We start from the raw sequence: 81,848 nt of genomic DNA, 5'->3' as shown, positions 1-81,848 counted from the left end.
GGCTATCAGGCCCCGATACAGGCCCTCGCCAATCTCACGGGACCAAACACGAAGGCAGGGACCCATAACCACAGGCGTGTGTTGTTCGAACGAGCTGGGGCTCCAGCGCGCTCACCTTGAACATCGGTGGTTATGGGTTCCGGCTCGCGCTTCGCTTGGCCGGGACGACGGCGGTGGTTACTCCCGCACCTTCGCCAACAACGTCAGCCCCACCACAAAAAACCCCACCAGCACGGCCATACCGTATTTCTGGCTCGCGGTCGCCGCCGTGATCGCGCCGATCAGCAGCGGGCCGATGAATGACGTCACCTTCCCGGTGAGCGCGAACAAGCCAAAATATTGCGCGATGCGATCCTTCGGCGCCAGCCGAATCAGGAGCGAGCGCGAGGCTGCCTGCAGCGGCGCGCCGGTGGCGCCGATCAGGCAACCCAGCACGATGTAGGCGCGCTCGGCGGCGCCCGCGAACAGAGGGCCGCCAGGCAGTGGCGGCGCGACCGGGATGAACAGGATGGAATCCTTGTTCACGGTGAGGATCACGACGATCGCAAACGGCAGGATCACGAGACTGCCGGTGATCACGCGCTTCGGACCGAATGCATCGTCGAGCTTGCCGCCGAGCCAGCCGCCGAACGTCCCGGCGATCGCCAGGATGATGCCGAAGGTGCCGATCCGGATCGTGTCCCAGCCGAACGTGCCGGCGGCATAGATTCCGCCGAACGCGAACAGCGACACCAGCCCGTCGGTGTAGATCATGTTCGCCAGCAGAAACCGCGCCAGTGATTTCTGCTTCGGCAGGCTCGCCAATGATTCCCTGAGCTCGCGCAGGCCCTCGCCGAGCGCCTCCCGCATCCGATGTTTCGCCGGATAGTCCGGTGTGAACAGGAACATCGGCATCACGAAGATGATGAACCACAGCCCGGTCAGCGGCCCGGTGATGCGGTCGCCCTCATGCATGACTGGGTCGACACCGAACAGCGGCGTGAAGCCGAACAGCGTCTTGCCGGTCTCGGCATTGGCGGCGAGGAAGCCGAGCACCAGCACGAGGCTCAGGATGCCACCGATATAGCCGGTCGCCCAGCCGGTGCCCGACAGCCGCCCGATCCGGTCGGGCGGCACCAGCGTCGGCATCATCGCATTGTTGAAGACGGTCGCGAACTCGACGCCGACGCTTGCGATCGCGTAGGCCAGCAGCAGCATAGGGATGATGTCGGAATTGCCGGGCTTGCCGATCCACATCGCGCTCGACCCGATCACCAGCAGCGCGCCGAAAACCGCGATCCACGGCTTGCGCCGGCCGCTGGCATCGGCGATCGCACCCAGCACCGGCGACAGCAGCGCGATGGCAAGTCCGGCGGCCGCGGTGGCAAAGCCCCACAGCGCCTGCCCGCTCGCGGCATCTGATGCGACGAAGCTCGCGAAATAGGGCGCGAACACGAAGGTCGTGATCAACGTGAAATAGGGCTGCGCGGCCCAGTCGAAGAAGATCCAGCTGACGACGGCAGCGCGACCCGGATAGGCCTTGGTGGTGGCCTTCGCATGTTCGATGCCCGTCTGCATTGTTGCCGTCATCGTGAAAGATATTCCCCAAACCGAACCACGGACAGGCTTTTGCCGCTTCAATGCGTTCCCATATAGCATGAGCCGTTTTGCTGATACGGCGATGAACAGGGCAGGACATTTCAATGGCGCTGACGGCAACGATGTCGCGACGGCTGTTTGCCGCTCTCCTGATGATCGGCATCGCGGCGCCGGCGCTCGGCCAGGTGCAACGGCGCGCTTACGAGCCTTCAGCCACCAACACGCTTCAAAGCATCCGCGCCGAAAACGGCATGGTGGTGGCGCAGGAGAAGCTGGCAGCGCGGGTCGGCACCGACATCCTGCGACAAGGCGGCAACGCAGTCGACGCCGCGGTCGCCACCGGCTTTGCGATGGCCGTGACCTATCCGCGCGCCGGCAATATCGGCGGCGGCGGTTTCATGGTGATCCATCTCGCCGGTCGCAATGAAGACGTCGCAATCGACTATCGCGAAACCGCGCCGCAGGCCGCGACCCGCGACATGTTCCTGAACGCCGACGGCAAGCCCGATCCGGACAAGTCGCGCAATTCAGCGCTCGCGATCGGCGTGCCCGGCACGGTCGCGGGCCTTGCGCTGGCGTTGGAGAAATACGGCTCCGGCAAGTTCACGCTGGCGCAGATCATCAAACCCGCGATCGATCTCGCCCGCGACGGCTTCGTCGTCACCGACGACACGTCGGACACGCTGGCGGACATGTATCGCCGCATGTCGCGCTGGCCCAATTCCGCCAGGACGTTCTCGCATGCCGACGGCGCGCCGCTGCATGAAGGCGACCGCCTGATCCAGGGCGATCTCGCCGGCGTGCTGACGGCGATTGCGGAACAGGGCCCGCGCGGCTTCTACGAGGGCGCGGTCGCCGAGAAGCTCGTCAGCGGGATCAGGAATGCCGGCGGCATCTTTACGCTCGAGGACCTGAAGGCCTACCGGCCCGTGATCCGCACGCCGATCCGCGGCACCTATCGCGGCTACGACATCGTCTCGATGCCGCAGCCCTCTTCCGGCGGTGTCGTGCTGCTGGAGATCCTCAACATCCTCGAAGGCTTTCCGATGTCGGACATGAAGCAGGGCTCGGCCGCCTCGCTGCATGTCATGATCGAGGCGATGAAACGGGCCTATGCCGATCGTGCCCGCTATCTCGGCGATCCCGCCTTCGTCGACGCACCGACGCAGCTCTTGATCGACAAGGATTATGCCGCGAGGCAGCGCGCCACCATCGACCTCGCCCGCGCCACGCCCTGGACCGATGTGCGCAACGCCAAGCAGCCGCATGAGGGCGACAACACCACGCATTATTCGGTCGTCGACGCCAGCGGCAACGCCGTCAGCAACACCTACACGCTGAACTTCCCTTACGGCGTCGGCCTGGTCGCCGACGGCACCGGCGTGCTGCTCAACAACGAGCTCGACGATTTCACCGCGGCGCCGGGCGCGTCCAACGCGTTCGGCCTGGTCGGCTTCGAGGCCAATCTGCCGGGGCCCGGCAAGCGGCCGCTGTCGTCGATGTCGCCGACCATCGTGCTGAAGGACGGCAAGCCGGTGCTGGTGACGGGATCGCCCGGCGGCAGCCGCATCATCTCCGCGGTGACGCAGATCATCGTCGACGTGATCGACTACAAGATGGACATCGCGGCCGCGGTCGCGGCGCCCCGGATCCATCATCAATGGCTGCCCGACGAGGTCCGGATCGAGAAGGGCTTTCCCGACGAAGTGCTCACCGAGTTGAAGGCGAAGGGCCACAAGCCGGTCGAGCCGCTCGGCTACTCCTCCGCGAACTCGATCCTCGTCACGACCAGCGGTCTGCTCGGCGCACCCGATCCGCGCACCCGCGGCTCGGAGGCCGCGGGATACTAAAAACCCGGCTTTGCCCGGCCTGCAACATCGCGATAGATTGGCGGTCCGCGCAACTCCGGCCGCGGATCGCAAACAGCCGGTGAATGATTTCTCCGGGGAACGCGCATGAGCACGGCCGAATCCAAATCAATCGAAGTCGCAGAGATCGAGGACACCAGCCTCCTCGCCTTCTATCGCGACATGAACCTGTCGGAGCGGCGCACGTTCTGGGCCTGCGCCTCGGGCTGGACGCTCGACGGCATGGATTTCATGATCTATCCGCTGGTGATCGGCACCATCATCACGCTGTGGAAGGTCGATGCCGGCACCGCCGGGCTCGCCGGCACCGTGACGCTGCTGGCCTCCGCCGTCGGCGGCTGGCTCGGCGGCTATCTGTCCGACCGCATCGGGCGGGTGAAGACGCTGCAGCTCACCATCATCTGGTTCTCGTTTTTTTCGCTGGTCTGCGCCGTGGTGCAGAATTTCGACCAGCTCTTGATCGCCCGCGCGCTGCTCGGCCTCGGCTTCGGCGGCGAATGGGCGGCCGGCGCGGTGCTGATCGGCGAGGCGATCCGGCCGCAATACCGCGGACGCGCGGTCGGCTCGGTGCAGTCGGGCTGGGCGATCGGCTGGGGCCTTGCGGTGCTGGCGCAGGCGGTCCTGTTCTCTATCCTGCCTCCGGAAAACGCCTGGCGCTGGATGTTCGTGATCGGCGCGCTGCCGGCGCTGCTGGTGTTCTATCTGCGCCGCTATGTCACCGAGCCCAAGATCTCCGCCGCGACGATGGCCCAGCAGCAGGCATCCGGCAGCGGGCCCGCGGCATTGTGGGAGATCTTCCAGGGACCGATCCTGAAGACCACGCTGCTGGCCTCGCTGGTCGGCACCGGCATGCAGGGCGGCTATTACGCCATCACCTTCTGGGTGCCGCGCTTCCTCACCACCGAGCGCAAGCTCTCGGTGGTCGGCTCGACCGGCTATCTCGCAACGCTGATTATCGGCTCCTTCATCGGCTATCTGGTCGGTGCCTGGCTCGCCGACCGGATCGGCCGGCGCAATCTGTTCCTGATCTTCTCGCTCGGTGCCATCGCAGTCGTGCTGCTCTATACCCAACTGCCGCTGTCCAACGAGGTGCTGTGGGTGCTGGGCTTCCCGCTCGGCTTCTTCGCCTCAGGCTATTTCTCCGGCATGGGCGCGTTCCTGACCGAGCTCTATCCGACCCGGCTGCGCGGCTCCGGCCAGGGTTTCTGCTACAATTTCGGCCGCGGCGTTGGCGCGCTGTTTCCGTTCCTGGTCGGCGCCCTCTCGACCACGACGACGCTCGCCAACGCGATCGCGATCTTCGCGGTGGCAGCCTATGCCGTGTTCTTCATCGCCGCCTACGCGCTGCCGGAAACGCGCGGCCGCGTGCTGCATGCGGGTGGGTAGCAATGAGCGCGAACCCTCAGCTTGCTCAGTATTGCCTCTCCCCCTGTGGGAGAGGCCGGATTGCATCGCTAGATGCGATCCGGGTGAGGGGTCGCGGTCTATCCTGGCAGTACGCCGTGTGGAGGGATACCCCTCACCCCCAACCTCGAGAGCGAGCTTCGCTCGCCTCGGGCTCCCACAAGGGAGAGGGAGCCTGACATAGTGCGTCCCTAACTGTGGAGGAGCCAGCAGATGACATCGCTCAAAGGCAAGACGCTGTTCATCTCGGGCGCGAGCCGCGGCATCGGGCTGGCGATTGCGCTTCGCGCCGCGCGTGACGGCGCCAATGTCGCGATCGCGGCAAAGACCGCCGAGCCGCATCCGAAGCTGAAGGGCACGATCTACACCGCCGCCGACGAGGTGCGCGCCGCCGGCGGCAAAGCGCTGCCGGTACTCTGCGACATCAGGGACGAGGCGCAAGTGATGGCGGCGATCGAGCAGACCGTCGCCGAATTCGGCGGCATCGACGTCTGCGTCAACAATGCCAGCGCCATCAGCCTGACCCCCTCGCAGGCAACCGACATGAAGCGGTACGACCTGATGATGGGGATCAACACCCGCGGCACATTCATGGTGTCGAAATACTGCATCCCGCATCTGAAGAAAGCGGAGAATCCGCACATCCTGATGCTGTCGCCGCCGCTCGACATGAAGACCAAATGGTTCGAGCACTCGACCGCTTACACGATGGCGAAGTTCGGCATGAGCATGTGCGTGCTCGGGCTGGCCGGCGAGCAAAAATCTTCAGGCATTGCGGTCAACGCGTTGTGGCCGCGCACCACGATCGCGACCGCCGCGGTCGGCAATCTGCTCGGCGGCGATGCCATGATGCGCGCGAGCCGCACGCCCGAGATCATGGGCGACGCGGCCTACGCGATCATCACGCGGCCGTCGCGCGAGTTCACCGGCAATTTCTGCATCGACGACAAGGTGCTCTACGCCAACGGCGTGCGCGACTTCGAGCGCTATCGCGTCGATCCATCGGTACCGCTGATGTCGGATTTCTTCGTACCCGACGACGATGTGCCGCCGCCTGGCGTCTCCGTGCAGGCGCTGCCGTCGCGTTGAACGCGGCTAGATTGCCGACGCATTCAGCTGCGCGCGCCAGTGCTGCACGCGCTCCCTGAGCAGCGTATCGCGCACATAGGCGAGCTCCTCGTCCTCGATGCGCTCCAGCGTTTCGAGCGCGAGATTGTCCGCGCCATGTGCCGACCAGGCGCGCTGCAACTCGGCATTTCGGTGGCTGCCCATCCGCAGCGTGAACCAGACGCGGTTTTCTATTTTCTCCAGATCGAGCGCCTGCCCGACCCAGACCTCCCCGGTCGCGCGGCAGCGGATCACGAACACGCCGGCCACAGCAGCGCGCTTCTTGTAGTCGGCTATGGCCTGCTTGCGGTCCTCGGTCTTCATGGCGGTCTCCTGTCGGCTGGTCCGTTATTTTTACCCGGATATTATTGACAAGGCAATTACACCCGGATAAAACTTCGCCATCGAAAGCGAATTGGACGAGCTGACATGGACACCACCTGCCATCTGGAGCCGACCTGGAATGCCGGGCGCGACTTTGCCCAGCGCGCGATCGCCGGCGAACTGGTGATGCTCAACTTGCTGCGCTTCCGCGAGATCGCCGACTATTCGCAAAGCCCGGAGCTGGCCCCGCCGCAGCCGATCACGGGTGCTGAGGCCTACGACCGCTATGTCGCGCACACGCTGCCGCATCTGCGGAAGAGCGGCGGCGACATCCTGTTCATGGGTGAAGGCGGCTCGTTCCTGATCGGGCCCGAGGGTGAGCACTGGGACCGCGCGATGCTGATCCGGCAGAAGAGCCGCGGCGCGTTCCTCGCCTTCGCGGTGGCGGAGGCCTATCTCGCCGGCATCGGGCATCGCACCGCGGCACTGGCGGATTCACGCCTGCTGCCGCTGGTCGAGCTGCCGCGATGACCGGGATACTAGCGGCCAAGCTCGTACGGCCCGCCCTTCTCGAGCGCCCGCGCATAGGCCGGGCGGGCGTGGATGCGCTCCAGGAAAGCGACGCACCGGGGATGGCCGTCCTCGAGCCCGCCGCGCGCGGCGGCCGCTTCGAGCGGAAAGCTCATCTGGATGTCGGCGCCGGAGAATTCGCTGCCGGCGAACCACTCGCTCTTGCCGAGCTCGCCTTCCCAATAGGCCATGTGCTGCTTGATCTGCGGATTGACCAGCGTGGACAGTGCCTGGTTCGAGACCTTGCGCACCAGCGGCCGCAGCAGCGCCGGCGCGCGCTTCGGCATCAGCGTGAACAGCAACTTCAACAGCAGCGGCGTCATCGCCGAGCCTTCGGCATAGTGCAGCCAATAGGTGTAGCGCAGCCGCTCCGGCGTATCGGCCGGCGGGATCAGGCGGCCCTTGCCGTAGGTCGCGATGATGTATTCGAGGATCGCGCCGGATTCCGCGATGGTGTTGCCGTTATCGGTGACGACGGGCGACTTGCCGAGCGGATGAATCGCGCGCAGCTCCTTCGGCGCCCGCATGTCGGGCTGCCGCTGGTAGCGCACGATCTCGTAGGGCACGCCCAATTCCTCGAGCAGCCACAGCACGCGCTGCGAGCGGGAATTGTTGAGATGATGAACCGTCAGCATGGGCGTCCTCTGAAATATCGGCGCAATCGGACGGCGTTTGGCGCCAGCCGGGAACAGGAAAGTCGAGATCCACGCGCCGGGCTTGCTGGAAATCACCCGGGCAATACGTCGCGCAATCGGAGAGGTCTACCATGAATCCTGCCTATGTCGCCTTCGAAGGCGAGCATCGCATCGGGGCCGGTGACCTCGCGGAGGTCGCGCACGCCGCCAAGCAGCTGCTCGACCGGCGCAAGGATGCCACGGTCCTGGTGTTCAACGGCCGCACCTCGGCGCTGGTCGACATCGATTTCCGCGGCTCGGTCGACGACGTGCTGGCGCGGCTGCCGAAGTTCGCGCCTCCACCCGACGCGGAGCCGGCGGCGGCGGCCGCGCCGCGCGGTCCCGGACGGCCGAAGCTTGGCGTCGTCGCGCGCGAGATCACGCTGTTGCCGCGCCATTGGGACTGGCTCGCGCAGCAGAAGGGCGGCGCGTCGGTTGCGCTCCGCAAGCTGATCGACGAGGCGCGACGCACGAGCGGCGACAAGGACCGCACGCGCAGCGCGCAGGACGCCGCCTATCGCTTCATGACAACGATGGGGGGCAACCGGCCAAACTATGAGGACGCGATCCGCGCCCTGTTCGCACACGACCGGCGGCGTTTTGCGACGCTGATCGCGGACTGGCCGGCCGACATCCGCGACCACGCGATCGGCCTCGCCTATAGCGATCAAGCGGACTAGCCCGTGATGAACCTATATCGACGTGCAACCACGAGTGGGCTGCGCTCCCTCTCCCGCTTGCGAGGGAGGGCCGAGGTGAGGATCTTACCGCCAGGGATAATCTTTACGTGGAGATAACCCCCACCCGGATCGCAAAGATGCGATCCGACCTCCCCCGCAAGCGGGAGAGGTGCAGCGAGCACGCCGCTTGATCCAAGACGCACCAGCCAGGTGCCTGACCAACTTTTTGAAAGTTGAACGTGTCCAAGCCTCCCGCTTTACGCAAATCCTTTCTGTTCTTCCTGGCGCCGATGCTGCTGAGCAATGTGCTGCAGTCGCTCTTCGGCACCATCAACGGCATCTATCTCGGCCAGATGATCGGCGTCGATGCGCTCGCCGCAGCGTCGGTGTTCTTTCCGGTGATGTTCTTCTTCATCTCCTTCGTGATCGGCCTGAGCGCGGGCGCCTCGGTCATGATCGGTCAGGCCTGGGGCGCCGGCGAGCCCGACCGGGTGAAGGCGGTCGCCGGCACGACCATGACCGTGACGCTGCTGCTGGCGCTGGCGATCGCGATATCAGGCGGCCTGTTCGCGCGCCCGCTCCTGATCGCGCTCGCCACGCCGCCTGACGTTCTCGACGCCGCGGTGTCCTATGCGCGGATCATGATGATCACGATGCCGGTGACCTTCGCATTCCTGCTGCTCGCGGCGATGATGCGCGGCGTCGGCGACACCGTCACGCCGCTGGTGGCGCTGACGGTCTCGACAGTCGTCGGCCTCGTGGTGACGCCCGCATTGATCCGCGGCTGGCTCGGGCTGCCGATGCTGGGCGTCGCCAGCGCCGCTGTCGCCTCCGCGGTTTCGGGCGTCGTCACGCTGCTCTGGCTGCATATCCACATGTTGCGGCACAAGCATCCGCTCGCCTTCGACGCCGCGTTCCTGCGTGCGATGCGGCCGAACGGCGCGCTGCTGCGCATCGTGCTGCGGCTCGGCATTCCGACCGCGATCGGCATGGTGGTGGTCTCGCTCGCCGAACTGGTGCTGCTCGGCCTCGTCAACGGCTTCGGCTCGGAGGCCACCGCCGCCTATGGCGCGGTCAACCAGGTGATCGGCTATGTGCAGTTTCCGGCGATCTCGATCGCCATATCCGTGTCGATCTTCGGCGCGCAGGCGATCGGCCGGGGTGACTCACGCCAGGTCGGCGCCATCGTCCGCACCGGGATCGAGATGAATCTCGCGCTGACCGGCGGACTGGTCGTGCTCGGCTATCTCTTTGCACGGCCGCTGATGGGCTTCTTCATCGTCGATGGCGCGGTGCTCGCGCTGGCGCAGCAGCTGCTCTACATCGTGCTGTGGAGCATGGTGCTGTTCGGCATGGCGACGGTGTTCTCGGGTGCGATGCGCGCCGGCGGCACGGTGTGGATGCCGCTGTTCATCTCGATCCTCGCCATGGCGCTGGTCGAGGTGCCGGTCGCGATCCTGCTCAGCCGGGCCATCGGCATCAGCGGCATCTGGATCGCCTATCCCGCCACCTTCGCAACCATGTTCGTGCTGCAGATGGCCTATTACGCCCTGGTATGGCGCAAGCAGACCATCAAGCGGCTGATTTGACATCGCGCGCCGCGGCTCACATGATGAGTATCATATTCTCCTGATGGCGCCTGCGGCAGCAGGCCCATCCTAGAGAGATGCCAAGCAAGCCCAAATAGGCCGAGGGAGAGACCGCCGTGAGCCCAAATCCGCAATTCCTGTTCGATTTCGGCAGCCCCAATGCCTTCCTCAGCCACGAGGCGATCCCGGCGATCGAGCAGCGCACCGGCGTCAAGTTCGAATATGTCCCGATCCTGCTCGGCGGCATCTTCAAGGCCACCAACAACAAGTCGCCGGCCGAGACGCTGGCCGGCGTCAAGAACAAACCGGAATTCATGAAGATCGAGACCGAGCGCTTCCTCAAGCGCTTCGGCGTCAAGCCGTACGTCTGGAACCCGTTCTTCCCGGTCAATACGCTGAACCTGATGCGCGCGGCGGTCGCAGCCCAGCTCGAGGGCGTGTTCGAGAAGTATGTCGAGGCGGCTTTCCACCACATGTGGGTCGAGCCGAAGAAGATGGACGATCCGGAGGTGGCCGGCAAAGCCATCGCCGCCTCCGGCCTCGACGCCGCCAGACTGTTCGCGCGTGCGCAGGACGCCGACGTGAAAGCCAAGCTGATCGCGAACACCCAGGCCGCCGTCGAGCGCGGTGCGTTCGGCTCGCCGACCTTCTTCGTCGGCAACGAGATTTTCTTCGGCAAGGAGCAGCTGCGCGAAGTCGAGGAACTGGTGTCGGGAAAGTGAGATGAGCGAATGGCCAATAGCGGGTAGCGAATAGCAGGCTTACGGCCCTATCTACTCGCCATTCGCTATTCGCCCCTCACCGGGCAACAACAAAGAAGGACAAATTCCCATGCGCGTTCTCGTGGTCGGCGCCGGTGCGATCGGCGGTTATTTCGGCGGCCGGATGCTTCAGGCCGGCCGCGACGTGACTTTCCTCGTCCGGCCTCGCCGCGCCTCCGAGCTCGCCTCCGCCGGGCTCGTGATCAAGAGCCCGAACGGCGATGTCACGCTGAGCAATCCGCCGACCGTGCAGGCCGACAAGCTTTCGGACAAGTTCGACGTCGTGCTGCTGAGCTGCAAGGCGTTCGATCTCGAGGATGCGATCAAGTCGTTTGCACCTGCCGTCGGCGACAAGACCGCGATCATCCCGCTGCTCAACGGCATGCTGCATCTCGATGCGCTCGACAAGACATTCGGCGCTCAGCACGTGCTCGGCGGCCTCTGCGCGATCGCAGCGACACTGAACGAGAAGCGCGAAGTGGTGCAGCTGCAGCCGATGCAGTCGCTCGGCTTCGGCGAGCGCGCCGGCGGCCCGTCGGACCGGGTGCGCGCGATCGCCGAGATCTTCTCCGCGATCAACGGTGCAGCCGCCAGCGACCACATCATGCAGGACATGTGGGAGAAGTGGGTGTTCCTGGCGTCGCTCGCCGCCTCCACCAGCCTGATGCGGACCTCGGTCGGCAACATCCTGGCCGCGCCCGGCGGCCAGGATTTCCTGCTCGGCATCCTCGACGAATGCAGCGCGATCGCCGCCGACGCCGGCCACGCACCGGGCGGCCCGTTCTTCCAGCGCACCCGCGGGCTCCTGACCACCGAAGGCTCACCGATGACCGCATCGATGTTCCGCGACATCAAGGCGGGGCTGCCGGTCGAAGCCGACCATGTGATCGGCGACCTGATCGTGCGCGCCGATGCCGCCAAGATCCCGGTGCCGAAGCTGCGCACGGCCTACACGCATCTCAAAGCGTATGAGAAGCAGCGGGGGTGAATCTATCCCCGTCGTCCCGGCGAAGGCCGGGACCCATACGCCGCGGCCCCTCGATTTGGGCGGTGCGGGTTGATAGTCGTTCAAGGCAATTGAAGCCGGTGGTTATGGGTCCCGGCCTTCGCCGGGACGACCACATGTTTTGCCGCTACAGATGCGCCAGATAATGCGCGAGCGCGGTGATCTCTTCGTCGCTCAAGGGATACGCCACATCGGCCATCGCTGCCTGCGCGCCGCCAGAGCGGGCGCCCGATTTGTAGTCGTGCAGTGCCTTGACGAGGTATTCCTCGCGCTGGCCGGCGATGCGCGCGACCGCCTTGGTGCCGGCGAACGTGTCGCCATGGCATGAGGCGCAGCGGCGGCCGGCGGCGGCCTGCTTGCCCTTCTCCGACAATTCCGGATTGTCGTCCTTGCCGCCCTTGAACGGCGTCAGCGAGGCGAAATAGGCGCCGAGGTTGCGGATGTCGTCGTTGCTGAGCTGCTCGACGATCGGCTGCATCTGCTCGTTCTTGCGCGCGCCGGCGCGGAAGAACACCAGCTGCCATTGAATGAACTGGTCGAGCTGGCCGGCCAGCGAGGGAATGTTCTCGGTTTGCGAGATGCCGTTGTCGCCGTGGCACCCGGCGCAGATTTCGGCCTTCGCTTTGCCGGCGGCGACGTCGGCGGCCTCCGCAAAGGATGTCATCGCGATTGCCGACGCGAACAGGATTCCGAGGGACGCGGTACGCATTGCCAGTTTCTCCTGACGTCATTGCCGGGCTTGACCCGGCAATCCATCTGGCTTGCAGAAGGGTTCTTGTTTGGATGGATGCCCGGATCAAGTCCGGGCATGACGAGTCTGTTCCGTGTTTGGCCTGAGAACCAAGTAAACGGGGCTGCGGGTGTCTCATCAGCCACCGCAGCCCCTCATTGGCTCAACCGTTACTTCTTGCTGTAGCTGATGCGATAGATCGCACCGGCCCAATCGTCGGCGACGAGGATGGACCCATCCTTGTCGAGCAGGATGTCGGCCGGACGGCCGAGATAGCCCTGGTCACCCTGGATCCAGCCGTCGGCGAAGATCTCCTGCTTGGCGTTCTTGCCGTCGGGGCTCGCGGTGATCTTCACGATGCGGCCGCCCTGGTACTTGTGCCGGTTCCAGGAGCCGTGCTCGGCGATCAGGATGCTGTTCTTGTACTCGGCCGGGAATTGGCCGCCGGTATAGAACTTCATGCCGAGCGGAGCGACGTGGGCGCCGAGATTGTACACCGGCGGGGTGAACTCCGAGCACTTGTGACCCATCGCGAACTTGGTGTCCGGCAGATTGCCCTGGTGGCAATAGGGATAGCCGAAGTGCTCGCCGATCTTCGAGATCATGTTGAGCTTGTCGCTCGGCAGATCGTCGCTGATCCAGTCGCGGGCGTTTTCGGTGAACCAGTACTTGCCGGTGCGCGGATCGACGTCGCCGCCGACCGAGTTGCGCACGCCGAGCGCCCAGATCTCCGCATTGCCGGTCTTGGGATCGACGCGGCGGATCTGCGACACCGAGGTCGGCGGGATGCCGATGTTGAAGGGAGGTCCGAACGGAATGTAGAACCAGCCGTCCTTGTCGACGGCGATGTATTTCCAGCCATGCGCCGCATACGACGGCATGTCGTCATACACCACCTTGCCGCTGCCGAGATTGTCGAGATTGGCTTCGGCATTGTCGTACCTGATCAGCTTGTCGACCGCGATGACGTAGAGCGCGCCGTCCTTGAAGGCCAAGCCGGTCGGCATATTGAGGCCCTTGAGGATGGTCTTGACCTCCTTCTTGCCGTTGTTGTCCTTGATCGCATAGACGTTGCCGAGGCCGAACGAGCCGACGAACAGCGTGCCCTTGTCGCCCCAGGCCATCTGCCGCGCCGCGAGCACGTTCGAGGCATAGACCTCGATCTTGAAACCCGGCGGCAGCTTGATCTTCTTCATCATCGCCGCGAGTTCGGAATCCGACGCGCCGGTCGGCGGACCGGACGGCGGGGCAAGGCCCTTCTGCGCTTCGGTCTCGTCGCCGAGGAACCAGTCATCCGGCGGATGGGTCCAGAATTCCTTGGTGCCGGACTCGTACTTCTTCAGCGCCCGGTTCTTGTCGGTTTGTTGCTGCGCATTGGCGAAGGTTGTCCCCGCCAGCAGCGCAATCGCCGCGAACGCAAGTATGGATCGATTGAAAGCCGATTTCATCGCGTCACTCCCCTACGCAAGCCGTTGCAGCTTGCCTGTTATTGATTTTGAACGCCCTGAGAGATGATGGTGGCGGTCTGTGAGGTAGGTCAGACGGCAAAATGGTAGCACATCCATCGACGCTGAAAAGCGCGTGCGATGGTGTGCGCTGCGTCAAAACAAGTTGAGACGAAATTTGAGACGAAATTTTCTCGCGCTGGCTGCCTGATAACAAGGCATTCTGCACCGCAGCGTAATATTCGAACGAAGCTAACGCTCGCGATCGCGTCTATCGCGACAAGAGGCGCGAACGCCCGAGCGCCTGTGCCTTCGGCAGCGGCCTGAACAACACACTGCGCTTCGGCCCGCCAAAGATCGCCGCGATCTTGAAGCCGTCATCGGCGGCGATGATGTCGCCGATCCGCAGCATCAAGTTGTCCGCGATCGCAATCGGCGACAGTCCGGTGGATGCGGCGGCGCTGCACGCGCAGTGCGGCGCGATCGCGCGCTGGAATCGGAATGCATCGGCGAGCGCCTTGCAGCTCTCGCCCGCTTCGGTTGTGGCGCTATCGACGTCGGAGGCGGAATGCAGCTTCACCACGGCGGCGGGATGGACCGCCTCGCGGGTCCTGACATTCTCTGCGTCACTCACGCGCGGCAGCGGGCAGAAGCGGCCGTCGCAGGCCGCGGCATCCTGGGCGCGAGATCACAACACCGTTCGAACAGCAAAAAGCCCGCACCAATGGGCGGGCCTTCATCAGACTGTCAGCTCGGTCAGCGAGATATTCTGGAGCGGGCGAAGGGGCTCGAACCCTCGACCCCGACCTTGGCAAGGTCGTGCTCTACCACTGAGCTACACCCGCATCCGAAATGGCGGCGATCGCTCGCCGGCAACGGCAGACCTATGCCAAATGCTGTCTGTGAATGCAACACAAGAGCGCGGTCCGAACTTCACGAAATCGCACGGTTTCCTTAAAAATTGACCCCGAATCGGCCAAAACCAGTCACCGCGACGATTTCTTTTTATGTTTCGGCCGGAACCAGCCTCAGAGCCATCTCATCCCGGAGCGATTCGAGCCAGGTCTCGAACCAGCCGGTCAGCGTCTGCGCCAGTTCGACGCGGCGGTCCGCGTCGCAATCGAACACCGCCCACCATTCGATGAAGGCCCGGTCGCCGTCGACCACCGGGGTCACCCGCAGGGTCGCGCTGAAATCCGTCATCGGCAGGGTCGGTGGACCGGCAAATTCGTAGGTCTGGAAGCGCTCGACGTCGGACTGGGCGAGCAGCCGCTGCCGGATCCGCCGTTCCCGGTACAAGACGTTGCGTACGGCGCCGATGCTGTCGCCGGACTTGCCGTCCTCGATCTCGCTGGTGCCCGCACCACGGACCCAGACCGGGTAATTGTTGAAATCGCGGATGATTTTCCAGACCTCCCCGGCCGGCTGCTCGAATACGGTGCTGTAATAGGCCTTTGCCATGGGCGATCCCCTGTTGCCATGAAGGAGCGCCATCGTCGGCCGTTCCGGACCTCAAACCCACCCGATCTCCGATGGAACAGGCCGGGCGGCAGGCGATTGAATTTTGCCGGCCGACCGCCATCTACGGAGCATGTTCCCGGATCATGCTCCAGGCTGACAGAACGGCTGAACACGCCGTCCGGAGCGTGCTAGAACGCCCGCGTATTTTTCCGACCTCAGAAGACCAAGGCGAGGACAACGTGACGATAATGGAGCAGGGCGGCCCCACGCCCCAGGCAGCGCCCGATCTGATCAAAGAGACGACGACCCAGACCTTCGTCAAGGACGTCATCGAGGAATCGCGCCGCCAGCCGGTCATGATCGACTTCTGGGCGCCGTGGTGCGGTCCCTGCCGCCAGCTCACGCCGATGCTGGAAAAGGCGGTCCGCAACGCCAAGGGCCGGGTCAAGCTGGTCAAGATGAACATCGACGAGCATCCGCAGATCCCCGGCCAGATGGGCATTCAGTCGATCCCGGCCGTGATCGCCTTCGTCAACGGCCAGCCCGCCGACGGCTTCATGGGCGCGGTGCCGGAGAGCCAGATCAACGCCTTCATCGAGAAGATCACCAAGGGTGTGCCCGCCGCCGGCGAGCCCAATCTCGCGGAGATCCTGGCCGAGGCCGACGCGGTGCTCGCCGAGGGCGATGTCGAGGGTGCGGCGCAGATCTATGCCGAGGTGCTGGCGCACGACGCCACCAACATCGCGGCGCTGGCCGGCCTCGCCAAGTGCTACGTCACCTCGGGTGCGGTCGAGCAGGCCAAGCAGACGCTCGCGATGGTGCCGGAGTCCAAGCGCAATGACGCCGCGGTGAAGGCTGTGCAGGCGGCGATCGATCTCGCCGAACAGGCGCAATCGGTCGGCCCGATCGCGGAGCTGGAACAGAAAGTCGCCGCAAACCCGCTCGATCATCAGGCGAGGTTCGATCTCGCGACCGCGCTCAATGCAATGAACAAGCGCGCGGAGGCGACCGAGCAGCTGCTCGCGATCGTCAAGCGTGACCGCAAGTGGAACGACGACGGCGCGCGCAAGCAGCTGGTGCAGTTCTTCGAGGCGTGGGGCGGCACCGATGAGGCAACCGTCGAGGGGCGCAGGCGGTTGTCGACGATATTGTTCTCGTAACGCACGCCCGTCACAGCAGCGGGACCGCAGATGCCGATCAATGCCGAATATCGCGGGCCCGGCGAGCTCCCGGAGGTGATCCCGGTGTTCCCGCTGCCTGGCGCGCTGCTGTTGCCGCGCGGCCAGATGCCGCTCAACATCTTCGAGCCACGCTATCTCGCGATGATCGACGACGCGCTGCGCGACGGTCACCGCCTGATCGGCATGATCCAGCCCGACGTGGCGCATTCGCAGAAGGAGGCGAAGCCGGCGCTGTTCCGCATCGGCTGCGTCGGCCGCATCACCCAGCTCGCCGAATCCGGCGACGGCCGCTACATCCTCGAACTGACCGGCGTGGCGCGCTTCAAGGTGATCGAGGAGCTGGCCGTGCAGACGGCGTACCGGCAGTGCAAGGTCGACTTCTTCTCCTTCGCCGGCGACTTCACCGCGCGCAAGGGCGAGGACGCCGTCGATCGCAAGGCGCTGCTCGAAGTGCTCGCCGATTTCCTCGAGGCCAACAATCTGAAGGTCGACTGGGAAGGCATCGAGTCCGCACCGAACGAGGCGCTGGTCAATGCACTGGCGATGATGTCGCCCTATGGCCCGGCCGAGAAGCAGGCAATGCTGGAAGCGCCCGACCTGAAGACCCGCGCCGAGATCCTGATCGCGGTCACCGAGATGGACCTCGCCAAGAAGCGCACCTCGGGCGACCCGCCGGTGCAATGAGGGATGATCCCTCGCGACAAACGCAAGGCGTTTGCGCGGAGATCAACGATTGCGGAGCTGCTTGCGTCCGGTGAACATCGCGCGCACCAGGTTCTGACGCTGCAGCAATCCCACCACGATGACGCCGAGCACGTGCAAAGCGACCAGGATGATGACCGCATCCGAGGCGTAGGCGTGGCTGTCCTCGACCCACCACACGCCGAAGAAGGTGACGGTGACCTCCATCGCACCCGTGATCGCGGACACCGCGAGCATGAGCAGCAGCGCCACCAGCATTACGGTGCCCGCGGGATTGAGCCCGATATAGCGGCCGGTGATGCCGCGGCGGAGATTCCAGATGTAGCGCGGTGCGGCGCGCAAGCGGATACCAAGCTTGCCGAAACGCGCATAGCGCGTGCCGGCGAAGCCCCAGATCAGCCGGAACGCCAATAGCCCGATCACGGCATAGCCCGCCAGCCGGTGCAGCCGGTCATAGACGTTGGGCGTCACCCAAGCGACCAGGACGAGGATGGCGAGCGCCCAGTGCCAGAGCCGCAGCGGCAGGTCCCAGACCTGCACGGTAGTGGCGCCGCGGGCGCCGGGCGCCGCCTTCGTCATCGTGCCTGCTTCACTCGACGATTCACTTGAAGATTCACTTGGTGATCGTGTGCTTCAGGCTGAGATCTTCCGGGCTGTAGAACAGCTCGTAGAGCTTGCCTTCCTTGACGCCGTACACTTCGTAGCAGGAGCCCTCGATCTTCGAGCGGCGCACCTCGTAGCCAGCGGCCTTGGCCTTGGCTTCGGCATCGCTTGCCGGCTTCCACGATGCCTTGTCGAGCTTGGTGCAAGTCTTGTAGCCGTCGGCGAATGCTGCCGATCCCGCAAACCCCAGAACGCACACTGCAAGCGCAGCGCTCATAATCACTCTCACGCGTATCTCCCCTCCGTTGACGATCATGCCCACAACGCCATCGCGCAGAGCACATGCGTGAAGAATGCTGAGGTGATTGCCAAGTCAAGGAAGCGCGGATGCGGCTCGCTTTAGAGAAATTCTAACGGCCGCGAAAACCGCTTTGCGCTCCACGCGCAATTTGGTTTTGACCGCCTGCTGCGGCCTTACGCCTCATGGGCATCCGAATCTGCTGACACGGCCCTTCGATCAGGACGCGGCGCCCGCCATTGCGAGACGAACTGCCGGGCGTTCGGCCGCGACCGGCATCCGCCCGCCGATCATCTGGGCGACCTTCTCGCTCTGCACCGCGGGGCTGAAGTGGAAGCCCTGCACTTCCACGCAGGCATCGGCGCGCAGGATGTCGAGCTGCTCCCTAGTTTCGACGCCTTCGGCCGTCGTCGTCTTGCCGAGGCTGACCGCGAAGCGAACGATCGCGCGCGCGATCCGGCGCGACTCGTCGGTTGCGCCGGAGAGTTCGGACACGAAGCTGCGATCGATCTTGACCTTGTCGAACGGAAACTTCTGCAGGAAGCTCAGCGACGAATAGCCGGTGCCGAAATCGTCGAGCGCGATCCGCACCCCGAGATCATGGAGCTGGCTGAGCGCCGCGAACACCGCCTCGCTGTCCTGGATGATCGCCGTTTCGGTGACTTCAAGCTCGAGCCGTTCTGGCGAAACCCCCGAGCTTGCCAGCGCGTGCACAATCACCGGGACCAATTCCGGGCTCCTGAACTGCACCGGCGACAGGTTGATCGCGATCTTGAGGTCGTCGGGCCATTTGGCGGCTTCCGCGCACGCGGTGCGCAGCACCCATTCGCCGAGCGGCACGATCAGGCCGGTCTCCTCAGCAAGCGGAATGAACTGCGCCGGCGAGACCATGCCGCGCTGCGGATGATGCCATCGCAACAGCGCCTCGAAGCCGCAGGTCTCCCCGCTCGCGACGTTGATGAACGGCTGATAGTGCAGCTCGAACTCGCCGTTGGCGAGCGCGCTGCGCATGTCGCGCTCGAGGCTGCGCCGGGTCTGCAGCAGCCGGTCGAGCTCCGGCTCGAAGAAGCGGAACGAGCCGCGGCCACCGCTCTTGGCCGAGTAGAGCGCAAGATCGGCGCTGCGCAGGACCTCGTCGGAATCGGTGCCGTCGCGCGGCGCGATCGCAATCCCGATGCTGGCCGTGGTGGTCACTCGATGATCGCCGAGATCGATCGGCTCGCTGAGCGCCTTCCTGATCCTCTCGGCGAGCACACCGGCTTCCGTGACCGGATCGGTGACGTAGTCGATCACGGCGAACTCGTCGCCGCCGAGCCGCGCCACCAGCGTGGTATCGCTGACGCACCTGCGGAGCCGCGCGGCCACCGACTTCAGCAGCGCATCGCCCGCCGGATGCCCGAGGGTGTCGTTGACGTCCTTGAAGCGGTCGAGATCGAGCATCAGCACCGCAAGGCTCGGTCCGCCGCACCGCGCGCCGGAAAGCGCCTGCTCCATCCACTCCTTGAGCAGCACACGGTTCGGCAGATCGGTCAGCGCGTCGTGCTGCGCCATATGGGTGATCTTGGCCTCGGAGCGCCGCTGTTCGGTGACGTCGCGATGGGTCGCCACCCAGCCGCCGCCGGGCATCGGCTGCCGCGTCACGCAGATCAGCCGGCCGTCGGCAAGCTCGTCGACCCGGCTGCTGCTCTCGTCGGCCGGCAGTGCGTTCAATGTCGCGAGCACCTGGGTCGCGGCGCTGTCGCTGGTCTCACCCTTGAGAAGGCCGTTGGCGATCCGATGCGTGATGATCTCGCGATGGGCGGTGCCGGGCAGCAGCAGTTCCGGCGGCAGCCGGTACATCTTGGCGTAGCGCTCATTGCACACGACGAGGCGCTTCTCCGCATCGAACATGCAGAGGCCCTCGCCCATGTGATTGATCGCGGTGTCCAGCCGGAACCTTTGCTCTTCCAGTTCCTTCTGCGACGCCTCGACTTGCTGTCGCGCCAGCGAAAGCTGGCTGATGATCTCCTCGAAGCGGCGGGTGCGCAGCGCAAGGCGCCGGTCGGCAAGCACCCCGACCAGGCTCATCCCGAGCACCGAGAGTGCCACGCCCGCGATCACGATGGCGAGGAAGGCAGGAGAGAGCGACAAGGCTTCCGGAGCCAGCAGCGGGTCCGGAACGATCTCGACCGCGCCCATCGCGGTGAAATGATGCGACACGATCGCAAGCGTCAGCAACATCGCCGCGACGAGCGACATCCAGCGATCCTGATAACGGACCGCGACCGACAGCGCGGCGTAGCCGAACAGCATGCCGAGCACGATGGAGGCCACCACGAGGTCGAGCGACCACACCACATGGCCCGGCACTTCCAGCGCCCACATTCCGAGATAATGCATGCTGGCGATGCCGGCTCCGATCACCGCGCCGCCGACCGGCGCGCGCCAGGGGCTGGAGTCGCTGGCGGCAAGGCCGAGGCCGACCGACGTCAGCATCATCGCGACGGCGAGCGACAGCGCCGTGAGGACGATACCGTAGCCGGTCGGCACGCCCGGCTCGTAGGCGAGCATGGCAATGAAGTGCGTGGCCCAGATGCCGTAACCGATCGCAGCTCCCGCGATCGCGATCCAGATCCGCCGCGTCCTCGCCTGTGAAGCGATCGCGCGATGGAAGATGTTGACGGCGACAATGCTGGCAACGAAGCAGACCAGGCCGGCGAGCAGAACGAGCCGCCAGTCATGCTCACCTGAAAGACACGTAAGAACACGAAACATGCGTCGGCCCATGGTTGTCCGCGCGGACAAGCTAGGCCGGTTGAATTGTCTTCTCGATAATTTTCTACAACTTTCAGTGGCATGGTTATCCGCGCGTAAGCCGATTCCACACGGAAATTGATGGCCCCATAAATATTGCACGCGCCCTGCGGTTGGGTGTCCTCAACTCTCGAGCGGAACGAGGACGGTTTCGCCGGTTGCGACCAGCGACGCCTCGCCCTGCTCGTTCTCCGCAAACAGCTCGGCGCGAGCGAACACCTGCCGGCGCCCGGCGCGCAACGTGATGCCTTTGGCGATGAAGCAGCGGCCCACCGCAGGCTTCAGGCAATTCATCGAGAAGTGCGAAGCGGTGACGGAACCGACCATCGACGCCGCAGCAAAGCCGCAGGCGGTATCCAGCAAGGCCGCGATCATGCCCGCGTGAAGATGACCGGCATATTGGGTGAGATCATCACGCCAGGGCACGCGCAGCTCCACTGCACCGGCACCGGCGGAAACCACCTCGAGGCCGACCAGCCGGTTGAAGGCCGCCGACGCATTGGTCGCAACAAGACGCTCCAGATCGAATCCCGTTGCAGTGGTCATGCAAAACTCCATTGCGGCGGCCGTCGTTCGAGATTCGCCCTGACCGCTTCGACGTGATTGGGGGTCCCAAGCAGAAGCGCCTGCTCGGCCGTTTCAGCTGCGAGCCCGGTCGCCGCATCGCGATCGGCTGCGAGATTGAGCAGCCGCTTGGCGGCGCGGATCGCGTCCGGGCTGCGGTCCGCGATCGCGCGCGCCGTCTCCAGTGCGGCATGGCGCGGCTGTTCGACGACCCGGGTGGCGAAGCCGTAACCAAGCGCTTCCTCCGCGGAGAAGACGCGCGCGGTGTAGGTCAGTTCGCGGACCACGTCTTCGCGCGCGAGATGGCGCATCAGCTGCGTTCCGGCCATGTCGGGCACCAGCCCCCATTTGGCTTCGATGACGGCCAGACGCGTGGCCGGCGCAAGATATCTGATATCGGCACCGAGCATCAGCTGAAAGCCGCCGCCGAACGCGATGCCGTGGACGGCCGCAATCACCGGTACCGGCAACTCGCGCCAGAGCCACACCAGATGCTGCGCGAAGTTGGCGATGCCGTGGGTGCGCTGCCCAAGATCGGCAAAAGGCAGGATGGATTGGCCTTCCGTCGTTGCGACCAGACGTTCGAGATCGAGGCCCGCGCAGAACGCCTGGCCCTCGCCCGACAACACCACCGCGCGGACCTTCGGGTTGTCCCTAAGCTGCGCGCCGATGTCGGCGATTGCGGTAAACATCGCCGGATCGAGCGCGTTGAGCTTGTCCGGGCGGTCGAGCCTGATGTCGGCGACACCGTTGGCAATGCTCAGGCTGATGCGATCAGTCGTCATGATCGCATCAGCTAATAGCCGGCGGCGGCAAGCGCCACGACGGCGCTCATCGCCATCCAGCCGAAATGCCGGCCGCGGGTCGCGACTGCATTGGCGAGCGCCGCGCTGCCGAACACGATGGCGAGCGTCGCCACGATCCAGTGCCGCGCGGCATCGGAGGCCATCGCCGGCGCGGCGACCAGCAGCACGCCGCCGCCGATCCAGGCGACTGTGCCGGCCTGATAGACCAGGCGAAGCAAGAGGCGCAGCCGCGGCGGCTCGACGGTGGCGCGCGCGAATATTTTGGTCTCGCCGAGAACGCCATGGATCAGGCTGACCAGGATGGCGATGAGGCCGGCGCCTTGCAGCAGAAGATCACGCATCGCGACGTCTCCATACAGTGCTGTTCCATACAGTACTGTATGGATAGGACACCGCCGGCTGGCGCCTGTCAATACACTTATGTATGGTCGGGACGCGGACGGGGAATCATGACGGAACAACTCTCGGTCAAGGACTGGCTCGATCAGGGCCTGAAGACGCTGGCGAAGCACGGCTTCACGGCGCTCAAGGCCGAGCCGCTGGCCAAGGCCATGGGGGTCTCGCGCGGCAGCTTCTACTGGCATTTCGCCGACATCGGCGCCTATCGCACCGCGATCCTCAACCATTGGCGCGAGGTTGCCGCCGAGCAGGTGATCGCCGAACTCGAGACCATTCCGGAAGGCGGCGACGCGCTGGCGCTGCTGTTGCGCCGGACCTTCTCGGCGCGGCTGGCACTGGAACGCGCGGTGCGCAGCTGGGCCACCGGATATGCCGCGGCGCGCGCCGCCGTGCTCGAGGTCGACCAGCGCCGGATCGGCTATATCGAAACCCTGCTCCGGCACGCCGGATTCCCGGAAGACGTGGCGCGCGGTCGGGCGCAGATCTTCTATTGGGCGTTCATCGGCTACGCGCTATCAGAGCAAACGCTGCCGAAGCCGCGTCAGCAGGCCGCAATCGATGAGCTGTTGCGCCTGACCAAGCGCTGACAGCGCTTGTTTAAATGTGCTACATGACGATCAGTTTGTTCTGACGCGTTTTCTTCACGCGAACCGGTGCCCACTTCGCTCGAAAACGCTCCAGTTGGAGCCATCCATGAATTCCACGACAGATCATCTCGAAAGCACCGCCGACCCAAAGCTGCTCGAAATCCTAGTGTGCCCGATCACCAAGGGACCGCTGGAATTCGACGCCGCGCGGCAGGAGCTGATCTCGCGCTCCGCGAAACTTGCCTATCCGATCCGCGACGGCATCCCGATCATGCTGCCGGAAGAGGCGCGCAAGATCGATTGATGCGCGCCCTCGTCACATGGCTGCTGCTGCTCGCCTCGATGGCGAGCGCGGCGGCCGACGAGAGCAGGCTGCGCATCGGCACAATCGACGCGGTGCTCACCGTGCCGCCCGACGTCGCAAAGCCGCCGGTGGCGTTGCTGATCGCCGGTTCCGGCTCGACCGACCGTGACGGCAACGGGCCGCAGCTCAAGCCGGCGACATTGAAGAAGCTCTCCGAGCAGCTGGTCGCACGCGGCATCGCGACGCTGCGCTACGACAAGCGCGGCGCCGGCGAATGGAAGAAGGAGTTCGGCCGTCCGGAGGACTTTCGCTTCAAGGACTATGTCAGCGACGCGGCGGCACTCATCGACTATCTGCGCGGCAGCGGCAGGTTCACCCATGTTGCAGTGGTCGGGCACAGCGAGGGCGGCCTGGTCGCGATCCTCGCCGCCCAGCGCGTGCCGATCGACCGGCTGGTGCTGCTGGCAACGGCGGCGCGCAAGCAGGGCACGGTGTTGAAGGCGCAGCTCGAGAAGCAGCTGCCGCCGGACAAATTCGCGCCGATCGGAAAGGCCATCGACGACATCATGGCCGGGCAGATCGTCGATCCGCCGCCTGCGGGGCTGGCGATCGCGCCTGCGATGCAGCCCGCCATCGCATCGGCCTTTACCGAGGATCCGATCGATCCGATGAAGAAGATCACCGGGCCTGTCTTGATCGTCGCGGGCGGCCGCGACCATCAGCTGGCGCGGCTCGATTTCCTCGCGCTCACCACCGCCGATATCGCGGCCAAATCCTTGTGGCTGCCGGACATGAATCATCTGCTGGTCGACGTCACCGACGCGGCGGACGACATGGCAAGCTACAATGAGCCGGAGCGGCCGCTCGACCCGGACCTGATCGACGCGGTGGCCGGCTTCATTTCACAGAAGTGAGTGGATGCGCGGCAAAGCCGCAGCCCTACAGCGCCTCGCCCTTCAGCAGCCGCGGCACTTCGCCTGACAATCCCGCCGCCTGGCGGATGAACATGCTCTTCAACGGCGGCGCGCGATCGACGAGGCCCAATCCGATGTCGCGGACGGTGCGCAGCAGCGTCGATTCGTTGGAGAACAGGAAGTTCAGCGAGTTGGTCGCAACCCCCATCGCCATCGTGTCGAAGCGCCGCCAGCGCTGATAGCGCTCGAGCACGTCGGCCTGTCCGAGGTCCATGCCGAGCCGCGCTGCATCGACCACGACCTCGGCAAGTGCGGCAACATCCTTCAGGCCCATGTTGAGCCCCTGCCCCGCGATCGGATGGATCACATGCGCGGCGTCGCCGATCAGCGCCAGCCGTTCGGCGATGAACGAGCGCGCGACGAAATAGCCGAGCGGGAACGCGCGCGGTCTATCGAGAGCCCTGATCTCACCGAGGTGCAGGCCGAACCGCTGCTCGAGCTCGGCGTGGAATTCTTCCTCGCTCAGCGCCGTGATGCGCGCGGCGTCCTTGCGCGTTTCGGTCCACACCAGCGACGAGCGATTGCCGGTCAGCGGCAGGATCGCGAACGGACCCGCGGGCAGGAAATGCTCTTCGGCGCGGCCGTGATGCGCGCGCTCATGCCCGACCGTGACCACGATGCCGGATTGGTCGTAATCCCAGCCATGGGTCGCGATCCCGGCGCGCTCGCGCAGCTTCGAGCGTGCGCCGTCGGCGGCGACCAGCAGGCTCGCATCGATCTCTGTGCCATCGGCCAGTGTCACGCTGACGCCGTCGGGCCGCGAATCGAAGCTCGACACCGCGGTGGCGCGCAGCTCGACGCCCTCGGCCTCGGCGCGGGTCGCGAGCGCATCGATCAGATGGCGGTTCTCGACCATATGGGCGAACGGCTCGCCGGGCTCGACATTGCCGGCGAAGGTCAGGAACACCGGACGCGTCGCATCCTCCAGCTTGGAATCGGTCACGACCATGTCCGTGATCGGCTGCGCCGTCGGCGCCACCTGGCCCCAGACGCCGAGGGTCTCGAACAGCCGCCGGCAGGCCGCCACGATCGCGGTCGCACGCGGATCGCGGCTCGGGCGCTGGCTCAGCGCCGGATCGGCCACGATGACCGGAATGTCCGGCCCCAGCCCCTGGCGCAACGCCACGGCCAGCGCCAGCCCCGCAAAAGCGCCCCCGCAGATGACAATACTTCGTTGTGCCGGCATGCCTTTTCCTTACGCGCCCTGCGCTCTCAGACTGTGCTTGCTACCTGATAATAGCTGGGCGAAACAGGGGACAGAAACAAGGCCAAATCCAACGGTCGTCATTCCGGGGCGCGCGAAGCGTGAGCCCTCAGGTGCGCAATTGCGCACCGGGGATGACGAAAGAGAGCGCATCCTTATGTCCAAGAGCCTGATCGACCTGTTGTCCATCCTCGATCTCGAGCAGCTCGAGGTGAATTTGTTCCGCGGCAACAGCCCGAAGACGAGCTGGCAGCGCGTGTTCGGCGGCCAGGTGATCGGCCAGGCCATGGTCGCGGCCTGCCGCACCGTCGAGGGCCGCCTGCCGCACTCGATCCATTGCTATTTCATCCTGCCGGGCGATCCGCAGATCCCGATCATCTACCAGGTCGAGCGGCTGCGCGACGGTAAGAGCTACACCACCCGCCGCGTCACCGCGATCCAGCACGGCAATGCGATCTTCTCCATCATGGTCTCGTTCCACGCTGAGGAAGAGAGCAACTTCAATCATCAGGAGAAGATGCCCGACGTGCCGCCGCCGGAGAAGCTGACCGCGGAGGAAGTGTCGAAGCAGCCGATGTTCAAGGAGATGCCGGAGTTCATCCGCCGCTACTATGAGAGCGACCGGCCGATCGAGCTGCGCCCGGTCGAGCTCGGCCGCTATTTCGGCCAGCAGATCGACGACGGCCGCATCCATGTCTGGATCCGCACCGCGGCGAAACTGCCCGACGATCCGGCGCTGCATCTGTGCGCGCTCGCCTATGCGTCGGATTTCTCGCTGCTCGACGCCGTCATGGCGCGCTACGGCCGCACGCTGTTCGACCGGCGCATGATGCCGGCGAGCCTCGATCACGCGATGTGGTTTCACCGCCCGTTCCGCGCCGACGAATGGCTGCTCTACGCGCAGGATTCGCCGAGCGCGCAGTCCGGCCGCGGCCTGACCCGCGGCCTGATCTTCAAGCCCGACGGCACGCTGGTCGCGTCCGTCGCGCAAGAAGGCTCTGTGCGCGAACGCAAGGCGTAATCGCTTTAGCCGTTGGCGTAAGCGCCGCGCTCGGTCAGCGCGAATTGCGAGATGAACCAGTTGGCGTACCAGCGCAGCACCCACGGAATCGGGATCAGGAATCCGCAGCCGATCGAGAACACGATGGTCCGCCACAGCACCTCGAGCCCGGACGCGTTGAAGGTGACCTCGCGGCGCGTGCCCTCGACGTTGCGGCAGATCCAGCGCAGCCATGCGGTCATCACCCAGGCCCAGCCGACGATGGTGATGGCCGAGATCACCATCAGCAAATACCAGCCGATATAGACGAGCGGGCTCCCCGTGAACGAGATCGGCAGCTCCTGGCCGCTCGAGCTGAGGCGGCCGAAGATCCAGCGCACGATCATCCAGCTCAGAAAAGCCTGCAACAGCAACGAGAGCAACGTGACGATGTTGCTGTTGGCCGCTCCGGCGTAGGTCAGAAGACCGAGCACGATGAAGACGTACCAGATGTCGAGCGGCTGCCCGGTGAAGCCGAGATGCGGCCGGCCCGGCACGCGGATATAGGGAATCGCAAAACGATAAAGGCCGGTCGCGGTCCACGGTGCCGGGATGACGAAAATCTGCCCGATGAACATCAGCAAGCTGCGTCCGAACAGGCCCCAGATCGGGAAGTCGGCCGACAGCGCGCCGCCGCTATAGCCTGCCGATGCGGCCACCGGCGGCGGTCCGCCGGCCTGCTGAAATGCCGGCGGCGCGCCCGCGCTCGGAACAAGGCCCGGAATCTCGCCGGCCTTCTGCCAGCCGGCCATGCCCTCGGTCCACACCAAGGTATCGGCGCCCACCATGCCACGGGTGATCAAGTCGCGGAGCTGAGCTTCAGGCAAGGGGCCCTTTTGCTGGCCTTCGGATGCATAAAACCAGTTTCGATTCGACATTTTCTTGTTCCTCGGGGCGCGGGTGCACGCGCTGTGGCGAGAATGAGCCAGCGGGAGCGCTGGCCGGGGCGGGAAAGCCATATTCTGGCCGACGGTTGTCGTCCCGTACAGTGACGGAGTTCACGCGCTGCGCACGTTTTCCCCTTCAACCTGCAACATTTTTGTGCCATTTGCCCAGAAAGCTGCCAGATTTGGTGGCGGCAAGTTGCCGCTCCAGAGACGGCGAGTCGCCGCTCCCGAGACGGCGAGTTGCGGCTCCGGGGATGGGCGCACACGGAAAACCTCAAGGAAATGAAGGCCTGAACCATGAAACTCGTCGTCGCGATCATCAAACCGTTCAAGCTCGATGAGGTACGCCAGGCCCTGACCGCGATCGGCGTTCACGGCATGACGGTGACCGAGGTGAAGGGCTATGGCCGCCAGAAGGGCCACACCGAGATTTATCGCGGCGCCGAATACGTCGTGAATTTCCTGCCCAAGCTCAGGATCGAGATCGCCGTCGACACCCAGCTCGCCGAAAAGGCGGTCAGCGTCATCACCGAGCACGCCCGTACCGGCCAGATCGGCGACGGCAAGATCTTCGTGACGCCGATCGACCACGCCCTGCGCATCCGCACCGGCGAGACCGACAACGACGCGCTCTGAGTCTCAATCGACGCCACCGCCGCCAGCGACGCCGGCACATGCCAAAAACCACGTAAAGAAACCACGACACGCCGGGGAATGATGATGGGGGCACGAGCTCTTCGTGCAGCGATATCAGCTGCGCCGATCACCGCTGCAATGCTGCTCGCGTGGGGCGCGCCGGCGTCAGCGCAAGACTCCGGCGCCCCCGGCATCAACCCCGCCGACACCGCCTGGATGATCGTCGCCACCGCGCTGGTGCTGATGATGACGATCCCGGGGCTCGCGCTGTTCTACTCCGGCATGGTGCGCAAGAAGAACGTGCTGGCGACGATGGCGCAGAGCCTCACGGCCGTTGCGATCATCTCGATCCTGTGGGTCGTCTTCGGCTATTCGCTGACCTTCGTCGGCAACGGTCCTTGGCTCGGCTCGCTCGACAGCTGGTTCCTGGCCGGCATCACGATGGACAGCGTCAATCCGGCGGCAAAGACCATCCCGGAAGCGCTGTTCATGCTGTACCAGATGACGTTTGCGATCATCACGGTGGCGCTGGTCGCGGGCTCGGTCGCCGACCGCATGCGGTTCTCCGCCTATGTGCTGTTCTCGATCGGCTGGTTCATCTTCGCCTATGTGCCGCTGGCGCATTGGGTGTGGGGCGGCGGCTTCCTCGCCTCAATGGGCGTGATGGATTTCGCCGGCGGCCTCGTCGTGCATCTGTCCGCCGGCATCAGCGGCCTGGTCGCGGCCAAGGTGATGGGCAACCGGCACGGCTACGGCCATGACAATCTGTCGCCGTTCGATCTGTCGCTCGCGGTGGTCGGCACCGGCCTGCTCTGGGTCGGCTGGTTCGGCTTCAACGGCGGCTCGGCGCTGGCCGCCAATTCGCGCGCGGTGATGGCGATCACCGCCACCCATCTTGCGGCCTGCGCCGGCGCGCTGACCTGGGGCGCGATCGAATGGGCGACGCGCCGCAAGCCGTCGGTGCTCGGCATGATCTCGGGCGCGGTCGCTGGCCTCGGCACCATCACCCCGGCATCCGGTTTCGTCGCGCCGTGGCACGGCATCATCATCGGCATCATCGCCGGCATGGTCTGCTTCTGGGCCTGTACCTGGCTGAAGCACCGCTTCCAGTATGACGACTCGCTCGACGTGTTCGGCGTGCACGGCATCGGCGGCCTGACCGGCACGCTGCTCGCAGGCGTGTTCGCCACCGCGGCGATCGGCGGCACTTCGGGCCTGCTGGAGGGCAATCCGGGACAGCTCCTGATCCAGCTCTACGGCGTCGTGATCACGCTGGTCTGGTGCGGCGGCGTCACCTTCGTGCTGCTCAAGCTGGTCAGCGCCTTCGTCCCGCTGCGCGTCTCGATGCAGCAGGAGCTGGAGGGTCTCGACATCTCGCAGCACGGCGAGGCGTTGCAGTAGCAGCCGAGCTCGGATCGCCGGGACGAGAATTCGTAAAACAACCCCATGCAAAGTACCCGAGCGCCGCGACCTCACGCTGCGCGGGGCAGTTCAGGCTTGCACGACACATAAGCATATGCTTATGTATCGGCATGGTCGACACCGATATCTTCAAGGCACTGGCCGATCCGACCCGCCGCAGGGTCTTTGAGAAGCTGGCCGGCGGCAGCCTGAACGCCAGCGCCTTGCGCGACGGGCTTGAGATCAGCCAGCCGGCGATGTCGCAGCATCTGGCGGTGCTGCGCGCGGCCGGATTGGTGCGCGAGCAGCGGCAGGGCCGCTTCGTCAACTATGAAGTCGACCCGGACGGGATCGCCAGCATCGGGACCTGGCTCGCCCGCTACCGCGCCTATTGGCCGAAGCGCATCGAAGCGCTCTCCGACCTCTTGAAGGACATGGATCAATGAGCGACACGGTTGAGCCTGACGCGGATGCTGCTCTGGTGATCGAATACGAGCTCGACGCACCGCCTGAAAAAGTATGGCGCGCCGTGACTATTCCGGCCCTGCGCGAGCGCTGGCTACCGGATTGCGATCTCGCGGGCGCTGAACCCCTATCGTCGGTCGCAGGCGAAGAGGTGCGTTACCGGCTGCGCGATTCCGAGCCGCCGTTTCGCGAGAGCGACGTCACCTTCCGGATCGAGCCGAGCGAGGCCGGCGGCACCCGGTTTCGCATCATCCAGGAGGCCTGCGGCAGGCGCGCGAACCAGCCGCAAGCGGCCAACTGCAACAGCCGCATGCTGATGCGCGCGGCCTGATCGCAGGCTTCATCATCCGCTGAAACTTCATCACCTGCTGAAATGGGAGGTCGCCGATGCGCGACATGATGCAACTCGTCCCGATGGTCGTCGAGCAGTCGTCCCGCGGCGAACGCTCCTTCGATATCTATTCCAGGCTGCTGCGCGAACGCATCATCTTCCTCAACGGCGAGGTCAATGATGCGATGTCCGGACTGGTCTGCGCCCAGCTGCTGTTCCTCGAGGCCGACAACCCGAACAAGCCGATCAACCTCTACATCAACTCCTATGGCGGCGTGGTCACCAGCGGGCTTGCGATGTACGACACCATGCAGTTCATCAAGGCGCCGGTGCACACGCTGTGCATGGGCACTGCGCGATCGATGGGGTCGTTCCTGCTGATGGCCGGCGAGCCCGGCCACCGCGCCGCGCTTCCCAATGCCAGCCTCCACGTGCATCAGCCGCTCGGCGGCTTCCAGGGCCAGGCCTCCGACATCCAGATCCACGCCGCCGAGATGCAGGCGACCAAGCGGCGCATCATCCGGCTCTACGCCCAGCACTGCCGGCGCACCGAGGCGGACGTGGAACGGACCTTGGACCGCGATCACTTCATGTCGGCGGAGCAGGCGCTCGAATGGGGGCTGATCGACAGGGTTTTTGCAGCCCGCGACGCCGCCTAATGGCCCGGCATTACTTTATCTGAATACCGGCACCTGCACCGCGGCTGAGCAGAATTGTGTCCAGACCCTGGCTTGCTCAGGAATTAGGCCAATCTGATTAGATTTTAGGCGCGACGGAATAGCGCAGCAGCAGCTTGCTCCCGCAATGCGGGAAAAGGTCCGGATTCATAATCCATTAGCGAACCGGAGCCGTTTGGCACGGCATTTGATTCTAAGGGTCCCGGCTGTGCCCGCGTAGTGGAAGTCCTCCGCGTGGTGAACCTCAGTCGAAACTCCCGGTGTTCGTTCGCACCGGGCCCAAGCGGGGATAGGACTCATGAAAATTGTTATGGCGATCATTAAGCCATTCAAACTGGAAGAGGTCCGTGACGCCCTGACCGCCATTGGCGTTCACGGTCTCACGGTGACGGAAGTCAAGGGGTACGGCCGTCAGAAGGGCCACACGGAAATCTATCGCGGCGCCGAATATGCGGTGAGCTTCCTGCCCAAGATCAAGATCGAGGTCGCAGTCGCCTCCGACCAGGTCGACAAGACCATCGACGCCATCACCTCCGCCGCCAAGACCGGACAGATCGGCGACGGCAAGATCTTCGTCATCAGCCTCGAGCACGCCGTGCGCATCCGCACCGGCGAGGCCGATGCCGCGGCCCTCTGATTTCGCGCTCAACCTTTAAGACCTCAGGAGTGAAATAACATGACGTTCAAGCGTCCCTATGGCGCGGGACTGGCGGCCCTCGCAGTCGGCCTCTTTGCCGCAACCGCCGCCTACGCCGAGCCAACCGTCAACAAGGGCGACAATGCCTGGATGCTGACATCGACGGTGCTGGTGCTGTTGATGACCATCCCGGGCCTTGCGCTGTTCTATGGCGGTCTCGTCCGCTCCAAGAACATGCTCTCGGTGCTGGCGCAGGTGTTCTACACCGTCTGCATCGTCACCGTGCTCTGGGCCCTCTACGGCTACAGCCTCGCCTTCACCGGCGGCTCCGACTTCATCGGCGGCTTCTCCAAGGCCTTCCTGATGGGCGTCACGCCGGACTCCAAGGCTGCGACCTTCTCGGTCGACGCCAACATCTCGGAGCTCGTCTATATGTGCTTCCAGATGACGTTCGCCGCGATCACGCCGGCTCTCATCGTCGGCGCCTTTGCCGAGCGGATGAAGTTCTCGGCGATCGCGCTGTTCATCCCGATCTGGGTCACCGTGATCTACTTCCCGATCGCGCACATGGTCTGGTATTGGCCGGGCCCGGACGCGATCCAGGATGCCGCCAAGGCGCTCGCTGCTGCGGCTGACGGCGATGCCAAGACGAAGGCGCAGGCCGCCCTCGACGCGATCAATGCCGATGCGGGCTGGATCTTCAAGAAGGGTGCAATCGACTTCGCCGGCGGCACCGTCGTGCACATCAACGCCGGCATCGCCGGCCTCGTCGGCGCGCTCCTGATCGGCAAGCGCACCGGCTACGGCAAGGAGCTGATGGCTCCGCACTCGCTGACCATGACCATGATCGGCGCCTCGCTGCTCTGGGTCGGCTGGTTCGGCTTCAACGCTGGTTCGAACCTCGAAGCCAATGGCGGCGCTGCGCTCGCCATGACCAACTCCTTCGTGGCCACGGCCGCGGCGGCGCTGGCCTGGATGTTCGCGGAATGGATCATCAAGGGCCATCCCTCGCTGCTCGGCGCACTCTCGGGCGCGGTCGCGGGCCTCGTCGCGGTGACGCCTGCGGCCGGTTACGCCGGCCCGATGGGTGCCATCGTGCTCGGCCTCGTGGTCGGCGTGGTCTGCCTGTTCTTCTGCACGGTCGTGAAGAACGCGCTCGGCTATGACGACTCGCTCGATGTGTTCGGCGTCCACTGCGTCGGCGGCATCATCGGCGCGCTCGGCACCGGCATCCTGGTCAACCCGGCGCTCGGCGGTGCCGGCATCATCGACTACACCGCGATCCCGCCGAAGGTTGCCGATTACGACTTCGTGGCGCAGATGACCTCGCAGATCTGGGGCGTCGGCACCACGCTGGTGTGGTCGGGCATCGGCTCGGCGATTCTCTACAAGATCGTGGACGTGATCGTCGGCCTGCGTGCCAACGTCGAGACCGAGCGTGAAGGCCTCGACATCACCGAGCACACGGAGCGCGCCTACAACATGTAAGAGGTTCTCCCGGGGCGCGACCTCCCCAAGCGGTCGTTCCCAGAACTACGGTCCGGGCACATACCCGGCAATGTCCGGACCGTTGAGGGGCTCCAGCGCAAGTTGGAGCCCCTTTCTTTTTTGCGGTAACTCGTTCTGGCCTTACTAAACCCCAACCCGGTTACTTCATCGTGCATGTGCTGCTTCGATGCGCCTGCTCTCCGCGGGCGATCTCCATCGACCGACCTAGACCGGCAGCCTCAACCGCAGCAACTGATCGACAATGCGCCAAATAACTACGCAACCAAAAGTAACGGTTGCCGCGCCAGGGGCGAGCCGAAATATACGAAGTACAAAAGAGGCAAAAGAGGTGCTGTTCGAGAGATCCTCTACCACTTTGTGCAACAGCCAGCTGCCGACACCAACTATTGTGGTTGCGCTGAGGAGACTAAGGAAAATCGATATCAACCACAGAATATGGTATTCGTTCATTTTGGATGCACCCCAATATCGCCATCCACAATAGCAAGGGAAGGTAAACGAGGCCAAGCACCGTGCCCTACAGTCCGCCGTACGATTACGACTATGCAACTACAGACGACGAAGCCAGAAGTCGCGCCGAATTTTTCAAAGATCGAGACCCGTTTCCTGACTGGCCCGCTGCATTGCTTTCGTCGGAGCATATCGCGGACTATGTACGGGTCGCAGGCCTCCTTCATCCATTCGATGCGACACAAGACCGCCTAAAACCGGCCTCCTACGAAGCTAGAGCGAAACGATTCATTCGTTGGGATGACGATGGACGCAAGATCGTCACCGAGGTGACGGATGGCGACAAGTATGAACTACCTGAGAATTCGATCGTATTTGTGCAAATCGAAGCGAAGATCCGACTTCCCGATTACATCGCACTTAGGTTCAACCTAAGGATAAAGCACGTTCACCGAGGCTTATTGTTGGGAACTGGGCCGCTCGTTGATCCAGGTTTTGGCGGAGACCTTCTCATCCCATTGCATAATCTTACGTCGAAAAAATACGAAATAGACATTTCTGAAGGTATCATTTGGATCGAGTTTACGAAGACAACCCACAATTCGGAAAAGTGGCCCGCGGCTAGGGGGGCTTTCTTTCCTATCCAGCAACACAAGACTGACGTTCCGTTCTCCACTTATTTTGAGCGCGCGAGCAAAAATAATCCCATTCAGAGCTCCATTCCCTTGGCGGTAAAAGACGCTCGGGAGCTTGCTCGAAGTGCCGACTCCTCGGCAAAGAAGGCCGTTCGAACTAATCGCCTCTTTGCAAGTATCGGTGTTCTCGCGATTGCCGGGCTAATCATGGGGTTGGTCAACTTAGCTGTTTCCGTCGTCAGAGATAGTTCGCAATCAGGCGCTGACTCGCGAAGAGCGCTCAGCGAAAATGATGCCTTGCGCCGCGAACAATCCCAGCTATTGAGCAGAATAACAGAGCTGGAGCGCCGTCTGAAGGAATTGGGTGACCGCACGCTAACGTTGCAATCTCCCACTGCACCAGCCATACCGAAAAAAGCTCCATAATGCAAAATCGGTATGTTGGAGACGTTGGCGATTTCGCAAAGTACGGCCTATTGCGACTTCTTACACGCGAATCGAACCTATCGATTGGCGTGCTCTGGTGGCTTTACGGCAACGAGACTCACAATTCTGATGGACGTCATATCGGCTATCTTAGCGATCCTGCCTTTGACGCCCTTGATCCAGTGCTCCACCAAGCGCTCGGAAAGTTGGTTTCCAAAGGTAGCAGGTCCGTCAAGGCGATCGCGAAGTCCGGCATCCTTCCTAGCGAAACCGTTTTTTTCGATAGGCCGATCTCCAACCCCACGACCATCGGACCCCGCAGTGACCGAGAGCACCACCGAACCGAGTGGTTACGAAAGGCATGGATCGCGACCGCTAGCTGTGATTTGGTTTTTTTCGACCCCGACAACGGACTCGAAACGCCGTCGGTAGCTCGACACTCTCCCAAGGGAGGAAAGTACGTCTTTTGGGATGAGCTATTTCCATTTTGGGAACGCGGACAGTCGCTCTTGGTCTACCACCACCTGAATCGAACAGCCTCCGTCGCAAAGCAAACAGAGATCCTAGAAGCGAAATTTGCGTCCAAGTTTGCGAATGCCGCAGTAGTTCGCCACTTCCTCTTTCGTCGAGGTTCATGCCGTCATTTTTGGCTTGTATCGCAGGAAAAGCACAAGCTTCACTGCTTGTCCGCCATGAACCAAATTACTCAATCCGAATGGCGGAAATACTTGTTCGTCGGATGAAAGCCTGAATTTCCAATCTCTTCGCGTCGAACCAATGAAGCCGGCCCAGTACCAACGAAGTCAACTTGTCGGCCGATCGCGCCCTCAATTGTCTTCAGGACCGATAGCGCCTTCACGCTAAATTCTTGCTTGCGCACGCCAGGATCGACGTAGTCGAAATGATTCAGGATGATGCGCGTGGGATTGTTGACCTCAATTGCCCGCCTCACCAGTTCGCCATCGAATTCAGCAACGCGACGCACCTTTTTTGTGGCTGTTGTGAGCTCGTTGTAACCTTCTGGTAACCCGGCATTCTTGACGATTTGCGCCCAGGTCGTCTCGTGAGGCAGTGGACCTGAATTGCCGGCGACTCGAATGGGGTGCGCGCGCAGGACCAGCGTGATGTCTTTCACGTCAATTGGGCTTAGTCCTGCCTCTCCGACGAACGTTCCGGCACTGGTGTCCCGGCTGGTAGCGTGCGGGTAATAGCCCCCTTGAAGCAGGGACAGCCCGAATCCTTGAGAACCTTCGATTACAATCCAACGATTTTGATTGAGCATGCTCCGCATTAACTCAGCGGAATTACGTACGAAGGGCTTAAGAACGTCCAGCTCTCCAGCCAGCGTAGTCCCTGCCCGTCGCGCTATTCGCCGAACGAGCGCTGCGCCTGTTCCAGAGCCTGTCGACCCAATCTCTCCGACGATTCCAGACGATCGCTCCGAAGCACGATCACCTTCAGTGATGACACTTGCCCATGGATCGACAACTACCCGAGCCGGACCGAGCCCCAGCGCGTCGACCTCATGCAGAAAAATCTCGGGATCAATGATCGCCCCCGCCGGCAAAATGGCGACGGTATTTGGAGCCAAGATGGAGGCTGGCAGTTGTCTGAGCGCCCAAGTCCGGCCGTTTTCGCCAATCGCGGTATGGCCCGAATTCGTTCCGCCAACGCGGACAACGGCCGCCGCCTTCCGATCGTTGGCAATCCAGCGCGCAACTTTGCCTTTTCCCTCAGACCCGAACTGGCCGCCTACGACGACGGAGATGGGCATGGCAGCTCCTGCTGACTGTACTCACTCACCAAGCGGACTGCAGCGTCTTCGAGTTCTCTGATCGATCCGACGTTATCGATCGTTGCCATTGCCAGGTTAGATAGCTGGCCGATTTCAGCCTCTACAGGTTGGCGGTCAGCGTCACCGAATGACGGCCCTCCTTCCGCAATCTCCTCATAGCGATGCTCACGGACTGCGGTCGGAGCGTCCACATGGAGATGAAGAAATCTGGAGCCAAATCGTTCAACGAAAAAGGCATGATCCTCAGGAAACCGAAGTCCGTCGACGACGATAAACGGCTTCTCGGCTACGCGATCGAGGACCCGTTCGCACAGCCATCGCTGCCCCTTAGTCTCATGGACCGCTTCCCCAACCCGCTGACGAGTTGCGCGGTCGGGGGTCTCCCCCAGGGATCGAATCTCATCATCAATGACGAGGCTGAAACGGGTGTACGCAAAGCCGCGTCGTTCCAGCAGCCGAGCCGTCGTTGTCTTCCCGGCGCAGATGCGACCGCTTATGCCGACCACCAAGCCGGATGATCCGTTGGATTTCAGATCCGGAATGATCAAGGCTCCCTCTGTAGGCCCGCTCAGGGCCTCAAACTGCCCCGAAAGGAAGAACGATCCTACTACGGCCGACGTGATCGCGTCGAGTTCATCATGGGTCACGGCTTGGGTCTCGAAGCCGCCGGATATGCCGAACTCCGCCAGCCCTTGCTTCAGATACCGCTCGCCTGCCCCTTTTCGGGGGATACCCATGATGTCCTGTGCCGCTCCAGGGTAGCTCTCAATCACAGGAATCCCATGCCGCCGGATCGTCTCCGCAAGCCGTATGCCCCGCTCCGTCAGTTTTTGCATGCTCGGCAGGAGCGAAGGATAGACGTTTATGCCCCTGCGCTTAAGTTCGCGCTCGCACCGTCTCATGATGCCGAACTGATCACGTCCCGGATCGTCGTCGCTCACCCATAAGCGCCCCTCGGGCAACGAGAGCGGCGAGTCGATAGAGACCAAGTCTGGCTTTTCTTCCAGGATGCGTGCGAGCATTTCTGCATCTGGACCGATCGTGCTCGTGACGGCGACGTCACCGTCAAGAACACAATATCCCGAGGGACGCTTCTCCGATCCGGTCAGGTCGATACCCACGATTTTGGCCTTCTCAGCGTGGGTCCCCGCAAAGAGGGCCTTAAACGTCCGCGCCTTCACCTGCACCGTCCGGACGGCCGGCAGCTGCAAGGGAAGATCCTGATCGAGGGCAGGCCGAGCCCAATCCTCGAAACGCGAGTCCTTGAGCCAGAGATCCTGTTGAACGTTCAGGCGATCGACAACTCGATCAAGGATCATACACATCGCGAGAACGTCACGACGATTGTAGTCTACCAACCGGCGCAGCGCTTCTATGTCACCGCGAACAAACTCGTGCCACAGCAACACGGCCGCAGCACCGTCGAGCCCCTCCACTCCAGAGCGAGCAGAGATGCCCAACTCGTCTTCAATTGCCTTCTGGCCGCCTGAGAGACCGACCCGCTTCGATAAGTACCGGAGATCGATATGGACAGACGGGAGTGAAATCTGCCCGAACTTCTTCCTCAGAAAGCGAAGGTCGAAGAGAGTGCCGTTGAACGTCACCAAAGTGCGCGCACCGGCCAAAGCATCGAGCAGATCGCTCGGATCCTCGCCCGCGACATTTACGTGATACTCGCCATTGCGCGCCCAGCCGATCAGCGTGATCTCGTCATAGAACCAGCTTAGACCGGTCGTCTCCACGTCCAAAAACAGGACCTGGCCTGGGTCTTCAAGTCCTACGGGAACGCGTGTAGCGGGAACCGCAGCAGCCCTCTGCGTAGACTTTATCGAGCGGTCTCGATTGGCTCGACCAACGGCTTGCTCTGCCTGTACTGCATCGGGGAAAAGCACGACTTGCTCCGGCGACGGACGCGGAATGGATCGCTCCTCGTGCACGCGATTACACCCGTCCGGAATACGCATTTGAGTGTTTGCACAGCCGCTTGGAGCGGTCAATATTTGAAGAGTCAAGATGACTCTGGAGACACAGAAAAATGCGCATCCAAGTGGCTGTTTATTTGCATCGGGATTCCAAGAAATGGCTGGCTTCCTACGCGCGAAATCTTGGCCTGACTCAGACCGAAGTAGCTCGCGCCTTAATCGAGAGGGAGCAGGAGGTGGGTTGGCTGAAATGGGCCTTGAAGACCGCCGACCCGGCGCAGAGGGCACCACAGCCGATGAAGAAGCCTGCGGGCCGGCTGCCCAAGCGCTTTCACCAGGTTCCGCGCTGATAAATCCGTCGGTTTGAGCCTTTCCTTTCCTCGCCGCTTGAGAAAGAATTGCCAAAACAGCCGGCGGCCATGGAACAATCCGGCCGAGCAAAAGACGGGAGGACGTCATGAAGGTGCAAGGCAGGTGCTATTGCGGCAACGTGCGCTATGAGGCCGAAGGCGAACCGATGATGGCGGCGCAGTGCCTGTGCCGCGAATGCCAGTACATCACGGGTGGCGGACCGAACATGTTCATGGCGATGCCGACCACCGGCTTCAAATACACCGCCAGCCAACCCAAGCAGTTCACCCGGAAAGACCTCGAGCGCGCCGTGACGCGCGAATTCTGCCCGGAATGCGGCACCCATCTCGTGACCAAGGTGCCCGGCCTGCCCGCCACGATCCTGAAGGTCGGCACCTTGGACGACCCCAGTGTGTTCACCCCGCAGATGACGATCTACACCTGCGACAAGCAGACCTTCCACCATGTCCCCGAGGGCAAGCCGTCGTTCGACAAGCTGCCGGCACGGTAGCGCGCGGCGTATAGGCTCGCCAAGATCAGGCCGCATCGCACGCGTGCTCGACGCGGTCGCGGCCGTGCCGCTTGGCGGCGTAGAGCCCCTGGTCGGCGGTTCGCATCAGGCTGCCGAGATCGAAGCTCGTTTCCTTCACGGTGAAGCCGATGCTGATCGTCACCGGCAGAAGGGTCACGCCGTCGAGGATGGTGCGGCCTGCGCAGTCGCGGCGGATTTCCTCGGCGCCGTGCGCGACCTGCTCGTGGTTCAGGCCGGTCACGACGGCTGCAAATTCCTCGCCGCCGTAGCGGGCAACCAGCGCGCCGTGCCGGCTCGCGAACTGGCGCAGCACGTCGGCGATTTCGACCAGCACCTTGTCGCCGATCTCGTGTCCGTAGCGGTCGTTGATCGACTTGAAATGGTCGATGTCGCACATCAGGACCGCAACCGACGCGCCATCCGCCTGCGCCTGGTCGAGCGCGGCGGCGGCCTCGGTGTCGAAGCCGCGGCGGTTCAACAGCCCTGTCAGCTGATCGGTCTGCGAGATCTGGGCCAGCTCGCGCCGGGTATGCGCGAGCTCCAGCATCAACAGGCCGGCGCGATAGGACATCGCGCCGCTGAGCGCGATCGAGATGAACACGCCGGCGGTGAGCCCGAACAGCTGCATCTGGCCGACCGTGATCGGCGCGGCCAGATCGCGGCCGAACACCAGCATGCCGATGGTGAAGGACATCACCGCGGTCATGCCGGCGGCAATCACCATCACCTTGCCGGTGCGGCGCAGAACATCGCCGCGTGTCTCGATCCTGATGGCCATGTCCGTCTGCAGATCCTCGCAATACGCAGGATCATTCGATCGTGCTGTGTTGCGAATTGCTGAAGGAATTCGTGACGCGCACGCTGGCCTTAATGGCGGGTAAAGCGGATCGCTCGAATGCGTGACAGCGTCGGCAAACACTGTCAGTCGATCAGGACTTCCTCGTCCGGCAGTTCGCGCGGCGCGCCGTCGCGCAAACAGCTTTCGAGGATACTGGCCAGCGACAGCGGCGTAAGGCGCTCGACCGCACCGGATAGATCGACGATCGGCCACCACCGAAAGCAATCGAGCACCTTCGCCTCGGCCTCGTCGGCCATCACAGGGTCGAACCGATCCGCACGAACGATCCGGTATTCTTCCTTCTGGGAGATTCGCCGGCCGCCCCAGTCGAAGATGTGATGACGCCGCCAGACGGCGGGACCGGGCGCGAAATCGACCAGCCCCAATTCCTCGGCCAACTCCCGCTGCAACGCCGCTTCCGGCGTCTCATCGTCCTCGATGCCGCCGCCCGGCGCGATCCAGAAACAGTCGCCACCGTGCGGCGGGCGAATCCGCATCAACAGGACGTCGCGCTCGCCCGTGATGATGAGCGCCCTGACGGCGCGGCGGTGAATCATGGCTCGGAGCAATTTTGATCGGAGCAATTTTGAAGCGGCTTTCTGAGGGGAGCGCTGATATCACGCGCCGGCCGAACGTGTCGCGCCGCCGATGGTTAATCGCGTCTTAACCTCGCCCTATCTATGGTGATTTGATCGGTTTACGGTCGGCTCCCCCACCCCTCCGACCGCAGTGAAAGTGCTGGCTTTTCAACCATGGCAATGACCGCCTCATCCGGCGTGGCGCAGGGCGCCGCCGATGCCACATCCGCCGGCCAGGCCGAGCGCTCCCCATTCGTGCGAACCACTGAACTGCTGGCGCCGTACCAGCCAGCTAAGCCCTTGATTACACTGTCGGTCGGCGAGCCGCAGCATCCGGTGCCCGACTTCGTCGGGCCGGTGCTGGCGAAGCACACCGCAGAGTTCGGCCGCTACCCGATGGCCAAGGGCATCGAGCCGTTCCGCCGTGCGGTCGCGACCTGGCTATCGAGCCGGTTCCAATTGCCGCGCCCGGTCGATCCGGAGAGTGAGGTGTTGGTGCTGAACGGCAGCCGCGAGGGGCTGTTCTTTGCGGCGATCACGGCCGCGCGCCACGTTGCCCCGCGCAAGGGGCGGCCGGCGATCCTGATGCCGAATCCGTTTTATCCGGCCTATGGCGCCGGCGCCCGCGCGGCCGGCTGCGAGCAGATCCATCTGCCGACCACGCTCGCCAACGGTTTCCTGCCCGACCTCGATGCGATCGACGAGGCGACATGGGCCCGCACCGTCGCGTTCTTCATCGCCTCGCCGGCCAATCCGCAAGGCTCGGTCGCCTCGCGCGCCTATTTCGCGCGGCTGAAAGAGCTCGCCGACCGCTTCGGCTTCATGATCCTGTCCGACGAGTGCTACTCGGAGATCTACACCCGCGAGGCGCCGGGCAGCATGCTGGAATGCGCCGGGCCCGACTTCAGAAATGTCGTTGCGTTCCAGTCGTTGTCGAAGCGCTCGAACCTGCCGGGCATGCGGGTCGGCTTCGCCGCCGGCGACCGCAAGTTTCTCGCCGCATTCCTCGAGCTGCGCAATGTCGCCGCACCGCAGGTGCCGGTGCCGCTGCAGCATGTCGCGGTCGCCGCCTATGGCGACGAGGCGCATGTCGAGGAGAACCGCAGGCTCTATCGCATCAAATTCGATCTTGCCGACCAGATCCTCGGCAGCCGCTACGGCTACAAGCGTCCCGCCGGCGGCTTCTGCGTCTGGCTCGACGTCTCCGATCGCGGCAGCGACGAGGCGGTAACCGTCAGGCTCTATCGCGACGCCGGCGTTCGCGTGATTCCCGGCAGCTATCTGGCGCGCGAGCAGAGCGACGGTTCCAATCCGGGCGCGGGCTATATCCGCCTTGCGCTGGTCTCCGACAGTGAATCAACGGCCGAGGCGATGCATCGCCTGGTCGAAACCCTGGGTTAATCGCGAAGCGCGAAGATTGAGTATGCCAGCGATCGAACGTGTCATCCCCCTGGTCGGCCATCTGCCGCTCTCGCTGCGCGAGGCGCTGGCGCGACGGTTGCGCGAACTCACCGGGCTCGGCCTGATCGCGCTGTCGGGCGCCGTCACCGCGGCGCTGATGACCTGGTCGGTGCAGGATCCGTCGCTCAGTCACGCCACCTCGCGCGCGATCCGCAACGTGCTCGGCTATCCCGGCGCGATCGGCGCCGACCTCTTGATGCAGATTCTCGGCCTCGGCGCCATCATGCTGCTGCTGCCGGTGGCGGTGTGGGGCTGGCGGATGCTGACGCATCGTCCGTTCGACCGCGAGGCGCTGCGGCTCGGCTGCTGGATCCTGTGCACGGTGATCGCGGCGGGCTTCGCCAGCTGCTGGCCGCACAATACGTCCTGGCCGCTGCCGACCGGGCTCGGCGGCGTGGTCGGCGACGCGCTGCTGCGCGCGCCAGCCGTCGTGTTCGGGCCGCCCGGCTTCCTCTATCGCGTCGTGCTCGGCCTGATCCTGTTTGTCGCGATGGCCGCGACCTTCCTGTTCGCCTGCGGCTGGGGCGCCAAGGAGCAGGACGAAGAGCTGACGCCGATCTCTGACGACGACGAGCCGTTCGTCGAAGACGAAGACAATGACCGCAGTTCGGTCTCGCTGGGCTGGCTGTTCCATGCACTGATGAGCGCGAAAGCCCGGCTCGGCTGGCTGTTCGGTACCGCCTATAAATCGCTGGTGTCGAGCGGTGCGCAGGGCCGCAGCGCTGCGTTCGAGCGCCAGGAGCCCAATATCGGCGGCGGCCGCTCGGCGCCCTCGATCGCGCCCGCCGCTGACGACCATGACGAGGACGAAGACGAGACCGAGTCTTTCGACGACGAGGAAGAAGAGGACGACGAGGAGGAAGCTCCTGCCGCCCGCGCCCCGCGCAAGAAGGCCGAGCCGAAGCCGAAGAAGAAGAACTCCGACAAGTTCGAGCTGCCGTCGGTCTCCGTGCTCAGTGCGCCGAAGGCGAGCGATCGCCAGCCGCTGAGCAAGGCCGAACTCGAAGCCAACTCGCGCTCTCTCGAAGGCGTGCTGCAGGATTTCGGCGTGCGTGGCGAGATCGTCAAGGCCAACCCCGGCCCGGTGGTCACGCTGTACGAACTGGAGCCCGCGCCCGGCATCAAGTCGTCGCGCGTGATCGGATTGTCCGACGACATCGCCCGCTCGATGAGCGCGCTGTCGGCGCGCGTTGCCGTGGTCGCCGGCCGCAACGCGATCGGCATCGAACTGCCGAACGCGCATCGCGAGAAGGTCTATCTGCGCGAGCTGCTGGTCGCCAAGGAAAGCGTCGATTCGGTTGCGAAGCTGCCGCTGTGTCTCGGCAAGACGATCGGCGGCGACCCTGTGATCATCGACCTCGCGCGCACGCCGCACATGCTGATCGCCGGCACCACCGGCTCCGGCAAATCGGTCGCGATCAACACCATGATCCTGAGCCTGGTCTACCGGCTGCGGCCGGATCAGTGCCGCCTGATCATGGTCGATCCGAAGATGCTCGAACTCTCGGTCTATGACGGCATCCCGCATCTTTTGACGCCCGTCGTCACGGATCCGAAGAAAGCCGTGGTCGCGCTGAAATGGGCCGTGCGCGAGATGGAAGAGCGCTACAAGCGGATGGCCAAGCTCGGCGTGCGCAACATCGATGGCTACAATGCGCGCCTGGTCGAAGCCAAGGCCAAGGGCGAAGAGCTGACGCGCACCGTGCACACCGGCTTCGACAAGGAGAGCGGCAAGGCGATCTACGAGGAAGAGAAGCTCGACCTCGAACCGCTGCCCTATATCGTCATCATCGTCGACGAAATGGCCGACCTGATGATGGTCGCCGGCAAGGACATCGAAGGCGCCGTGCAGCGCCTCGCGCAGATGGCGCGTGCCGCCGGCCTGCATGTGATCCTCGCCACGCAGCGTCCGTCGGTCGACGTCATCACCGGCACGATCAAGGCCAACTTCCCGACCCGCATCGCCTTCCAGGTGACGTCGAAGATCGACAGCCGCACCATCCTCGGCGAAATGGGCGCCGAGCAGCTGCTCGGCCAGGGTGACATGCTCTATATGGCGGGCGGCGGCCGCATCAGCCGCGTGCATGGCCCGTTCGCGTCCGACGAGGAAGTCGAGAAGGTGGTGCGTCATTTGAAGACGCAAGGCGCCCCGGAATACCTCGAAGCCGTCACCGCGGAAGAGCCGACCGACGAGGACGGCGCCGTGTTCGATGCCACCGGCATGGGTGGCGACGGCGGTGGCGATCTGTTCACGCAGGCCGTTGCGATCGTCAAGCGCGACCGCAAGGCGTCGACCTCCTACATCCAGCGCCGGCTGCAGATCGGCTACAACCGCGCCGCCTCGCTGATGGAGCGGATGGAACTTGAGGGCATTGTCGGCCCTGCGAATCACGCCGGAAAGCGCGAAATCCTGGTCGGGGAGGAAGAAGGCCAGTTCTGATCGGGGGCGATCATCACGGAAAAACCATATCTCCCTCGGAAGAGGCGGGATAAAATCCGACGAAGCGGGACGAGCGTCGAACAGAGACCTGACATATCTAATGGCAAAACATCTCATTGACCGCGGCACGCGCACTGCGCTGGCTCTTCTCGTCACCGCCGCGATCGCTGGCGGCGCGACTGCGCAAAACGCGCCGGCAACGCCGAAACCCGTGGCCAACGCCGGACCGAAGGCTGCGCCGAAGGCCAAGGACGCCGGCGCGCAGAGCAATGCGGACAAGGGCCCGGCCACCACCGGCGCCACCCAGGCACCGCCGGACCCGGTGATTCCCGATCCGCGCCGCAACGTGCCCGCCAACATCTTCCAGACCTTCGACGCCAACCAGAAGGCGCAGGCCGCCAAGATCTCAGCCTACCTGTCGTCGCTGCAGACGCTGGTCGGGAATTTCGTCCAGGTCGGTCCTGACGGCACCAAGACCAAGGGCGATTTCTACATCCAGAAGCCCGGCAAGCTGCGCTTCGAATATGACAATCCGAGCACCATCGAAGTGATCGCAGACGGCTCGTCGGTCGCGGTACGCGACCGCAGGCTCGCGACCCAGGACATCTATCCGCTGTCGCAGACCCCGCTGCGGTATCTGCTGTCGGACCGCATCGACCTGATGAAGGACACCAACGTCGTCAGCGTCACTGCCGACGACGTGTTCGTCAGCATCACGATCGAGGAGAAGCAGGCGCTGGTCGGCACCAGCCGCTTCCTGCTGATGATCGGCGCCAAGGACGGCAAGCTCAAGCAGTGGACCGTCACCGATCCGCAGGGCTACGACACCACCGTTGCGGTCTACAATCTCGACGCGACGCAGAAGCCCGATCCGGGGCTGTTCAAGATCGACTTCACGACCTATCCGGGCTCATCGCCGGGCTAGCCATCTCGCAGGCGCTTGCTTGTGGACAAAGCGCTAACGCGCACCGCGAACCGTGCTAAGACGCACCTCTCATGCGGTTCTCCGTCACCACCTGGAACATCAATTCGGTGCGCCTGCGCATCGACATCGTCGCAAAATTCCTGAAGAGCGCGCGGCCGGACGTGCTGTGCCTGCAGGAGACCAAATGCATCGACGATGCGTTTCCGCTGAAGCGCTTCAAGCGGCTCGGCTACGAGCACGTCGCGCTGAACGGGCAGAAGGGCTATCACGGCGTCGCCATCGTCTCGCGCCTGCCGTTCGAGACCACCGATATCCGAACGTTCTGCGACAAGATCGACTCGCGGCACATTTCAGTTTCCTTCGGCGAGAAGGCGCAGCTTTCAAAGCCGCTCGTGCTGCATAATTTCTACGTGCCGGCCGGCGGCGACATTCCCGATCCCGCGCTCAATCCGAAGTTCGAGCACAAGCTGCAATTCCTCGACGAGATGAAGGCGTGCGAGCCGCTGCATCCGCGCGGCGACGACCGTCACATCCTGGTCGGCGACCTCAACGTCGCGCCGCATGAGCACGACGTGTGGTCGCACAAGCAGCTGTTGAAGGTGGTTTCGCATACGCCGGTCGAAACCGAGAAGCTGCTCGCAGCGCAAGCGCATGGCGAGTGGTTCGACGTCGCGCGCGAGCGGATCCCGATGTCGGAAAAGGTCTACACCTGGTGGAGCTATCGCGCCGCGGACTGGACTGTCGGCGACCGCGGCCGCAGGCTCGATCACATCTGGGTCTCGCGCGCGCTGAAGAATCACGTCAGCGATTTCAAGATCACCCGCGACGCCCGCAGCTGGGAGCGGCCGTCGGATCATGTGCCGGTCACGGCAGTGATGGAGGTTTAGTTCTCGCCGAACCTCAACCCGTCATCCGGAGGAGCGCGGAACGCGCGTCTCGAAGGATGCACGGCCCGGCTGGTAGCCGTCGACCCTTCGAGACGCGCGCAAGAGCGCGCTCCTCCAGCGACAAAGGCGAAGCCTTTGCGCGGGGGTGACGGATCACTGGTCTTCGCAGCGACGACGGCGGCTACGTACTTAGCTTGCCACCCGCCATCAGGATATCGCTCGCCAGCTGGCTGGTGCGTAGCGCGAGCTCGTCGCGGAGCCGGCAGGCTGCGGCCGGATCGCTTTCGAGCACGCGCTGGAACAGGCTGCGCGCGACGCGGATCACCGAGCCGCGCTCCAGCGCGGTCGCGGTCGAGGGCCGTTTCATCGCGACGATCAATGCGAGCTCGCCGATCAGCGCGCCTGGGCCGGCGATGATCTCGGCGCCGCCTTCCTCGACCCGGAACGTGCCGCGCTGCACGACGTAGCCGGCATCCGCGGCGTCGCCGACCTTGAACAGCACTTCGCCTGCGTTGAAGTCACGTTGCTCGGAGCCGATCGCCAGCATGCGCAAGGAGCTGTCGCCCAACAGACGCATCGTCGGGACCTGCTCAAGCAGGGCTACGTCATCATCGATCGACATTCAGGGCCGGTAACCGCGGTGCGCCTCGATTTCACGAATCGTTGAGCGCGAAGCGTATCACGGCACCAGCTTGTAGCCACCGGCTTCCGTCACCAGGATTTCCGGGTTGGCGGCGTCCTTCTCGATCTTCTGGCGCAGGCGGTAGATGTGGGTTTCCAGCGTGTGGGTGGTGACGCCGGAATTGTAGCCCCAGACTTCCTGGAGCAGGGTCTCGCGCGACACCGGCATCTGGCCGGCGCGGTAGAGGAAGCGCAGGATCGCGGTTTCCTTCTCGGTCAGCCGCACCTTGCGGGCGTTGGCGCCGGTGAGCATCTTCGAGCCGGGCCGGAACGAGTAGGGGCCGACCGAGAACACCGCGTCCTCGCTGGCCTCGTGCTGGCGCAGCTGCGCCCGGATCCGGGCCAGCAGCACCGCGAAGCGGAACGGCTTCGCCACATAGTCGTTGGCGCCGCTTTCGAGGCCAAGGATGGTGTCGGAATCGGTGTCATGGCCGGTCAGCATGATGATCGGGGCCTTGAAGCCGCCCTTGCGCAGGCTGCGGACCACTTCGCGGCCGTCGGTGTCGGGCAGGCCGACGTCCATCAGGACCAGATCGGGAGAATTGGCTTTGGCGGCAGTGGCGCCCTTGGCGCCGGTGTCGACTGCGGAGGCTTCGAATTCCTCGTGCAGGGACAGCTGCTCGACCAGCGTATCGCGCAGATCGGTATCGTCATCCACGATCAAGATCTTGCGGGCATTGGCCATAGGTACAATCCTTCGGGGGCGGGGCGGTCAGAAGCGGGGGGCGCTTATGGCCGTAGCATCGGCTAGATACGTGCTCAGGTAGGCCGTCGTTACCGATTCACAAGGCAGCGGCAGTCTACCTCAAATCCGGCGGGGCAGGACGTGAATGTCCTGTAATGCCGGGAGATAGAATGTTTGGGACGCTCAAGGCAAGTTCAGTTTTGAACGATTCTTAAAGGAAGACCAGCTATTTCAATCACTTATATGACAGTGAAATGTGATCGCCCGCTCTCCGCCATCGAGGTCCACCGCGCCGCCGGCGATCCGCGCCGGGGCTGGCTGACGACCGATGGCTGGACCGTTCCGGTGGCGCTCGGACGCGGCGGAATCCTCGCCAACAAGCGCGAGGGCGACGGCGGCACGCCGCGCGGCATCTTCCACCCCAGGCGGCTCTGGTGGCGCGCCGACCGGCACCGGCGTCCGGTGACCTTCCTGCCGGCGCGGCCGATCCAGCGCGAGGATGCCTGGTGCGAGGACCCCGCCGACCGCCACTATAACCAGCCGATCCGGCTCGACCGGGAGCAAGGCGGCGACCGCCTGACGCGCGAGGATCACCTCTACGACTTCATTGTCGAAATCGATCACAACGCCGCACCGCGCATCGCCGGCCGCGGCAGCGCCGTGTTCCTGCATCTGGCGCGGCCGAACTTCGGGCCGACCGCGGGCTGTGTCTCGATGACGAAAGCGTCGATGCTGCGGCTGCTGCGGCGGATGTCGCCGCAGACCCGGATCATCATCGGGTAAAGTTCTGGAATAGCTGAGCATCGGTTTTCCCACGCGACAAGCGCGACGCGCTTGTGCTGAGATCATGCGCAACACAGAAAATTCCCGCAGGGACGAAACCGCATGCTCGACAACGACCAGATCGCCGCCGCCGCCAAGGTCCTGCACGATCACTTGCGCGCTGGAACGAAACTCGCCGCGCTCGACGGCGCCATGCGGCCGCGCGACCGCGCCGAGGGTTACGCGGTGCAGGCCCAACTGGAGAAGACCTCGCGCGAAAAACTGTTCGGCTGGAAGATCGCGGCGACCAGCGCGGCCGGCCAGAAGCATATCAATGTCGCAGGCCCGCTGGCCGGACGCATCCTCGCAGAGACGTTGATCGCAGACGGCGGCACCGCATCGATGAAGGGCAACGCGATGCGGGTCGGCGAACCGGAATACGCCTTCCGCATGGCGCGCGATCTCGCGCCGCGCGCGACGCCGTACAGCGTCGGCGAAGTGCTCGATGCGGTCGGCATGCTGCATCCTGCGATCGAGATTCCGGATTCACGCTTCACCGATTTCACATCCGCCGGCGAGGCGCAGCTGATCGCCGACAATGCCTGCGCACATCTGTTCGTGCTCGGACCTCCAACGTCAGCCGACTGGCGCGCGATCGATCTGGTCGAAGAGCGTCCGACCATCACGCTGCGGGGCGAGCGCTACATCGGCCACGGCAAGAACGTGCTCGGCGATCCCCGCGTGGCACTCGCGTGGTGCGCCAACGAACTGCGTGCGCTCGGGCTGACGTTGCGGGCAGGGGAGGTCGTCACCACAGGCACCTGCCATCCGCCGCTGCCAATTCAGGCGGGCGACGAGTTCGCTGCCGATTTCGGCGCGATCGGAAAAGTGTCGGTGAAGTTCGCCTAGGCGATACGCTCACCGCACACACAGTCGTCGTCCCTGCGAAAGCAGGGACCAATAACCACCGAAGTCAGTTGTTGTGCGCGGACGAACCGCGTGCCCTTTGCGATGGCCGCGGCGTATGGGTCCTGGCTTTCGCCAGGGCGGCATTAGTTGTGCGCCACCGTTCGCGTCCCGAAGATCGCCGAACCTACCCGCACATGGGTGGCGCCCATCTGGATCGCCACGGCGAAATCCGCGCTCATGCCCATCGACAAATTCTTCAGCCCGTTGCGCGCGGCGATCTTGGCGCACAGCGCGAAATGCGGCGCCGGCGCCTGGTCGACCGGCGGGATGCACATCAGTCCTGAAATCTGCAGGCCATAAGTGTCGCGGCATGCCGCGATGAAGGTATCCGCGTCCTGCGGCGCGACGCCGGCCTTCTGCGGCTCCTCGCCGGTGTTGATCTGGACGAACAGCTCGGGATGCTTGCCTTGATTTTTGATTTCCTTGGCTAACGCTTCGCAAATGCTGCCGCGGTCGACCGAATGGATCGCATCGAACAGCGCGACCGCCTCCTTGGCCTTGTTCGACTGCAGCGGTCCGATCAGGTGCAGCTGCAGGCCCGGATGAGCCTGGATCAACTCCGGCCACTTGCCCTTGGCTTCCTGCACGCGGTTTTCGCCAAATACGCGCTGTCCGGCGCGAATAATCGGCAAAATTGCGTCGCCCGCGAATGTCTTCGACACCGCGATCAAGGTCACCGACGCGCGGTCGCGCCGCGCTTCCTTGCAGGCATGCACGATCTCCTGCTCCACGACGGCGAGGCCGTGTGGTGAATCAGCCGATAACGGCGCGGTCGGGCTTTGTGTCATGCTTGTGCCGTTCTCTGACAGACGCGGGGGGTTGGCTCGAATTTTACCAAATTCGGGAAAGGCTTTTTGAAGCCCTTCACTCTACCTTGCGCCCGGGCAAGGGACCAGAATGTCGGGCGTCACTTTCAACCGCAACCGGGTCAAACTCAAGAAGGTTCTGGGCATTCGTGCCCGGCTCGCCTTGCTTGCGGTGATGCTGGTCGCGCCCTTGATGCTGGATCGCGTCCGCACGCTGGAGAATTTCCGCTCGACGCAGATCGCGCAAGCCGCGGCAGGCTATGCCAACCTCACCGCGCACGCTGCCGAAACCCAGCGCGAGGTGGTCTCCTCGGTCGAGACCATGCTGAAATCGGCCGCCTATATCCGTGCCTCCGGCGGCATCGGGCAGAGCTGCGAGGTGCTGCGCGCGAGCCTGCCGACGGTGCTGCCGTGGATCCGCAGCATCATGTTCGTCTCCAGGGACGGGCTGGTGCAGTGTTCGACGCTCAACAGCCAGGTCGGGCTCAATCTCGGCGACCGCGATTATTTCAAGAAGGCGCAGGACAACCGCGGCTTCGTGTTCAGCGACTATCTGCGCGGCAGGACCAACGGCCGGCCGATGATGATGGCCGCCTATCCGGTGGCCGCGATCAATCCGGAGCTCGACTCCATCGTCGTCGCCGGCATCAACATCGACTGGCTGTCGCAGATCATGGGCAATCTCGGCGGCCAGCCCGGCATGTCGGCGGTTCTCGTCGACTCGACCGGCGTCGTGGTCGCAGCCCCCACCGATCATGCGAGCCTGATCGGCCGCTCGCTCGACACCATCCCCTTGATGTCCGCGATCGCGGAGAAGGCGCTGAGCTACGACGAGCCATCAGGCTCGGTGTCGTTCACGGCATCCGACGGCGCGCAGCGCACGCTGAGCTTCGCCCGCATCGCCGGCACGCAATCCCGCCTGATCGTGAGCATGGATGAGGCCAAGGTGACGGCGGCGATCAGCCGCGAGATCCGCACCGCCTATCTGCAGCTCGGCTTCGTCTGCCTTTTCGTTTTGTTGGGTGCCCTGGTCGGCGCAGAGCGGCTGGTGATCCATCCGATCGAGCTGATGACCAGCATGGCGCGGCGGTTCGGCGAGGGCGACTGGTCGGCGCGCGTCGCCAAGCACAAGCTGCCGTCGGAATTCGTGCCGCTTGCGCGCGCCTTCAACGCGATGGCGGCGCAGCTCAGCCAGCGCGAGCGTGAACTCGTCGCCTCCAACGACCGCCTCACCGTGATGGCCTCGATCGATGCGCTGTCGGGCCTTGCCAACCGCCGCGGCTTCCAGAGCCGGCTCGATTTCGAGTGGCTGCGGGCACAGCAATATGAATGCGAGCTGTCGCTGATGATGATCGATGTCGATCACTTCAAGCTCTACAACGACACCTACGGCCATCCCGAAGGCGACGTCTGCCTGACCCGGATCGGCGAGACGCTGGCCGGAATCGCCGCCGACACGATGGGCTTCGCCGGCCGCTATGGCGGCGAGGAATTTTGTCTGTTGCTGCCGAATACCGATGCCGCGCATGCGCTCGCGATCGGCGAGACCGTGCGCACGGCGGTGCTTGGCCTCGCCGTTCCGCATGCGCCCTCGAGCCATTGCGTCGTCACGGTCAGCGTCGGCGTCGCCACGACCAAGCCGAACGAGACCCTGCGCCCCGGCGACCTGATCGAAGCCGCCGACGCCGCCCTCTACGCCGCCAAACGCCGCGGCAGGAATGCCGTCATCGAGCATGGGTTCTTGCAGACACTGGATGAAGCCGGGATGGCACTGGCGAGTTGAGTGGCGTCGCGAGGACGCGGAACCATGACGGCCACACATTCGGTGTCGTCCTGGCGAAGGCCAGGACCCATTACCCGCGCTGGTCATGATTGCGCGGGGCTGGGGCCGCAGTCCGCTATCCCAACAGAACCCGGTGGTTATGGGGTCATGACTTTCGCCAGGGCGGCGGGGCAGGCTGAAAGCGGCACCCCCTGCGACGGCGCAGGGCGGCTGCGCGACCGGATCGGGCGTTTGGAGCCCCCAAGCCGTTGACCCCATGGGCGATTTTGTGGCCTAGTCCGCCGTCCCCGGAGGGGACCCGAAAATCACCCAAAGCCACCCAGAATCCCTGCGATTTCATGACCGCCGAACGCTACAACGCCCGTGAATCCGAACCCCGCTGGCAAGCCACCTGGGACGAAAAGGCGATCTTCGCCTCCAAGAACGACGATCCGCGGCCGAAATACTACGTGCTCGAGATGTTCCCGTACCCGTCGGGGCGCATCCATATCGGCCATGTCCGCAACTACACGCTCGGCGACGTGCTGGCCCGCTTCATGCGCGCCAAGGGCTACAACGTGCTGCACCCGATGGGCTGGGACGCGTTCGGCCTGCCGGCGGAGAACGCCGCGATCGAGCGCAAGGTGGCGCCGAAGGCCTGGACTTACGACAACATCGCCGCGATGAAGAAGCAGCTCAAGTCGATCGGGCTGTCGCTCGACTGGGCCCGCGAATTCGCGACCTGTGACCCCAGCTACTACAAGCATCAGCAGAAGATGTTTCTGGACATGCTGCGCGCCGGCCTCGCCGAGCGCGAGAAGCGCAAGCTGAATTGGGATCCGGTCGACATGACCGTGCTCGCCAACGAGCAGGTGATCGACGGCCGCGGCTGGCGCTCGGGCGCCGTCGTCGAGCAGCGTGAGATGAGCCAGTGGGTCTTCAAGATCACGAAGTACTCGCAGGAGCTGCTGGAGGCGCTGGACGGGCTCGACCGCTGGCCCGACAAGGTGCGGCTGATGCAGCGCAACTGGATCGGCCGCTCAGAGGGCCTGTTGATCCGCTTCGCGCTGGATCCGGCGACGACGCCGGCCGGCGAGAACGAGCTGAAGATCTTCACCACGCGGCCGGACACGCTGTTCGGCGCCAAATTCATGGCGATCTCGGCGGATCATCCGCTGGCGCAGGCCGCCGCGGCAAAGAACCCGAAGCTCGCGGAGTTCATCGCCGACATCAAGAAGATCGGCACCGCGCAGTCGATCATCGACACTGCCGAGAAGCAGGGTTTCGACACCGGCATCAAGGCGGTGCATCCGTTCGATCCGAACTGGAAGCTGCCGGTCTATGTCGCGAACTTCGTGCTGATGGAATACGGCACCGGCGCCATCTTCGGCTGCCCGGCGCACGACCAGCGCGACCTCGACTTCGTCAACAAATACGGCCTCGGCAACGTGCCGGTGGTCTGCCCCGAGGGCCAGGATCCGAAAACGTTCTTCATCACCGACACCGCCTATGACGGTGACGGCCGCATGATCAATTCGCGCTTCCTCGACGGCATGACGATCGACGAGGCGAAGGAAGAGGTTGCGAAACGTCTGGAGAGCGAGCTCCGCGGCAACGCACCGGTCGGCGAGCGGCAGGTGAATTTCCGGCTGCGCGATTGGGGAATTTCACGCCAGCGCTATTGGGGCTGCCCGATCCCGGTGATCCATTGTCCGACGTGCGACGTGGTGCCAGTGCCCGACGACCAGCTGCCGGTGACGCTGCCGGAGGATGTCAGCTTCGACAGGCCGGGCAACGCGCTCGACCATCATCCGACCTGGAAGCACGTGACGTGTCCGAAGTGCGGCGGCAAGGCGGTGCGTGAGACCGACACGATGGACACTTTCGTGGATTCGTCGTGGTACTTCGCGCGCTTCACCGATCCCTGGAACGCGACCGCGCCGACCACGCCCGCGGTCGCCAACCGGATGATGCCGGTCGACCAGTATATCGGCGGCGTCGAGCACGCGATCCTGCATCTGCTCTACAGCCGCTTCTTCACCCGCGCGATGAAGGCCACCGGCCACATCGACATGAGCGAGCCGTTCGCCGGCATGTTCACCCAGGGCATGGTGGTGCACGAGACCTACCAGAAGGCCGACGGCAGCTGGGTCACGCCGGCCGAGGTGAAGATCGAGGTCGGCGGCAACGGCCGCCGCGCGGTGCTGCTGGCGACCGGCGAGGACATCGCGATCGGTCCGATCGAGAAGATGTCGAAGTCGAAGAAGAACACCGTCGACCCCGACGACATCATCGCGAGCTACGGCGCCGACGTCGCGCGCTGGTTCATGCTGTCGGACTCGCCGCCGGATCGCGACGTGATCTGGAGCGACGAACGCGTGCAGGGCGCCTCGCGCTTCGTGCAGCGGCTGTGGCGGCTGGTGAACGAATCGGCCGAGATCGCCAAAGCTGCGCCGGCGGCCCGGCCGGGCACGTTCGGGCCCGAGGCACTGGCGCTGCGCAAAGCCGCCCATGGCGCGCTCGACAAGGTGTCGTCCGGGATCGAGCGACTGCATTTCAACGTCTGCCTCGCCCATATCCGCGAATTCGCCAACGCGCTGGCCGATGTGCTGGCCAAGGAAACTACGGCTGGGGGCAAGCCGGCGCCCGACGTCGCCTGGGCGGTGAAAGAAGCCGCGACTATCCTGGTTCAGCTGTTCTCGCCGATGATGCCGCATCTGGCCGAGGAGTGCTGGGTGGTTCTGGGCCAGTCCGGGCTGGTTTCCGAGGCCGATTGGCCGCAAATCGAACGCGATTTGCTGGTCGAAGACAGCGTGACCCTCGTCGTCCAGGTCAACGGTAAAAAACGAGGTGATGTTACTGTGCCACGGGCGGCGCAAAATGCGGATATAGAGGCTGCCGTTTTGGCGCTCGATGCGGTAAAAGCCGCACTGGGCGGCAAACCCGTCCGCAAGGTGATCGTGGTGCCCATGAGGATCGTCAATGTTGTCGGCTAGGATCAGGATCGCCGCCCGGCTCGTGGCCGTGGCAGCCTTGGCCGCGCTGACGGCCGGTTGCTTCCAGCCGATGTATGCCGAGCGCACCCTCGACGGTCAGTCGTCCGCCTTGCGCGAGAAGCTGATGGGTGTCGAGGTTCCGCCGGTCGACAAGGCGAACGCGTCTCGCGAGGCCCGGGTCGGCGTCGAGGTCCGCAACGCCCTCGCCTTCAAGCTCTACGGCACCGCCACCGGCGCACCGCCGACGCATCGGCTGGTGCTGCGCTTCTATACCAGCCGCTCCTCGCTGATGATCGATCCGACCACCGCGCTGCCGACCAGCGAGAACTACGGCATCGATGCCCAGTTCAACCTGATCGAGATCGCGTCGAACAAGTCGGTCATGACCGGCACCACGTTCTCGCGCGTGTCCTATGACATGCCGGGCTCCTACCAGCGCTTCGCCCGCACCCGCGCCCTCCGCGACGCCGAGGACCGCGCCGCGCAGGAGATCGCCGACAACATCCAAACCCGCCTCGCCTCGTTCTTCTCAGCCGGGACCTGATCGCCGCATTGGTCGCGCTTCGCGGAAAAGAGATCGACAGCTTCCTCGCCCGGCCTGACGCCGGTCGCCCGATCATCCTGCTTTACGGCCCGGACCTCGGCCTGGTGCGCGAGCGCGCCGACGCGCTGATGGCGTCCGCCGTCGACGACCCCAACGATCCATTCTCACTGGTGCGGCTCGATGGCGACGAGCTCGCCGCCGAGCCGTCGCGGCTGGTCGATGAAGCCATGACGGTGCCGCTGTTCGGCGGCCGCCGCGCCATCCGCGTCCGCGCCGGCTCGCGCAATTTTTCGAGTGGCGTCGAAACGCTGACCGAGACCCCAGCACTCAAGGATTGCCGCATCGTGATCGAGGCCGGCGAGCTCAGGCCGGAATCGCCGCTGCGCAAGATCTGCGAGCGCGCCAAGACTGCGGTGGCGATCGGCTGCTATCCCGACACCGAGCGCGACCTGACCAAGCTGATCGAGGACGAACTGCGCGTCTCCAACCTGCGGCTCGCGCAGGATGCGCGCGCGGTGCTGATGTCGCTGCTCGGCGGCGACCGCATGGCCTCGCGCAACGAGCTACGAAAGCTCGCGCTGTTCGCGCACGGCAAGGGCGAGATCACGCTCGACGACGTGATGACGGTGGTCTCCGACGCCTCCGAGCTGAAGCTCGATCCGATCGTCGACGGCGCCTTCGCGGGCAACGCCGCGCTGGTGGAAAGCGAGTTCACCAAGGCGATGGTCGCCGGCACCTATCCCGGCGTGATCATCTCGGCCGCGCAGCGCCAGGCGGCGTGGCTGCATAAGTCGGCACTCGCGATCGCCGACGGCACGCCGGCATCGACCGTGCTCGAGGGCGGATTTCCGCGGCTGCATTTCTCGCGCAAGCCGGCGGTCGAGGTCGCGCTGCGCAATTTCACGCCGCCGCGGCTGGTGGCCGTGATCGATCAGCTCGCCACCGCGGCGCTCGACATGCGCAAGCAGGCCGCGCTCGCCGCCGTCATCGCACAGCGCGCGCTGCTCTCGATCGCGGCGAATGCGAAGCGGCGGGGATAGCCGAGGCGTTGAAATAACTGTTATTGCGAGCGAAGCGAAGCAATCGATGGAGCCGCAGATGCGGAACGATGGATTGATTCGCTCCGCTTGCAAATGACGCGGAGAGAGATTGAGGAAGCTAACCGCCCTCCAGCCGCCGCACCACCTCGTCGAGCTGCTCGAGGTTGCGGTAGCTGATCTGGACGGTGCCGCCGGGATCGCGATGGCTGACGGTAACGGTGAGGCCGAGCGCATCGCTGACGCGCTTCTCCAGCGCCAGCGTATCGGCGTCCTTGTCGACCTTGGCCGCGGCGCTGCTGCGCTGCTTCTGCGGCTTGCGCTCCGGCACGCCCTCCTCGTGCGCCAGCGCCTCGGCCTGGCGGACGTTGAGGCCCTCGGCGACGATGCGCTTCGCGGCCGTGAGCGGATCCGGCACGCCGATCAGTGCGCGGGCGTGGCCGGCGGAGAGATCGCCCTTCGAGATCAGCGCCTGCACTTCAGCGGGCAACTTGGTCAGCCGCATCATGTTGGCGACATGGCTGCGGCTCTTGCCGACGATCTTGGCGATGTCTTCCTGGCTGCGTTTGAACTCGTCGGCGAGCGCGTGATAGCCCAGCGCCTCTTCCATCGCGTTGAGGTCTTCGCGCTGGACGTTCTCGATGATCATGATCTCGAGCGCGTCGGAATCAGAGACCTCGACCGGCACGATCGGCACTTCATGCAGCCCGGCAAGCTGCGAGGCACGCCAGCGGCGCTCGCCGGCGATGATCTCAAAGCGGTCCTGCACGCCCTTGATGGCGCGCACCACGATCGGCTGGATCACGCCGCGCGCCTTGATCGAATCGGCGAGCTCGCCGAGCTCGGCGTCGGCGAAGCTGCGCCGCGGATTGCGCGGGTTGGCCTTGAGGAATTCGATCGGCACCTTGCGCTGCGTGCGCGGCCGCTCGACATGCGCGGCCGCCTCGCCGCCGACATCTCCGATCAGGCTTGCCAGCCCGCGCCCCAGTCGCGAACGCGCTTCATCGGCCATTGTTGCGAGCTCCCTTGGATTCACACGCAGTACTCCAGACTTGAATTTCAGAATCGTCGAGCGGGCCGCGCGCAGCAAAGCCCATCGCGGCGCGCGACGAGAGTGATGGGTTTCGCTTCGCTCTACCCATCCTACGCATCGTCAGTGCGTGCGCAGCTCGCGCTCGCGCTGGATCACTTCGGTGGCGAGCTTGAGATACGCATCGCTGCCGGCGCATTTGAGGTCGTAGACCAGGACCGGCTTGCCGTAGGACGGCGCTTCCGAGATGCGCACGTTGCGCGGGATCATCGTGTCGTAGACCTTGTCGCCCATGAACTGGCGCACGTCGGCAACCACCTGGTTGGAGAGGTTGTTGCGCGAGTCGAACATGGTCAGCACGATGCCGTGAATCGACAGGGTCGGATTGAGCGTCGAGCGCACCTGCTCCACGGTCTGCAGCAATTGCGACAGACCTTCGAGCGCGAAGAACTCGCATTGCAGCGGCACCAGGATCGCGTCCGACGCCGCCATCGCGTTCACCGTCAGCAGGTTGAGCGAGGGCGGGCAGTCGATCAGCACGTAGGTGTAATCGGAGTCGGGCGAGACGTTGTTGTTCAGCCCGGCGATCGCATCGCGCAGCCGGAACGCGCGGCCCGGCGTGGTGCCGAGCTCTAGCTCGAGGCCGGAGAGGTCCATGGTGGAGGCGGCGATGTGCAGCCGCGGCACCGCCGTCGCGACCACGGCATCGCGCAGCGGCGCCTCGCCGATCAGCACGTCATAGGTCGAGCAGTTGCGGCTGCGGCGATCGATGCCGAGGCCGGTCGAGGCGTTGCCCTGCGGATCGAGATCGACGATCAGGACGCGCTCGCCAATCGCAGCGAGTGCGGTACCGAGATTGATCGCTGTGGTGGTCTTGCCGACGCCGCCCTTCTGGTTGGCGAGCGACAGGATGCGCGGATGGCCCGGCGCCTGGAGCGCCTTATCCCCTTGATAAACCTCGTCCATCACGGTCATACCAAAATACCATTTGCTCTTGCGGAGTCCCCTAGCGTCGCTCGATTGACCCGAGTTCGACGATCCAGCCCTGTCCGCCGGTCCGGCTGGAGTGTAACTTTGGCTCAATATTCCAATATTTAGTGGCCTCGGTCAATTCGGCCTCTACATCTTGACCCTTCAAAAACAGCGCCTTGGCGCCCTTTTTGACCCACGGCTCCGCAAAGCCGATCAGTTGATGTAACGGAGCCAGCGCCCGCGCGGTGACGCAATCGATGGGGCCTGCGATTCTATCCACAGTATCCCCGATATCAGCCAGATGCACCGTCCCCGGTGACTCCGTGACCCGTATCGCCTCGCGCAAGAATGCAGCCTTCTTGGCGATTCGCTCAACCAGATGGATTCGCGCGCCTTCTGTCTCGGCCAACGCGCAGGCCAGCACGACGCCGGGAAAGCCGCCGCCGCTGCCGAGATCGACCCAGGACTTTGCTGAGGGTGCGAGGTTCAAAAGCTGCAGAGAATCGGAGATATGCCGCGTCCAGAGATTCGGAAGCGTGGAGGGCGCGACGAGGTTGGTTTTGGCCTGCCACTCCAGCAGGAGCGCGATGTAGCGATCGAGCCGCGCCTCTGTTTCACGTGAAACGGGCGTGAGCGCGAGCGCCGCGGCCCTGTCCTTGGCGGAGACGCCGAGTTCGGTGGATTGCGGGGCTGGAGCCATTCTTGGTGCAGGCCGTGTTGTCTAAGGGAGTGAGAACCGGTGGCGAGGCCGACGAGCGGCGTGTCGGTCGATTCGCACACGCAAAAGATAGGCGCTCACCGCGCGTGTTTCACGTGAAACGTCAGGCGGTCGCCTTGGCCGATTTCCGCCGTGCCTCACGCCGCAGATAGGCCGCCAAAATACCCAGCGCCGCCGGCGTCATGCCGTCGATGCGGCCGGCCTGCCCGACCGTCCGCGGCTGCGCCTTCTGCAGCTTGGCACGGGCTTCATTCGAGAGCCCCGGCACATCGGCATAGTCGACATCGGCCAGGACCAGGCCTTCGTCGCGCCGAAAGGCGTCGACGTCGGCAGTCTGACGCTTCAGATAGACATCGTATTTGGCATCGATCTCGAGATGCACCGCGATCGCAGGGTCAATGGCCGACAGCTCCGGCCAGATCGCCCGCACTGCCGGCCATTCGATCTCCGGATAGGCCAGTAGCTCGAAGGCGGAGCGGCGATGACCGTCGCGATTGAGCGCGAGCCCATGCTTCGCAGCCTCGTTCGGGGTGATCGCGAGCGATTTCGCCAACGCCTTGGCCCCTTCCAGCGCCGCCATCTTGGTCCGGTGGCGTTCCGCGCGAGCCGAACCGACGCAGCCGAGCGCGATGCCCTTGTCGGTCAGGCGCTGGTCGGCATTATCGGCCCGCAGGGTCAGCCGGTATTCGGCCCGCGAGGTGAACATCCGATAGGGCTCGGTGATCCCGCGGGTCACGAGATCGTCGATCATCACGCCGAGATAGCCGTCTGCGCGGTCGAATACGATCGGATCAGTCCCACTGGCGGCCAGCGCGGCATTGAGCCCGGCAACGATGCCCTGCCCTGCCGCCTCTTCATATCCGGTGGTGCCATTGATCTGGCCAGCCAGGAAAAGCCCGCGCAGACGCTTGGTCTCAAGGGTCGGATCGAGCTCCCGCGGATCGACGTGATCGTATTCGATCGCGTAGCCCGGCCGAACCATCTTCACCCGCTCGAGCCCGGGGATGCTGGCGAGGATCGCGAGCTGGACCTCTTCGGGCAGCGAGGTCGAGATGCCGTTGGGATAGACCGTGCTGTCGTCCAGCCCTTCCGGCTCCAGGAAGATCTGATGGCCGTCGCGGTCGCCAAAGCGAACGATCTTGTCCTCGATCGAGGGGCAATAGCGCGGTCCGGAGCTCTTGATCTGGCCGGAATACATCGGCGAGCGATGTACGTTGGCCCGGATCACCTCATGGGTCGCCGGCGTGGTCCGGGTGATGCCGCACTGGATCTGCGGGGTCGTAATCCGGTCCGTCATGACCGAAAACGGCTCCGGAGGCTCGTCTCCGGGCTGCATTTCGACCGCGGACCAGTCGATCGTGGTGCCGTCGAGACGCGGAGGGGTCCCGGTCTTGAGCCGGCCGAGCACAAAACCTGCCCGCTCGAACGAGGCAGACAGGCCCATGGCCGGCGCCTCGCCGACCCGGCCTGCCGGCCAGTTCTTCTCGCCGAGATGAATCAGACCACGCAGGAAGGTGCCGGTCGTGATGACAACAGCACCTGCTGAAAGTTGGCGGCCATCGCCCAGGCGAATACCGGTCACGCGGCCGTCGACGACAATCAGCTCATCCGCCTCGCCCTCGACAACGCTGAGGTTCGCGGTCTCGGTGATGGCCGCCTGCATCGCGGCGGCATAAAGCTTGCGGTCGGCCTGGGCCCGGGGCCCGCGGACCGCCGGACCCTTCCGGCGATTGAGCATGCGGAACTGGATGCCGCCGGCGTCGGCCACCCGACCCATCAAGCCATCCAGTGCGTCAACTTCGCGGACAAGATGACCCTTGCCGAGGCCGCCGATCGCGGGATTGCAGGACATCGCACCAATGGTCGCGAAACGATGGGTCACCAAGGCCGTCTTCGCGCCCATCCGTGCAGCCGCACTTGCGGCCTCGCAGCCGGCATGGCCGCCGCCAATGACGATGACGTCGAATGAATCTGCCCTGATAGTCATGGCGGGACTTCTATCGTGGAGTGATGAAAGCCGGAAGAACGAAGTTGGACCGCTGGTTTGAGAACCGCTTCTCGGTCGAGATATGGATTGCGCCGCTTCGTTCGCAATGACGGGGCGGAGTTGTTTCACGTGAAACAGCCCGGTCGGGTGACAGCCTTTGTTTCACGTGAAACGGGAACGGGCGTCGTTAACCAGATCGAAACCATGTTTCACGTGAAACAGACGGGCGCCCGCTACTTCCCGACGCAGAACTCGCGGAAGATGACGTCCAGGATGTCTTCGACGTCTACCCGACCAAGCAAACGGCCGAGCGAGGTCGCCGCCCGGCGAAGTTCCTCGGCAGCGAGTTCCTCGCCCTGCCCGACTACGTCGATGCTGCGTCCAAGAGCCTCGACCGTCTCCTCCAGCAATCCGCGCTGCCGCGTCCGGCTGATCAGACCGCCCTCGCTGGTCGCGAAATAGTCGTGAGCGAAACCGACTAATGCGGCAATCAACTCGGAGAGGCCATCGCCGCGGGCTGCCGAGATCCTGAATTCGGGGTAGCTACCTCCCTCACCCGGCGGAGTCCTCACCAGATCGATCTTGTTCCGCACCAGCCAGGTCGGCGTCGTTCCGCCATGCCCGACCTTTGCGCCGCGGCTGTCGGCCAGCCACAGCACGAGATCGGCCTCAGCCGCGCGCGCCCGGGCACGGCGAACACCCTCCTGCTCCACCGGGTCGTCGGTCTCGCGGATTCCGGCGGTGTCGATGACCGTAACGGGATAGCCGTCGAGGTCGAGCTGCACCTCGATCACGTCGCGGGTCGTGCCGGCATGCGGTGAGACGATCGCGACCTCGCGCTTCGCAAGCTGATTGATCAGGGTCGATTTGCCGACATTCGGCGGACCTGCGATCGCGACCACCAAGCCGTCGCGCAACCGCTCACTTTGCCCCTGCCCCGCCAGCACCTGCTTGATCTCGTCGTGCAGCGCCCGGATCTTCTCGAGCGCCGGCGCAATCAGCTCCGCCGGGACATCGCCTTCATCGGCGAAATCGATGCCGGCCTCGATCAGCGCCGACGCCGCGATGATCCGCTCGCGCCAGTCACGCGCGCGATCGCCGAGCAATCCCTTCAACTGTCGCAGCGCCTGGCGCCGCTGGCGGTCGGTATCGGCGTGGATCAGATCGTCGAGGCCCTCGGCCTCGGTCAGGTCGAGCTTGCCGTTCTCGAAGGCCCGCCGGGTGAACTCGCCGGGCTCGGCCGGCCGCACATTCTCGAACGCGGCGATGGCATCGAACATCGCTGCCAATACCGCGCGTCCGCCATGGACTTGAAATTCGGCGATGTCCTCGCCGGTCGCACTCGCCGGGCCCGGGAACCACAACACGACCGCGTCGTCGATCGGTTGATGGTTCGAATCGCGGAGCAACGCCCGGGTCGCCATTCGCGGGGCCGGGGTCTTGCCCGCCAGTCCACCAATGACCGACTCGGCCATTGGGCCAGACAGCCTGACAATGGCGATCGCACTCGGCGGCCGCCCGGAGGATAATGCGAAGATAGTCTGGTCGCGCGGATGCATCGCCTATTTCTTCCAACAAAACCGACAAAGGCAATGCCGCTTCCATTTCGCACGTCATGCCGCAGTATACTGCAATGCAGCATAACCGAACTTCGTCGCGGCGACCGCGCAGCATTCTTGTTGCACCTCAGCCTGTCAGATCACAACCAATGGACTGCAAATATGAATCATATCAGATAGTTATATGAATATTCGATGCGCTGAGCCAACCGGATTCATGCTGCGCATTGCTGCAGCAAATCCGCAGCATGAAAAAAGGCGCCCCGTTTGTGCGGAGCGCCCTGTTCCTTTCGGCCGTAGCCTCAGGTGTTCATGGAGTCGAAGAATTCCGAGTTGCTCTTCGTGTTCCGGAGCTTGTCGAGCAGGAAGTCGATCGCGTCCATGGTGCCCATCGGATTGAGGATGCGGCGCAGGACGTACATCTTCTTCAGCACCTGCGGGTCGGTGATGAGCTCCTCCTTACGGGTGCCGGAGCGGGCAATGTCGATCGCCGGGAAGGTCCGCTTGTCCGAGACCTTGCGGTCGAGGATCAGTTCCGAGTTACCAGTGCCCTTGAACTCTTCGAAGATGACTTCGTCCATGCGGCTGCCGGTATCGACCAGCGCGGTTGCGATGATGGTCAGCGAACCGCCCTCCTCGATGTTGCGCGCGGCACCGAAGAAGCGCTTCGGGCGCTGCAGAGCGTTGGCGTCGACACCGCCGGTCAACACCTTGCCGGATGACGGCACGACGGTGTTGTAGGCGCGGCCGAGACGGGTGATCGAATCGAGCAGGATCACGACATCGCGGCCATGCTCGACCAGACGCTTGGCCTTCTCGATCACCATCTCGGCGACCTGGACGTGACGCACGGCGGGTTCGTCGAAGGTCGACGACACCACCTCACCCTTCACCGAGCGCTGCATATCGGTGACTTCTTCCGGACGCTCGTCGATCAGAAGCACGATCAGGTAGCAGTCCGGATGATTGGCGGTGATGGAGTGCGCGATGTTCTGCATCAGCACCGTCTTGCCGGTGCGCGGCGGCGCCACGATCAGCGCGCGCTGGCCCTTGCCGATCGGCGCGACGATGTCGATCACGCGGGCAGAGAGATCCTTCTTGGTGGAATCCTCGAGCTCCATGCGGAAACGCTGATTCGGAAACAGCGGCGTGAGGTTGTCGAAATTGACCTTGTGCTTGGCCTTCTCTGGATCCTCGAAATTGAGCGTATTGACCTTCAGCAGCGCAAAATAGCGTTCGCCTTCCTTCGGGCTGCGAATGTGTCCTTCGATCGTGTCGCCGGTGCGCAGGCCGAAGCGGCGGATTTGCGAGGGCGAGACGTAGATGTCGTCGGGACCAGGCAGGTAGTTCGCGTCGGGCGAACGAAGGAAGCCGAATCCGTCGGACAGCACTTCCACGACGCCCTCGCCGACAATGTCGGTCTCGGCGGCCGCGAGGTTCTTGAGAATTGCGAACATCAGCTCCTGCTTTCGCATGGTGCTGGCATTCTCGACCCCGTTCTCTTCCGCGAACGAGACGAGCTCGGCCGGCGTTTTCGATTTGAGGTCCTGGAGCTTGATTTCCCGCATTGGGGTCGTCCTGTGAGGAAGTAAGTAGGGAAGGGGTGCGAGGTGGCTTGGAAAAAGCGGACGCCAAAGGAAGGTCCGCAGGTCTCAGCCAGGAAAGTGCCGTTCGGGCTTTCAAACCTGATGCGGCGCCGGCCCGAAAAGAGCCGAAACGCGACCACATCCGCCTGCGTGGGGTGGGATAGGACCTATATAGAAAATCGATTCGTTCTGCGCAAGAAGGACTGAAGCATGCGTCCTGAGCATCGCGTTGTCTAGAACGGCTTCACGACCACCATGATCACGATCAGGATCATGAGAAGCGTCGGCACCTCGTTGATAATGCGATAGAATTTCTGGGTGCGCTGATTCCGGTCGGCGGCGAAATCCTTCACGCAGCGGGACAAAAAGCCGTGGATACCCGACATGACGAGCACTAGCGTAAATTTGACCTGAAACCAGCCCGATAGGTACCAGTGTCCGGCCCAGACCAGATAAAGCCCGGCAAGCCAGGTCACGATCATCGCGGGATTGATGATCGCCTTCAAAAGCCGCCGCTCCATGACTTTGAAGGTCTCGGACTGTTTCGAGCCAGCTTCGGCCTCGCAATGGTAGACGAACAGCCGCGGCAGATAGAGCATGCCCGCCATCCAGGAGATCACGGCAACGATGTGCAGGGCCTTGATCCAGTCATACAACATCGCGGTGATGCCTTTCAGGAAGCAACTCGAGCAGTCTTGGCGTTGCGCGCCAGGCTCTGCTTGCGAGGGACCGATACATATCCGCTCACACGGCTCTCCTAAACTTAATTAAGTTTAGAATCTAAGGTTTGAGTCTAAGTGACAGTGAATTTGACTCATGCAAAACGATCCAGCCGTTCTTGCGGGCTTGTTCACAACCCTCAACATTTCGGCCGGCGAGAGTGGAAATCCGGAATCTGTCGCTCAACTCAATCGGTTGCGGGCCTCGGTGGCCAGCTTATCAAGAGACAAATCCACACCGCTTCACTATCATCCGTCCGATGACGTCGACTTATCCTTTTCGGCGGTGCTGTGAAGAAGGTGACGAGATATACAGGGACCTGGCGGCGGCCCCGGATTCTTCTCCTCGACCTCCACAGGGATTCACAGGATAGACAGGGGCTCCGGTGCCGACGACCTCCAATTATTTCCACCTGCATCTGGTGTCTGATTCGACCGGCGAGACGTTGATCACCGTGGCGCGCGCGGTCGCCGCGCAATACGCCAACGTGACCGCGGTCGAGCATGTCTATCCTTTGGTGCGCAGCCAGAAGCAGCTCGATCGCGTGCTCGACGAGATCGAGGAATCGCCCGGCATTGTCCTGTTCACGCTGCTCGAGAAGGATCTGGTCGGCCGACTCGAAGGCAAGTGCAAGGAAATCAACGTGCCGAGCCTGTCGATCATCGGGCCGGTGATGCAGCTGTTCGAGGCGTATCTGGGTGCCGCGACGACCGGCCGCGTCGGTGCGCAGCATGTGCTCAACGCGGAATATTTCAGCCGGATCGACGCGCTCAACTACACGATGATCCATGACGATGGTCAGCATGTCGAAGGCCTCGAGGACGCGGACGTCGTCCTGGTCGGCGTGTCCCGCACGTCGAAAACGCCGACCTCGATCTATCTTGCCAACCGCGGCATAAGAACTGCCAATGTGCCGCTAGTGCCGGGCATCCCGCTGCCGCACCAGCTCGAGACCCTGAAGAAGCCATTGGTGGTCAGCCTGCATGCGACCCCGGAGCGCCTGATCCAGGTCCGGCAGAACCGCCTCCTTACCATGGGCGATCGCGACAACGACACCTACATCGACAAGCAGGCGGTGGCTGACGAAGTCGCATTTGCACGGCGCCTGAGTGCGAAATTCAACTGGGCATTGCTCGACGTGACGCGTCGCTCGATCGAGGAGACGGCGGCTGCGATCATGAAGCTCTATAACGACCGCCAGCGCGCGCGGCCGTCGGAGTAACCGCCAAATCATGAGCATCTGGCGCAGCCCGCAGAAGCTGATCCTTGCCTCGCAAAGCCGTGCGCGGAGGGTGTTGCTTGAGAACGCCGGCCTCGAATTCGAGGCGCTGCCGGCCGATATCGATGAACGCGCGGTGCAGAAAAATTCCGGCCTTTCGGCGCCGGGCGAGATCGCCTCGCTCCTGGCGCGCGAGAAGGCGCTGTTCATATCGCGGCAAAGACCGGGTCAATATGTCGTCGGCGCCGACCAGACGCTGGCGCTGGGGCTACGGATGTTCAGCAAGCCTGCCGGCCGCGCCCAGGCTGCCGCGCAGCTCGGCCTGCTCGCCGGGCAGACGCATACGCTGCACTCGGCCGTCTCGGTCGCGCGCGATGGGAACGTCCTGTTCGACGATGTCAGCGTCGCCCGGATGACGATGCGGCAGCTCGCCGCCGGCGAGATCGAAGCCTATCTCGACCAGGCCGGGGAGGCGGTGACGACCAGCGTCGGCGCCTATCAGCTCGAGGGCCTCGGCGTGCATCTGTTCGAACGGATCGAAGGCGACCATTTCACCATCCTCGGCCTGCCGCTATTGTCGCTGCTCGCATTCCTGCGCCGTGAAAAGCTGCTCGCGGTATGAGGTGCCAAGACATGGGAGAGATGCTGAACCGATGTTGATGCGATGCTGATTCTTGGATTGACCGGCTCGATCGGGATGGGGAAATCCACCACGGCCAAACTCTTCATGGAGGCCGGCGTGCCGGTGTACGACGCCGATGCCGCCGTGCATCAGCTCTATGAGGGCGAAGCGGTCCCAGCGATCGAGGCCGCCTTTCCCGGCACCACCGTGAACGGCAAGGTCGACCGCGCAAAACTCTCGGCACGTGTGGTGCATGAGCCCGCGGCGATGCGGCAGCTCGAGCAGATCGTGCATCCGATGCTTGGCGCCTCGCGGCAGAAATTCTTTGCCGATGCGGAAGCTATCGGCGCGCCGATCGTCGTGGTCGACGTGCCGCTGCTGTATGAGACCGGCGGCGAGAAGCGCGTCGACGCCGTCGTCGTCGTCACCACCTCGCCGGAGCTGCAGCGCGAGCGCGTGCTGGCGCGGGGCACCATGGATGCGGCGAAACTCGACGCCATCATCGCCAAGCAGATGCCGGACGCCGAGAAGCGCAAGCGCGCGGATTTCATCGTGGATACCTCGCACGGACTTGATCCGGTGCGGGCGCGGATCCGCGACATTCTGGCCGAGGTTGCTAAGATGCCGGAGCGGCGGACCTGATTCGCCGCGCTCTTCCGGATTCCCTCACGTCATGCGCGAAATCGTTCTCGATACCGAAACCACTGGCCTCGATCCGCTGCGCGGCGACCGGCTGGTCGAGATCGGCTGCGTCGAGATCTTCAACCGCATGCCGACGGGACAGACCTACCACGTCTACATCAATCCCGAACGCGACATGCCGACCGAAGCGTTCAACGTGCATGGGCTGTCGACCGAATTCCTCGCCTCCAAGCCGCTGTTCAATGAGGTGGTGGACGATTTCCTGGCCTTCATCGGCGATACGCCGCTGGTGATCCACAACGCCTCGTTCGACATCAGCTTCATTAACGCCGAGCTTGATCGCATCAAGCGGAAGGCCATCCCGAAAGACCGGCTGGTCGATACGCTGCTGCTGGCGCGACGCAAGCATCCCGGCGTGTCGAACCGGCTCGACGATCTCTGCTCGCGCTATCAGATCGACAATTCCCGCCGCACCAAGCACGGCGCCTTGCTCGACGCCGAGCTGCTGGCCGAGGTCTATATCGACCTGATCGGGGCGCGGCAGTCGCAGCTCATCCTGGCGTCGGAAAATTCGGACGCGCGCAGCGGAAGCTACGGCGATACGCCGCGGCGGCAGCGCGAGACGGCGCTGGTTGCGCGGGTCAGCGAGGCGGATCGCGAAGCCCACCGGGCCTTCGTCGCAACACTTGGCGACAAGCCGATCTGGAACGATTATCTGCCGCCGCCAGCGCCCGCAGCAGCACCGGCGGCTTGATCTCTCAATCCCGTCATCCCCGCGCAAAGGCTTTGCCTTTGTCGCTGGAGGAGCGCGAAGCGCGTCTCGAAGGATGCACGGCCCGGCTGGTGGCCGTCGATCCTGCGAGACGCCTGCTTCACAGGCTCCTCAGGATGACGGCTCACAGATCCGGATGGTGCTATCTCGAACTTGAGCTCAGCTCGGCTTGACGCCGGAAGCGGCCTGGGCGGCGGCCTGCCGCTCCATGTTCTGGCGGTAGAGACCGACGAAATCGACGGGGTCGAGCAGCAGGGGCGGGAAGCCGCCGTCGCGGACCGAGGTCGCGACGATCTCGCGCGCGAACGGGAACAGCAGCCGCGGGCACTCGATCATGACCAGCGGATGCAAATTCTCCTTCGGCACGTTCACGATCCGGAAGACGCCGGCATAGGCGAGGTCGAAGCTGAACATCACCTTGCCGGCCGATTCGGCCTTGCCCTCGATCGAGAGGATCACCTCGTACTCGTTCTCCGACAGGTTGTTGGCGCCAACGTTGATCTGGATGTTGATCGCCGGCTGCTGTTGCTGCTGGCCGAGCGAGGTCGGCGCATTCGGGTTCTCGAACGACAGGTCCTTGGTGTACTGCGCCAGCACGTTGAGCTGGGGAGCGGGCTGTTCGACGGGGGCGCCGTTGCCATTGGTCATGAAAATGTCTCCTGGAGCGGCGCTCGGGACAGGGTGTCCGACGGCACGCGTTGAGGTTTGGAAATGCCGATGCCGGCGAGTGGCTATCATAGGCCCGGCTCGGTCCACAAGGACGACGAGCGCGTGCGGGCTGGCGGGCCTGCGGCCAAATCTCCGGCAACCGGCTCACGTGCGCAGCTCCGCCCAATCCCTTAACGGCTTCCTAAATTATTGAAGATACGCGATTTCCGGGAAGGAACGGGTTTCCCCCCGGGGTCAAAACGCGCTACACTTGCCCGTGCCAAAAAGCGCCATTGGCCGGGCATAGTTTCGTGCCTACATGCTGCGGACTCAATCGGTGATGTAATCTCTGCCGTTCCCGACCGGGAACGCTTTGATGCCCGGCCCGTTGCCGGCAGAGACCAGAAAGCGAATTCGACGTGGATATCTACACCATCATCTTCCTGGCGCTGGCCGTATTTATCTTCCTGCGTCTGCGCAGCGTTCTCGGACAGCGCACGGGAAGCGAGCGGCCGCCGTATGATCGTGCAGCACCCAACGTCCTGCAGCGCGGCCAGGATAACAACGTCGTGCCGATCCCGGGATCGGTGATCGATCAGCCGGCCCCGGCCGCGCCCGCCGAACCGGTCGAGCCCACGGAACGCTGGAAGGGCATCGCCGACCCCGGCACGCCGCTGGCGCAGGGTCTCGACGCGGTCGTCGCCCAGGATTCCTCGTTCGATCCGCGGCATTTCCTCTCAGGCGCCCGCTCGGCCTATGAAATGATCGTGCTGGCCTTCGCCAACGGCGATCGCCGCGCGCTGCGCGACCTGCTGTCGGCCGAGGTCTATGAAAGCTTCGAGGCCGCGATCAAGGATCGCGAGAAGCACGAGCAGAAGACCGAGACGCGGTTCGTCTCGATCGACAAGGCCGAGATCGTCAGCGCGGAGACGCGCGATCGCTCGACCCAGCTCACCGTCCGCTTCGTGTCGCAGATGATCTCGGTCACGCGCGACAAGACAGGAACTATCGTCGACGGTAGCCCGGACAAGGTCGCCGACATCACCGACATCTGGACATTCGCCCGCGACTCGACTTCCCGCGATCCGAATTGGAAGCTGGTTGGAACTGGAAGCGCTCACTAAACATCTCAGCTACGGGCGCCTCGCAATCGCGTGCTGCGCGCTCGCGGTTGTGTGCTCCACCGCGGCGATCGCCGCACGCTACAGGTCGAGCCGGCACGCTCCGCCGCGGCACGAACACACGCACCCGGTCCCCTATCCCAATCTGGAATTGCCGCTGCAGGTCAGCGGCAGCCAGTATGAGCCGCTTGCCTGGGCCAACGTCTCCGGCTGGAGCGACGACGATCATCTTGCTGCCTACAAGGCGTTTCGCACCAGCTGCAAGCCGATCGCGGCCCAGCAGGGCGCGCCAACGGAATCGAAGGCGCTCGGCAGCTCGCTGCGCGATCCCTGCCGGATCGCCAAGGGACTCGATCTCGGCAGTGGGGCGAAGGCGAAGGAATTCTTCGAGCAGAATTTTGTTCCGCTACGGATCTCGCGGCTCGGCGAGGAAGCCGGCTTCGTCACCGGCTATTACGAGCCGGTGCTCGACGGCTCACGGATCCAGACCGACGTCTACAATGTCCCGGTCTATCGCCGGCCGTCCAACCTGTTCGTGCGCGGCAAGACGCAAGCGTCCGTCGGCCTGCCCAACAGCGGCCCGGTGTATCGCAAGATCGGCCGGCGCAAGCTGGTGCCCTATTACGACCGCGGCCAGATCGAGGACGGTGCGATCGCCGGCCGTGGACTGGAGATCGCCTGGCTGAAGAGCCAGACCGATCTGTTGTTCGCCCAGATCCAGGGCTCGGCGCGGATCAAGTTCGAGGACGGCACCACCCTGCGCATCAACTACGACGCACATAATGGCTATCCCTATACGCCGGTCGGGCGCGTCCTGATCGACCGCGGCATCATCCCGAAGGATCAGATGTCGATGCAGAAGATCAGGGAGTGGATGGAGCAGAACCCCGACGGCGCCAAGGAGCTGCGGCGGCAGAACCGCGCCTACGTGTTCTTCCGTGAGGTGCCGCTGTCCGACAAGGACGAGGCGGTCGGTGCGCAGGGCGTGCCGCTGACGCCGGGCCGCTCGATCGCGGTCGACAAGGCGCTGCATGTCTACGGCACGCCGTTCTTCATCGCCGGTGAGCTGCCGATCGAATCCGAGCAGTCCAAGACGCCGTTCCACCGGCTGATGATCGCGCAGGATACTGGATCGGCGATCGTCGGCCCGGCGCGCGCCGATCTTTATTTCGGCGCCGGCGCGGACGCCGGCAAGGTCTCGGGCCGGCTGCGGCACAACATGCAGTTCGTGATGCTGGTGCCGAAGGGGCTCGATCCCGTGGCGCGCGGCCACAAGCTGCCGATCCCTGACGAGCGGCCGTCGGCCAAAATCGCGAAGCTGTTTCCGCAGACCGATCCGCCAAAGGACAAGCCGGCGGCGAAGTCCGCGGACGTGCCGACTGCGACCGTCGCCAGAGCTGGGAGCAAGGATGCGGCCAACAGCGCCGCCAAGGGCGCGGCCGCGAAGGATGCCGCGCCCGCTACTCCTCCGGCAACGACCCCTGTCGCGGAGGCCGCACCTGTGGCAGAACCGGTGCCGTTGCCGGTCGCCCGGCCCGACATTCCGCAACCGGAGAAGCGGCGCACCCGGCGCACTCGCCATCACCGCGATCAATGAAACGACCCGCGCCGATCCCCGACCTGTCCGCTCCGTCGCGGCGCAAGCGTGCGCTGAGCGAGGAGGAGCGTGCGCTCTGGGAAAGCGTCGCCAAGCAGGTCAAGCCGCTGCGCAAGAAGCCGGCCCCGCCGAAAGCCCACGCCGCAGCCGCTGACCCGGCCGCGCATCATGCCGCAGCCAAGCCGATCCCGGTCAAGCCGGTGACGTCGGTCAAGGCCGCTCCGGCGCCGCGTCCGCACGTGCCGCCGCTGGCGCCGATCGGCCGCCGCGAACGCGCAAAACTGTCGCGCGGCCGGCAGGAGATCGATGCGCGGCTCGATCTGCACGGCATGACGCAGCTTCGCGCGCATCGGATGTTGTTCGCCTTCCTGCAACGCGCGCACAGCGACGGGCTCACCTTCGTGCTGGTCATCACCGGCAAGGGCAAGGTCGGCGGGCTGGAGTCCGAACGCGGCGTGCTGCGCCGGCAGGTGCCGGAATGGCTCAGCCTGCCGGAATTCCGCTCCCTGGTCGTCGGCTTCGAGGAAGCGCATATCGGCCATGGCGGCGAGGGCGCGCTCTATGTGCGCGTCCGGCGCGCGCGCTGAGCCTAAAACGGTCTCACAATCCCGACGCGCGGGATCAGCGTCACGATCCAGCCGAGGATAGTCGTCTTGCGATCGTCTGACGGGATCAGCGGCACGTCCTTCGATGCCGGCAGCGTCTTCACGGCATGCAGCATCAGGAACATGCAAACCGCCCAGTTCGAGATCCAGCGCGAATAGTCAAACACGGTCACGAACATCACCAAATAGCCGGCGCTGATCATGATAAGCGCGGCGAACACGATCCGCCGGTGCAGATCATTTGCCAGCGCGCCGATCAGCCGTGCGAAATAGCGCCACAGCGGCACGTGCAGCCAGATCAGCAGCGCAAACACCGGGACGCCCAGGATGTTCGAGGGCATCCGCGTCCAGGTGTCGGCGAACTCCTTCGACAGCGGCTGGTACCAGATGTAGCCGAACGCAAGCAGGTCGGTCCGCGACGGATCGGCCATCCGGCTTTGCAGGTGACGGATGAATTCGTCATAGGGCACCTCGACCGTGCCGGCGAACTGCGCGCCCAGAAACAGGATGCCGACTGCGGCGAGCGCCACAAGGCCGATGACGATGTTCCGCGGTGTCACGCGCTGCATCAGATAGAAGCGCAGCAGCACGATCGCCGCGATGGTCGGAACATACATCAGAACGAAGATGTGATGGATCAGGATCAGCAGGATCGAGAACAGCGCCGCGATCAGCACGTAGACGAGCGAGCGCGCCGGGATCAGCAGCAGTACGATCGTCAGCGCACAGCCATAGATGTCGAAATGGCCGAGCGTGTGCATGAAATTCTTCAGGAAGAACGGCGACCCCGCGATGAAAACGAACAGCGGCCAATGCGCATCGTCGAAGCCGAATGTCTTCTGAAAGAGTTTGACGAACAGGCCGAGCGTCACCAGCCACATCGTGCCGGCCAGCGCGAACACCAGCCACACCGGCACCTTGTCGGTGAACAGCGACACGATCGCGCCGATCAGCGCGCGCTTGGTGAAGCCGTAGTGATAGTCGACCAAGAGGTGGATGTAGGGAACGAAGGGCGGCAGCGCGATCTTGTGCAGGAACACCCCGACCAGCACGGCCGCATTGACGGCCAGCATCACGCGCCAGGGGGATTGCCAAGTTCGCAGACTCATCGTCGCCCACCGCGTCGTCCCGGCGAAAGCCGGGACCCATTACCACAAAGCTTAGTTGTTAGACGGGATAGCGGTCCGAGTCTTGGCTCAATACGGGCAGCGGTGGTTGGGGGCCCCGGCCTACGCCGGGGCGACGGGCCGCTTACAAAATAAACCGGCTCAGATCGGCGTTCTTGGCGAGGTCGCCGACATGCTTGGTCACGTAGTCGGCATCGACCTGGATGGTCTCGCCGTGGCGATCGGGGGCGGTGAAGGAGATCTCGTCCAGCACCCGTTCCATCACGGTCTGCAGCCGCCGCGCGCCGATATTCTCGACCGTGGAATTGACCGCGACCGCGACATCGGCGAGTGCGTCGATCGCGCTGTCGGTGACGTCGAGCGTGACGCCCTCGGTCTTCAGCAGCGCGACATATTGCTTGATCAGCGAGGCTTCCGGCTCGGTCAGGATCCGGCGCATGTCGTCACGGGTCAGCGCCTGCAGCTCGACGCGGATCGGCAGGCGGCCCTGAAGCTCGGGCAGCAGGTCCGAGGGCTTGGCGATATGGAAGGCGCCCGAGGCGATGAACAGGATGTGATCGGTCTTGACCGCGCCGTGCTTGGTCGAGACCGTAGTGCCTTCGATCAGCGGCAGCAGATCGCGCTGCACGCCTTCGCGCGAGACGTCGCCGCCGGCGCGGTTCTCGCGCACGCAGATCTTGTCGATCTCGTCGAGGAAGACGATGCCGTTATTCTCGACGGCGTTGATCGCCTCCTGCACCAGCTGGTCGGTGTCGAGCAGCTTGTCGGATTCCTCGTTGACGAGGATCTCGTGCGAGCCTTCCACCGTCAGGCGGCGGGTCTTGCTGCGTCCGCCCATCTTGCCGAAGATGTCGCCAAGCGAGATCGCGCCCATCTGGGCGCCGGGCATGCCGGGGATTTCGAACATCGGCATGCCGCTGCCGGACGACTGCGTCTCGATCTCGATTTCCTTGTCGTTGAGCTCGCCGGCGCGCAGCTTCTTGCGGAATGACTCCCGCGTTGCCGGGCTCGATCCGGGGCCGACCAGCGCATCCAGCACGCGCTCCTCGGCGGCGAGCTGGGCGCGGGCCTGGACGTCCTTGCGCTTGCGCTCGCGGGTCTGCGAAATCGCCACCTCGACGAGGTCGCGGACGATCTGCTCGACGTCGCGGCCGACATAGCCGACCTCGGTGAACTTGGTGGCTTCGACCTTGAGGAACGGCGCGCCCGCGAGCTTGGCCAGCCGCCGCGCGATCTCGGTCTTGCCGACACCGGTGGGCCCGATCATCAGGATGTTCTTGGGCAGAACCTCCTCGCGCAGGGAACCGGCAAGCTGCAGCCGCCGCCAGCGGTTGCGCAGCGCGATCGAGACCGCGCGCTTGGCATCGGCCTGGCCGACGATGAAACGGTCAAGTTCAGAAACGATTTCGCGGGGGGAGAAGTCGGTCATTGGCTCTAGCTAGGTTGAAATCGCGCTCTCGGCAAGCGGTGGTCATGATCCGCCTAAAGGATGGGCGGCCCGGCCTGCCACTGCCTGATCGCCTCGAACGGGTGGATCAGCATGATGATGTTCAGTGTCAGATTGTCGCGAATGTGGAGCAGCATCACGATTTCGAACACAACTCCGAGCGCGACTGTTGCGGCGATTGGCAGTTTGCGCGCCAGCAGGAAGCCTGAAACCATCGCAAGCGTGTCCGACACCGAATTGACGATGGTGTCGCCGTAATAATCGAGCGAGATCGTGCCGGCGCGGTAGCGCTCGATGATCCAGTTGGAGTTTTCGAGGAGCTCCCAGCTGCCCTCGATCAGCATCGCGACGATCAGCCGCCCAGGCCAGGCGAGCCGCGGCAGCAGCAGGAAGATCAGGCCATAGAACAGCAGGCCATGCAGCACATGCGACAGCGTGTACCAATCGGTGATGTGCTGCGAATTCTCCGAGCTCTGAACCGTGCCATGCCAGAGCTTGACATAGCCGCAGGCGCAGATCGGCAAGCGGCCCATCGCATAGAGCAGCGCAGCCTGCAGCACGAGCAGCCCAGCGGCGATCACGAACCATTGCCACGCCGGAACGCTGGTGCCGGACTTTGGTGCGATCATCATGCGTCGCGGACCATCAGCAGCGCAGGCCCGTCGGGCGTATCGACCATTCCGGCCTCCCGAAAGCCCGCTTTCGCATAGGCGCGTACGGCACGCGCATTGGCCGGATCGGGATCGGCGACGATGCGCGGCGCACCTTGCGCCAGCCGGTCGTCGACGAAGGCGCGGATCAGCGCAGAGCCGTGGCCGCCTGCCACCATGTTCGGCTCGCCGATGAAGAGATCGATGCCGCGGGTGCCTTCCGGCTGCTTGCCGAAGCCGGAATTCCACGCCGTCAGGTCGTAGCACTGGATGTAACCGAAATCGTTGCCCTCGGCGGCAACGATGAACTGGTCCATCGCAGGCTCCTCGAGGTCGCCGCTCACGAGCGCATATTGCTCGGCCGGATCGCCCCACCACTGGCGGACATGCGGCAGCGTCAGCCACCGGCTGATCTGCGGCAGGTCGGCCGTCGTCATCGGGCGGAAACGATAGGGGCCGGGCATGCCTAGCCGCCGATCGTCTCGATCGTCACGTTCCGGTTGGTGTAGACGCAGATATCGGCGGCGATATCCAGCGCGCGGCGCACGATGGTCTCGGCGTCCTTGTCGGTATCGACCAGCGCGCGGGCCGCGGCGAGGGCGTAGTTGCCGCCGGAGCCGATCGCCATGACCCCGGATTCGGGCTCCAGCACGTCGCCGGTGCCGGTCAGCACCAGGGAAACGTCCTTGTCGGCCACGATCATCATGGCCTCCAGCCGGCGCAGATAACGGTCGGTCCGCCAGTCCTTGGCGAGCTCGACGGCCGCCCGGGTTAGCTGCCCCGGATATTGCTCCAACTTGCTCTCCAGCCGCTCGAACAGGGTGAAGGCGTCGGCGGTGGCGCCGGCAAAGCCGCCGATCACGTCGCCCTTGCCGATCCGCCGGACCTTCTTGGCATTGGCCTTGATCACGGTCTGGCCGATCGAGACCTGCCCGTCGCCGCCGATCACGACCTTGCCGCCCTTGCGGACCGTGCAGATCGTGGTGCCATGCCAGACCGGCAGCTCATTTTGGGATGCTTGCATAGGTTACCTCTCTTCCGGGCAGATTTAGGCGGTCGGGCAGGGGGTTACAATCGGGCGATTTAGCAAGGAATTTGGGTCACCATGGCCCGAAGTTAGGGCGTTTCGGGGTCATCCCGCAGTAGCGAAGGTGACATCAGCCTGTTAAAAGACCGGCGTTTTCGGCACGGGAAAGCTCAATCTTCATGCGCACGGCAACCATCAAGCGCAAGACCAAGGAGACCGACATCGAGGTGACGGTCAACCTCGACGGAGCAGGCGTATCCACGGTTTCGACCGGGATCGGCTTCTTCGACCATATGCTCGATCTCCTGGCCCGGCATTCGCGCATCGACATCACGGTGAAGGCGGATGGCGATCTCCATGTCGATTACCACCACACCACCGAAGACGTCGGGATCGCGCTCGGGCAGGCCGTGAAGCAGGCGCTCGGCAACATGGCCGGCATCACCCGCTACGCCTCGATCCATATGCCGATGGACGAGACGCTGTCGCGCGTCGTGATCGACATTTCCGGCCGCCCGGTGCTGGTGTTCAAGGTCGAGTTCCCGCGCGACAAGATCGGCGAGTTCGACACCGAGCTGGTGCGCGAATGGTTCAACGCCTTCGCGATGAACGCCGGCGTGACTCTCCACGTCGAGACCCTATATGGCGAGAACAGCCATCATATCTCCGAATCCTGTTTCAAGGGTTTGGCGAGGGCGCTCCGGACGGCGGTTGCGATCGATCCGCGTGCCCAGGGCGAAGTGCCCTCGACAAAGGGTCAGCTCGGCGGCTGACCCCGGGAGCATGATCCGGAAACGGTGGCACCGGTTCTCGCGGCGATCATACGGTAAGTAAAAGTCCATCCTCGGCGGAGCGTTCGATGCCGGTCTACACAGTGCATGCCCCCGTGGCCAACGGCGCCGATCTCGCGGCGGCCGATAAATTCGTGTTCGTGCGCGACGGCTTCCATTTCTGGGCCGCGGTCGCCGGTGTGATCTGGCTGGCCTGGAACAGGCTCTGGCTGGCGCTGATCGGCTGGCTGGTGCTGACCTTCGCGATTGATTTTGCGCTGGCCAAGCTCGGGATCGGCCGCGGCGCGATCTTGCTCGTCGACCTGGTGCTGATGGTGCTGATCGGGCTGGAGGCCGCGACCTTGCAGCGCTGGACGCTGTCGCGGCGCAAATGGCGTCAGCTCGACATTGTGGTGGCCGAGAACATCGACGCCGCCGAGCGTCGCTTCTTCGAGCGCTGGACCGCGCGGCATCGTGGCGTCCTCAACGACCAGCGGTCCGTCGATCGAGGCGGGCCGCCGCCGACCCGGGACGTCCCCGGTCAATCATTCTCAAAACCCCCGCCGATGCCGCAGGGCGGCATCATTGGATTGTTTCCAGAGCCAGGAGGATCACGATGACCGTTGCAATCATCGATTACGGCTCCGGCAATCTGCATTCGGCGGCGAAGGCCTTTGAGCGCGCCGCGCGCAGCATGGAGGATCCGCAAGCCATCAAGGTGACGCGCGATCCCGATGCGGTGTATCGCGCCGACCGCATTGTGCTGCCCGGTGTCGGTGCGTTCGCCGATTGCCGCCGCGGCGTCGATGCGGTCGACGGCATGCTGGAAGCGCTCACCGAGGCGGTGCGGGTCAAGGCGCGGCCGTTCTTCGGCATCTGCGTCGGCATGCAGCTGATGGCGACGCGCGGCAAGGAGCACGTGATCACCGAGGGCTTCAACTGGATCGGCGGCGATGTCGTGAAGATCGAGCCGCGCGACGAGAACCTGAAGGTCCCGCACATGGGCTGGAACACGCTCGATATGGTGCGCGAGCATCCGGTGCTGGAGCGGCTGCCGCTCGGGCCGAAGGGACGCCACGCCTATTTCGTGCACTCCTATCATCTCAACGCCGCCAATGAGGCGGACGTGCTGGCGCGCGCCGACTATGGCGGGCCGGTGACCGCGATCGTCGGCAAGGACACCACGATCGGCACCCAGTTTCACCCCGAGAAGAGCCAGCGCTTCGGCCTCGCTCTGATCTCCAATTTCTTGAAGTGGAAGCCGTGATTCTCTTTCCAGCGGTTGATCTGAAGAACGGCCAGTGCGTGCGCCTGGAGCAGGGCGACATGGCCCGCGCCACCGTGTTCAATCTCGATCCGGCGGCGCAGGCCAAGAGCTTCGCCGCGCAGGGCTTCGAATATCTCCACGTCGTCGATCTCGACGGCGCCTTCGCCGGCAAGCCGATGAACGCGCATGCGGTGGAGGCGATGCTGAAGGCCGTCACCATGCCGGTGCAGCTCGGCGGCGGCATCCGCGATCTCAAGACCATCGAAGCCTGGCTCGACAAAGGCATCACCCGCGTCATCATCGGCACCGCGGCGGTGCGCGATCCCGAGCTCGTGAAGGGCGCGGCGAAGCAGTTCCCCGGCCGCGTCGCCGTGGGCCTCGATGCGCGCGAAGGCAAGGTCGCGGTCGAGGGCTGGGCCGAGACCTCGCATGTGACGGTCCTCGAGATCGCGCAGCGTTTCGAGGACGCCGGCGTTGCCGCGATCATCTTCACCGACATCGCCCGCGACGGCCTGCTCAAGGGCCTCAACCTCGATGCCACGATCGCCCTCGCCGACCGCATCTCGATTCCGGTGATCGCCTCCGGCGGCTTTGCCTCGATCGATGACGTCAAGGCGTTGCTGGAGCCGCGTGCGAAAAAGCTCGCCGGCGCCATCGTCGGCCGCGCGCTCTACGACGGACGGCTTGATCCCGTCGCCGCGCTCAAGCTGATCCGCAGCGCGGCTTAGGAGACACAGACATGTTCAAGGTTCGCGTGATCCCCTGCCTCGACGTCAAGGACGGACGCGTGGTCAAGGGCGTCAACTTCGTCGACCTGCGCGACGCCGGTGACCCGGTCGAGGCCGCGATCGCCTATGACGCCGCCGGCGCCGATGAGCTCACCTTCCTCGACATCACCGCTACGCATGAGAACCGCGGCACCATGCTGGACGTGGTACGGCGGACGGCGGAGGCCTGCTTCATGCCGCTGACCGTGGGCGGCGGTGTCCGTACTGTCGACGACATCAAGACCCTGCTGCGGTCCGGCGCCGACAAGGTCTCGATCAATTCCGCGGCGGTCAGTCGCCGTGAGTTCGTCAAGGAAGCGGCCGAGAAGTACGGCGAGCAATGCATCGTGGTCGCGATCGACGCCAAGCGGGTCAAGCGCGCCGGCGGCTCGGAGCGCTGGGAGATATTCACCCATGGTGGGCGTAATGCCACCGGGATCGATGCCATCGAATATGCCCAGGAGGTGGTCGCGCTGGGCGCCGGCGAGATCCTGCTGACCTCGATGGACCGGGACGGCACGAGGCAGGGCTTTGACCTGCCGCTGACCCGGGCGATCGCCGACAGTGTCCCCGTACCGGTTATCGCATCCGGTGGCGTCGGCAATCTCGATCATCTGGTCGATGGCGTCCGCGAGGGTCACGCCACCGGCGTGCTGGCCGCGTCGATCTTCCACTTCGGGGAATTCACCATCCGCCAGGCCAAGGATCACATGGTGCGCGCCGGCCTGCCGATGCGCCTCGATCCGTAGAGCGGGCGTGGTCAGGACCGGCACGGCCGCGTTAGCGCAAAGTGGAAACCGGTTTTCCGTGAAGACCACGCTCAAACAGAGAGGTCTGTGACTCCTTGTCACAAAAATGCTAAGCCCCCACCTAGGGATGGCACCCTGGGGGTGCCGATGCGCATGCTTGAGTTGAGTTGATGTCGCGTTTCACGGTCCACGATCTGGCCGCTACCATCGACGCCCGCGCTGCAACGGGCGGCGAGGCGTCCTATACCCGCAAGCTGCTCGACAAGGGCGCGGAGCATTGCGCCAAGAAGGTGGGCGAGGAGGCGGTCGAGACCGTGATCGCCGCGGTCGAGAACAATCGCGACCACCTGATCGCTGAAAGCGCCGATCTGGTGTTTCACCTGCTGGTTCTGTTGAAATCACGCGGCGTGAAGCTGGAGGATGTCGAGGCCGTGCTGGAGAAGCGCACCGCGATGTCGGGACTGGAAGAGAAGGCGTCGCGCAAGCGCGACTAGCGCACATGATCGAGCGCATTGAGAGGGGCGGCCTCATGGACATCCGGGCACCAGATCAGCAATACAACCCCTACCGCACCTTTACGCGCCAGCAATGGTCGCATTTGCGCGACGATACGCCGATGACGCTGGAGCCGGGCGAGTTCGACCGCCTGCGTTCGATGCACGACCGCCTCGATTTGCAGGAGGTCGAGGACATCTATTTGCCGTTGTCGCGATTGCTGTCGATCTATGTCGATGCGACCCAGCGGCTGTACTATTCGCAGCGCCAGTTCCTCAACATCCGCGACCGCAAGATGCCCTATATCGTCGGCGTCGCCGGCTCGGTCGCGGTCGGAAAGTCGACCACCGCGCGCGTGCTGCAGGCGCTGCTGGCGCGCTGGTCGCCGCGGCCGAAGGTCGACCTGATCACGACCGACGGTTTCCTGTTTCCGAATGCCGTGCTCGAGCGGCAGGGCATCATGCAGAAGAAGGGCTTTCCGGAGAGCTACGACCTGCCGACGCTGCTGTCATTCCTCAGCGACATCAAGGCGGGACGGCGTCGGGTGCGCGCGCCGGTCTATTCGCATCTGACCTACGACATCGTGCCGAACAAATGGGTCGAGATCGACCAGCCCGACATCCTGGTCGTCGAAGGCGTCAACGTGCTGCAGACCGGGCGGCTGCCGCGCGACGGCAAGGCGGTGCCGTTCGTCTCCGACTTCTTCGATTTCTCGGTCTATATCGACGCCGACGAGTCCGCGCTGCGGCAGTGGTACATCAAGCGCTTCCTGGCGCTGCGCGACACCGCGTTCACCGATCCGAGGTCCTACTTCCATCGCTATGCGCTGCTGTCGGATGAAGAAGCGACAGCAACCGCGATCGCGATCTGGGAACGCACCAACCTCGCCAATCTCGAGGACAACATCCTGCCGACCCGGCCGCGTGCGACGCTGATCCTGAAGAAGGGCGCCGACCACGTGGTGCAGACGGTCGCGCTGCGCCGGCTGTAGGTTCTGCCCCGCTGACGCGGACCACATCAATGGTGTCGTCCCGGCGAAGGCCGGGACCCATATGTGGACGGCCCCCGTGGCACA

The 81,848-nt window shown here is 64.2% G+C and carries 82 protein-coding genes, 1 tRNA gene and 1 pseudogene; 48 read left to right on the top strand and 36 right to left on the bottom strand.

The genetic code is table 11. The features are described 5' to 3' along the window. Window positions 1–177 precede the first annotated feature (177 nt). The gene (locus CO675_RS34260) at window positions 178–1,557 is read right to left on the bottom strand and encodes an MFS transporter (protein ID WP_097676261.1); all 1,380 of its coding nucleotides are present in this window, start codon (window positions 1,555–1,557) and stop codon (window positions 178–180) included. A 125-nt stretch (window positions 1,558–1,682) separates the two neighbouring features. Between CO675_RS34260 and ggt the strand changes: the two genes are divergently transcribed. The 3 genes from ggt to CO675_RS34245 all read left to right on the top strand — a co-directional run bounded on the left by ggt (window position 1,683) and on the right by CO675_RS34245 (window position 5,939). Then, window positions 1,683–3,428, top strand: coding sequence for a gamma-glutamyltransferase (gene ggt, locus CO675_RS34255; protein ID WP_097676260.1), 1,746 nt, complete (start codon window positions 1,683–1,685; stop codon window positions 3,426–3,428). A gap of 105 nt (window positions 3,429–3,533) precedes the next feature. Further along, window positions 3,534–4,832, top strand: coding sequence for an MFS transporter (locus tag CO675_RS34250; RefSeq protein WP_097676259.1), 1,299 nt, complete (start codon window positions 3,534–3,536; stop codon window positions 4,830–4,832). A gap of 231 nt (window positions 4,833–5,063) precedes the next feature. Continuing rightward, window positions 5,064–5,939 (top strand): SDR family oxidoreductase, encoded by an 876-nt coding sequence (locus tag CO675_RS34245; RefSeq protein WP_097676258.1) that lies wholly within the window; start codon window positions 5,064–5,066, stop codon window positions 5,937–5,939. A gap of 6 nt (window positions 5,940–5,945) precedes the next feature. On the opposite strand, the gene CO675_RS34240 is transcribed toward CO675_RS34245, so the two are convergent. Next, entirely contained in the window at window positions 5,946–6,281 is a 336-nt protein-coding gene (locus CO675_RS34240; protein ID WP_097676257.1) for a GIY-YIG nuclease family protein, read from the bottom strand. A 105-nt stretch (window positions 6,282–6,386) separates the two neighbouring features. Here CO675_RS34240 and CO675_RS34235 point away from each other — a divergent pair, with 105 nt between their 5' ends. Further along, complete coding sequence (locus CO675_RS34235) at window positions 6,387–6,812, top strand: DUF1330 domain-containing protein (RefSeq protein ID WP_097676256.1); 426 nt, start codon at window positions 6,387–6,389, stop codon at window positions 6,810–6,812. Between the two features lie 8 nt (window positions 6,813–6,820). Here the strand turns inward: CO675_RS34235 and CO675_RS34230 are convergent, their stop codons facing one another. Next, window positions 6,821–7,486, bottom strand: a complete 666-nt coding sequence (locus CO675_RS34230; RefSeq protein WP_097676255.1) for a glutathione S-transferase family protein — start codon at window positions 7,484–7,486, stop codon at window positions 6,821–6,823. A gap of 131 nt (window positions 7,487–7,617) precedes the next feature. Here CO675_RS34230 and CO675_RS34225 point away from each other — a divergent pair, with 131 nt between their 5' ends. The 4 genes from CO675_RS34225 to panE all read left to right on the top strand — a co-directional run bounded on the left by CO675_RS34225 (window position 7,618) and on the right by panE (window position 11,543). Further along, on the top strand, window positions 7,618–8,205 hold the full coding sequence (locus CO675_RS34225; protein WP_097676254.1) for a DUF2239 family protein: 588 nt from the start codon (window positions 7,618–7,620) through the stop codon (window positions 8,203–8,205). 233 nt (window positions 8,206–8,438) lie between these two features. Beyond that, entirely contained in the window at window positions 8,439–9,794 is a 1,356-nt protein-coding gene (locus tag CO675_RS34220; protein ID WP_097676253.1) for an MATE family efflux transporter, read from the top strand. Window positions 9,795–9,910: 116 nt separating this feature from the next. Next, a complete protein-coding gene (locus CO675_RS34215) occupies window positions 9,911–10,516 on the top strand; it encodes a 2-hydroxychromene-2-carboxylate isomerase (protein ID WP_097676252.1) in 606 nt (201 codons plus the stop codon). Window positions 10,517–10,625: 109 nt separating this feature from the next. Continuing rightward, window positions 10,626–11,543, top strand: a complete 918-nt coding sequence (panE, locus tag CO675_RS34210) for a 2-dehydropantoate 2-reductase (RefSeq protein ID WP_097676251.1) — start codon at window positions 10,626–10,628, stop codon at window positions 11,541–11,543. Window positions 11,544–11,688: 145 nt separating this feature from the next. On the opposite strand, the gene CO675_RS34205 is transcribed toward panE, so the two are convergent. The 5 genes and pseudogenes from CO675_RS34205 to CO675_RS34185 form a co-directional block, all read right to left on the bottom strand. Continuing rightward, entirely contained in the window at window positions 11,689–12,270 is a 582-nt protein-coding gene (locus CO675_RS34205) for a c-type cytochrome (RefSeq protein ID WP_097676249.1), read from the bottom strand. Between the two features lie 191 nt (window positions 12,271–12,461). Then, entirely contained in the window at window positions 12,462–13,739 is a 1,278-nt protein-coding gene (locus tag CO675_RS34200; protein ID WP_097676247.1) for a PQQ-dependent sugar dehydrogenase, read from the bottom strand. 268 nt (window positions 13,740–14,007) lie between these two features. Next, window positions 14,008–14,391: pseudogene (locus CO675_RS34195) on the bottom strand (DUF2865 domain-containing protein); the annotation flags it as partial. 115 nt (window positions 14,392–14,506) lie between these two features. Next, window positions 14,507–14,581: transfer RNA gene (locus tag CO675_RS34190), tRNA-Gly, on the bottom strand. Window positions 14,582–14,741: 160 nt separating this feature from the next. Further along, entirely contained in the window at window positions 14,742–15,197 is a 456-nt protein-coding gene (locus CO675_RS34185; protein WP_097676244.1) for an SRPBCC family protein, read from the bottom strand. A gap of 239 nt (window positions 15,198–15,436) precedes the next feature. Here CO675_RS34185 and trxA point away from each other — a divergent pair, with 239 nt between their 5' ends. Beyond that, window positions 15,437–16,357 carry a thioredoxin gene (gene trxA / locus CO675_RS34180; RefSeq protein WP_198964849.1) on the top strand — a complete coding sequence of 307 codons (921 nt, stop codon included), beginning with the start codon at window positions 15,437–15,439 and terminating at the stop codon, window positions 16,355–16,357. A gap of 30 nt (window positions 16,358–16,387) precedes the next feature. Beyond that, window positions 16,388–17,062 carry an LON peptidase substrate-binding domain-containing protein gene (locus tag CO675_RS34175; RefSeq protein ID WP_097676242.1) on the top strand — a complete coding sequence of 225 codons (675 nt, stop codon included), beginning with the start codon at window positions 16,388–16,390 and terminating at the stop codon, window positions 17,060–17,062. A 42-nt stretch (window positions 17,063–17,104) separates the two neighbouring features. On the opposite strand, the gene CO675_RS34170 is transcribed toward CO675_RS34175, so the two are convergent. The 6 genes from CO675_RS34170 to CO675_RS34145 all read right to left on the bottom strand — a co-directional run bounded on the left by CO675_RS34170 (window position 17,105) and on the right by CO675_RS34145 (window position 22,485). Continuing rightward, window positions 17,105–17,659, bottom strand: coding sequence for a cytochrome b/b6 domain-containing protein (locus CO675_RS34170; protein WP_097676241.1), 555 nt, complete (start codon window positions 17,657–17,659; stop codon window positions 17,105–17,107). A gap of 34 nt (window positions 17,660–17,693) precedes the next feature. Next, a complete protein-coding gene (locus CO675_RS34165; RefSeq protein ID WP_502693432.1) occupies window positions 17,694–17,960 on the bottom strand; it encodes a PepSY domain-containing protein in 267 nt (88 codons plus the stop codon). 240 nt (window positions 17,961–18,200) lie between these two features. After that, a complete protein-coding gene (locus tag CO675_RS34160) occupies window positions 18,201–20,735 on the bottom strand; it encodes a bifunctional diguanylate cyclase/phosphodiesterase (RefSeq protein ID WP_198964848.1) in 2,535 nt (844 codons plus the stop codon). A 162-nt stretch (window positions 20,736–20,897) separates the two neighbouring features. Next, on the bottom strand, window positions 20,898–21,320 hold the full coding sequence (locus CO675_RS34155) for a PaaI family thioesterase (RefSeq protein WP_097676240.1): 423 nt from the start codon (window positions 21,318–21,320) through the stop codon (window positions 20,898–20,900). Next, a complete protein-coding gene (locus CO675_RS34150) occupies window positions 21,317–22,123 on the bottom strand; it encodes a crotonase/enoyl-CoA hydratase family protein (RefSeq protein WP_097676239.1) in 807 nt (268 codons plus the stop codon). The genes CO675_RS34155 and CO675_RS34150 overlap by 4 nt, the downstream gene beginning before the upstream one ends. A gap of 11 nt (window positions 22,124–22,134) precedes the next feature. Beyond that, complete coding sequence (locus CO675_RS34145; protein ID WP_097676238.1) at window positions 22,135–22,485, bottom strand: hypothetical protein; 351 nt, start codon at window positions 22,483–22,485, stop codon at window positions 22,135–22,137. Window positions 22,486–22,593: 108 nt separating this feature from the next. Here CO675_RS34145 and CO675_RS34140 point away from each other — a divergent pair, with 108 nt between their 5' ends. The 3 genes from CO675_RS34140 (at window position 22,594) to CO675_RS34130 (ending at window position 24,348) form a co-directional block, all read left to right on the top strand. Beyond that, window positions 22,594–23,130: a TetR/AcrR family transcriptional regulator gene (locus tag CO675_RS34140; protein WP_097676237.1), complete on the top strand. Its 537-nt coding sequence runs from the start codon at window positions 22,594–22,596 to the stop codon at window positions 23,128–23,130. Between the two features lie 106 nt (window positions 23,131–23,236). After that, a complete protein-coding gene (locus tag CO675_RS34135; RefSeq protein WP_018269337.1) occupies window positions 23,237–23,434 on the top strand; it encodes a Trm112 family protein in 198 nt (65 codons plus the stop codon). Next, window positions 23,434–24,348, top strand: coding sequence for an alpha/beta hydrolase family protein (locus CO675_RS34130; protein WP_097676236.1), 915 nt, complete (start codon window positions 23,434–23,436; stop codon window positions 24,346–24,348). Before CO675_RS34135 ends, CO675_RS34130 begins: the two co-directional genes overlap by 1 nt. 25 nt (window positions 24,349–24,373) lie before the next feature. Here CO675_RS34130 and CO675_RS34125 read toward each other — a convergent pair whose 3' ends face one another. After that, on the bottom strand, window positions 24,374–25,594 hold the full coding sequence (locus CO675_RS34125) for a ubiquinone biosynthesis hydroxylase (RefSeq protein ID WP_097676235.1): 1,221 nt from the start codon (window positions 25,592–25,594) through the stop codon (window positions 24,374–24,376). Between the two features lie 175 nt (window positions 25,595–25,769). Between CO675_RS34125 and tesB the strand changes: the two genes are divergently transcribed. Continuing rightward, complete coding sequence (gene tesB, locus CO675_RS34120) at window positions 25,770–26,633, top strand: acyl-CoA thioesterase II (RefSeq protein WP_097676234.1); 864 nt, start codon at window positions 25,770–25,772, stop codon at window positions 26,631–26,633. A gap of 5 nt (window positions 26,634–26,638) precedes the next feature. Here tesB and CO675_RS34115 read toward each other — a convergent pair whose 3' ends face one another. Beyond that, window positions 26,639–27,529, bottom strand: a complete 891-nt coding sequence (locus CO675_RS34115) for a DUF4339 domain-containing protein (RefSeq protein WP_097676233.1) — start codon at window positions 27,527–27,529, stop codon at window positions 26,639–26,641. Window positions 27,530–27,835: 306 nt separating this feature from the next. Between CO675_RS34115 and CO675_RS34110 the strand changes: the two genes are divergently transcribed. The 8 genes from CO675_RS34110 to CO675_RS34070 all read left to right on the top strand — a co-directional run bounded on the left by CO675_RS34110 (window position 27,836) and on the right by CO675_RS34070 (window position 34,705). Continuing rightward, window positions 27,836–28,174 carry a P-II family nitrogen regulator gene (locus CO675_RS34110; protein ID WP_097676232.1) on the top strand — a complete coding sequence of 113 codons (339 nt, stop codon included), beginning with the start codon at window positions 27,836–27,838 and terminating at the stop codon, window positions 28,172–28,174. 84 nt (window positions 28,175–28,258) lie between these two features. Continuing rightward, complete coding sequence (locus CO675_RS34105) at window positions 28,259–29,575, top strand: ammonium transporter (RefSeq protein ID WP_097676231.1); 1,317 nt, start codon at window positions 28,259–28,261, stop codon at window positions 29,573–29,575. A gap of 131 nt (window positions 29,576–29,706) precedes the next feature. Beyond that, window positions 29,707–30,021 (top strand): ArsR/SmtB family transcription factor, encoded by a 315-nt coding sequence (locus CO675_RS34100; protein ID WP_092121114.1) that lies wholly within the window; start codon window positions 29,707–29,709, stop codon window positions 30,019–30,021. Next, complete coding sequence (locus CO675_RS34095) at window positions 30,018–30,371, top strand: SRPBCC family protein (RefSeq protein WP_097676230.1); 354 nt, start codon at window positions 30,018–30,020, stop codon at window positions 30,369–30,371. Before CO675_RS34100 ends, CO675_RS34095 begins: the two co-directional genes overlap by 4 nt. Before the next feature lie 56 nt (window positions 30,372–30,427). After that, window positions 30,428–31,030: an ATP-dependent Clp protease proteolytic subunit gene (locus CO675_RS34090; protein WP_092121107.1), complete on the top strand. Its 603-nt coding sequence runs from the start codon at window positions 30,428–30,430 to the stop codon at window positions 31,028–31,030. 316 nt (window positions 31,031–31,346) lie between these two features. Next, window positions 31,347–31,685, top strand: coding sequence for a P-II family nitrogen regulator (locus tag CO675_RS34085; protein ID WP_029080945.1), 339 nt, complete (start codon window positions 31,347–31,349; stop codon window positions 31,683–31,685). 39 nt (window positions 31,686–31,724) lie between these two features. Continuing rightward, window positions 31,725–33,173, top strand: coding sequence for an ammonium transporter (locus CO675_RS34080; protein ID WP_097676228.1), 1,449 nt, complete (start codon window positions 31,725–31,727; stop codon window positions 33,171–33,173). Window positions 33,174–33,706: 533 nt separating this feature from the next. Beyond that, a complete protein-coding gene (locus tag CO675_RS34070) occupies window positions 33,707–34,705 on the top strand; it encodes a hypothetical protein (protein WP_143279185.1) in 999 nt (332 codons plus the stop codon). Between the two features lie 706 nt (window positions 34,706–35,411). Here the strand turns inward: CO675_RS34070 and CO675_RS34065 are convergent. After that, the gene (locus tag CO675_RS34065; RefSeq protein ID WP_097676224.1) at window positions 35,412–36,479 is read right to left on the bottom strand and encodes an adenylosuccinate synthetase; all 1,068 of its coding nucleotides are present in this window, start codon (window positions 36,477–36,479) and stop codon (window positions 35,412–35,414) included. After that, entirely contained in the window at window positions 36,458–38,464 is a 2,007-nt protein-coding gene (locus tag CO675_RS34060; RefSeq protein WP_158231344.1) for a ribonuclease H-like domain-containing protein, read from the bottom strand. Before CO675_RS34060 ends, CO675_RS34065 begins: the two co-directional genes overlap by 22 nt. A 71-nt stretch (window positions 38,465–38,535) precedes the next feature. Here CO675_RS34060 and CO675_RS40745 point away from each other — a divergent pair, with 71 nt between their 5' ends. Continuing rightward, the gene (locus CO675_RS40745) at window positions 38,536–38,772 is read left to right on the top strand and encodes a hypothetical protein (protein ID WP_158231343.1); all 237 of its coding nucleotides are present in this window, start codon (window positions 38,536–38,538) and stop codon (window positions 38,770–38,772) included. A 107-nt stretch (window positions 38,773–38,879) separates the two neighbouring features. Beyond that, the gene (locus CO675_RS34055) at window positions 38,880–39,284 is read left to right on the top strand and encodes a GFA family protein (protein ID WP_097676221.1); all 405 of its coding nucleotides are present in this window, start codon (window positions 38,880–38,882) and stop codon (window positions 39,282–39,284) included. A 25-nt stretch (window positions 39,285–39,309) separates the two neighbouring features. Here CO675_RS34055 and CO675_RS34050 read toward each other — a convergent pair whose 3' ends face one another. Next, the gene (locus CO675_RS34050) at window positions 39,310–40,083 is read right to left on the bottom strand and encodes a GGDEF domain-containing protein (protein ID WP_097676219.1); all 774 of its coding nucleotides are present in this window, start codon (window positions 40,081–40,083) and stop codon (window positions 39,310–39,312) included. A gap of 143 nt (window positions 40,084–40,226) precedes the next feature. Beyond that, window positions 40,227–40,700 carry an NUDIX hydrolase gene (locus tag CO675_RS34045; RefSeq protein ID WP_097676218.1) on the bottom strand — a complete coding sequence of 158 codons (474 nt, stop codon included), beginning with the start codon at window positions 40,698–40,700 and terminating at the stop codon, window positions 40,227–40,229. Window positions 40,701–40,895: 195 nt separating this feature from the next. Between CO675_RS34045 and CO675_RS34040 the strand changes: the two genes are divergently transcribed. From CO675_RS34040 to CO675_RS34025, 4 genes are all read left to right on the top strand, one after another. Then, the gene (locus tag CO675_RS34040) at window positions 40,896–42,122 is read left to right on the top strand and encodes an aminotransferase class I/II-fold pyridoxal phosphate-dependent enzyme (protein WP_097676217.1); all 1,227 of its coding nucleotides are present in this window, start codon (window positions 40,896–40,898) and stop codon (window positions 42,120–42,122) included. Between the two features lie 16 nt (window positions 42,123–42,138). Then, entirely contained in the window at window positions 42,139–44,622 is a 2,484-nt protein-coding gene (locus tag CO675_RS34035; RefSeq protein WP_097676216.1) for a DNA translocase FtsK, read from the top strand. A 100-nt stretch (window positions 44,623–44,722) separates the two neighbouring features. Continuing rightward, complete coding sequence (locus CO675_RS34030) at window positions 44,723–45,547, top strand: outer membrane lipoprotein carrier protein LolA (protein ID WP_097676215.1); 825 nt, start codon at window positions 44,723–44,725, stop codon at window positions 45,545–45,547. 71 nt (window positions 45,548–45,618) lie between these two features. Beyond that, on the top strand, window positions 45,619–46,434 hold the full coding sequence (locus tag CO675_RS34025) for an exodeoxyribonuclease III (RefSeq protein ID WP_097676214.1): 816 nt from the start codon (window positions 45,619–45,621) through the stop codon (window positions 46,432–46,434). Window positions 46,435–46,615: 181 nt separating this feature from the next. On the opposite strand, the gene CO675_RS34020 is transcribed toward CO675_RS34025, so the two are convergent. Then, window positions 46,616–47,056: a Crp/Fnr family transcriptional regulator gene (locus CO675_RS34020; RefSeq protein WP_097676213.1), complete on the bottom strand. Its 441-nt coding sequence runs from the start codon at window positions 47,054–47,056 to the stop codon at window positions 46,616–46,618. Between the two features lie 57 nt (window positions 47,057–47,113). After that, complete coding sequence (locus CO675_RS34015) at window positions 47,114–47,800, bottom strand: response regulator transcription factor (protein WP_016841446.1); 687 nt, start codon at window positions 47,798–47,800, stop codon at window positions 47,114–47,116. 243 nt (window positions 47,801–48,043) lie between these two features. On the opposite strand from CO675_RS34015, the gene CO675_RS34010 reads away from it, so the two are divergent. Together CO675_RS34010 and CO675_RS34005 are read left to right on the top strand one after the other, a co-directional pair. Continuing rightward, window positions 48,044–48,583, top strand: a complete 540-nt coding sequence (locus CO675_RS34010; RefSeq protein ID WP_097676211.1) for a L,D-transpeptidase family protein — start codon at window positions 48,044–48,046, stop codon at window positions 48,581–48,583. 102 nt (window positions 48,584–48,685) lie between these two features. Next, window positions 48,686–49,471: a 2-keto-4-pentenoate hydratase gene (locus CO675_RS34005; protein ID WP_097676210.1), complete on the top strand. Its 786-nt coding sequence runs from the start codon at window positions 48,686–48,688 to the stop codon at window positions 49,469–49,471. 143 nt (window positions 49,472–49,614) lie between these two features. On the opposite strand, the gene CO675_RS34000 is transcribed toward CO675_RS34005, so the two are convergent. Next, a complete protein-coding gene (locus CO675_RS34000) occupies window positions 49,615–50,319 on the bottom strand; it encodes a YggS family pyridoxal phosphate-dependent enzyme (protein ID WP_097676208.1) in 705 nt (234 codons plus the stop codon). A gap of 109 nt (window positions 50,320–50,428) precedes the next feature. Between CO675_RS34000 and CO675_RS33995 the strand changes: the two genes are divergently transcribed. From CO675_RS33995 to holA, 4 genes are all read left to right on the top strand, one after another. Continuing rightward, window positions 50,429–52,120 (top strand): sensor domain-containing diguanylate cyclase, encoded by a 1,692-nt coding sequence (locus tag CO675_RS33995; protein WP_097676207.1) that lies wholly within the window; start codon window positions 50,429–50,431, stop codon window positions 52,118–52,120. 338 nt (window positions 52,121–52,458) lie between these two features. Beyond that, entirely contained in the window at window positions 52,459–55,095 is a 2,637-nt protein-coding gene (leuS, locus tag CO675_RS33990; RefSeq protein WP_097676205.1) for a leucine--tRNA ligase, read from the top strand. Continuing rightward, entirely contained in the window at window positions 55,082–55,639 is a 558-nt protein-coding gene (gene lptE / locus CO675_RS33985; protein WP_097676204.1) for an LPS assembly lipoprotein LptE, read from the top strand. Before leuS ends, lptE begins: the two co-directional genes overlap by 14 nt. 8 nt (window positions 55,640–55,647) lie before the next feature. Next, entirely contained in the window at window positions 55,648–56,679 is a 1,032-nt protein-coding gene (holA, locus tag CO675_RS33980; protein ID WP_097676202.1) for a DNA polymerase III subunit delta, read from the top strand. A 118-nt stretch (window positions 56,680–56,797) separates the two neighbouring features. Here holA and CO675_RS33975 read toward each other — a convergent pair whose 3' ends face one another. The 7 genes from CO675_RS33975 to hemJ all read right to left on the bottom strand — a co-directional run bounded on the left by CO675_RS33975 (window position 56,798) and on the right by hemJ (window position 65,184). Beyond that, window positions 56,798–57,688, bottom strand: coding sequence for a ParB/RepB/Spo0J family partition protein (locus CO675_RS33975; protein WP_198964847.1), 891 nt, complete (start codon window positions 57,686–57,688; stop codon window positions 56,798–56,800). 141 nt (window positions 57,689–57,829) lie between these two features. Further along, a complete protein-coding gene (locus tag CO675_RS33970) occupies window positions 57,830–58,681 on the bottom strand; it encodes a ParA family protein (RefSeq protein ID WP_097676200.1) in 852 nt (283 codons plus the stop codon). A gap of 31 nt (window positions 58,682–58,712) precedes the next feature. Continuing rightward, entirely contained in the window at window positions 58,713–59,378 is a 666-nt protein-coding gene (gene rsmG / locus CO675_RS33965) for a 16S rRNA (guanine(527)-N(7))-methyltransferase RsmG (protein ID WP_097676199.1), read from the bottom strand. Between the two features lie 121 nt (window positions 59,379–59,499). Further along, entirely contained in the window at window positions 59,500–61,383 is a 1,884-nt protein-coding gene (gene mnmG / locus CO675_RS33960; RefSeq protein WP_097676197.1) for a tRNA uridine-5-carboxymethylaminomethyl(34) synthesis enzyme MnmG, read from the bottom strand. Window positions 61,384–61,616: 233 nt separating this feature from the next. Next, on the bottom strand, window positions 61,617–62,942 hold the full coding sequence (mnmE, locus tag CO675_RS33955) for a tRNA uridine-5-carboxymethylaminomethyl(34) synthesis GTPase MnmE (protein ID WP_097676196.1): 1,326 nt from the start codon (window positions 62,940–62,942) through the stop codon (window positions 61,617–61,619). A 302-nt stretch (window positions 62,943–63,244) separates the two neighbouring features. Then, the gene (rho, locus tag CO675_RS33950; protein WP_028341998.1) at window positions 63,245–64,510 is read right to left on the bottom strand and encodes a transcription termination factor Rho; all 1,266 of its coding nucleotides are present in this window, start codon (window positions 64,508–64,510) and stop codon (window positions 63,245–63,247) included. Between the two features lie 251 nt (window positions 64,511–64,761). Further along, window positions 64,762–65,184, bottom strand: coding sequence for a protoporphyrinogen oxidase HemJ (gene hemJ, locus CO675_RS33945; protein WP_097676264.1), 423 nt, complete (start codon window positions 65,182–65,184; stop codon window positions 64,762–64,764). A 449-nt stretch (window positions 65,185–65,633) separates the two neighbouring features. Between hemJ and CO675_RS33940 the strand changes: the two genes are divergently transcribed. Genes CO675_RS33940 through dnaQ form a run of 4 tightly spaced genes read left to right on the top strand, consistent with a single transcriptional unit; the run spans window position 65,634 to window position 68,485 of the window. After that, entirely contained in the window at window positions 65,634–66,470 is an 837-nt protein-coding gene (locus tag CO675_RS33940) for a pyruvate, water dikinase regulatory protein (protein WP_097676194.1), read from the top strand. Between the two features lie 10 nt (window positions 66,471–66,480). Beyond that, window positions 66,481–67,089 (top strand): Maf family protein, encoded by a 609-nt coding sequence (locus CO675_RS33935; RefSeq protein ID WP_097676193.1) that lies wholly within the window; start codon window positions 66,481–66,483, stop codon window positions 67,087–67,089. Between the two features lie 42 nt (window positions 67,090–67,131). Then, complete coding sequence (coaE, locus tag CO675_RS33930) at window positions 67,132–67,731, top strand: dephospho-CoA kinase (protein ID WP_097676191.1); 600 nt, start codon at window positions 67,132–67,134, stop codon at window positions 67,729–67,731. Between the two features lie 31 nt (window positions 67,732–67,762). Continuing rightward, window positions 67,763–68,485, top strand: coding sequence for a DNA polymerase III subunit epsilon (dnaQ, locus tag CO675_RS33925; protein ID WP_097676190.1), 723 nt, complete (start codon window positions 67,763–67,765; stop codon window positions 68,483–68,485). Window positions 68,486–68,662: 177 nt separating this feature from the next. Here dnaQ and secB read toward each other — a convergent pair whose 3' ends face one another. Continuing rightward, the gene (gene secB, locus CO675_RS33920; protein ID WP_097676189.1) at window positions 68,663–69,151 is read right to left on the bottom strand and encodes a protein-export chaperone SecB; all 489 of its coding nucleotides are present in this window, start codon (window positions 69,149–69,151) and stop codon (window positions 68,663–68,665) included. A 419-nt stretch (window positions 69,152–69,570) separates the two neighbouring features. On the opposite strand from secB, the gene CO675_RS33915 reads away from it, so the two are divergent. From CO675_RS33915 to CO675_RS33905, 3 genes are read left to right on the top strand one after another with little or no spacing between them, the layout of a single operon-like run. Beyond that, on the top strand, window positions 69,571–70,275 hold the full coding sequence (locus CO675_RS33915) for a Tim44/TimA family putative adaptor protein (protein ID WP_097676188.1): 705 nt from the start codon (window positions 69,571–69,573) through the stop codon (window positions 70,273–70,275). Beyond that, window positions 70,259–71,869, top strand: a complete 1,611-nt coding sequence (mltA, locus tag CO675_RS33910) for a murein transglycosylase A (RefSeq protein ID WP_097676263.1) — start codon at window positions 70,259–70,261, stop codon at window positions 71,867–71,869. Before CO675_RS33915 ends, mltA begins: the two co-directional genes overlap by 17 nt. After that, the gene (locus tag CO675_RS33905) at window positions 71,866–72,456 is read left to right on the top strand and encodes a Smr/MutS family protein (RefSeq protein ID WP_097676187.1); all 591 of its coding nucleotides are present in this window, start codon (window positions 71,866–71,868) and stop codon (window positions 72,454–72,456) included. The genes mltA and CO675_RS33905 overlap by 4 nt, the downstream gene beginning before the upstream one ends. Before the next feature lie 2 nt (window positions 72,457–72,458). Here CO675_RS33905 and CO675_RS33900 read toward each other — a convergent pair whose 3' ends face one another. The 5 genes from CO675_RS33900 to hslV form a co-directional block, all read right to left on the bottom strand. Further along, the gene (locus tag CO675_RS33900) at window positions 72,459–73,583 is read right to left on the bottom strand and encodes a hypothetical protein (RefSeq protein ID WP_097676186.1); all 1,125 of its coding nucleotides are present in this window, start codon (window positions 73,581–73,583) and stop codon (window positions 72,459–72,461) included. A 142-nt stretch (window positions 73,584–73,725) separates the two neighbouring features. Further along, window positions 73,726–75,030 (bottom strand): ATP-dependent protease ATPase subunit HslU, encoded by a 1,305-nt coding sequence (gene hslU / locus CO675_RS33895; RefSeq protein ID WP_097676185.1) that lies wholly within the window; start codon window positions 75,028–75,030, stop codon window positions 73,726–73,728. Between the two features lie 53 nt (window positions 75,031–75,083). After that, the gene (locus tag CO675_RS33890) at window positions 75,084–75,680 is read right to left on the bottom strand and encodes a DUF2585 domain-containing protein (RefSeq protein WP_097676184.1); all 597 of its coding nucleotides are present in this window, start codon (window positions 75,678–75,680) and stop codon (window positions 75,084–75,086) included. Then, window positions 75,677–76,162, bottom strand: coding sequence for a GNAT family N-acetyltransferase (locus CO675_RS33885; RefSeq protein ID WP_097676183.1), 486 nt, complete (start codon window positions 76,160–76,162; stop codon window positions 75,677–75,679). The genes CO675_RS33890 and CO675_RS33885 overlap by 4 nt, the downstream gene beginning before the upstream one ends. A gap of 2 nt (window positions 76,163–76,164) precedes the next feature. Further along, window positions 76,165–76,722 (bottom strand): ATP-dependent protease subunit HslV, encoded by a 558-nt coding sequence (gene hslV / locus CO675_RS33880; protein WP_024583062.1) that lies wholly within the window; start codon window positions 76,720–76,722, stop codon window positions 76,165–76,167. 182 nt (window positions 76,723–76,904) lie between these two features. Between hslV and hisB the strand changes: the two genes are divergently transcribed. From hisB to coaA, 7 genes are all read left to right on the top strand, one after another. Beyond that, the gene (hisB, locus tag CO675_RS33875; RefSeq protein ID WP_021078165.1) at window positions 76,905–77,498 is read left to right on the top strand and encodes an imidazoleglycerol-phosphate dehydratase HisB; all 594 of its coding nucleotides are present in this window, start codon (window positions 76,905–76,907) and stop codon (window positions 77,496–77,498) included. 86 nt (window positions 77,499–77,584) lie between these two features. Further along, window positions 77,585–78,115: a DUF2628 domain-containing protein gene (locus CO675_RS33870; RefSeq protein ID WP_097676182.1), complete on the top strand. Its 531-nt coding sequence runs from the start codon at window positions 77,585–77,587 to the stop codon at window positions 78,113–78,115. Continuing rightward, on the top strand, window positions 78,112–78,762 hold the full coding sequence (gene hisH, locus CO675_RS33865) for an imidazole glycerol phosphate synthase subunit HisH (protein ID WP_097676181.1): 651 nt from the start codon (window positions 78,112–78,114) through the stop codon (window positions 78,760–78,762). Before CO675_RS33870 ends, hisH begins: the two co-directional genes overlap by 4 nt. Further along, complete coding sequence (hisA, locus tag CO675_RS33860; RefSeq protein WP_097676262.1) at window positions 78,759–79,490, top strand: 1-(5-phosphoribosyl)-5-[(5-phosphoribosylamino)methylideneamino]imidazole-4-carboxamide isomerase; 732 nt, start codon at window positions 78,759–78,761, stop codon at window positions 79,488–79,490. The genes hisH and hisA overlap by 4 nt, the downstream gene beginning before the upstream one ends. An 11-nt stretch (window positions 79,491–79,501) precedes the next feature. Next, a complete protein-coding gene (gene hisF / locus CO675_RS33855; RefSeq protein ID WP_097676180.1) occupies window positions 79,502–80,278 on the top strand; it encodes an imidazole glycerol phosphate synthase subunit HisF in 777 nt (258 codons plus the stop codon). 170 nt (window positions 80,279–80,448) lie between these two features. Next, complete coding sequence (locus CO675_RS33850) at window positions 80,449–80,772, top strand: phosphoribosyl-ATP diphosphatase (protein ID WP_097676179.1); 324 nt, start codon at window positions 80,449–80,451, stop codon at window positions 80,770–80,772. Between the two features lie 35 nt (window positions 80,773–80,807). Further along, on the top strand, window positions 80,808–81,764 hold the full coding sequence (gene coaA, locus CO675_RS33845; RefSeq protein WP_097676177.1) for a type I pantothenate kinase: 957 nt from the start codon (window positions 80,808–80,810) through the stop codon (window positions 81,762–81,764). The last annotated feature ends 84 nt before the right edge of the window (window positions 81,765–81,848 follow it).

This window comes from Bradyrhizobium sp. C9, assembly GCF_002532045.1.
GTDB lineage: Bacteria > Pseudomonadota > Alphaproteobacteria > Rhizobiales > Xanthobacteraceae > Bradyrhizobium.
The sequence above is the reverse complement of the archived record's forward strand: the minus strand, read 5'-3'. Positions and strand labels throughout refer to the sequence as shown.

Coding starts and splice junctions, on each gene's coding strand:
- CO675_RS34260 (WP_097676261.1), bottom strand. CDS start 1,557: ATGCAGACGGGCATCGAACATGCGAAGGCCACCACCAAGGCCTATCCG.
- ggt (WP_097676260.1), top strand. CDS start 1,683: ATGGCGCTGACGGCAACGATGTCGCGACGGCTGTTTGCCGCTCTCCTG.
- CO675_RS34250 (WP_097676259.1), top strand. CDS start 3,534: ATGAGCACGGCCGAATCCAAATCAATCGAAGTCGCAGAGATCGAGGAC.
- CO675_RS34245 (WP_097676258.1), top strand. CDS start 5,064: ATGACATCGCTCAAAGGCAAGACGCTGTTCATCTCGGGCGCGAGCCGC.
- CO675_RS34240 (WP_097676257.1), bottom strand. CDS start 6,281: ATGAAGACCGAGGACCGCAAGCAGGCCATAGCCGACTACAAGAAGCGC.
- CO675_RS34235 (WP_097676256.1), top strand. CDS start 6,387: ATGGACACCACCTGCCATCTGGAGCCGACCTGGAATGCCGGGCGCGAC.
- CO675_RS34230 (WP_097676255.1), bottom strand. CDS start 7,486: ATGCTGACGGTTCATCATCTCAACAATTCCCGCTCGCAGCGCGTGCTG.
- CO675_RS34225 (WP_097676254.1), top strand. CDS start 7,618: ATGAATCCTGCCTATGTCGCCTTCGAAGGCGAGCATCGCATCGGGGCC.
- panE (WP_097676251.1), top strand. CDS start 10,626: ATGCGCGTTCTCGTGGTCGGCGCCGGTGCGATCGGCGGTTATTTCGGC.
- CO675_RS34205 (WP_097676249.1), bottom strand. CDS start 12,270: ATGCGTACCGCGTCCCTCGGAATCCTGTTCGCGTCGGCAATCGCGATG.
- CO675_RS34200 (WP_097676247.1), bottom strand. CDS start 13,739: ATGAAATCGGCTTTCAATCGATCCATACTTGCGTTCGCGGCGATTGCG.
- CO675_RS34185 (WP_097676244.1), bottom strand. CDS start 15,197: ATGGCAAAGGCCTATTACAGCACCGTATTCGAGCAGCCGGCCGGGGAG.
- CO675_RS34175 (WP_097676242.1), top strand. CDS start 16,388: ATGCCGATCAATGCCGAATATCGCGGGCCCGGCGAGCTCCCGGAGGTG.
- CO675_RS34170 (WP_097676241.1), bottom strand. CDS start 17,659: ATGACGAAGGCGGCGCCCGGCGCCCGCGGCGCCACTACCGTGCAGGTC.
- CO675_RS34165 (WP_502693432.1), bottom strand. CDS start 17,960: ATGAGCGCTGCGCTTGCAGTGTGCGTTCTGGGGTTTGCGGGATCGGCA.
- CO675_RS34160 (WP_198964848.1), bottom strand. CDS start 20,735: ATGTTTCGTGTTCTTACGTGTCTTTCAGGTGAGCATGACTGGCGGCTC.
- CO675_RS34155 (WP_097676240.1), bottom strand. CDS start 21,320: ATGACCACTGCAACGGGATTCGATCTGGAGCGTCTTGTTGCGACCAAT.
- CO675_RS34150 (WP_097676239.1), bottom strand. CDS start 22,123: ATGACGACTGATCGCATCAGCCTGAGCATTGCCAACGGTGTCGCCGAC.
- CO675_RS34145 (WP_097676238.1), bottom strand. CDS start 22,485: ATGCGTGATCTTCTGCTGCAAGGCGCCGGCCTCATCGCCATCCTGGTC.
- CO675_RS34140 (WP_097676237.1), top strand. CDS start 22,594: ATGACGGAACAACTCTCGGTCAAGGACTGGCTCGATCAGGGCCTGAAG.
- CO675_RS34135 (WP_018269337.1), top strand. CDS start 23,237: ATGAATTCCACGACAGATCATCTCGAAAGCACCGCCGACCCAAAGCTG.
- CO675_RS34130 (WP_097676236.1), top strand. CDS start 23,434: ATGCGCGCCCTCGTCACATGGCTGCTGCTGCTCGCCTCGATGGCGAGC.
- CO675_RS34125 (WP_097676235.1), bottom strand. CDS start 25,594: ATGCCGGCACAACGAAGTATTGTCATCTGCGGGGGCGCTTTTGCGGGG.
- tesB (WP_097676234.1), top strand. CDS start 25,770: ATGTCCAAGAGCCTGATCGACCTGTTGTCCATCCTCGATCTCGAGCAG.
- CO675_RS34115 (WP_097676233.1), bottom strand. CDS start 27,529: ATGTCGAATCGAAACTGGTTTTATGCATCCGAAGGCCAGCAAAAGGGC.
- CO675_RS34110 (WP_097676232.1), top strand. CDS start 27,836: ATGAAACTCGTCGTCGCGATCATCAAACCGTTCAAGCTCGATGAGGTA.
- CO675_RS34105 (WP_097676231.1), top strand. CDS start 28,259: ATGGGGGCACGAGCTCTTCGTGCAGCGATATCAGCTGCGCCGATCACC.
- CO675_RS34100 (WP_092121114.1), top strand. CDS start 29,707: ATGGTCGACACCGATATCTTCAAGGCACTGGCCGATCCGACCCGCCGC.
- CO675_RS34095 (WP_097676230.1), top strand. CDS start 30,018: ATGAGCGACACGGTTGAGCCTGACGCGGATGCTGCTCTGGTGATCGAA.
- CO675_RS34090 (WP_092121107.1), top strand. CDS start 30,428: ATGCGCGACATGATGCAACTCGTCCCGATGGTCGTCGAGCAGTCGTCC.
- CO675_RS34085 (WP_029080945.1), top strand. CDS start 31,347: ATGAAAATTGTTATGGCGATCATTAAGCCATTCAAACTGGAAGAGGTC.
- CO675_RS34080 (WP_097676228.1), top strand. CDS start 31,725: ATGACGTTCAAGCGTCCCTATGGCGCGGGACTGGCGGCCCTCGCAGTC.
- CO675_RS34065 (WP_097676224.1), bottom strand. CDS start 36,479: ATGCCCATCTCCGTCGTCGTAGGCGGCCAGTTCGGGTCTGAGGGAAAA.
- CO675_RS34060 (WP_158231344.1), bottom strand. CDS start 38,464: ATGCGTATTCCGGACGGGTGTAATCGCGTGCACGAGGAGCGATCCATT.
- CO675_RS40745 (WP_158231343.1), top strand. CDS start 38,536: ATGCGCATCCAAGTGGCTGTTTATTTGCATCGGGATTCCAAGAAATGG.
- CO675_RS34055 (WP_097676221.1), top strand. CDS start 38,880: ATGAAGGTGCAAGGCAGGTGCTATTGCGGCAACGTGCGCTATGAGGCC.
- CO675_RS34050 (WP_097676219.1), bottom strand. CDS start 40,083: ATGGCCATCAGGATCGAGACACGCGGCGATGTTCTGCGCCGCACCGGC.
- CO675_RS34045 (WP_097676218.1), bottom strand. CDS start 40,700: ATGATTCACCGCCGCGCCGTCAGGGCGCTCATCATCACGGGCGAGCGC.
- CO675_RS34040 (WP_097676217.1), top strand. CDS start 40,896: ATGGCAATGACCGCCTCATCCGGCGTGGCGCAGGGCGCCGCCGATGCC.
- CO675_RS34030 (WP_097676215.1), top strand. CDS start 44,723: ATGGCAAAACATCTCATTGACCGCGGCACGCGCACTGCGCTGGCTCTT.
- CO675_RS34025 (WP_097676214.1), top strand. CDS start 45,619: ATGCGGTTCTCCGTCACCACCTGGAACATCAATTCGGTGCGCCTGCGC.
- CO675_RS34020 (WP_097676213.1), bottom strand. CDS start 47,056: ATGTCGATCGATGATGACGTAGCCCTGCTTGAGCAGGTCCCGACGATG.
- CO675_RS34015 (WP_016841446.1), bottom strand. CDS start 47,800: ATGGCCAATGCCCGCAAGATCTTGATCGTGGATGACGATACCGATCTG.
- CO675_RS34010 (WP_097676211.1), top strand. CDS start 48,044: ATGACAGTGAAATGTGATCGCCCGCTCTCCGCCATCGAGGTCCACCGC.
- CO675_RS34005 (WP_097676210.1), top strand. CDS start 48,686: ATGCTCGACAACGACCAGATCGCCGCCGCCGCCAAGGTCCTGCACGAT.
- CO675_RS34000 (WP_097676208.1), bottom strand. CDS start 50,319: ATGACACAAAGCCCGACCGCGCCGTTATCGGCTGATTCACCACACGGC.
- CO675_RS33995 (WP_097676207.1), top strand. CDS start 50,429: ATGTCGGGCGTCACTTTCAACCGCAACCGGGTCAAACTCAAGAAGGTT.
- leuS (WP_097676205.1), top strand. CDS start 52,459: ATGACCGCCGAACGCTACAACGCCCGTGAATCCGAACCCCGCTGGCAA.
- lptE (WP_097676204.1), top strand. CDS start 55,082: ATGTTGTCGGCTAGGATCAGGATCGCCGCCCGGCTCGTGGCCGTGGCA.
- CO675_RS33975 (WP_198964847.1), bottom strand. CDS start 57,688: ATGGCCGATGAAGCGCGTTCGCGACTGGGGCGCGGGCTGGCAAGCCTG.
- CO675_RS33970 (WP_097676200.1), bottom strand. CDS start 58,681: ATGACCGTGATGGACGAGGTTTATCAAGGGGATAAGGCGCTCCAGGCG.
- rsmG (WP_097676199.1), bottom strand. CDS start 59,378: ATGGCTCCAGCCCCGCAATCCACCGAACTCGGCGTCTCCGCCAAGGAC.
- mnmG (WP_097676197.1), bottom strand. CDS start 61,383: ATGACTATCAGGGCAGATTCATTCGACGTCATCGTCATTGGCGGCGGC.
- mnmE (WP_097676196.1), bottom strand. CDS start 62,942: ATGCATCCGCGCGACCAGACTATCTTCGCATTATCCTCCGGGCGGCCG.
- rho (WP_028341998.1), bottom strand. CDS start 64,510: ATGCGGGAAATCAAGCTCCAGGACCTCAAATCGAAAACGCCGGCCGAG.
- CO675_RS33935 (WP_097676193.1), top strand. CDS start 66,481: ATGAGCATCTGGCGCAGCCCGCAGAAGCTGATCCTTGCCTCGCAAAGC.
- coaE (WP_097676191.1), top strand. CDS start 67,132: ATGCTGATTCTTGGATTGACCGGCTCGATCGGGATGGGGAAATCCACC.
- dnaQ (WP_097676190.1), top strand. CDS start 67,763: ATGCGCGAAATCGTTCTCGATACCGAAACCACTGGCCTCGATCCGCTG.
- secB (WP_097676189.1), bottom strand. CDS start 69,151: ATGACCAATGGCAACGGCGCCCCCGTCGAACAGCCCGCTCCCCAGCTC.
- CO675_RS33905 (WP_097676187.1), top strand. CDS start 71,866: ATGAAACGACCCGCGCCGATCCCCGACCTGTCCGCTCCGTCGCGGCGC.
- CO675_RS33900 (WP_097676186.1), bottom strand. CDS start 73,583: ATGAGTCTGCGAACTTGGCAATCCCCCTGGCGCGTGATGCTGGCCGTC.
- hslU (WP_097676185.1), bottom strand. CDS start 75,030: ATGACCGACTTCTCCCCCCGCGAAATCGTTTCTGAACTTGACCGTTTC.
- CO675_RS33890 (WP_097676184.1), bottom strand. CDS start 75,680: ATGATGATCGCACCAAAGTCCGGCACCAGCGTTCCGGCGTGGCAATGG.
- CO675_RS33885 (WP_097676183.1), bottom strand. CDS start 76,162: ATGCCCGGCCCCTATCGTTTCCGCCCGATGACGACGGCCGACCTGCCG.
- hslV (WP_024583062.1), bottom strand. CDS start 76,722: ATGCAAGCATCCCAAAATGAGCTGCCGGTCTGGCATGGCACCACGATC.
- hisB (WP_021078165.1), top strand. CDS start 76,905: ATGCGCACGGCAACCATCAAGCGCAAGACCAAGGAGACCGACATCGAG.
- CO675_RS33870 (WP_097676182.1), top strand. CDS start 77,585: ATGCCGGTCTACACAGTGCATGCCCCCGTGGCCAACGGCGCCGATCTC.
- hisH (WP_097676181.1), top strand. CDS start 78,112: ATGACCGTTGCAATCATCGATTACGGCTCCGGCAATCTGCATTCGGCG.
- hisF (WP_097676180.1), top strand. CDS start 79,502: ATGTTCAAGGTTCGCGTGATCCCCTGCCTCGACGTCAAGGACGGACGC.
- CO675_RS33850 (WP_097676179.1), top strand. CDS start 80,449: ATGTCGCGTTTCACGGTCCACGATCTGGCCGCTACCATCGACGCCCGC.
- coaA (WP_097676177.1), top strand. CDS start 80,808: ATGGACATCCGGGCACCAGATCAGCAATACAACCCCTACCGCACCTTT.